General features: G+C 60.2%; 87 protein-coding genes and 2 pseudogenes (2 of these 89 cut by a window edge). 50 read left to right on the top strand and 39 right to left on the bottom strand.

Annotation, left to right across the window (positions count from 1 at the left end; genetic code table 11):
* The 7 genes from LAP85_13500 to LAP85_13470 all read left to right on the top strand — a co-directional run.
* Positions 1 to 62: the end of a SpoIIE family protein phosphatase gene (locus LAP85_13500; protein MBZ5497411.1), read on the top strand. The gene continues 919 nt to the left of window position 1, outside the view; the window shows 62 of its 981 coding nt (coding positions 920-981); its start codon lies off the left edge, out of view; the stop codon is at positions 60 to 62.
* A gap of 113 nt (positions 63 to 175) precedes the next feature.
* On the top strand, positions 176 to 2,470 hold the full coding sequence (locus LAP85_13495) for a putative Ig domain-containing protein (GenBank protein ID MBZ5497410.1): 2,295 nt from the start codon (positions 176 to 178) through the stop codon (positions 2,468 to 2,470).
* 403 nt (positions 2,471 to 2,873) lie between these two features.
* A complete protein-coding gene (locus LAP85_13490; protein ID MBZ5497409.1) occupies positions 2,874 to 3,023 on the top strand; it encodes a hypothetical protein in 150 nt (49 codons plus the stop codon).
* A gap of 3 nt (positions 3,024 to 3,026) precedes the next feature.
* Entirely contained in the window at positions 3,027 to 3,866 is an 840-nt protein-coding gene (locus LAP85_13485) for a hypothetical protein (GenBank protein ID MBZ5497408.1), read from the top strand.
* 48 nt (positions 3,867 to 3,914) lie between these two features.
* The gene (locus LAP85_13480) at positions 3,915 to 5,414 is read left to right on the top strand and encodes a response regulator (GenBank protein MBZ5497407.1); all 1,500 of its coding nucleotides are present in this window, start codon (positions 3,915 to 3,917) and stop codon (positions 5,412 to 5,414) included.
* A gap of 57 nt (positions 5,415 to 5,471) precedes the next feature.
* On the top strand, positions 5,472 to 6,221 hold the full coding sequence (locus tag LAP85_13475; GenBank protein ID MBZ5497406.1) for a methyltransferase domain-containing protein: 750 nt from the start codon (positions 5,472 to 5,474) through the stop codon (positions 6,219 to 6,221).
* 186 nt (positions 6,222 to 6,407) lie between these two features.
* Positions 6,408 to 7,613 (top strand): PKD domain-containing protein, encoded by a 1,206-nt coding sequence (locus tag LAP85_13470; GenBank protein ID MBZ5497405.1) that lies wholly within the window; start codon positions 6,408 to 6,410, stop codon positions 7,611 to 7,613.
* 226 nt (positions 7,614 to 7,839) lie between these two features.
* On the opposite strand, the gene LAP85_13465 is transcribed toward LAP85_13470, so the two are convergent.
* Together LAP85_13465 and LAP85_13460 are read right to left on the bottom strand one after the other, a co-directional pair.
* The gene (locus tag LAP85_13465; protein ID MBZ5497404.1) at positions 7,840 to 8,643 is read right to left on the bottom strand and encodes an energy transducer TonB; all 804 of its coding nucleotides are present in this window, start codon (positions 8,641 to 8,643) and stop codon (positions 7,840 to 7,842) included.
* Between the two features lie 301 nt (positions 8,644 to 8,944).
* Positions 8,945 to 11,062: a M3 family metallopeptidase gene (locus LAP85_13460; protein MBZ5497403.1), complete on the bottom strand. Its 2,118-nt coding sequence runs from the start codon at positions 11,060 to 11,062 to the stop codon at positions 8,945 to 8,947.
* 440 nt (positions 11,063 to 11,502) lie between these two features.
* On the opposite strand from LAP85_13460, the gene LAP85_13455 reads away from it, so the two are divergent.
* From LAP85_13455 to LAP85_13440, 4 genes are all read left to right on the top strand, one after another.
* Positions 11,503 to 13,902 carry a VWA domain-containing protein gene (locus LAP85_13455; GenBank protein MBZ5497402.1) on the top strand — a complete coding sequence of 800 codons (2,400 nt, stop codon included), beginning with the start codon at positions 11,503 to 11,505 and terminating at the stop codon, positions 13,900 to 13,902.
* Positions 13,903 to 13,938: 36 nt separating this feature from the next.
* Positions 13,939 to 14,517 (top strand): hypothetical protein, encoded by a 579-nt coding sequence (locus tag LAP85_13450; protein MBZ5497401.1) that lies wholly within the window; start codon positions 13,939 to 13,941, stop codon positions 14,515 to 14,517.
* Positions 14,514 to 14,744 carry a hypothetical protein gene (locus tag LAP85_13445; protein ID MBZ5497400.1) on the top strand — a complete coding sequence of 77 codons (231 nt, stop codon included), beginning with the start codon at positions 14,514 to 14,516 and terminating at the stop codon, positions 14,742 to 14,744. Before LAP85_13450 ends, LAP85_13445 begins: the two co-directional genes overlap by 4 nt.
* 83 nt (positions 14,745 to 14,827) lie before the next feature.
* The gene (locus LAP85_13440; GenBank protein ID MBZ5497399.1) at positions 14,828 to 17,746 is read left to right on the top strand and encodes a Zn-dependent exopeptidase M28; all 2,919 of its coding nucleotides are present in this window, start codon (positions 14,828 to 14,830) and stop codon (positions 17,744 to 17,746) included.
* Positions 17,747 to 17,880: 134 nt separating this feature from the next.
* Here the strand turns inward: LAP85_13440 and LAP85_13435 are convergent, their stop codons facing one another.
* Entirely contained in the window at positions 17,881 to 21,231 is a 3,351-nt protein-coding gene (locus LAP85_13435; GenBank protein ID MBZ5497398.1) for a hypothetical protein, read from the bottom strand.
* A gap of 362 nt (positions 21,232 to 21,593) precedes the next feature.
* Here LAP85_13435 and LAP85_13430 point away from each other — a divergent pair, with 362 nt between their 5' ends.
* From LAP85_13430 to LAP85_13420, 3 genes and pseudogenes are all read left to right on the top strand, one after another.
* Entirely contained in the window at positions 21,594 to 22,928 is a 1,335-nt protein-coding gene (locus tag LAP85_13430; protein MBZ5497397.1) for a lactate racemase domain-containing protein, read from the top strand.
* Between the two features lie 134 nt (positions 22,929 to 23,062).
* Positions 23,063 to 24,466: an NADP-dependent phosphogluconate dehydrogenase gene (gene gndA / locus LAP85_13425; protein ID MBZ5497396.1), complete on the top strand. Its 1,404-nt coding sequence runs from the start codon at positions 23,063 to 23,065 to the stop codon at positions 24,464 to 24,466.
* Positions 24,467 to 24,525: 59 nt separating this feature from the next.
* A pseudogene (locus LAP85_13420) lies at positions 24,526 to 25,529 on the top strand (sugar kinase).
* 66 nt (positions 25,530 to 25,595) lie between these two features.
* On the opposite strand, the gene LAP85_13415 reads toward LAP85_13420, so the two are convergent.
* Both LAP85_13415 and LAP85_13410 read right to left on the bottom strand, forming a co-directional pair.
* Positions 25,596 to 26,531, bottom strand: a complete 936-nt coding sequence (locus tag LAP85_13415) for an alpha/beta hydrolase (protein MBZ5497395.1) — start codon at positions 26,529 to 26,531, stop codon at positions 25,596 to 25,598.
* A gap of 85 nt (positions 26,532 to 26,616) precedes the next feature.
* Entirely contained in the window at positions 26,617 to 27,579 is a 963-nt protein-coding gene (locus tag LAP85_13410; GenBank protein ID MBZ5497394.1) for a sugar phosphate isomerase/epimerase, read from the bottom strand.
* Between the two features lie 213 nt (positions 27,580 to 27,792).
* Here LAP85_13410 and LAP85_13405 point away from each other — a divergent pair, with 213 nt between their 5' ends.
* The 5 genes from LAP85_13405 (at position 27,793) to eda (ending at position 32,862) form a co-directional block, all read left to right on the top strand.
* On the top strand, positions 27,793 to 29,097 hold the full coding sequence (locus LAP85_13405) for a tagaturonate epimerase family protein (GenBank protein ID MBZ5497393.1): 1,305 nt from the start codon (positions 27,793 to 27,795) through the stop codon (positions 29,095 to 29,097).
* 155 nt (positions 29,098 to 29,252) lie between these two features.
* Positions 29,253 to 30,041, top strand: coding sequence for an IclR family transcriptional regulator (locus LAP85_13400; GenBank protein MBZ5497392.1), 789 nt, complete (start codon positions 29,253 to 29,255; stop codon positions 30,039 to 30,041).
* Between the two features lie 133 nt (positions 30,042 to 30,174).
* Complete coding sequence (locus LAP85_13395; GenBank protein MBZ5497391.1) at positions 30,175 to 31,347, top strand: DUF4861 domain-containing protein; 1,173 nt, start codon at positions 30,175 to 30,177, stop codon at positions 31,345 to 31,347.
* Between the two features lie 65 nt (positions 31,348 to 31,412).
* Positions 31,413 to 32,177 (top strand): 2-dehydro-3-deoxy-D-gluconate 5-dehydrogenase KduD, encoded by a 765-nt coding sequence (gene kduD, locus LAP85_13390; GenBank protein ID MBZ5497390.1) that lies wholly within the window; start codon positions 31,413 to 31,415, stop codon positions 32,175 to 32,177.
* Between the two features lie 10 nt (positions 32,178 to 32,187).
* Complete coding sequence (gene eda / locus LAP85_13385; protein MBZ5497389.1) at positions 32,188 to 32,862, top strand: bifunctional 4-hydroxy-2-oxoglutarate aldolase/2-dehydro-3-deoxy-phosphogluconate aldolase; 675 nt, start codon at positions 32,188 to 32,190, stop codon at positions 32,860 to 32,862.
* On the opposite strand, the gene LAP85_13380 is transcribed toward eda, so the two are convergent.
* The 5 genes and pseudogenes from LAP85_13380 to LAP85_13360 form a co-directional block, all read right to left on the bottom strand.
* Positions 32,849 to 34,465: a glycoside hydrolase family 28 protein gene (locus LAP85_13380; protein ID MBZ5497388.1), complete on the bottom strand. Its 1,617-nt coding sequence runs from the start codon at positions 34,463 to 34,465 to the stop codon at positions 32,849 to 32,851. The two genes, eda and LAP85_13380, sit on opposite strands and share 14 nt — an antisense overlap.
* 75 nt (positions 34,466 to 34,540) lie before the next feature.
* Complete coding sequence (locus LAP85_13375; GenBank protein MBZ5497387.1) at positions 34,541 to 35,635, bottom strand: sugar kinase; 1,095 nt, start codon at positions 35,633 to 35,635, stop codon at positions 34,541 to 34,543.
* Between the two features lie 642 nt (positions 35,636 to 36,277).
* A pseudogene (locus LAP85_13370) lies at positions 36,278 to 37,342 on the bottom strand (MFS transporter).
* A 144-nt stretch (positions 37,343 to 37,486) separates the two neighbouring features.
* Positions 37,487 to 38,290, bottom strand: coding sequence for an IclR family transcriptional regulator (locus tag LAP85_13365; GenBank protein ID MBZ5497386.1), 804 nt, complete (start codon positions 38,288 to 38,290; stop codon positions 37,487 to 37,489).
* Between the two features lie 24 nt (positions 38,291 to 38,314).
* The gene (locus LAP85_13360) at positions 38,315 to 39,148 is read right to left on the bottom strand and encodes an SDR family oxidoreductase (GenBank protein MBZ5497385.1); all 834 of its coding nucleotides are present in this window, start codon (positions 39,146 to 39,148) and stop codon (positions 38,315 to 38,317) included.
* Positions 39,149 to 39,418: 270 nt separating this feature from the next.
* Between LAP85_13360 and uxaC the strand changes: the two genes are divergently transcribed.
* Positions 39,419 to 40,822 (top strand): glucuronate isomerase, encoded by a 1,404-nt coding sequence (uxaC, locus tag LAP85_13355; protein MBZ5497384.1) that lies wholly within the window; start codon positions 39,419 to 39,421, stop codon positions 40,820 to 40,822.
* Positions 40,823 to 40,975: 153 nt separating this feature from the next.
* On the opposite strand, the gene LAP85_13350 is transcribed toward uxaC, so the two are convergent.
* Together LAP85_13350 and LAP85_13345 are read right to left on the bottom strand one after the other, a co-directional pair.
* The gene (locus tag LAP85_13350) at positions 40,976 to 41,917 is read right to left on the bottom strand and encodes a slipin family protein (protein ID MBZ5497383.1); all 942 of its coding nucleotides are present in this window, start codon (positions 41,915 to 41,917) and stop codon (positions 40,976 to 40,978) included.
* Positions 41,918 to 41,931: 14 nt separating this feature from the next.
* Entirely contained in the window at positions 41,932 to 42,312 is a 381-nt protein-coding gene (locus LAP85_13345; protein MBZ5497382.1) for a GntR family transcriptional regulator, read from the bottom strand.
* A 319-nt stretch (positions 42,313 to 42,631) separates the two neighbouring features.
* Here LAP85_13345 and LAP85_13340 point away from each other — a divergent pair, with 319 nt between their 5' ends.
* The 4 genes from LAP85_13340 to LAP85_13325 all read left to right on the top strand — a co-directional run bounded on the left by LAP85_13340 (position 42,632) and on the right by LAP85_13325 (position 47,019).
* The gene (locus tag LAP85_13340; GenBank protein ID MBZ5497381.1) at positions 42,632 to 43,267 is read left to right on the top strand and encodes a TIGR04076 family protein; all 636 of its coding nucleotides are present in this window, start codon (positions 42,632 to 42,634) and stop codon (positions 43,265 to 43,267) included.
* Positions 43,268 to 43,274: 7 nt separating this feature from the next.
* The gene (locus LAP85_13335; protein ID MBZ5497380.1) at positions 43,275 to 43,793 is read left to right on the top strand and encodes a 4Fe-4S dicluster domain-containing protein; all 519 of its coding nucleotides are present in this window, start codon (positions 43,275 to 43,277) and stop codon (positions 43,791 to 43,793) included.
* Entirely contained in the window at positions 43,790 to 45,571 is a 1,782-nt protein-coding gene (locus LAP85_13330) for an aldehyde ferredoxin oxidoreductase family protein (GenBank protein ID MBZ5497379.1), read from the top strand. The genes LAP85_13335 and LAP85_13330 overlap by 4 nt, the downstream gene beginning before the upstream one ends.
* A gap of 107 nt (positions 45,572 to 45,678) precedes the next feature.
* Positions 45,679 to 47,019 (top strand): amino acid permease, encoded by a 1,341-nt coding sequence (locus tag LAP85_13325; GenBank protein ID MBZ5497378.1) that lies wholly within the window; start codon positions 45,679 to 45,681, stop codon positions 47,017 to 47,019.
* Positions 47,020 to 47,108: 89 nt separating this feature from the next.
* On the opposite strand, the gene upp is transcribed toward LAP85_13325, so the two are convergent.
* The 3 genes from upp to LAP85_13310 form a co-directional block, all read right to left on the bottom strand.
* Positions 47,109 to 47,735, bottom strand: coding sequence for a uracil phosphoribosyltransferase (gene upp / locus LAP85_13320; protein ID MBZ5497377.1), 627 nt, complete (start codon positions 47,733 to 47,735; stop codon positions 47,109 to 47,111).
* A 312-nt stretch (positions 47,736 to 48,047) separates the two neighbouring features.
* Entirely contained in the window at positions 48,048 to 48,638 is a 591-nt protein-coding gene (locus LAP85_13315; protein ID MBZ5497376.1) for a metallophosphoesterase, read from the bottom strand.
* Positions 48,639 to 48,760: 122 nt separating this feature from the next.
* The gene (locus tag LAP85_13310; GenBank protein ID MBZ5497375.1) at positions 48,761 to 49,609 is read right to left on the bottom strand and encodes a hypothetical protein; all 849 of its coding nucleotides are present in this window, start codon (positions 49,607 to 49,609) and stop codon (positions 48,761 to 48,763) included.
* A gap of 210 nt (positions 49,610 to 49,819) precedes the next feature.
* Between LAP85_13310 and LAP85_13305 the strand changes: the two genes are divergently transcribed.
* A complete protein-coding gene (locus LAP85_13305) occupies positions 49,820 to 51,298 on the top strand; it encodes a CoA-acylating methylmalonate-semialdehyde dehydrogenase (protein ID MBZ5497374.1) in 1,479 nt (492 codons plus the stop codon).
* 174 nt (positions 51,299 to 51,472) lie between these two features.
* The gene (gene surE, locus LAP85_13300) at positions 51,473 to 52,315 is read left to right on the top strand and encodes a 5'/3'-nucleotidase SurE (GenBank protein ID MBZ5497373.1); all 843 of its coding nucleotides are present in this window, start codon (positions 51,473 to 51,475) and stop codon (positions 52,313 to 52,315) included.
* Positions 52,316 to 52,382: 67 nt separating this feature from the next.
* Here the strand turns inward: surE and LAP85_13295 are convergent, their stop codons facing one another.
* On the bottom strand, positions 52,383 to 53,381 hold the full coding sequence (locus tag LAP85_13295) for a hypothetical protein (GenBank protein MBZ5497372.1): 999 nt from the start codon (positions 53,379 to 53,381) through the stop codon (positions 52,383 to 52,385).
* A 210-nt stretch (positions 53,382 to 53,591) separates the two neighbouring features.
* Between LAP85_13295 and LAP85_13290 the strand changes: the two genes are divergently transcribed.
* A complete protein-coding gene (locus LAP85_13290) occupies positions 53,592 to 54,521 on the top strand; it encodes an AEC family transporter (protein ID MBZ5497371.1) in 930 nt (309 codons plus the stop codon).
* A 129-nt stretch (positions 54,522 to 54,650) separates the two neighbouring features.
* On the opposite strand, the gene LAP85_13285 is transcribed toward LAP85_13290, so the two are convergent.
* Positions 54,651 to 55,829 (bottom strand): aminotransferase, encoded by a 1,179-nt coding sequence (locus LAP85_13285; protein MBZ5497370.1) that lies wholly within the window; start codon positions 55,827 to 55,829, stop codon positions 54,651 to 54,653.
* A 118-nt stretch (positions 55,830 to 55,947) separates the two neighbouring features.
* Positions 55,948 to 59,043 (bottom strand): prolyl oligopeptidase family serine peptidase, encoded by a 3,096-nt coding sequence (locus LAP85_13280; GenBank protein MBZ5497369.1) that lies wholly within the window; start codon positions 59,041 to 59,043, stop codon positions 55,948 to 55,950.
* Positions 59,044 to 59,265: 222 nt separating this feature from the next.
* On the opposite strand from LAP85_13280, the gene LAP85_13275 reads away from it, so the two are divergent.
* The gene (locus tag LAP85_13275) at positions 59,266 to 60,159 is read left to right on the top strand and encodes an ROK family protein (protein MBZ5497368.1); all 894 of its coding nucleotides are present in this window, start codon (positions 59,266 to 59,268) and stop codon (positions 60,157 to 60,159) included.
* Positions 60,160 to 60,274: 115 nt separating this feature from the next.
* Here the strand turns inward: LAP85_13275 and LAP85_13270 are convergent, their stop codons facing one another.
* Positions 60,275 to 63,253, bottom strand: a complete 2,979-nt coding sequence (locus LAP85_13270; protein ID MBZ5497367.1) for a tetratricopeptide repeat protein — start codon at positions 63,251 to 63,253, stop codon at positions 60,275 to 60,277.
* 53 nt (positions 63,254 to 63,306) lie between these two features.
* Positions 63,307 to 64,086: a hypothetical protein gene (locus LAP85_13265; protein ID MBZ5497366.1), complete on the bottom strand. Its 780-nt coding sequence runs from the start codon at positions 64,084 to 64,086 to the stop codon at positions 63,307 to 63,309.
* Between the two features lie 423 nt (positions 64,087 to 64,509).
* On the opposite strand from LAP85_13265, the gene LAP85_13260 reads away from it, so the two are divergent.
* Positions 64,510 to 64,914 carry a cupin domain-containing protein gene (locus tag LAP85_13260; protein ID MBZ5497365.1) on the top strand — a complete coding sequence of 135 codons (405 nt, stop codon included), beginning with the start codon at positions 64,510 to 64,512 and terminating at the stop codon, positions 64,912 to 64,914.
* A 180-nt stretch (positions 64,915 to 65,094) separates the two neighbouring features.
* Here the strand turns inward: LAP85_13260 and LAP85_13255 are convergent, their stop codons facing one another.
* The 4 genes from LAP85_13255 to LAP85_13240 all read right to left on the bottom strand — a co-directional run bounded on the left by LAP85_13255 (position 65,095) and on the right by LAP85_13240 (position 70,359).
* Entirely contained in the window at positions 65,095 to 66,477 is a 1,383-nt protein-coding gene (locus tag LAP85_13255; GenBank protein MBZ5497364.1) for an FAD-binding oxidoreductase, read from the bottom strand.
* A gap of 7 nt (positions 66,478 to 66,484) precedes the next feature.
* A complete protein-coding gene (locus LAP85_13250; protein ID MBZ5497363.1) occupies positions 66,485 to 66,964 on the bottom strand; it encodes a hypothetical protein in 480 nt (159 codons plus the stop codon).
* Positions 66,965 to 67,192: 228 nt separating this feature from the next.
* Positions 67,193 to 67,873, bottom strand: a complete 681-nt coding sequence (locus LAP85_13245; protein ID MBZ5497362.1) for a J domain-containing protein — start codon at positions 67,871 to 67,873, stop codon at positions 67,193 to 67,195.
* 116 nt (positions 67,874 to 67,989) lie between these two features.
* Positions 67,990 to 70,359 (bottom strand): penicillin acylase family protein, encoded by a 2,370-nt coding sequence (locus LAP85_13240; GenBank protein MBZ5497361.1) that lies wholly within the window; start codon positions 70,357 to 70,359, stop codon positions 67,990 to 67,992.
* A gap of 282 nt (positions 70,360 to 70,641) precedes the next feature.
* Between LAP85_13240 and ettA the strand changes: the two genes are divergently transcribed.
* Complete coding sequence (gene ettA, locus LAP85_13235) at positions 70,642 to 72,327, top strand: energy-dependent translational throttle protein EttA (protein ID MBZ5497360.1); 1,686 nt, start codon at positions 70,642 to 70,644, stop codon at positions 72,325 to 72,327.
* A 13-nt stretch (positions 72,328 to 72,340) separates the two neighbouring features.
* Complete coding sequence (locus tag LAP85_13230; protein ID MBZ5497359.1) at positions 72,341 to 73,009, top strand: hypothetical protein; 669 nt, start codon at positions 72,341 to 72,343, stop codon at positions 73,007 to 73,009.
* On the opposite strand, the gene LAP85_13225 is transcribed toward LAP85_13230, so the two are convergent.
* Entirely contained in the window at positions 72,930 to 73,394 is a 465-nt protein-coding gene (locus LAP85_13225) for a class I SAM-dependent methyltransferase (GenBank protein MBZ5497358.1), read from the bottom strand. The two genes, LAP85_13230 and LAP85_13225, sit on opposite strands and share 80 nt — an antisense overlap.
* 12 nt (positions 73,395 to 73,406) lie before the next feature.
* Here LAP85_13225 and LAP85_13220 point away from each other — a divergent pair, with 12 nt between their 5' ends.
* From LAP85_13220 to LAP85_13210, 3 genes are all read left to right on the top strand, one after another.
* A complete protein-coding gene (locus LAP85_13220; protein ID MBZ5497357.1) occupies positions 73,407 to 75,221 on the top strand; it encodes a type IIA DNA topoisomerase subunit B in 1,815 nt (604 codons plus the stop codon).
* Positions 75,218 to 77,281, top strand: coding sequence for a DNA topoisomerase IV subunit A (locus tag LAP85_13215; protein MBZ5497356.1), 2,064 nt, complete (start codon positions 75,218 to 75,220; stop codon positions 77,279 to 77,281). Before LAP85_13220 ends, LAP85_13215 begins: the two co-directional genes overlap by 4 nt.
* Before the next feature lie 191 nt (positions 77,282 to 77,472).
* Positions 77,473 to 78,828 carry an amidohydrolase family protein gene (locus LAP85_13210; GenBank protein MBZ5497355.1) on the top strand — a complete coding sequence of 452 codons (1,356 nt, stop codon included), beginning with the start codon at positions 77,473 to 77,475 and terminating at the stop codon, positions 78,826 to 78,828.
* A gap of 268 nt (positions 78,829 to 79,096) precedes the next feature.
* Here LAP85_13210 and LAP85_13205 read toward each other — a convergent pair whose 3' ends face one another.
* The 3 genes from LAP85_13205 to LAP85_13195 all read right to left on the bottom strand — a co-directional run bounded on the left by LAP85_13205 (position 79,097) and on the right by LAP85_13195 (position 84,271).
* The gene (locus tag LAP85_13205; protein ID MBZ5497354.1) at positions 79,097 to 79,498 is read right to left on the bottom strand and encodes a PadR family transcriptional regulator; all 402 of its coding nucleotides are present in this window, start codon (positions 79,496 to 79,498) and stop codon (positions 79,097 to 79,099) included.
* Between the two features lie 210 nt (positions 79,499 to 79,708).
* A complete protein-coding gene (locus LAP85_13200) occupies positions 79,709 to 80,533 on the bottom strand; it encodes a hypothetical protein (protein MBZ5497353.1) in 825 nt (274 codons plus the stop codon).
* 33 nt (positions 80,534 to 80,566) lie between these two features.
* Positions 80,567 to 84,271 carry a HEAT repeat domain-containing protein gene (locus LAP85_13195; protein MBZ5497352.1) on the bottom strand — a complete coding sequence of 1,235 codons (3,705 nt, stop codon included), beginning with the start codon at positions 84,269 to 84,271 and terminating at the stop codon, positions 80,567 to 80,569.
* A 237-nt stretch (positions 84,272 to 84,508) separates the two neighbouring features.
* On the opposite strand from LAP85_13195, the gene LAP85_13190 reads away from it, so the two are divergent.
* The 4 genes from LAP85_13190 (at position 84,509) to LAP85_13175 (ending at position 89,471) form a co-directional block, all read left to right on the top strand.
* Positions 84,509 to 85,759 carry a metallophosphoesterase gene (locus tag LAP85_13190; protein MBZ5497351.1) on the top strand — a complete coding sequence of 417 codons (1,251 nt, stop codon included), beginning with the start codon at positions 84,509 to 84,511 and terminating at the stop codon, positions 85,757 to 85,759.
* Positions 85,756 to 88,557: a HEAT repeat domain-containing protein gene (locus LAP85_13185; GenBank protein ID MBZ5497350.1), complete on the top strand. Its 2,802-nt coding sequence runs from the start codon at positions 85,756 to 85,758 to the stop codon at positions 88,555 to 88,557. The genes LAP85_13190 and LAP85_13185 overlap by 4 nt, the downstream gene beginning before the upstream one ends.
* Positions 88,558 to 88,569: 12 nt before the next feature.
* The gene (locus tag LAP85_13180; protein MBZ5497349.1) at positions 88,570 to 88,977 is read left to right on the top strand and encodes a cyclic nucleotide-binding domain-containing protein; all 408 of its coding nucleotides are present in this window, start codon (positions 88,570 to 88,572) and stop codon (positions 88,975 to 88,977) included.
* A 146-nt stretch (positions 88,978 to 89,123) separates the two neighbouring features.
* Positions 89,124 to 89,471, top strand: coding sequence for a hypothetical protein (locus tag LAP85_13175; GenBank protein MBZ5497348.1), 348 nt, complete (start codon positions 89,124 to 89,126; stop codon positions 89,469 to 89,471).
* 532 nt (positions 89,472 to 90,003) lie between these two features.
* On the opposite strand, the gene LAP85_13170 is transcribed toward LAP85_13175, so the two are convergent.
* Positions 90,004 to 90,351 (bottom strand): DUF5666 domain-containing protein, encoded by a 348-nt coding sequence (locus LAP85_13170; GenBank protein ID MBZ5497347.1) that lies wholly within the window; start codon positions 90,349 to 90,351, stop codon positions 90,004 to 90,006.
* 138 nt (positions 90,352 to 90,489) lie between these two features.
* Here LAP85_13170 and LAP85_13165 point away from each other — a divergent pair, with 138 nt between their 5' ends.
* Positions 90,490 to 91,035, top strand: coding sequence for a hypothetical protein (locus LAP85_13165; GenBank protein MBZ5497346.1), 546 nt, complete (start codon positions 90,490 to 90,492; stop codon positions 91,033 to 91,035).
* Between the two features lie 117 nt (positions 91,036 to 91,152).
* Positions 91,153 to 92,670, top strand: a complete 1,518-nt coding sequence (locus LAP85_13160; GenBank protein ID MBZ5497345.1) for a bifunctional metallophosphatase/5'-nucleotidase — start codon at positions 91,153 to 91,155, stop codon at positions 92,668 to 92,670.
* 147 nt (positions 92,671 to 92,817) lie between these two features.
* On the opposite strand, the gene LAP85_13155 is transcribed toward LAP85_13160, so the two are convergent.
* Together LAP85_13155 and LAP85_13150 are read right to left on the bottom strand one after the other, a co-directional pair.
* Positions 92,818 to 94,500: a TolC family protein gene (locus LAP85_13155; protein ID MBZ5497344.1), complete on the bottom strand. Its 1,683-nt coding sequence runs from the start codon at positions 94,498 to 94,500 to the stop codon at positions 92,818 to 92,820.
* A gap of 120 nt (positions 94,501 to 94,620) precedes the next feature.
* Positions 94,621 to 95,022: a hypothetical protein gene (locus LAP85_13150; protein ID MBZ5497343.1), complete on the bottom strand. Its 402-nt coding sequence runs from the start codon at positions 95,020 to 95,022 to the stop codon at positions 94,621 to 94,623.
* Positions 95,023 to 95,059: 37 nt separating this feature from the next.
* Between LAP85_13150 and LAP85_13145 the strand changes: the two genes are divergently transcribed.
* A complete protein-coding gene (locus LAP85_13145) occupies positions 95,060 to 95,185 on the top strand; it encodes a hypothetical protein (GenBank protein ID MBZ5497342.1) in 126 nt (41 codons plus the stop codon).
* A 102-nt stretch (positions 95,186 to 95,287) separates the two neighbouring features.
* On the opposite strand, the gene LAP85_13140 is transcribed toward LAP85_13145, so the two are convergent.
* The 5 genes from LAP85_13140 to LAP85_13120 all read right to left on the bottom strand — a co-directional run bounded on the left by LAP85_13140 (position 95,288) and on the right by LAP85_13120 (position 101,147).
* Positions 95,288 to 95,908: a tetratricopeptide repeat protein gene (locus LAP85_13140; GenBank protein ID MBZ5497341.1), complete on the bottom strand. Its 621-nt coding sequence runs from the start codon at positions 95,906 to 95,908 to the stop codon at positions 95,288 to 95,290.
* Positions 95,909 to 96,009: 101 nt separating this feature from the next.
* Positions 96,010 to 96,741 carry a response regulator transcription factor gene (locus tag LAP85_13135; GenBank protein ID MBZ5497340.1) on the bottom strand — a complete coding sequence of 244 codons (732 nt, stop codon included), beginning with the start codon at positions 96,739 to 96,741 and terminating at the stop codon, positions 96,010 to 96,012.
* 93 nt (positions 96,742 to 96,834) lie between these two features.
* On the bottom strand, positions 96,835 to 99,090 hold the full coding sequence (locus LAP85_13130; GenBank protein ID MBZ5497339.1) for a hypothetical protein: 2,256 nt from the start codon (positions 99,088 to 99,090) through the stop codon (positions 96,835 to 96,837).
* Between the two features lie 148 nt (positions 99,091 to 99,238).
* Complete coding sequence (locus LAP85_13125; GenBank protein MBZ5497338.1) at positions 99,239 to 99,973, bottom strand: hypothetical protein; 735 nt, start codon at positions 99,971 to 99,973, stop codon at positions 99,239 to 99,241.
* 49 nt (positions 99,974 to 100,022) lie between these two features.
* Positions 100,023 to 101,147 carry a glycosyl hydrolase gene (locus LAP85_13120; protein ID MBZ5497337.1) on the bottom strand — a complete coding sequence of 375 codons (1,125 nt, stop codon included), beginning with the start codon at positions 101,145 to 101,147 and terminating at the stop codon, positions 100,023 to 100,025.
* Positions 101,148 to 101,306: 159 nt separating this feature from the next.
* Here LAP85_13120 and LAP85_13115 point away from each other — a divergent pair, with 159 nt between their 5' ends.
* Together LAP85_13115 and LAP85_13110 are read left to right on the top strand one after the other, a co-directional pair.
* Positions 101,307 to 102,479: a winged helix DNA-binding domain-containing protein gene (locus LAP85_13115; protein MBZ5497336.1), complete on the top strand. Its 1,173-nt coding sequence runs from the start codon at positions 101,307 to 101,309 to the stop codon at positions 102,477 to 102,479.
* Between the two features lie 234 nt (positions 102,480 to 102,713).
* On the top strand, positions 102,714 to 104,189 hold the full coding sequence (locus LAP85_13110; protein ID MBZ5497335.1) for an IgA Peptidase M64: 1,476 nt from the start codon (positions 102,714 to 102,716) through the stop codon (positions 104,187 to 104,189).
* On the opposite strand, the gene LAP85_13105 is transcribed toward LAP85_13110, so the two are convergent.
* Entirely contained in the window at positions 104,174 to 105,235 is a 1,062-nt protein-coding gene (locus LAP85_13105) for a squalene/phytoene synthase family protein (GenBank protein MBZ5497334.1), read from the bottom strand. The genes LAP85_13110 and LAP85_13105 overlap by 16 nt on opposite strands.
* Positions 105,236 to 105,449: 214 nt before the next feature.
* Between LAP85_13105 and metK the strand changes: the two genes are divergently transcribed.
* The 6 genes from metK (at position 105,450) to LAP85_13075 (ending at position 111,777) form a co-directional block, all read left to right on the top strand.
* The gene (gene metK / locus LAP85_13100; GenBank protein ID MBZ5497333.1) at positions 105,450 to 106,613 is read left to right on the top strand and encodes a methionine adenosyltransferase; all 1,164 of its coding nucleotides are present in this window, start codon (positions 105,450 to 105,452) and stop codon (positions 106,611 to 106,613) included.
* A gap of 364 nt (positions 106,614 to 106,977) precedes the next feature.
* On the top strand, positions 106,978 to 108,585 hold the full coding sequence (locus tag LAP85_13095; GenBank protein ID MBZ5497332.1) for an indolepyruvate ferredoxin oxidoreductase: 1,608 nt from the start codon (positions 106,978 to 106,980) through the stop codon (positions 108,583 to 108,585).
* Positions 108,582 to 109,154: an indolepyruvate oxidoreductase subunit beta gene (locus LAP85_13090; protein MBZ5497331.1), complete on the top strand. Its 573-nt coding sequence runs from the start codon at positions 108,582 to 108,584 to the stop codon at positions 109,152 to 109,154. Before LAP85_13095 ends, LAP85_13090 begins: the two co-directional genes overlap by 4 nt.
* Positions 109,155 to 109,242: 88 nt before the next feature.
* On the top strand, positions 109,243 to 109,890 hold the full coding sequence (locus LAP85_13085; GenBank protein ID MBZ5497330.1) for a SagB/ThcOx family dehydrogenase: 648 nt from the start codon (positions 109,243 to 109,245) through the stop codon (positions 109,888 to 109,890).
* A gap of 127 nt (positions 109,891 to 110,017) precedes the next feature.
* Complete coding sequence (locus tag LAP85_13080) at positions 110,018 to 110,929, top strand: serine/threonine-protein phosphatase (protein ID MBZ5497329.1); 912 nt, start codon at positions 110,018 to 110,020, stop codon at positions 110,927 to 110,929.
* A gap of 125 nt (positions 110,930 to 111,054) precedes the next feature.
* Complete coding sequence (locus tag LAP85_13075) at positions 111,055 to 111,777, top strand: TIGR02206 family membrane protein (protein ID MBZ5497328.1); 723 nt, start codon at positions 111,055 to 111,057, stop codon at positions 111,775 to 111,777.
* A gap of 38 nt (positions 111,778 to 111,815) precedes the next feature.
* On the opposite strand, the gene xth is transcribed toward LAP85_13075, so the two are convergent.
* Both xth and LAP85_13065 read right to left on the bottom strand, forming a co-directional pair.
* The gene (xth, locus tag LAP85_13070; GenBank protein ID MBZ5497327.1) at positions 111,816 to 112,580 is read right to left on the bottom strand and encodes an exodeoxyribonuclease III; all 765 of its coding nucleotides are present in this window, start codon (positions 112,578 to 112,580) and stop codon (positions 111,816 to 111,818) included.
* Between the two features lie 129 nt (positions 112,581 to 112,709).
* The gene (locus tag LAP85_13065) at positions 112,710 to 113,171 is read right to left on the bottom strand and encodes a YbhB/YbcL family Raf kinase inhibitor-like protein (protein ID MBZ5497326.1); all 462 of its coding nucleotides are present in this window, start codon (positions 113,169 to 113,171) and stop codon (positions 112,710 to 112,712) included.
* 381 nt (positions 113,172 to 113,552) lie between these two features.
* Here LAP85_13065 and LAP85_13060 point away from each other — a divergent pair, with 381 nt between their 5' ends.
* Positions 113,553 to 115,343, top strand: partial view of an alpha-2-macroglobulin gene (locus LAP85_13060; GenBank protein ID MBZ5497325.1) — the beginning only. Its footprint extends 3,891 nt past the window's final position; 1,791 of the gene's 5,682 nt are visible here — the first part of the coding sequence; it begins with the start codon at positions 113,553 to 113,555; its stop codon lies off the right edge, out of view.

Below are 115,343 nucleotides of genomic sequence, written 5' to 3'. Positions count from 1 at the left end.
TTCGTTCCGGTGTGCCGGGCGGAGATGACCTGACCCTGATGGTGATTGAGCGGATCGGATAGCGAAGCGTCTTTTCCTTTCTACGGGGCGACGCCCTCAAAATCCAATTTTTGCTGTAAAATCCGCGTATCTTGTCCGTACCATGCGCACTCCCTTTGTCTCGAGGAGGTCTTGCGTGCATAAGAGTTCTGTCCTTTCCGTATTGAGCATCTCGATGGCGTTATTCTTCCCCGCCTGTCAGCGTGTCCCTCAGAAGCAGGAAGTCACCGTTCTCCGCGACGGCTGGCGGTTCATGACCGGCGACAATCCGCAATACGCCAGACCCGAATACGACGATTCCAGGTGGGTTTCGATCCGCGTCGATCAGAATTGGGATTCCCAAGGGTATGACAAGCTCGACGGTTTTGCCTGGTACAGGCTCCGCGTTGTCATACCCTCGAGCCTGACTAAGAGTTCCTATCTCAAAGACGGGCTGCGGATCTTTCTGGGCAAGATCAACAATTTCGACCAGTCGTTCCTCAACGGCCGCGTGTTGGGAATCAATGGGATGACGGTTCCTGCCGACACGCCGCTCGATGACTCCTATACCAAGGCGGACACGAACCTCTACGACAAGGAACGCATCTACGTCATACCGCCGAACGATCCGCGCATTCTTTGGGACAAGGAAAATGTAATCGCCGTTCGGGTTTTCGATGCCGGCGGCCTGGGCGGCATGTACACGGGGGATGGGTCGCTGCGCATGGTCGCCTTCCCTGACTACCTGGCCTCCGACAGGGTGGCACAGCCCTTTGTCTATGAGGGCCGGGAGATCCTAAAGAAGTTTTCCATCCGGAACACATCGGCTGCACACACGCTTGAAGGTCGGTTCGTGATGCGCGCAACGGACAAGTTGTCCGGCCGGGAACTGTCAAAGAGCGAAACGCTCGTGCGGCTCCGGCCGAATGCCAGCCGGGATTTCACGATAAAAATGGCCTCGACGGATCACCCCGCACAAATGGAGTGTACGTTCACCTATGAGCCTACGGGAGAAAAGTCGGCCTGGCAGGAGGAAGTGCCCTACATCTTGACGCCTGCTCCCTCCGAGGAGCCGAAAATCAACGGTGCGGGCATCGTCGGTGCGCGGCCGGGCCGTCCGTTTCTGCACGCCGTTGCGGCCACCGGCAAACGCCCGCTGACGTATGGCGCCAAGGGATTGCCCGCAGGCCTCACGCTCGACCCAGCCACCGGCATCATCAGCGGCCGCACCTCGGTCCGTGGCGAGTACAGAGTCGTGCTCGCTGCGGAGAACGCCCTTGGAAAGACGGAGCGCGTGCTTACCATGGTCATAGGCGACCGCATTGCGCTGACTCCGCCTATGGGCTGGAACAGCTGGAACGCCTGGGGCCTGACCGTCGACCAGAACAAGGTCCTGGCCAGCGCGCAGACGTTTAAAAACAAAGGTTTTCAGAACCATGGCTGGACTTACATAAATGTCGACGATGGGTGGGAGATCAAGGGCGATTCACCGGCTCCGAAACGCAAGGCAAACGGCGACATCATCGCGAACGAGAGGTTCCCGGACATGAAGGCGCTCGGTGACAGAATCCATGCGCTTGGCCTCAAATTCGGGATCTACAGCTCACCTGGCCCGCTGACGTGCGGCGGTTACGCCGCCACATATCAGCACGAAGGCAACGATGCGCGCAGCTGGGCGGCCTGGGGGATCGATTACCTGAAATACGACTGGTGCTCGTACGACAAGATTGCCAGGGACAACTCGCGGGCCGAGCTGATGAAGCCCTATCAACTGATGCGCCGCCACCTCGACCAGATCGACAGGGACATCATCTACAGCCTGTGCCAGTATGGCATGGGAAAAGTATGGGAGTGGGGTGCCGAGGCCGGTGGCAACCTGTGGCGCACCACCGAGGATATCACCGACACCTGGGAGAGTTTGAAGAGCATCGGTTTCAGCCAAACGGAGAATGCGACGTTCGCAGGGCCCGGACGCTGGAATGACCCGGACATGCTCGTTGTCGGCTGGGTCGGCTGGGGGCCCAGCCTCCATCCGACGCGTCTGACACCCGATGAGCAGTACACCCACATCAGCCTCTGGTGCCTGCTCTCCGCCCCGCTGCTCATCGGCTGCGACCTCGAACGATTGGACGACTTCACGCTGAATCTGCTGACCAACGACGAAGTGCTCGCACTCGACCAGGATCCCCTAGGCAGGCAGGCGGTCCCGAAAATCACCGAGGATGCGATCCAGGTCTGGGTAAAGGAACTGGCAGACGGAGGCCGGGCCGTCGGGATCTTCAACCTCAGCGAGGGGCCGAAGGATTACGCACTCGATCTCGGCAAGTTGGGGTACACGGCTCCAGTCAGGGCCAGAGATGTGTGGCGTCAACGGAACACCGGCGAGTTCAAAAGAACGATCCCAGCCCGTGTCCCCGCCCACGGCGTCGTGTTATGGAAGCTCACACAATGAAGTGCCGGGTCATCATCCGAACGCCGGAATATCCTGTCGTCCGGAATCCCTAAGGGGGCAGGTTTCGGCGGAATACCGTGTCATGATCGGTCGAGTCCCCTATGATCATCCTGCGTTGATCAAGGTCAGGTTCGACACTTGGAGGGGAATGGTGCCGGACCTCCTGTAATTTTTCAGAGCAGAGGTCGCAGGCCATTTGCAATTGCCCGCCTGACTTGACAATTATTCGGTCATTCTTATAAGCTGGCGACTGGAATCTGAACGTCGAAATATACCTTCATCCGGCAACGAAACCAGCTCCGCCATGGGATACAAGGGCGGCAGCAGATGCTCTGGTCTCCGGTGCGTCTCCCCCAGCGCGCCGCCGGAATTCATGCATCGCAAAAGAAGAGGAATGAAAGACATGGCCAGGAAAAGCATGGGCGGGCTTTCACTGCAGAAGGGTCCCACGGCGCGGATCAGGAACTTGCCGCTGCCCCTGCGTCGCCCGTTCGGCGACATGGCCGACAGGGTCAGGATCCTGTTGGGATTGGAATTGCAGCCAAGGAATTGATCCATGGGCAAGGCAAGAACAAAGACTAGGCAGCAGTTGCAGCAGGAGAACGAGGAATTGCAGGCCCGGCTGGCAGAGGCCGAAGAGACCATCCGCGCCATCCGTGAGCAGGAGGAACTGCCCCAGGCGAACGAGCAATTGGCCGCGATCAAGGAAGAACTTCAACGATCCAACAAGGACCTCGGGCAGTTCGTCTATGCTGCCAGCCACGACCTCCAGGAGCCGCTCCGGAATATCAGCGGATTCCTCGATCTGCTGCTGGAACGATTTGGAGCGCAGCTGGATGGCAAGGCCAGGGAATATATTGGCTACGCCGTGGACAGCGCCAACCGGATGTCCGACCTGATCAATGACCTCCTGGCCTATAGCCGCGTGGATCGGCGCAGGCGCGAATTTGGGCCCACCGACGCGAGTGGACCTCTTTCGGCTGCCCTGGCGAACCTTCGGACCAGCATCAGAGAGGCGGGCGCCACGATTACGCACGACAGTCTGCCGACCGTTTCCGGCGATGAGACCCAGTTAACGCAGCTCTTTCAGAATTTGATCGGGAATGCGATCAAGTTTCGCAAGGCGAACCAGCCCTGCGAGATCCACGTCGGCGCGGAGCGACGCAGGGGCCGGTGGGTCATTTCGGTGCGTGACAACGGCATCGGCATCGCTCCGGACCAGCACGAACGCGTCTTCCAGATCTTCCGGCGCCTGCACCCGCGCGGGGAATACCCCGGCACCGGCATCGGCCTGGCCATCTGCAAGCGGATCGTGGAGCGCCACGGCGGTCGGATCTGGGTTGAGTCGCAGCCGGGTGTCGGATCAACTTTCCACTTCACGCTGCCATCGCCATGAGCAACACACCCCGCTGCAAGTGACAGTGTCAAATACATGATCCGGGCAATGTTGGCCCTGGCAGTGGGCATCGGCACTCTCAGCGCAACGGCTAACGGCCTCGATGCCGGCCCACGAACCGAAGCCGGCAACGCACCTTGGTTCTTCCAGTGGCTGCGCGTAAGTGAAAAATATCCTGGAACAGGCAACGGGCTGGCGATGTGTAAGAAGATCGTGGTACAAAATGGTGGTCATATCTGGGTAGAATCGGAAGCTGGAGAAGGCTCTACCTTTTGCTTCTCCCTTTCAGGAAGCTCCAGGAAATTGTTAAGCGGATTGCCGCCTTCGCACAGGGAATCCCCGATAATGAAGAAGACCACTCAGAAGATATTGCTGATTGAGGACAATCCGGCTGATGCTGCACTATTCCAGGAACAGCTGGCCGGGGCTGCAGGCACCTTCGAGATCGCAACCTGCGGCGATCTGGCCGCGGGACGGCAGCTCGCCGCCGGCGGGCAGATTGCCGTCGTCTTTCTGGATCTGAGCCTGACCGAAAGCGACGGGCTGGAGACGGTCCGGCGCGCGCAAGTTGCGTTTCACGATTTGCCCATCGTCGTATTGACAGGCCTCGAGGACGCACAACTGGGCCTGGAGAGCCTGCGCGCCGGCGCGCAGGACTACCTCATCAAAGGAAAGACCTCGGCGGAGAACATCTCGCGCGCCGCTCGTTATGCGATCGAACGGCAGCGGGTTCTGCGCGAGCTGCAGTTGGCGCATGACCAGCTCGAAGAAAAGATTCAGCAACGGACGGCAGAACTCGCCGCGACGGTCCAATCGCTCCAGGAAGAAGTCCGGCAGCGGAAGCAGGCCGAGGATCAGCTAAGTGTCCGCGCCAGCCAACTGCGGGCCCTGGCCGGAGAGCTGACCCTGGCCGAGCAGCGCGAACGCCGGCGGATGGCTCAGATCCTGCATGATCATCTCCAACAACTGCTGGTGGCGGCGAATCTGCGTGTGTCGATGCTGGAAATGACGGCTGACGGACCGGTGAAGCAGGCTGCGAAGGAAATTGAGAATCTGCTCGGCGAATCGATCAGCGCCACCCGTTCGCTGACCGCAGAGCTGAGCCCTCCGGTACTGCATGATCTGGGGCTGCCGGCGGGCCTCGAATGGTTGGCTCGATGGATGGCCGACAAGCATGGACTGGCCGTCAACATGAGAGCGGAAACGGGCATCCCTCCCGTCGCAGACGATGTGAAAGTCCTGCTGTTCGAATCCGTCCGCGAATTGCTGTTCAACGCAGTCAAACACGCACGCGTCAATTCGGTGACGCTGACGTTGCGCCAGACCGAGGGCCGTACTCTGCAGATCACGGTCTGTGACGATGGAACGGGATTTGATCCGGCCGGCCTTAAACTGGCGGGCGAAACCGGCGGAGGGTTCGGGCTGTTCAGCATCTGTGAACGGCTCGACCTGATCGGGGGCAAGCTGGAGATCCAGAGCGCACCCGGCCATGGAAGCCGGTTCGTCCTGACAGCGCCTGTGGTGCGTGAAGCCGCAAGCCGATCCTGACGGACACGCTGGATCGTTTTGCCTGCCTGTTCCAGCTCGGAAAGCCGGGAGGCTGAGTTGAAGCCAGAGGAATACCGGTTGATGTACGAGGCCGAGCAAAGTCTCTGGTGGTACCGGGGCATGGAACAAATCAGCCGGCGAGTGATAGAAAAGTGTCTTGGCCCCACCCGGGAATTGAAAATCCTGGACGCAGGGTGCGGAACGGGCGGCTGCTTCCGGTACCTGAGCGCGTACGGCCGGGTTTTCGGGATCGACCTCTCCCGCTGGGCTCTTCACTATTGTCAAGGGCGCGGAATCCCTCTCCTTACAAGGGGCTCCATCGCCGAATTGCCCTTCCCATCCAATTTCTTTGACCTGGTTACTTCTTTCGATGTTCTTTGCACGCTGCCGGGGGAGGAGGAAGCCAGAGCCTGGTCGGAGTTGGGACGCGTACTGAAGCCGGGAGGGCTGGTGCTGCTGCGGCTGCCGGCCTGTCCCTGGCTGCGCGGGGCCCACGACCGGGCCGTAGACATTCAGCACCGCTATACCAGGGATGAGGTGCGCCGCCTTCTGGAAAAGAACGGTTGGCAGTGCAAATTCCTCAGTTACGCCAACATGTGGCTGATGCCCCTGGCGGTAGTGAAGCGCTGGAGCGAACTACTGTTCCCCCCGCGGGAGGCGTCAGACCTGGCCATCTCATTTCATTGGATGAATCGGCTTTTCGCTCGAATTCTCAGCAGTGAGGCTTCCTTGATCACGCAGATGTCTCTGCCATTCGGTCTGACGGTTGTCGCAATGGGCAAGAAAAACGAAGACATCACTGCTTGACATCGGAAACGGCATCGGGATCGGTTTGACTACTGAATTTATGAGAGTTACACTGGAGAGGTTTCCGGGTCGTGTATGCGGTGATGGGTTTTCGTTCTCACACAACTGTTCTGGCACCTCCAATGCGCTCCTTCATGTGCCAGATTCTGTGCAGCCTGTTAATATACTTTTGGGGGATGAGGGGTTATGAGATACAAGCATGCAAGTGCTGTTGCGGCAACTATCATGATATTGCTGCCTTCCATTGGCTGTCACAAACGGCCGCCCACGGTGACTTGCGCATTTTCGCCCCAGCAAATCATTCAGGATGAAAGAGCGACTGTGCGCGCCACCGTGACGCTCCCCAGCAAAAAGGCGACTGTAAACTACGCATGGACCTCGACCGGCGGCAAATTGACCGGAACGGGCGATACGGCTACGTTTGATGCCACGGGCGTGCAACCCGGGAAGTACACGGTCACCGTCACTGTGTCGGACAAGTACAAGCATAGTGTTCCATGCTCGGCTGACATCACAGTAAACAAGAAATACCTGCCGCCGACGGTCTCCTGTTCCGTATCGCCGGCATCAATCATGGTCGGGGAGACGGCTACCGTGCGTGCCACTGCCGCCAGTCCGGACGGATCGCCGCTGACGTATTCCTGGACAATCAACGGACAGGCCCAGGCTGCCGGCAGCTCGACCTTCACGTTTGGTTCGGAAGGGAGGCAGCCGGGCAATTACACAATAGGCGTGACCGTGAACACCGGCAAGTTCACGGCGTCCTGCTCAAGCAACGTCACGGTTCGCGAAATACCGATTCCACCGCCCACGATCCAGTGCCAGACGCCGACCGTGGACATCGAATCGGGCAACAAAGCCCAGCTTACAGTGCGGGCAGTCGCGGAAAGGGCCACGCCCACGGTTACCTGGAGTGCTACGGGGGGCACGGTCAGCGGTTCGGGGCAGAGCGCTTCTTTCGACGCGGCCGGTCTGAATGCCGGCACCTACACTGTGACGGCAACGGTGGACAATGGTCGCGGCGGCAGGGCGTCCTGTACCATGACTGTAAACGTAAGCCAGAAGATCAACGTTTCGGGCTTTGCGGAGAACCAGTTCCGCCCGAACAATGTTGCCAAGGCAATCCTCGATAGCGTTGCCGTGCAGATGAAGAATGATCCGCAACTGCGCGCCTCGGTGGCCGGCTATACGGATGGTTCCAGACGCGAGGCGAGGGTCAAAGGGCTGGGTCAGAAGCGGGCACAGGCGATAGCGGATTACCTGGTGAGCAAAGGGATCGATGCGTCCCGGATCACGGCTACGGATGGCGGTGCCAGCACTGTCGGCGATATCAAGACTGAGGCCGGGCGCAAAGAAAACCGCCGTGCCGAGATCCTGCTGGCAGTTCATTGAGCCGCCGGGCACATGCAAAGGAAACCGCGGATAATCTTAGCATGGTCCCGGAGCCGCAGCCGTATCAGCAACCACGAAATACACAAAACCCAAAAATTCTTTATCGTGGGTTTCGCGTATTTCGTGGTTCTATAGAGTGACTTGACCCATTCTGTCAGAAAGACGGGAAAAACTTCGCAACCCCCGGATCCCGGAGGTCTCCGGCAAAAGTTGCCCTCAGGAGATATCAGTGGGACGGTAGACGCTGCGGGTTTCGCGGGTCGAAATCTATCCTTACGGTCGTAATCACCGGGACAGCTTCACCATTCACGTAGGTCGGGGAATAACGCCACTGCTTTACTGCTTCCACGGCCGGCAGTTGAAGCAGCGGATGGCCTCCACCGTAAATCCTGACGTTCGCCACTTCTCCCAGTTCGTTCAGCAGCACCCGCAGCAGGAGAGGTCGGGCAACGCGCATCCGCGTGGCCGGTTCAGGGTAAACCGGCGCGACCTTCTTGATGAGCTTCAATTCCTGGATGTTGCCGCCGACGCGCAGAGGTTCGCGTGTCGGGCTCTCGACGCCAGGAACCGTGCTGGAATACGGGCCGGGAAATGCCGGCGGCAGATCCGTAACCAGTTCGGAATGCCGCGGGAGGCCTTGCGCAGCGGGTACGACCGTATAGATCTTCGTCGGTTCCGTCGTTTGAACCAGCACCGCCTTGTGGTCGCGCAGAACCCTGAGAAACAGCTGGAATGCATCCTCCCTTGACACAGGGCTCGAGCTTTCAATGGTCAGAGTCCCTCTGACTTCTGGATCAACCCGGACCGAACCCAGATCCAGCAAGCGGCCAAATTCAGGCAGAGCTTCCTGCAGGTTGGCATTATGGAAACCGAATAAAACTTGAACGCCCTGCCGAGGGGCGCCCTGATCCACCTGCGCCGCGGCCGGCGCGCAGGCCAAAAGGGTAGAGCAGGATGCGGCAAAGCCGCCGGACCGGGCCAGAAGCGCAACAATCGCTGCGAGGCTGACAATCAATCTGAGTCCGGTCATGGTGGATACCTCCGGTCAGGATTTCCCTGATTAGACACGATCCTCTCCCACAAGTTCCGCAAATAAAGGCAACCATGAATTGTAGGGCTAATAGGACGACAGGAGCTGCAGGGGAAACGCTGCCGGAACTGCTTTTGCCGCCGCACCCCGCGAGGAGAGTCATGAGCGTTATCGAGACAACCAGGCCTCCCCGCATGAGCCAAATCCCCATCTCTTTAGGACCTAACCCTCAAGTCTCGCAAAAGTTTCCTTAAACTTCTCCATCGATGGATGTGGTGCGGATCGCGAGTCCCCTGATTATCTACTTCTTGATATCCAGCAGGCCGCGGCGTTTCAGCAGCGGTTCGATCTTGGGCTCGGCGCCGCGGAACGCCTTGTACTGAGTCATGAGATCGAGGGCGCCGTACTTTTCGAGCACGCTTTTGCGGAATGCGGTCGCTGTCGCCTTATCGAACAGACCCTTCTCCCTGAAGGCTTCGAAGGCGTCGGCATCCAGCTGCGCGGCCCAGATGTAAACGTAATATCCGGCCGAATAGCCGCCGTTGAAGATGTGGTTGAAATACGTGCTCCGGTAGCGGGGCGTAATCTCAGGGATGAGGCCGATGCCGGTCATGGCCTGGGTTTCAAATTTGTCTACATCCACGTCGGGCTGAGGCGCGGCCAGCTCGTGCCATTTCATATCGAGAAGCGAAGCCGCAAGGTATTCCACAGTCTCGAAGCCCTGGTTGAAGAGGCTGCTGTTCTCGAGGTTCTTGACGAGTTCGGCCGGAATGACGGCGCCGGTCTGGTAATGCCTGGCATAGGTGGTGAGCAACTCCGGCTCCAGCATCCAGTTCTCCATGATCTGTGAGGGGAGCTCGACCGCATCTCGTGGTACTGTGCGGCCGCGGAACGTGCAGTCCGAGAGCAGAGTCGCCAGCGTATGCCCGAATTCGTGGGCGAAGGTCTTCGCCTCGTCCACGCTGAGCAGCGAGGGAGCGTTGGCCGTAGGGCGCGTGAAATTGCAGGTAATGGTGGAGAGGGGCGCCACACGCTTGCCCTTGTCGTAGTATTCCCGCCGGAACGCACTTGACCAGGCGCCGCCGCGTTTGCCCGGACGGGGGTGGAAATCCATGTACAAAACCCCCACGTAACTGCCGCCGGCTTCGCGCACCTCGAACACCTGGACTTCCGGATTGTAAACAGGAATGTCGCTCCGTTCGGTGAACTTGAGGCCGTAAAGTTTCTCGCACAGCGTGAAGATGCCCTGGCGCACATTCTCGAGTTTAAAATAGGGGCGCAGGGCGGCATCGTCCAGTGCGTACTTTTCCTGGCGCACCTTCTCGGCGTAATACCACCAGTCCCACGGGGCGAGCTTGAATTTGCCGCCTTCGCGGTCAATGATGGCCTGCATATCGGCCACCTCACTCTTGGAACGCGCTATCGCCGGGGTCCACAGTCTCATGAGGAAGTCATCCACGGCCTTGGGTGTCCTGGCCATGTTGGTTTCCACGACGAACGCGGCATGAGTGGGATATCCGAGCAGCTTCGCCTTCTCGCTGCGCAGGTTGACGATCTGGCGGACGATGTCCTTGTTGTCGCGCTCGTTGCCGCGGTCGCCGCGCATGATGTAACCGCGATACAACTTTTCACGCAGATCGCGCCTTGTCGAATACTGGAGGAAGGGGGTCATGCTCGGCACCTGCACCGTGAAGACCCACTTGCCGGGCATCTTCTGCTGGCGGGCCGTTTCCTCGGCCATCGCCCGGACCGAGGGAGGCAGACCAGCCAGGTCATTGCTGCTTTCGAGGACCAGCTTGATGTCGTTGGTCTCGGCCAGCAGGTTGTCGCCGAACTTGAGCGACAGCATCGCCAGCTGCTGGTTCAGTTCACGGAGCCGGGCTTTCTGTTTTTCGTTCAGCAGCGCGCCCCCGCGCACAAAGTCGCGGTAGGTGTTTTCAAGCAGAAACTGCTCCTCCGGGGTGAGCTTCAGCCTGGCTCGCTGATCGTAAACAGCCTTCACCCGTGCGAAGAGTTTTTCGTTCAACCGGATGTTGTCGCTGTGGGCCGCCGCAAGCGGCGCAACCTCTTTTGCGATGTTCTGGATCTCAGGCGTAGTGTCTGCGCCCTGCATCGCGCTGAAAACCGCGTTTACTTCAGACAGGAGCTGCCCACTGGCATCAAACGCTCCCAGGGTGTTGGCAAACGCAGGAGCGGCCGGATTGTTGACGATGGCATCGATTTCGGCCTGCTGCCGCCGGATGCCTTCCTTGATGGCCGGCAGGAAGTGCTCGTTCTTGATCAGGTTGAACGGCGGGGTGTTGAGGGGAGTGGTGTAAGGTGCGAAAAACGGATTGTTCTTGTCGGCAGCTATATTTTGATCAGCCGCACCGAACGTAACGCAGTTCATCATTGCCATCAACACAATAATGCACCTCAAATGATAGTACATCGCGGGCTCCCTCCTCTTAAGATATGGGGATCATTCTAAAGCCCCGGATCGACCCAGATCAACGCCTATAAACACGACCGCCAAGACGCCAAGAACCGCGCTGAAAAAAAGCAGCCACAGCCAAATCAACAACCACGAAATATACGAACACCTCTTTCATGCGCTTGGCGTATTTGGTGGTTCAGCAGCTTTGCTTGCAGAGATCGACAAATCAGGGTTCAAGACCCATCAATGTTCCGCAGTCTCCGCGATCTCAGCGTGGAGACTTTTCGGATGTGCCCACGCCGCAGGCGACAATTTCCTCGGTGGCCTTGTTCAAATCCATGGTAGTAATGGTTTGCCGGACGTCCTTTTATTTTGAGCCGGCAGTGGAATCTTTGTCACCAAAAGCTCCTTCCGGGTCATATCCAGGTAACAGGAGGATGGATATGGCAAATGCAAGCGCAGTGACCGGCACTTATATGACCCGCACCGCTGGACTGGTTTCCGTGGATGGCCGCACATATCCCTTGAAATCCGCACGGGCTGAAGCGCGCGCGGAGGGGGGCGTCGCGGCCACAACCTTCGCCCAGACTTACGACAATCCCTACCATGAGCCGCTGGAGGTGCTCTACACGCTGCCGCTGCCGGCGAACGGCGCCGTGATCGGCTATACGATCCGCCTCGGGAAGCGGATGATCCGGGGCGAAGTAAAGCGGCGCGCGGAGGCGCAGGAGGCATACCGCAAGGCCCTGCTCGATGGGCGGACCGCCGCCCTGCTTGAGCAGGAGCGCGCCGACACCTTCACGCAGAAGCTCGGCTGCCTCCCGCCGGGGGAAACAGCGGAGGTGGAGATCGAGGTGCTGCAGCCACTGGTGTTTCTGCCTGCCGTCGGGGAAATGCCGGCACGGTGGGAGTACCGGTTCCCAACGGTTCCCGACGTGCGCTACGAAGGTGCTCCGGGCCGGGTTCCCGATGCTGCTAATCTTGATGTCGACCGCGCTGCCGGCGAGGGCACGCCGGTACGGCTGGTGGCAAGCCTCTTCGTAGCGGATGGTTCTGCCGCTTTGCTCCATCCTCACGCACCCGGTCAGGTAATCGATCTCGAAGACCACCAGGGCGGCGTTCGTATTGCCTTGCGGGACGAAATGAAGCTCGACCGTGATCTGGTGATCCGCTGGTGCGCCACCCAACAGGAGGTTGGCGTGCGCTTCGTGGAAGGAAGAGGGCTTCCCTGCGACGACGGCCGCTACATTCTGCTCACTCTGACACCTCCTGCGGCCGTTCCCAAAGGCTTCTCCCGCGACCTGACCCTCCTCATCGATGCCAGCGGCTCGATGTCGGGACGTCCCCTCGACCGGGCGAAGATTGTGGCGGAAGAACTGCTGCGCAGCCTCGACCCCGGCGACCGGTTCGAAATCCTGGCATTCGCCGGCGGCGTCGAGCGTCTCGTTCCCCACCCGGTGGAGGCAAACGACAAAAACATCCGGCGCGCCCTGGATTTGCTCGGCAGGCTCGAGGCCGGGGGGGCGACGGAGATGGCCCAGGCCATTATTGCAGCGCTGGCGCCGCTGCGGCGCGACTCGCAGCGGCAGGTTATCCTCCTCTCCGATGGATATATCGGGTTTGAGGGCGAGGTGATCGGCGAAGTGCTGCGCCGGCTGGTTCCAGGCGCCCGGCTTCATGCCGTCGGCATCGGGGCCGCACCCAACCGGACCCTCACCCGCGGCGCCGCCCGTGCCGGCAGAGGTGTCGAGATTCTGGTTGGAGATGACGACGACGCCCGCGCCGCCTCGCGCCGCCTCCTGCAGGCCACGGTCCGGCCGGTACTGACCGACCTGGAAGTGAAAGGATCGGCCCTGGTCGCGTTGGCGCCCGCACGACCACAAGATGTCCTGGAGGGGCAGCCTCAGGTGCTTCTGGCCGAGATCTCTATTGCCGGCGGAAGTTTGGAGATCCAGGGGAGGCTAATGGACCATTCGGGGTCCTGGACCCGCCGAGTTGAAATTCCCGGGGTCAAAGAGGCAGAGCTGACTGCTGACATGATCCCCAGTGCGTTAAATCAGACCGTTCTCCCACTTGGCGCATTGTACGGGCGGGAGGCAATCGAGGATCTCGAACTGCAGCTGGCAGCTGTCAAAGGCCGGGAAGCCGCGGCGTTTGAAGCGAGGATCGAGGCTCTCGGGCTGCGCCACGGCATCGCCAGCCGGAAGACAAGCCTGATTGCGATTTCCGAGGACCCGACGGTCGATCCCAAGGACCCGCGCCGCCGCGAGCGGTTAGCCGTGGAAGTCCCAGCCGAGGTTTCGGCCGAAGGAGTCGGGTTGTTGCCGTCGATCAGGGCGGCCGCATATGCCCCGCCGGCAGTGCCAAGGATATACAGGGCAATGCCGAGTTTGGGGCTCTTCGAAAAAGCCTTTGGCTATGGTACGGAGGATCGTGAGGAGAAGGATGAAAGTCACGAACTCGCTCCCAGCCAGCAATGGGAGGATGTGGAGCGCTATCTACCCGAAGGAAAGGGTGAGCCCGCCCTGCTGGAAATATTCGAGGCACGCGTCTTGCGGGTAGACGGTCCGATCCTGATTTTCGAGTTCGAAGTGCCCACAGCGGGATTCCTGCTTCCGGATGACGGCGCCATGGTGCGTGTATCCTTCGGCGACGGTACGGTCCGTGACGCAACGCTGGTCGGCCAGGAAAGCAGCCCGCCGGGACCGCATCATTTGGGGCTCACGGTCCGCATGGCTCTGAAGCTTGAGGATCAGTACAGCTGGCTTCACGGCGAGGCGCAGCTCACTTGGACCGAGCCCGGAGCCGGAGAGGTCAATTTGCACATCATGCTCGGGCCGTAAGTCAAGCGCGCAGACTGCTCTTAAGGGGATTACTTGATGACGAATATGGAGCGTGCAGACGAGGCGTTTCGACGTGCCCGGTCGGGGGATCGGGAGGCCTTTGCGGAGTGGATGGGGATGGTAGAAATCCCCTTACGCCGCAGCCTGCAGCGCTATGCCCGCGCTGCCGACGTGGAAGTCGTGCTCCAGGAGACGTTCGTGCGCATGTGGCTTGTGGCCGATGACCGTCAGCGGCTGCTGGAAGGACCCAACGCCGCGGTCAAGTTCGCCTTTGCGGTGGCGCGCAATGTAGCTTTCGAGGAAATCCGGAGGTGCCGCCAGGACCGGTTTGTCGACCTGGATTCTCTGGATAGCCTGCCCGAAGGACGTGTCGAGCCTGATCCGCCCGATCCTGCCCTGGCCCGCGCTATCCAGGACTGTATGGGGCGCTTGCCCAGGCAGGCTCAGAAGGCGCTGTCGGCTCGTGTGCGCGAGGGAGTCCTTCCGGATCGCGAACTTGCGCGGACCCTGCGCATGAAGGTGAACACCTTTCTTCAAAACATCGTCCGGGCACGCAGGCTGCTTCGAGCTTGCCTGGAGAGGCGTGGAGTGCGCCTCGAGGAGGTCCTGTCATGACCGTCGATCCGGGAGGCCTATTGATCGAGCAGGCTGCCTCCGCTTTCCGGGAACGCAATGCCTGGGGCCGCATCCTGCCGTCGCCGGCCTGGTGGGACCTCTCGCCAGAAGACCGGGAGGCTGCGTGCGCGCGTCAGCTGGAGAGCCGCCTCATCGAGCGTGCGCTCAATCCCGCCGGTTTGAGCACAACCGTCCGGGCCGTCCTGGAACGGCTTAAACAGCAGTGATGAGTCATGAGTGGCCGCAAATGCCAGCAGCTGCCAGTTTGGTCCTCATCACTATGACTTGTCACTCATTTTGAGGTTCCTGTATGCCCATCCAGGGATGGAAACGACTACTTCTCAATGCAGACAAATTTGCAGGGAAAGGTAACTTTCCGATCGAAGCGTACTCGGAGTTCATGCCCCCGCCGCGCCTGGGGTTCAGTCCATACACGCGCCGGGACAGCGGTTTTTTCGCCGAGGAGGATCCTTGGGGCTGGCCGGTAACGGAGTATGAAGAAGCCTTCCAACTCGTGCCGGGATTGCACTCCGTGGCTCAGCAGATCCTGAAGGTGCTGGTGCATCTTGCCCGCGGCGAACCGGCGCACGGGATTTCCAGAATCAAGCTGCTCGACAATCCCTATTGGCCCGAAGAGCTTGCCCGCCATGCAGGGGCGCTGGCCCACGAACGATTCGTCATCATCCTGCCGCTGGCGCTGTCGCGGTCGCAGGACGACAAGGGCCGCGTACGCTGGACCCTTTTCGGCGGCAGTGAACAGGGGCCCTCCCGGGCTTTCTGGAGAGGATTCTACACCTCGCCGGGAAGCGAACTGCCGGAAGAACATGCGTTGGGTTTCATCTGCAAGTTGGTCGGTGAAGTTTACGGCGCGCCCCTCACTTCTTCGGGTGAGTTATATCGCGCCGGATTTCGCATTCTGATTGGGGATCACGCACCGGCAAGCGATGACCCGCATCCAAGCTGGACGTCGCCCTACCTGTGGACTGCCGGACAGTCGCTGGACGGTGTGCACTACATGCTGACCTTTACGCCCTTCAGCAAGCTGCCGCCCCCCGTGCGCGGTGCCTATCTCGAAGGCAGGCTTCACCTGTTGCCTTTCCCCGGCAGTTTGTTGTTTTGGGGAGCGCCCGCATATCTGCAGCTGCAACGGGAGCTTCCGCTCGCGCTCCAGATACCGTTGCTCCACTCCGTTTCGCGTCATGAGGGTCCGCAGGGATTGCGCATCCCGCAGTCGGGCTGGCTCCACGAACCGGGATCCGGGCAATCCGAATCCGGTGACCTTCATGCTCCTTTCCGGAACACTTATATCAGGACTCATCGCTGGGCGCGTGTGCACCGCCACGAAGACGAAACTGCCGTGCTGGCGCGCGAAGACAAACTGGCGCACGTCCTCTTCAGCGCCCGACCGGATGACGTAGAACTCTACGGCAAGCCGATGGCACGCAATGCCCAGATCTGGACGCACGACTACCATCTCCTTCTTGACGGCCCCCACGCCGCTTCCGCGGAGATTCGCCGGGCCTTTCAGGTCGTGAGTGCGGGCGGCATGTTCGGCTACCGGTTTCAGTTTCCGGCGATGCGTGTCGGCCTGCATGAGGTCTACTGGCATCGCCCGTTGGTTGCATACCAGTCGCCTGCAACCGGGGAGCCGGTATTGCTCCAGGATTGGCCCCCGGGATTTTTGACAGCTTACCGCACGGATCGGCTCACTAAGGAACGTCCGGTCGAACTCTGGCCGCGTCTTCTGGAGCGCGAGAATCACCTGGCTGCGTCGCAGCTTTTCGAGCAGTCGCCGGATGACCGGCATCCGCACCAGACTGCCCAGAACGTGCGCAAGCTTTTTGATGTCGCGGCGTCGGTCGGAATGCATCCTCTGCCCCGCACCTTTGCGCACCGGCTGCTGACGCTGGGCAAGTATGAGTCGCTCGATGACTGGCTGGAATCACTCTCCGTGCGTGCAACCGAGCCAGTGAGGGGCCGGCGGCTTGCCGCGGAAATCGGCCGACTGCTCGAAACGCAAGCGTCGCCATCGATTGTGAGCGCACCCAAGGCGCCGGTTGATTCACTAACCTATGGCTACACGGCGAACAGGTCTTTCGAGACCAGATATTGGAATACGATCCGGAAGCTGGCTGCAGGCGCGTTTGTCAATAAGTGCAACGCCGACTGCGTGCGCGATCCGGTCACGCTCAAGATGCTCCATCATCATCACCGCGATCTGGAAGCCCTCGGAGACTACTTGCTCGCGCACTATGCGCAGGTGGTGTCTGCCTGCGGTTTGGGAGGGAAAATCCTTGTGGGAGAGCTCCCGTTCCGATGGAAGACCGACTTCGATTTTGATTGGTCGGGCGGTTGGCTCAGCAACCAGCAGGAGCGCACACATGAGCGGAACCTGCTGGTGGTCATTCCGGGTCGGGATCGCCGCAGGGCTGTAATCATGGCCGACCACTACGACACGGCCTACATGGAGGACGTATACGACAAGGCGCGCGGTGGTTCAGGCGCCCGGATCGCGGCTGCCGGGGCCGATGACAATCACTCCGCGACCGCCGCCCTTATGCTGGCTGCGCCGGTGTTGTGCCGCTTGAGCTGTGCGGGCAACCTGGGCTGTGACGTCTGGCTGGTTCACCTTACCGGGGAGGAGTTTCCCTCCGACTGCATGGGTGCGCGGCAGCTATGCCGTCAACTGGTCGAAGGGACGTTGAAGATCCATCTCGCCGGAGGACGCAGCCGCGATCTGTCGCGGGTGCAGGTACAGGGCGTGTATGTTCTCGACATGGTCGCCCACAACAACGACCACGCCCGGGATATCTTCCAGATTGCCCCGGGCGCCGGGGCCGAGTCGCTCCGCCTTGCCTATCGGGCTCATCGCGCCAATGAAGCCTGGAACAGCCTCACCGGAATGTGGAACCGGCGCGCCTCAAGAAGGGGTCGCGGGCGCGGGTGCCGCAGCGCCGACGGCAACACGATCCCCAGGATCGCGGAGCATCCCGTTCTTCACGGAGAGGTGCGGTTGCCATATGACTCAAGGAGCACTCTCTACAACACCGACGGTCAGATTTTCTCCGACGTTGGTATCCCGGTGGTGCTTTTTATGGAAAACTACGACATCAACCGCGCCGGCTACCACGACAGCCACGACACCATGGCGAACATCGACCTTGACTACGGCTCCGCAGTGGTTGCCATTACCATAGAGTCCGTCGTCCGCGCCGCCACCGTCCCCTAAGCGCGCCGAAATCGCTTTGAAAGGCGGCCGCACGACGCCGCGTTTCATGCAAGCGGAAAAGCAGGATCATGCCGTCGTATGCCTGAGTGGCTGCCGTCCTCGCGGGCCGCTTCCACGAATACCATAGTGCGGATTTACCGGCTCCGCTCCTTGTCGACCCGCACAATTGCGCTACCCCATGGCGCGATTTTCAGGTTGCCGCTGACCTTTGCGCCGGCTTTCCCGGCACTGTCGCTCAGGCGTATGGTAACGGCAGGAGTTCGGTTCCACTCCAGTGTGGCTCCTTGGGCTGTGGCCGTCGGATTGTACAAATAGATAAGCCACGCCTGGCCGCCCGCGAGAGGCTCAAGCGACGAAACCAGGACCTGCGCGGGCCTGACGCGGAGCAACGACGGCGGGGGTGGCGCCGCCGTGTCGGCAGGCAGAACGACCAGGGGTTCTCTGGCTTCTCTGCCGATGCGGGCAGATTCCTCCGGCCGGAAGCCGGCATGGGGAAATAACGAAAATCGGAAGGTCACCGGCCCTTCCTGGTCGGCCTTGTAGTTCGTGTGCCAATAATTGTTCATCGCGTAGGAATAGATCACAGGTGATGATTGGGCCGATTGAGCCCACGGGTGCTCTGCCGTGATGGTGCCGATCTCGATCAGGGGAGCGTCGGCGGTGGTCCAGGTAACGCCATGGTCGCTGTTGGATATATCGACCCAGCTCTGAACCGAAAAGAAGTTTTTGCATGCGCCCGGCAACTGGTCCGATTCGGGCCGCACGATGCCGTCTGCGACATCGTAGCGCAACTGTCCGCCCGGGACCAGGAACGGAAACGCGATGTGGACGGCTTCTTTCGTGCGCACTGCCAGCTTGTCGATCCGGTTGATGATGTCCACGCGGGCGATGCCATCGATGACGCGATACTCTGCGGCATACTTCCTGGCCCCCGGCGCTTGCGCTTCAACAAGCAGGGAGGCGACGAGATTGCCGCTCTCCGTCACTCTCACTTTGACGGCGGCGAGTTGTCGCGCCTGGAGCGCGTCTTTGCCAGGCACGTACAGGTACTGATTGAGGCCCGGGCCCTTGGCACGATCCACCAGCTCCAGTTTCTTCTCCCCCCACGTGAGGCTCTCAATCGTGCCGTACCTGGAATCGATGGACAGCGAAAGCAGGGAGTTGGCCAGTGTTCCGGCAGTTGCCCTGCAGTTGCCCCGGTTGCCCGCCTTTCCCGGCCGGATGAAGATCCGCCTGGCAGAAAGAGGAGGAACATTTTCGAGCAATACAGCGAGCTCGCCGGTAGAGAGGCGCTGGGATCGGACGGCTGCTCCACTTCCGTCGACCACCGCGTCTCCGGCGGCGCTCTGTTGGCGCGATAGCAGCACAATGTCGGTGCGCGGCCAGGAATTGGTGTTGTAAACGTCGACCGCAATCTCGCGCAGCGGGCTCGGAGGCGGAGCGCACAGTCGAGCGAGCAGAGCCTGCGACATGCTCTCGGCATCGAGCGCAAACTGGCGCTTGATCCGCCACTGTTCCTGTACGGAAGGAAGATCAGGATCGGAGACGCTGTTATGGGCTCCCCAGGTGTGTTCGTCCCACAGCACCACGTTTCGCCAGGCTGCCTGATATTCCCGCTCCGGATAGGAGGCGGGCGCGGCGATGGCCCAGAGCGCCTCGCCCTGGATGAGGCGGTCGGCCGCGCGGCGACTCAACGCGGTTTCGGCAGCCGTAGACGCGGCTCCGTCCTCCCAGTACGGAGTGAAGTCTCCTTTAAAGACCGGGAGGCCTGAGCCGTAGCGCCTTTCGAATTCCGCGAACATCTGCGCGTGCGTGGCGATGATGAGCCGCGGCGAGGCGTAGCGCTCGTTCCATTTCCTGACAAAATCGGAAAGGTTGGCGTCGGGGGGGCCGTTGTCGCCGCCTATGGTGTAGGGGAGCTGGAGAATCTCATAGGGATAACCGTCCTCATCCAGCTTCCTCGTGAGCTTCAGCACCTTTTCGTCTCCGAGTCTCGCCAGGTCCCCTTCGTGAAAGCTCGCATAGCTCGCGCCCGCCACCCACATCAGCACCTTCTCTGCGCCTGACTGGGACGTCCAATAGAAGGGCTTGTCACCCCACTGCTTGAGGACAAAGCCGATGCGGTCGCCGGAGTTCGGGGCGCTGGCGAAAAATTTCACCCCGCTGTGCGCCAGCGCGGGCACGATGCCCCAGCTGAAACCTGGGATGTCGGAAACAAGGGCGGTGGTAACGGGGATGCCGTACTGCTCCGCAAAGCGGCGCGCATAGTCGGTGAAGTGACTCATCTCGGCCGCATTGGCAAGCCCGGTCAGCACGTTGGCATAGAGGGCATTCAGTCCGATATCGCCTTCACGCACGGCTTGAATGACCTCCTGGCATTTCTGCTCGGAAGCCTGTTTCAAGTAGCCTTCGAGCGGCCACATGACTTCGAGGTTCCACTTGTAGCGCGCTTCATACGGATAGCTCCGGGTTTGCTTGATGATCCGCAAGGCCTCGTCGAGGTTTGCCCACTGTTTCTTTTCGATGACCGGCTGAATATCCGTGTAACCGATGTCGTTGTGCGAGTAAGAAAGAAGGTAAATCTCGCGTCTGTTGACCGGCCGCAGCCACAGGGGCAACCGTTGGATGATTTGGCCGTTGATGCTGATCACTACCGGGATTTCGCGTATGGGCGTGATCGCCGGGATGGACAGGTAGAGGGTGTTGGCACCGATGTTGAGAGGCTGCCGGATCGCTTCCATGCCCTCGGCGCTGACTTCGATGGTCCGGCCTTCCTGCAGGTTGTCGAAGCTCAGCCGGAGAAGCCGCTTGGGCTCGGTTCCGTTCTGGGTGAGCGCCGGCTCGGCGCGCACACTCGGATTGAACTGGAAGCTGTACTGCAAAGTCATGTACCAGTCGAGGCTGTTCGCGTCCCTTCCGGTTACCTGCAGAGTCAACGGCGCACCCGGTTTGACTTCGCTCCTCGGAATCCGCAGGAACATATAGCCGAAGAGGTCCCCGGCTCTATCCACGATCGTTGCCTCGAACGACAGTTCGGCGCCGCGTTCCCCGGCGACTTTCCATTTCCCGGCATTGGCGTCCTTCAGGTTTTTGAAGGTGAACCATCGATCGCCATTGACATAGAAGTCGAATGTGTGTGCTTCCCTGCCCGGCCATCCTTCCCGTTCGAGCCCCGCGAGCCAGACCAGCTGGTAGTAGTCCCCCTCGGCCGCGGCAGGGACGGGATCCGTTTCCCAGCTGATCGTGGGCGCTTCTTTGTTGGCCCGGGCCAGCAGCGCGGAATCCGCATCCGGATGGGAGGAATGGTATGCCAGCACTTGTCCGCTTAATGCCTTGCGGTAGCCGTTGATGTAGGTCGCTGCGGTCCCGGCCTGGGTGACGTTGATCACGATGCGGTTCATTTCGCTCTTGCGGGCGCAGCCACTCGACGAGAGAGCCGTGCAGACAAGAATCAACGTCCAGACGTGACATGCGCGGTAATTCATCCAAACCCTCCTCAGGAGCAGGTGATGATTGACGGCTGAGAGGTATACCATATCTAACCCGGAGTTGGGCGCGGTTGCACGCGGAAAAATAGATGACCGGACGTGTGCCGGACGGGCTCGAAGGACTGTTACTCGATGCTGAACGCCGTCACCCTCTGCTCTGCCCTCCGAATGCAGCTCCTCAAAAACGGGAAGCAGCCTCGAAAGACACGGTGCGGAATATCCGCAACGCCTCAACGCAGAGAATGCAGAGGCCGCAAACACGAGGGTCGGCGTGCATCCCGGTCGGTCCGGGTGCATCTGCGGTTGCAACCTGTCCGCGATAAATGGTATGACCTTTAGGCATCGGAGCGGCTATACCTATGAATTGTGACCCTGCGGCAAACTCCTCCCCGACTGATCATCCTCCCTCCGGGGTCTTGGGCCTGGGATCGTGCGACCGCTACTTGAAGCAGGGAGAAGTCCGGAGCCTGGTTCGACAGGGCCTGTCTTCGCTGGCGCTCCACGACAGGCGCCTGCTGGTCATCATCCCGGATGGCACGCGGACAATGCCGTTGCCGTTGATGGTTGATATTCTCGAGGCGGAAGCCGGATCCCGTGTGGCCGCGCTCGACTACCTCGTCGCGCTCGGGACTCATCAACCCATGTCTGATGCCCAGCTCAGCCGTCTGATCGGGCGGCAAGTCGCTGACGGGCAGGCCGGTCGCAGCCGGATCTTCAACCACCGCTGGGAAGATCCCGACACATTCGCGACGCTCGGTACCATCCCGGCAGCGGAGATCCGGAATCTCAGCGGCGGCCTGCTCGAGCGTGATGTGATCGTTTCGCTCAACAAGCTGATCTTCAACTACGACCAGATCCTGATTTGCGGGCCGGTGTTTCCCCATGAAGTGGTTGGTTTTTCCGGCGGCAACAAGTACCTCTTCCCCGGCATCGCCGGCTCCGAGATCATTAACTTCACGCACTGGCTCGGTGCCATCATTACCAACTATCACGTGATCGGCACGAGCTTCACACCGGTTCGTGCCGTCATTGATCGTGCGGCCGCGCTGATCGATCGCCCTGTCGCCTGTCTCGCGCTCGTCGTCACCCATGGCGGGATGAGAGGACTCTACTTCGGCCCGTCGCAGCACGCGTGGCGCGCGGCCGCAGATCTTTCGGCCCGCACGCACATCGTTTACGTCGAACGGCCGTTCCGCCGGGTATTGTCGATTATGCCCGAGATGTACGACGATCTCTGGACGGCGGCGAAGGGCATGTACAAGCTCGAACCGGCCGTGGCCGACGGCGGAGAGGTCGTCATTTATGCGCCCCACATCACCGAGGTCAGCTACACGCACGGCAGCATAATCGACGAGGTAGGCTACCACTGCCGGGACTACTTTCTGGCTCATTGGCAGCGGTTTGAACGCTACCCCGGCGGTGTCCTTGCGCACTCGACCCACGTCAAGGGACTGGGGAGCTATAACCCGTCCACCTGCATTGAGACGCCGCGCATCCAGGTGACGCTGGCCACCGGAATCCCCGAAGAACGGTGCCGGCGTATCAATCTCGGCTATCTGAACCCTGCCGGCATCCGGATCGAAGAGTGGGCAGGCCGCGAGAGCGAGGGCGTGGTTGTCGTTCCCCGCGCCGGAGAAATGCTCTACCGCCTCAAAAAGAATGACGAAGGGCGAATGGCACATGAGGATGGTTGAGGCTGGTGTTTTGGATTGGTGGTGGATGGATTTCTTTGGTGTGCGCCTGTTGAAACGACCCGTCGGTGGACCGGATCATTTCCATTCGTCGACCGCCGAGCGGATGCGGTTACGGCACACTGAGGAGCGCAAGCATGCAATGTGACATCGGCGTGGTCGGTTTGGGCGTGATGGGAAGCAACCTGGCTCTCAACATGGAGCGTAACGGTTTCCGCATCGCGGGCTACGATCTCGACGCAGGCAAGGCAAAGGCTTTTGTGAGCGGGCCGGCGGCGGGTAGGGAGGTGACGCTGGCCGAATTGCCTGACAGGCTGATGACCCTGTTGAAGAAGCCGCGCCGCGTGCTGATGATGGTCCCTGCCGGACCTGCGGTCGACAGCGCCATCACTCATCTCAAGGAGCACCTCGAGGCCGGGGACATCCTGATTGACGGCGGGAACTCGCTTTTCCTCGACACCGAGCGCAGGAGCAAGCAGCTCGCGGCCGAAGGATTCCAGTACATCGGTGCGGGCATATCCGGCGGAGAGCAGGGGGCGCTCTGGGGACCGAGCATCATGCCGGGCGGACAGCGGGACGCCTGGGAAGCACTCGCCCCGATCCTGCGCGCCATTGCTGCCAAGGCCGACGATGGGGAGCCGTGCGTGGAGTATATGGGCCCGGGCGGCGCGGGCCATTATGTGAAGATGGTGCACAACGGGATCGAATACGGCGACATGCAGCTGATCGCCGAGACCTACGATGTCCTGTCACGGGGCCTCGGGCTGTCGGCTCAGCAGCTCCGCGACGTGTTCACCGGGTGGAATCTGGGGGAGCTGAAGTCCTACCTGATCGAAATCACCGCCGAGGTGTTGGCTAAAATCGACCCGGAAACCGGCCGACCGATGGTGGACGTCATCCTCGACGAGGCGCAGCAGAAGGGGACCGGCAAATGGGCCAGCCAGAATGCGCTCGACATCGGCGCCCCGATCCCCACTATCAATGCGGCCGTTGAAAGCCGCATCATTTCGGCGCTCAAACCGCAACGCATGGCCGCCAGCCGACTGCTCCATGGGCCGGCACCGAAGTACGCAGGCGATCCGCAGTGGTTGATCGACGCGGCGCGCGATGCGCTCTACGCGAGCAAGATCACTTCCTACGCGCAGGGTCTCGGCCTGCTGCGCCTGGCGTCGGAGGAATACGGCTACGGGCTTCAGCCGGCCGATATCGCGAAAATCTGGCGCGCGGGCTGCATTATCCGTGCCAGCCTGCTCGGCGACATCATGGCGGCCTTCCGGCGCAATCCGGCGCTTGTCAACCTGCTGCTGGACGAGACCTTCCGCGACGCCATCGAGCGGCGCCAGCAGGCCTGGCGCGCTTTCGTCCAGACCGCCGTCGGACTGGGCATTCCCGTGCTGGCTCTGAGCGCGTCGCTGTCATATTTCGACGCCTATCGCAGCGAACGCCTGCCGGCTAACCTGACGCAGGCGCAGCGCGATTATTTTGGTGCGCACACCTACCGCCGCGTGGACAAACCAGGCGTCTTTCATACCGAGTGGTAGCGGCACTCCGGGACGTGCTCGGTGCAGCGCCTGAAGACTCAAGCGAAAGGAGGCGGGAAATGAAATATGGGCTCGACATGCATCAGGCGGGAGCGCTGGACTTTGTCTCTCTGGGCGCCCTGGTGCATCGGCTGGATCCTGGGATCATCCCGTTTCGCAAGGCCCAGGAGTGCCGGATCCATGTCAGCGGAGGTGAGTACAACGTGGCCGCCAACCTGGCAGACTGCTTCCGTTTGAATACGGGAATCGTGACGGCGATCACAATGGCGTCAATGGTCCTAACATGGCCACTGTCTACAGCGACCGCGGCCACGGTGTACGTGCCCCCGTCGTCTTTTATAACCGGGCTCATGAAGCGGCAGCCCAACTCCGGCCAGGCGACTTCGACTGGAAATCCATCTGCGCCGGAGGCGTGCGCTGGTTTCACAGCGGCGGCATCTTCGCGGCGCTTTCGGAAACCACCGGTGAGGTCATCATCGAAGGCATGAAAGCCGCCAAGGCTGCCGGGGCCATAGTCTCCTTCGACCTGAACTTCAGGGAGAAGCTCTGGAACATCTGGGGCGGCCAGGGGCGCGCCGTCGAAGTTGTCGAGCGCATCGTCCGCAACGTCGACGTCCTGGTCGGCAACGAGGAAGACCTGCAGAAAAGCCTGGGCATTCCGGGGCCCGAGGTTGCCGCAAAGTCCAAACTCGACCCTGCCGCCTTCATCGGAATGATCGACGGCGTGGTCAGGAAGCATCCGCAGGTGAAAATCGTCGCCACAACCCTGCGTGAGGTCCATTCGACAAGCCGGCACAGCTGGGGCGCAGTAGCCTGGATCAACGGCGCAACCTACGCCTCTCCGACCTGCGAATTGGACGTGCTCGATCGCGTAGGCGGCGGAGACGGGTTCGCGTCCGGATTTTTTTATGGCCTGCTCACTGGCGAGACGCCCGAGGAGGCGGTCAGGCTGGGCTGGGCTCACGGCGCGCTCCTTACCACCTTCCCCGGGGACACGACCATGGCAACCGTGGAGCAGGTGCGCGCGTTCGCCCGCGGCGGCTCGGCGCGCATCCAGCGCTGAAGCCGCCGCGGCAGGACGCAGATACATGCTGAGGGGTATCCGCGTTCAGTGGCGGTGAGGTCAGGATCACTTTTTGGGAAGCACACCGATGGTTCGCAACCACTCCTCGGCACGTCTGGGCCACATGCTCACGCTGTGCTGGGATGGCCTCAAGCCGTAGCCATGGCCGCCTGTGGCATAGAGGTGCATCTCCGCCTGCACGCCGGCCTGCTTCAACGCAAGATAGTAGAACAGACTGGATTCGACACGTTCGCCGTCGTCCTCCGTTTGTATCAGCAGCGTCGGTGGCGTGTTTTTGCCGACCCGCAACTCGGGCGCGAGCCTGTCGCCCTCTTTCGGCACCGTGAGATAGGCGGGGTAAATCAGCAGCGCAAAATCCGGGCGGCAACTCTCCTGGTCGGCTTCATCCACCGGATCGTACGTGCGTTGGTTGAAATTGGTGCTGGCTGCTGCCGAGAGATGCCCGCCCGCGGAGAAACCCACGATGCCGACTCGCTGCCGGCTGATACCCCACTCCTTGGCGCGGTGGCGCACCATCCCAAGCGCGCGCTGGGCGTCCTGCAACGCAGCCGTGTATTGCTCCAGTCCCGTGCGCATCGGCACGCGATACTTGAGCAGCACTCCGGTCAGGCCGACGGAGTTGAGCCACTCGCAGATCTCGCTGCCTTCGAGATCGTACGCCAGGCGACTGTAGCCGCCTCCCGGGCACACCAGGACAGCCGCGCCGACATCCCGATTTTTCGGAGGCCGGAACACGGTGATGGTCGGTTTCGTGACGTTGGTGATGCGCAATACGCTTTTGCCTGCCACGTCGCCTCCGCCGGGCGGCGTCATCACCCGCTCTGAGCCGATGTCGCCTCTTTCTCCGGGAGCAACCTTCGGCCACAAGGCAAGGGTCTCCTGCGCGGGGGCGGAAGAGGCTGAAACGGCCAATTCGGAGATCACGGCGATGGCGAACCAGTAGAGAGCCGCGAGCGCGGCAGTGCAGACAGGGGCTTTCATGCTCACGGACATGGACGCCTCCCATGTAAGTGGAATGTCACGAGCTTCAAAACGAATGCCGGCACGCGGAGCGGCCGGGTCGGCGCTACAGTGCGCCGGCCTGGAGGAGCTGATTCTTCATGCCGGCCCAGCATTGCCTGGAAGACGCCTCGGGTGTCCCCGCGCCGCGCCAGTGGGTTTCCAGTGTGACCGCGTTCCGGTAGCCGTCACGCCTCAGCGCGCGGAACTGTCCCACGAAATCGATCAGGCCCTGCCCCATTGCGGCCCACTCGCACGTGCCATCGGGCTTGCGCACGACGTCTTTGCAGTGCACGTGGCCGATCCGGTCCTTGGGCAGGCGGGCGTAGCCGTCCGGGTAGGGAGTCTCGCCGCGAAACGCGGCGTTTCCAGGGTCCCAGGTGAGCTTCAGGTAAGGTGATCGGACCGCGTCGAGCGTACGTGCGGCCTCCCCGCCGGTTGCGGTGTTGCAGGCATACTCGTTTTCAAGCACGAGGGTGACCTTGCGCCTGCCGGCTTTTCGCGCTGCCTCGCGGAGTTTATCGTCCATGCCTGCGCGGTAGAGCGCCGGATCTTCGAGCCTCCAGAAATCGAAGCAGCGCACACGGTCGGTAGTGAAGGTGCGGGCCAGCTCGAGGGCACGCTCCAGCACTTCGTCCTGCTGCTCGAACGTAAAGTCGGCGCTGAACTGGTCGCGCCGCGGGCTGTATTTCGAGACCGGGGCTCCGGGCCAGTCCACCTTGAAGAGCGGGGAGGCAATGGCACTCACGCGCAGCCGGTAGCGTTCGAGAAGCCGCCGCGCCTCACCCACTTCTTTCGCGTCGAGGCGCAGAACGTTCTTGTTCCACAGCTCGCGCAGCTCGATCCAGCCGAGGCCGAACTCGCGCGCGGCCACCTCGAGAGCGCGGCCCAGGTCCTGGCTGATTTCGTCGCTGAGAATCGAAATCTTGAACGGACCGGATGCCGGCAGTCCTCGGGCCGGCATCGCCGATGCCGCGATGGCAGCGCCCAGGCCCGCTAGAAAATTCCTTCGTGAGGTTTCGGACCACATGGAACACTCCTGAAAGAACGACGATCGTGGCATGCTTTGGAATGGAGCCCGAGATGCCAACCACGAAGCCCGCCCGCATGATACGTCAAACTCTTCGCAGTCGTGGCGGTCTCTGTGCTTTGATTTTTGAACACGGAAGCTGCCTTTTGTCAAATACAAATTGGCTTCATGGATCAAAACATATAGCATAGCGCGATCCGGGGGTGCGACATCATGCCAATTCCGTCTGAGAAGTCCGATACACCACTGCAATCCGCTGTGCAGACTCTTCGCATAGGGAAGTATTCGATCGGCATCGGTGACCGCTTTGCGCATCAGGCCGGGGCGCAGCTGCGTGCCTGTATGTTGGCTGCACGAGACGGAATCGATGTGATCCCGGTCTGGAACAAATCGAACCGGGAGCACATGAATGTGGGATCCAGGCCGGGGGACGTCCGCAGGGCAGCCGAAGCCGCCGTGTACAAACTCGGCTGGACCAGGCCCTTTTACGTCGACGCCGATCATATCACGCTGGAAACCGTGGATGGTTTTCTCGAGTCCAGCGATTACTACACCCTTGATGTCGCGTCAGCCATAGGCCGGCTCGCGCCCGCTGATGAAATCGACAGGTTTCTGAAGCGACATCCCGAACTCCTGAAACCCGTCAGTCTCCCCGAATTCGATACCGCCCTGCATATCTCCCGTACCGCAACCGCGCAAACCGCAGGCAATTACCTGTTCGCGGTCAAAGAGGCCGGCCGGATCTATCGCCGCATCGAGGCCGCCAGGGGCAAAGGGCAGTTTGTCACCGAGGTCTCAATGGATGAGACCGACTCTCCCCAGTCGCCGTCGGAACTGCTCGTGATCCTGGCTGCGCTTGCCGACGAGCAAGTCCCGCTGCAGGCGATTGCGCCCAAGTTTACCGGTCGATTCAACAAAGGTGTCGATTATGTGGGAGATGCCGCCAGGTTCGAAGCCGAGTTTCGCAGCGACATTGCAGTCATTGGCCATGCAGTGCGCTGCTATCATCTGCCCGGCAATCTGAAGCTGAGCGTCCACTCGGGCAGTGACAAGTTCTCCCTGTACCCTGCGATCTGCCGCGCTCTGCGCGATTTCGACATCGGCGTCCACGTGAAGACTGCTGGTACGACATGGCTGGAGGAGGTGATCGGCCTGGCTGAGGCGGGCGGGGGAGGTCTCGAGATGGCGAAGGAGATCTATGCTCAGGCATACGCCCGCCGGGAGGAACTGTGCGCACCCTATGCGGCCGTCATCGATATCGATGCGACCAGGCTTCCTTTTCCACAACAGGTGAATTCGTGGTCATCTGCGCAGTTCACCGCGGCGCTCCGCCACGACCGGAAATGTCCGGACTTCAACCCACACCTCCGGCAGATGCTTCATGTCGCCTATAAGACCGCAGCCAGTCTGGGCGACCGTTACCTCAGGATGCTGGACGCCTGCGAAGACACGATCGCGCGCAACGTGACCGCCAACTTGTACGAACGCCACCTGAGGCTGCTCTTTCCCGGCCGGTGACCAGGCAAAGACCCACATGCAGAGGCAGTCCCGGATTTCACGGATCACAAAATACGCCGCCACGAGTGGATTGTGCGATTATCACCGGAGTTGACGTCCGTTCGACGCAGATTCTTGATCGCAAAGTGAAACGTTATGTTGTAGAATGCGAAACGATGAGAGAACCCAAAAGACGTCAAGGCATACTCGTTCTGCACAAGACCCTCGACATCCTGGAAACCATCCGCGAAAGCCGTTCCGGTCTCGCGCTCACCGACCTGGCCCGTGCCCTGGGCCTGCCGAAGCCGACCGCGTATCGCATCATGGCGACGCTTGAAGGCCGTGGATACATCGCGCGCAACCCGGCCGGGCACTACCTCGTCGCCCGGAAGCTGTTTGATCTGCAGCAGGACGAGTCGGAAGAACAGGCACTGCTGCGTGCGGCACAGCCCGTCATGGTACGGCTCGTTGATTCGAGCCGGGAGACCGTGAATCTGGGTGTTCTCGACGGGGCTGAGGTTGTGGTTATCAGCACCGTGGAGAGCCCCCAGTCGATCCGCATGTCCTCCAAGGTAGGGAACCGTCGCTATTTCCATTCCACCGCCCTGGGCAAGGTGCTGCTGAGCGGCCTGCCGGAAAAGGAGGTGCGTCGCCTCATCCGTATCCAGGGACTGCCGCGGCTGACGCCGCGGACGATCGTGAGCAAGCAGGCGTTGGCGAGCGAGCTGGAGTTGGTGCGCAGGCAAGGCTACGCTATGGACAACGAGGAAAACGAGGCGGACGGGCGCTGCCTGGGCGCGCCGATCGTCGGCGTGGGAGGCCGCATCGTGGCCGCGCTCAGCATTTCCGCACCGGTCTTCCGCATGGACATGACCCGGGCTCGCGCCCTTGCGGCCGAACTGGTCGAGGCATGCCGGGGCATCTCACGAGTCCTGACCACTCCCTCGTTGGCCTCGCATTCCTGAGACCCGGGAGAGCTCAAGCCTGCAGCCTTATCGTCGAGACGCTGAAAATCGATGTAAGCAATTGCATTTCTCACAGCCTGGGAGCCCTGGCGCTGGATCCGGGGTGCGGCTGACAGCGAAAGAGGGACAATTCATGAAGAGAATGGCTGGATTTCTCCTGGTCCTTTCCATTTTCGTTCTGCAGCCTGAGACCGATTTTTCCCAAAGCAATGCACTTATCGTCAGAGCCATAAACGAACTGGAACTTGCCCGCCCCAGCGAGACGATCGTTCTCTCCATGAGAGATATCTCCAAATTCGTAACCGTCACCGACTGGAAGAACATCCATGTCACCGATGCGGGATCGGGACGGGAGCTCACGAGCCAGGCCATTGACATGGATGGGGACGGCACCATGGACCGGTTTCTTTTCCAGTCCGATTTCAAGGCTGGGGAGGCAAGGTCTTTCATCCTGAAAGCCGGGGATCCGAGACTCCCGTCCAAAGAGCAATTCAAGGCCTATGGCCGTTTCGTGCGCGAGCGCTACGATGATTTCGCCTGGGAAAACGATCGCATCGCTCACCGCATGTACGGCAAGGCCCTGGAAACCTGGCAGGCGGAACCGTTGACCAGCAGTGCTGTGGACGTATGGACCAAGCGGGTGCGGCGGTTGATCATCAACGACTGGTACATGATGGACAACTACCACGCCGATAATGGCGAAGGAGCCGACTTCTACTCCGCCGGGACAAGCCGCGGCTGCGGAGGCAGTGGCATCTGGGAGAACGGGAAGCTCTTTGTGTCGCGCAATTTCATAGACAGCAGAGTGATCGCCAACGGCCCGATCCGTGTGGTGTTTGAGCTGACGTACGCTCCATGGGATGTGAACGGACGCAAGGTCTCCGAGATCAAACGCGTGACTCTGGACGCCGGACAGAATCTCGATCGCTTCGAAAGCTTCTACAAGTCGGTGCCGGACAGCCCGATCGCCTGCGCGATCGGGATCAAGAACTTCGGAGAGGCGGCCGTCCAATCCAACCGGAAGGAAGGATGGCTGCGCACTTGGGAGCCGCTGCAGAAAGGCAAGGCCGGCAACCTGGGATGCGGCATCGTCCTGGATCCGAGCGCGCTCGTCGATATCACGGAAGCAGGCGGCAACTGCCTGGTCATCGCAAAGGTTTCCGCGGGCCATCCGGCAGCCTATTACGCGGGCTTTGGCTGGGACAAGAGCGGAGATTTTGCAAATGTGAGCGAATGGGAAACGTATCTTCAGAGATTCGCAAGAGGACTGCAATCTCCCATAAAAGTCTCGATTTCCCCCAAGTGAAGCCGCAGGAATGAGTCTCTGCCATATTCCAAAGCGCCTCGGTCGCGAAGACGGGAGGTAAGTGCATGAGCGCGATATTGGATGAGTTCCGGTTGGATGGGAAGGCGGCTCTCGTGACGGGAGCAGCGCGCGGTCTCGGGCAGGCCATGGCGCTGGCGCTGGCCGGCGCAGGGGCCGATGTGGTTGCCGCTGATGTGGCAGACGGAGCCGAGACGCGGGCCGGCATTCAGAAACTGGGCCGGAAGTGCCTGGCGCTGGAGGCAGACCTGGCTGCGCCGGGCGCTGCACCTATGCTGGTCGAGAAGGCCTTATCGGCCTTCGGCAGGCTCGATATCCTCGTCAACAACGCAGGGATCATCCGCCGTGCTCCGTTCCTGGAGTTTACCGAAAAGGACTGGGACGATGTCATGAACGTCAACATCAGGGCCCTGTTCCTCCTCAGCCAGGCGGCGGCCCGCGTGATGGTCAAGCAGGGCTATGGCAAGATCATCAACATAGCGTCGATGCTGTCCTTCCAGGGCGGGATCCGCGTGCCATCGTACACTTCCTCCAAGAGCGCCGTGATGGGTCTCACGCGGCTGCTGGCCTGTGAATTGGGACCCCTTGGGATCAACGCCAACGCCATCGCGCCCGGCTATATGGCGACCGACAACACCAAGGCGCTGCGCGAGGACCCGGAACGGAATAAGGCGATCCTGGAGCGCATACCGATGGGGCGCTGGGGCAAGCCGGAAGATCTCCAGGGCATCGTCGTGTTCCTGGCTTCGAAAGCATCGGACTATATCAACGGATACACGGTGGCAGTGGACGGCGGTTGGCTGGCGCGTTGAGGCAGGCGAAATGGGCGAGGCGAGCGTGAGTGTTCTGGAACGGATAGCACGCAGGCACATTGTCCCCGTGGTCGTGCTGGATGACGAAAAGCTGTCGGAACCGCTGGCGGAAACCCTGCTCAGAGCCGGCCTGGATGTCATGGAGATCACCTTCCGCACCGCAGCGGCCGTGCAATGCATTCGCAGAATCGCGGAGCGGTTCCCAGAGATGCTGTTGGGGGCCGGCACACTGCTGGATGCGGATCAGGTTCGCAGGGCGGCGGAGAGCGGCGCCCGTTTTGCCGTGGCGCCGGGACTGAATCCCCGTGTTGTGGAAAGCGCCCGGCAGGCAGGCTTGGAAATGGTGCCCGGTGTGATGACCCCTTCGGAGGTGGAAAACGCCCTGAGCATGTCTTGCCGCACACTCAAGTTTTTTCCCGCCGAGCAGGCGGGCGGTGTGGCGATGCTCAAGGCTCTGGAGGGCCCTTACAGCCATACGGGCGTACGGTTTATCCCGACCGGCGGCATCAACATGAGCAATATGCAGTCGTACCTGGAGCGGCCGTCCGTAGTCGCGATCGGCGGGTCCTGGATGGTGGAAAAGAGACTGATCGCCGCCGGAGACTGGCGCCGGATCGAGGATTTGACCGTCGCGGCCGTGGCTTCGGCTGCGATTCAGACTCAACAGGGTTTTACAGGCGTCTGATGACGGCGGATTCCGGCGCGCCGGCCACAAAGGCCACTTCCTTCGATGCGTGAGTGAGCCGGTTGGCGATCAAGCTAATCTCCCTGACATTGCCACCCTTCAATTCGAGGAATGTGCCTGTGCCTTCGGTCGCTTTGCAGGATTGAATGAGTCCATCGTCAACGTTTTCCAGGCGAATGACCGGCTGGTCCTTTTTGGGATTGCGATCGGCGAATCGATAGACCTCCAGGCGGCGGACATTGGCAACGTCCAGGGCCGGTCCTTTCTCCGCATGGATCGTGACATTGTCGAAGGTCATGCCGGCGACGTTCGAACAGGAGATACCCGTGCCTGCGCCGTTGACCACGAAGTTGCTGATGCTCAGCCCCTGGATCGGCATTTCAGGCAACCCCTCGATGAGCACCGCGCGCTTGACATCGCTTGCGGTGATGTCGCTCAGGTGGATGTTGCGGAATGTGGGCGTACCTTCGTCGATGGGTTGCGGCGTGCGGGGGTCACTGGCGTTGTATAGCATGGTGACCGAAATGGCGTCGCCGACGCCGCGCATGACCACATTCTGCGCGCGGAAGTTTTCCACAATGTTGCCGCGGCTTCTGGCGGTCTTGAATCGCAGCCCGCGATCTGTGCCTTCGCAGATGCAGTTGCTGACGGTCACGTTGCGTACGCCGCCGGAGGTTTCGCTGCCGATCCCCACGCCCCCATGGCCGCGGGCGAATATGCAGTTGGTGATGGCAATGTTTTCGCTGGGGATGTTTTTCCCCGACTTCTGGAATTTATATCCGGACTTGAGCGTGATGCAGTCATCCCCCACGCTGATGTAGCAGTTTGAAATGCGCATGTTCCGGCACGAATCCGGGTCGATGCCGTCAGTGTTAGGCGCCTCCTCGGGGGCCATGATCGTCACCTGGTCGATGACGATGTTGTCGCACAACACCGGGTGAATGTTCCATGCCGGCGAATTCATCACGGTCAGGCCGCCGATCAACACGTTCTTGCAGCGATAGAGGTTGATCATGCGTGGGCGCGCCCAGTTAAGCGGGGAGCCGGGAGGATTTTCCGGCTCGCGCTCTGCGAGCCCGAGCTTTCTCCTCAGGTCGGTAACGACCCGGAACGCCTTCCACCACGCATCCCCCTGGCCATCGATGACCCCGCGGCCGGTAATGGAGATGTTTTCCAGGTCGAGGCCGGTGAACATCGAGGCGTAGACCGTGCGGTCGATACCTTCCCAACGTCCGGCAATCGAGGGTACTCTTCCGAAGTCCACGCTCCCGAGCAAGGTCACACCGGCCGGGATTTCCACGTGGACGTTGCTTTTCAGAAAGATCGGGCCGGTGAGATATCTGCCGGCGGGGAAAACCACTTTGGCGCCGCCTGCCTGCGCGCAGGCATCCACTGCTTTCTGGATGCTTGCGGTGCAGAGCGTCTTCCCGTCGCCGGCGGCGCCGAAGTCCGCGACGTTGAGCGAGAGGAGCGCGCGGGCGGAGGGCTTCTGCCGCATCGCCGCCGTTGCTTCCCCGGCCGAAGCCATAACCGGCAATGACATTGCCGCGCCGGCTGCGAATCGCTTGATAAACTCACGGCGTACGCTGTTTTCGCTCAGCATTCCAGTCCTCCATTTCATGAACGATTGAAGTGCATGGGGAAATTATTTTTCACTATTAACTCGGCTCTCAGTGCTTCAACGGGCAACACGGGCGCTGGCGCCCTTCATGACCCGTTCCACTTCCGCCACGGTTACCATGGTCGTGTCGCCCGGGGTCGTCATGGCAAGGGCGCCGTGGGCCGCCCCGCACTCAACTGCCCACTGCGGGTCCCGGCCCGTCAGGAAGCCGTAGATCAGGCCGGAGGCAAATGAGTCTCCCCCGCCGACGCGGTCGTAAATCTCCAGGTATTCACGGTTGGTTGCGCAATAGGTCTCGCCGTCGCAATAACAGATCGCCCCCCAGTCGTTGACCGTCGCCGTCCTGGAGTTCCTCAGCGTGGTGGCGACGACCCTGAGGTTGGGATATTGCAGGATGACCCTTTCGATCATACGCCGGAAGTTTTTCGGGTCGAGTTTCGACAGGTTTTGGTCAAGGCCCTCCACGGCGAAGCCCATGGCCGCAGTGAAGTCCTCTTCGTTGCCAAGCATGACATCCACGAACGATGCCAGTTCGCGGTTGACTTCCTGCGCGCGCTTCTGCCCGCCGATCGCCTTCCAAAGCGATTCGCGGTAGTTGAGATCGTACGAAACAACGACGCCGTGGTGCCGGGCCGCCTGCATCGCTTCGGCGGCGGCCAGGGGAGCCATTTCGGACAACGCCGCAAATATGCCGCCGGTGTGAAACCAGCGCGCGCCCTCCCGGGAGAAAATCCGATCCCAGTCGAAATCCCCGGGCTTGATTTGCGAAGCCGCCGTGTGGCCGCGGTCCGAGCAACCGAGAGGGGCGCGCAGTCCGAACCCGCGCTCGGTGAAGTTGAGCCCGTTGCGCACCATGCGCCCGACGCCATCGTAGGGCACCCACTGGACGTGTGTCTGATCGACGCCGCCCTGGTAGATCAGGTCCTGGATGAGGCGCCCGACCGGATTGTCGGCGAACGCGGTGACGACCGCGGTGTCGAGGCCGAAGCAGCGCTTCAGGCCGCGGGCCACGTTGTATTCGCCTCCACCCTCCCAGGCACGGAAGCGGCGAGTGGTATGAATCCGGTCATCGCCGGGATCCAGCCGGAGCATGACCTCGCCCAGGCTGACCAGATCCCACTTACACTCGGCTTTGGGTCGAATCTGCAACATTGGCTTGCCCTCGTTGTCAGCGGGGAAAGGAGGACCGTCCGCTTTTCATTGCTCGCCCGCCTGGCTCACTGCGTGCCGCAGGTTCGCGTCGAGCGGCGTCATCTTCGGCATGAGCAGATGGACCCCGCCGAGGAGTATCAGGTAAGCGGAACCTGCAATCATAAACGCGAAGAAGTAGCCCGCGGGCCCGCTCGATGTGAGCACCTGGCCGAGTTTGTAATCCGCCAGAATGCCGGCCACCGCGCCGACCATGCCTCCGATGCCCGTGACGGATGCAGTGGCCTTTTTCGGAAAAACGTCGGAAACCAGAGTGAATATGTTGGCCGACCAGGCCTGATGAGCTCCTGCCGCAAGTGCGATCAGCAATACGGCGATCCAGTAGAACTGGTCGGAGCGGGCGCAATTTATGAGCACCGGCTCCATCTGCCTTGCCTGCTCGGGTGTGAGCACGCCGCCGAGCGCATGGACATACTCCTTGGCGGAGGCATAGCTGTTGCCGGAGAGGGCGCGCAACGCATTCTTCGCTTCCAACGGCACAGGCTCTTCGACCTTCTCTACTCTCGGCCGGCCGCCCAAGGTGACAATGTTTTCCTTGGTAAGGGTGGCCCTCCCGAGCCGTTCGAAGAAAGCCTGATCCACCTTGAACCGGGTGCCGAGTTGAGTGACCAACATCACGGGCATGATGCAAAGAGAGCAGATAAGGAGAGTGACCTTGCGCGCGCGGTTTACGGGCCAGCCTTTCTTGATGAAATGGGATGACATCCACCCGCCTGCGATGCTCCCTCCGTCGGCGAGGACATAAATGGTCACCAGAGGCAGCGCCACGCTCTTGATATTCAGGCCGAACTGGTCGTAGAGGAATTTCCCGCCCCAGAAGAGGTAAAACCACCAGACGGCATCGGCGATTTTGGCCGTGCTAAAAGCCCAGGTTTCCCGCAGGGGGAGCACCTTCAACCACGACACCTTCTCGGTGGGTGCTTCGGCAATCGAATCGCTGTTGATGAAGGCCAATTCCCGTCTCGAGAGCCGGGGATGGGTTTCGGGACGCCCGGAAAGCTTCAGCCAGGCCACGATCCATATCGCGCTGAACACGCCTGTCGTGAGGAAGGCGAATTGCCAGTTTGTGCCGTCGGGCAACACCACGAGCGGGATTATGAGGGGCGCAAGAATGGCGCCGACGTTCGAGCCAGCGTTGAATATGCCGGTGGCGAAGGCGCGCTCCTTTTTCGGAAACCACTCGCCGACCGTTTTGATCGCGGCGGGGAAATTGCCGGACTCGCCTAATCCGAGGCCAAACCTGGCGAACGAGAAACCGAGCAGGCTGAATGCGGGGCGCACCGCCGCATGCAGCATGCCGAAGACGCTCCAGATGCCTATCGAGAGCGTGTAGCCGATTTTGGTGCCCAGCCGGTCTATGATCGCCCCCATGGCGAGCATGCCGATTGCGTACGCGGTTTTGAAGGCGATGTTGATGGTGGCGTAGTCCTTATCCGACCAGTTGAAAACCTTGTATTGAAGGGTCGGACCCAGTACACCCAGGATGCTGCGATCCATGTAATTGATCGTCGTCGCAAGAAACAACAGCGCGCAAATCGTCCATCGGTAGCGCCCGATTTGGCCCAGAGTGTCTGGTGCGGCAGCTTCACCCAATTCGACGGCCTCCATCTTCACCTTGCTCAAAGTGATATCCTCCGCTGCGAATGAGATCGAAAGGCTTCCAGATACTGCGCTCCATGGTGGCCCATGACCGGGCGGATATGGCGCACGGCATAAGGATCATCCGATGGACGCCGCCCGGGGCAGGACCGGCACAACTCGGGTTTTTGACGAGAAGCCTCCGCAAATTCGGATCTAACCCAAAGATCCCAATGACTTCGGCTTGGCCATGCCGGCGCCGGCAGAGAAGCCGAGACTCTGAGAGATGCCGCGACAGGCGGCTACGACCCCCGGAGCGAGGTTCTTCTTCTCTGCGAGGATCCGGTAGGCGGGCCCCGACACGCTCAATGCCGCCACCGGTCTGCCCGCAGCATCGAGGATCGCTGCCCCGATGCACGCGACGCCCCGCTCATTCTGCTCGTTGTCGACCGCGTAGCCGCGCCTCCGCACCCTGGCCAGTTCCTGCTTCAGCATCCGCCTCTGCGACCGGTGCAGCCCGGAGGCCGGCCTGGCATCCGGCGCTCCGGGGTTCTCCCGCGGCAGCCGGGCCAGCATTGCCTTGCCCATTGCAGTCAACGAGGCGGGCATCCGGCAGCCGACGGTAGCCGTCATCCGGAAGGGGCGGGAAGTTTCCAGGATGTCAATGTAGAGCACTTCCTCGTCGCTGAGTACGCCCAGGTTCACGGTCTCGTTGAAACGCTCGTGCAGCCTCCGCATGAAGGGCTGGGCCAGCTGCTTGAGATCGCGGCGCAGGTTGGATGCGCGCTCGAACAGCTTCGCGCCGAGCCGATAGCGCGACCCGTCGGCGCATCGGTCGATATAGCCGCGCTCCGCAAGCGTGTGGAGCAGGCGGAACGTGCGGCTCTTGCTCAATCCCACACGGCGGCAGATCTCGTTGAGGGCAAGCTCCTCCGAACCGCTGAATACCTCCAGGACGTCCAGCGCCTTGGCAACCGCCTCGACCTTATATTTTCCGATGGTGGTGCGTGGCAGCTTCATGGGTGTGCCGCGATCCGCATCAGTTCAGACACCGCTGTAGGCGGAAAAACCGCCGTCGATCGGCACGATCGTGCCGGTTACGAACGCCGATGCCGGTGAAAGCAGCCAGAGCACGGCACCGAGCAGGTCTTCCGGATCTCCAAACCGCGCCATGGGAGTATGCGCGAGGATCGACTTGCCGCGCGAGGTCAGTTCGCCGGTCTCGCGGTCCTTGAGCAGGAAGCGGTTCTGATCCGTCAGGAAGAAGCCGGGAGCAATGGCGTTGACGCGAATGCGCGGTGAATATTCATGAGCCATATGCACCGCGAGCCATTGGGTGAAGTTGCTCACGCCGGCCTTCGCCGCCGAGTAGGCCGGTATGCGGGTCAGCGGGCGGAAGGCGTTCATCGAGGACACATTCAGAATGACGCCGCTGCCGTGGTCCGCCATGATCTTGCCGAAGACTTGGCAGGGAAGGATCGTGCCGATGACGTTCAGGTCGAAGACCCAGCGCAGGGCTTCGGTGGGAAGGTCGAAGAACTTCAGCTCGGGGCTCGTAGTGGCCTGCGGCTGGTTGCCGCCGGCAGCGTTGATCAGGCAGTCCACCCTCCCGAACCGGGCAAGCACGTCCGCGGCCGCCTTGCGCACGCTCTCGATCTTCAAAACGTCCACGTGGAACAGCGCGGCATTCTCCGCGTGCCTGCCCATGCGCTCCAGAAGGGCCTGACCCGGTTCGAGGCGCAGGTCAAGGATGGCCAGCCGGGCGCCACAGGTGGCCAGTGCGCAGGCGATTTCGCTGCCGAGAACGCCCGTGCCCCCCGTGATTGCCACCGTCTGCCCCGTGAAGTCGTACCACCGCAACAGCTTTTCGAGACTCATCGGCGTCTGAATCATGTTCCCGTCCGTGTGCAAGTTTCGTGGTGCAGAAGGCGAATTTCCCGGCGCGCCGCCGCGGGCCGGCTCCTCGAGCGCACCTGAATGGTTCGCAGACATCCAAAAAAGAACACGGAGCGGGCCGTTTTGTCAAATACAATCTTGTTTTATTTGTTGAAACCAGCGCAAAGGCGGTTGCCTGCAGGCAGGCGATGCCGTAGCATAGTGCCGGCGCAGACCCGACCCCCTCCCTTTGAGCGGCAGAAAGGACCCGATATGGCCTTCATCCATGATGATTTTCTTCTGCAGACGGAAAGTGCCAGGCGTTTGTATCACAAGTACGCGGCCGACCAGCCGATCCTCGATTTCCATTGCCATCTCTCCCCCGGGGACATCGCGGGGAACCGGGCTTTCCGGGATCTGTTCGAAATCTGGCTGGAGGGGGATCACTACAAGTGGCGCGCCATGCGCGCCAACGGCATACCGGAGCGCTACTGCACCGGCGATGAACCGCACTTCGAAAAATTCATGGCCTGGGCGTGCACGGTCCCGCACACGCTGCGCAACCCGCTCTACCACTGGACGCACCTGGAGCTGAAACGCTACTTCGGCATCGAGCAGCTGCTGGACGAGCGCAGCGCGGCCGGCATCTGGGAACGCGCCAACGCGTTGCTGGCAACCCCCGAGATGCATGCCCAGGGGATTCTGAAGAAGTTCCGGGTCAGGGCACTGTGTACGACTGACGATCCCACGGATGATCTGGGCCATCACAGGAACATGGCCGCGTTGGGGTTGGAGGCAAAGGTCTATCCCGCGTTCCGTCCTGACAAGTCGCTGAATGTACACCAGCCCAACGAGTTCAACGCGTGGGTGGACCGGCTGGCGGCAGCCGGCAACACCCACATCGCCGGCCTCGGCGATTTTCTTGCCGCACTGCGCCGAAGGCACGATTATTTCCACCAGCTGGGCTGCCGTCTCTCCGATCACGGCCTGGCCGGATGTTATGCCGATTTCCCGTCCGAGCGCAGCGCAGCCGGTATCTTCGCCAAAGTGCGCGGCGGCAAGCCCGCCACGCTGCAGGAGCAGTCGCGCTTCGCGGCGTATATGATGCTCTATTTCGGCCGCCTGGACGCGGAAAGGGGCTGGACCAAGCAGCTGCACCTGGGTGCACGGCGCAACAGCAACACCCGCCGCATGAAGGAGCTCGGCCCCGACACCGGCTATGATTCCATCGGCGACCGGCCGCAGGCCAATGCACTCGGTGCTTACCTGGATCGGCTGGACCAGGAAAACGCTCTGCCGAAGACGATCATCTACAACCTCAACCCTTCCGACAATTATGCGTTCGCCACCATGATCGGCAACTTCCAGGACGGATCGATCGCCGGCAAGATCCAGTTCGGCAGTGGCTGGTGGTTTCTCGATCAGAAGGAAGGCATCGAATGGCAGCTCAATGCCCTGTCGAACTCGGGCCTGCTGGCGCGTTTCGTCGGGATGCTAACCGACTCGCGCTCCTTCATGTCCTACCCGCGCCATGAATATTTCCGCCGGGTCCTGTGCAACTTGCTGGGCACAGATATCCAGAAGGGAGAGCTGCCCGATGACGAGGCACTGATCGGTTCCATGGTACGGAACATCTGCTACCAGAATGCCCGCCAGTACCTGGGTCTTGAAGTCTAGCCCTTTTTGCGCTGCAGGCACTTCGGGCTTCTTCCGGCTTCGCACGCTGCCGATCATTGATGAGGGCTGCAGCATGCCGCCCCACGCCCAAGTGGCCGGCGGTCGGGAGGCCGTGGCCGCATGGGCACTTTGGCAGTCTGGGCGCGTAGATACTCAGGAAGTCGTTGCTGATGCTGCGGCCGAAGAGGGCGCGCCTTCCTTTTTCTCAGACAGCTGGGTTTGGCGCAGGGCAGCTGCACCCAGCAGGCCGCCCATCCCCATCGACTCCACGGCTGTGCTCGGAACCAGCATCAGGGCGCCCTTTTCTTTCAAGCCTTCGTAGAGCATGTTCATGGCTCGCAGGTGCAGCGCCGTCGGGTTCTCCTGGTACGAACGCGACGCTTCATTGAAGAGGTGGGCGATATCCCGCTCCGCCTCGCCCAGGATGACGCGGGCCTGCTTTTCCCGGGCGGCCTGGGCCTCGCGGGACATCGCGTCCTGCAGGGCCTCGGGGATGACAACGTCGCGCATCTCGACCGACTGGACCGTGATGCCCCATGGATTGGAACGTTCATCAATGAGCTTCTGGAGTTCTTCTTCGATGCGCTCCCTGCCCCGCAGCAGATCTGTCAGCGACGTCCGGCCTATGATATCGCGCAGCGCCGTCTGCGCAGCCCAGCTGACGGCCTGCATGTAGTTCTGCACCTCCAGCGCTGCCTTCTCAGGGTCATATACCATCCAGAACAGCACCGCATCCACATTCACCGGCACCGTGTCGGAAGTCAAGGTCTGCTCGGCGGCGAAGCTCGTGGTAATGGTTCGCTGATCGATCCAGGCGGAGATCGTGTCGATGAAGGGCACGATCCAAAACAATCCCGGGCCCTGCCGGAGATGGTATTTGCCCAGGCGCAGCACAATCGCCCGCTCCCACTGCTTGGCGATCTGCGGCGCCCGCGCCAGCAGGAAAGCCAACAGGACTGCCGCGACGGCGTAGACAGGGTTGTTAACGTAGATGGCGATCCCGAGCCCCGCCAGGATCACAACCAGAAAAATCAGGACTGCAATGACATTCAGCCGGGGCGCCGAGTCTCGCTGTGAGTAAAATTTCTGAGTCATCGCTGGCATAAGCTTCATTCTCCTTTCGAAAGCCTTCCCTTGATATGGATCAGCAATTCGTCAACACTGAACCCCTGCATGGCAACTTCCGCCATAAAACGGTCGGCAAGGCTCCTCAATAGCCGCTCACGCTCCTTGACCGGCATCGCGGCGGGTGGGGGAGCCTTGATGAAAGTCCCTACTCCCCGCCGGGTCTCGACAAGCCCGGCGCGCTCCAGATCCCGATAGACCTTGGCGACGGTATTGGCATTGATGCGCAGATCGACAGCCAACTGGCGCACCGTGGGCAGCTGCGTGTCCGGCTGCAATCGGCCTGTGGCGATCCCCAGCCGGATCGCGCGCTCCAATTGCGCGTATAACGGTGTTGGGTCCGACGGATTAATGTGAAATGTCATTCCTTTTGTCCTAGTGTAATATTCAAATAATACACTAGTAAAATAGTGCACTGGTTGTCAAGGAAAATCTTTCGTTGCCGATCGCACCTGCAGGAGGTTTCCAGTCTCACTCGCAGAGGTGACAGAAAGTTCCTTGCTTTTGTCGACATTTCCTTCTTATATTGTTTGATCAATATTCCTCATCCACCTTGTGCACTAAGAAGCCGGGCGGTAGCGGGCTTGTTGGCGCAGAGAATCCTGGGATGCTCGGAGCTGGCACGACAGTTTTGCATGGAGCCATCATGCGATTGATCATCGCGAAGATATTTGGGGGCATTCAGTGTACGAGCTCAAGATAACCGTCAGTAAAGTGATGGGGGAGTGCACGGCCGATCCGCCCATGAAGCGGGGCGATTACTTCACGGTGAGCGACGGTGACATTCAGATTCCGGAAGGGGGCTACATCTGCCTGTGGGCTCTGCAGAGCCTGATGCCCCTGATTACACCGAAGGAGAGGGAGATTGCTGACAAGGAGGACGAGGACTGGATGTGGCGGGTGCATCACGCGCAGTGTCCCGACCCGAAGGGGCGCGTGGTCTTCAGGATTGAGCGGACCCGCAGACTCGACAGAGACTCCGAAATGACTCCGGAAGTCGGAGCGGGTGCGAAAACAAAGGATGAGATCGATAGCGGTCCCTCCGAAGACGGACTGAAACAACTGCGGATTGAAGTGGAATCGGTCGAGGGCCACTGCACATCACGAATGAAACCGGGCCACCATTTCACGCTGCGCGGCGGGAGGCTCTACATCCCGCCCGGCCGTCATTTCTGTCTCTATGCTCTGCAGGCCGCCCTTCCGTTGCTGCCGGCCAAACAGCGCGCCCTGCAGAAGAACGACTGGTTGAGGGAGGACCGCCGGGTGCTATGTCCTGACCCGGCAGGCAACGTAATTCTGCGCATCGATCCGATGGAATGAAGCTGCGATGATTGAATGCGACATCAAGAGGTGCGTGGGTTGCAGGATGTGCGAGGTAACCTGCAGCTCGTTTCACTTCGGCGCGGTCTCTCCTGTTCTGGCGCGCATCCGCGTGGCCAAGCTGGAAGAGACCGGCATAGACATGGCGGTTGCCTGCCTGAGCTGCGCCGAGAAGCCCTGCCTGGCATGTCCTGCAGATGCGCTGTCGGTCGGGGCCCAGGGCGAGATCCTTCTGGATGCCGAACGGTGCGACACCTGCAAGACCTGCGCTGAGGCATGCCCGATCGGCGCGGTCGGCTTTTATGAAGACCGTCCGCTTTTCTGCGACTTGTGCGGCGGCGCTGTTGCCTGCGTGGATGCATGTCCCAGCCGAGCCCTTTCTTATCTGGAGGCTTACAGGGAGATCCCGCTGAAAGCATTCCTATTGTCGACGGGGAATCCCAATCAGAGGCGCGCCGGCTATGTGGGCGCGCAAGGGGAACCGCTCCGTGCAAGCTGGAAAAACGGCGCGAGGGTCGATTCATGAGCATTTGTCGTGGGAACTGCCTGCGTGTGGACCTGACGCATCATCAGTTTCGGCGCGGCGATACGCCCGAGAACGGGATTGGCGGCAGGACCTGGAACAGCATCACCCTGCTGCGGGAACTGAAGTCGGGCATTGACCCGCTGGGGCCGGAAAACATCCTGTGCATCTCTGTGGGGCCGCTCACTGGGAGTGAGCTGATTGCCACGTGCCGATTTATCGCCAGTGCCAAGAGCCCTCTGACAGGTTACCTGGGCGACTCCGGGGCACGGGGATTCTTCGCTCCTGAAATGCGCTGGGCAGGCCACGATCAGATCGTTTTCACGGGCGCTTCGGACCGCTGGGTCTATCTGTTCGTCGACAACGACCGGGTCGAGATCAGGGATGCCGCCCATCTCATGGGAATGGATATCACCGAGACCACGGTGCAATTGCGCCGGGAGCTGCGCGATCCCGACCTGCAGGTTGCCGCCATTGGGCCGGCCGGGGAGAATCTCGTCCGCTATGCGATCATCTCATGCAACCTGGCGCGCGCGGCGGGCCGGACAGGTATGGGCGCCGTGATGGGATCGAAAAAGCTCAAGGCCATCGTCGTGCACGGCGACAGGCCGGTCAAACCCGCCGACCCGGAACGGTTCAGGAAGGCCTGCGCGCGGCTGCAGTCGAACCTAGAAGGGCACCGCGAGTTCGAGCCGCGTCGCAAGTACGGGACGACCCGCATCATGGATTCGCTGGCCGGAATGGGGGTCCTCCCCGCCTACCATTATCGCAGCACCGTCTTCGCGGATCTCGAAAAGGTCAACGCCAAAGCCCTGCGCCGGGACCATGTGGTAAAGGCGAAGTCGTGCTACAACTGCAGTGTTTTCTGCTCCCGGTACAACTATACGCTGTACGGCGAAGGCGAAGGCCCTGAGTACGAAGCCCTGGCGGCCTTCACCGTCAAGTGCGGCAACTCGGATCTGGAGCTTGCAGTCGGCGTCTCGAATGCGGTGAACCGGCTCGGGATCGACTGTATCAGCGCGGGCGAGGTGATTGCCTGGCTGATGGAATGCCGGCAGGAAGGGGTGATCTGCGACGCCGACGTCGACGGCATCGACCTTTCCTGGGGCTCGCGCGAGGCGTTGCTGCGGCTTCCCGAGATGATCGCGCAGCGGCAGGGCATCGGTAATCTGCTTGCCGAGGGTACGAAGCGCGCAGCCGCGCAGTTCGGCGCTGCTGCCCGCAAACTGACGGCGGAGGTGAAGGGTCTGGAACTCTTTTCTGCCGATCCTCGCGGCATCAAGGGATACGCCCTGACGAACGCCGTCAACTCCCGGGGCGGTGATCATTATCGGGGCGAGCCCATGATCGAGCTGTCAGATGATGAAGATCTCGCGCTGCGGCGGGTAGGCTACCGGGAAGCGGCCCACCGACTCAAAGATGAAGGGAAAGGGGCTCTGGTCAAATACGCCGAGCACCTGGGACTCCTCTCGGACAGCATCACGATCTGCAAGAACATTTCCTGCTGCATGGATGTCGTCGACTTCGACCTGGCTGCCGACGCTTACTCCGGCCTGCTCGGCAGGGAGATCGCGCCCCGCGAGCTCCTGGAAGTCTGCTCGCATGTCAGCCAAGTCGAGCGGGAATTCAACCTGCGCGAAGGCCTGCGCCCCGAAGACGACACGCTTCCTCCCCGTTTCCTCCACCACCCAATCCCGGATGGCCCATCCAAAGGCACTACGATCGATATCCAGAAACTGGTCAAGGACTACTACAAGGAAAAGGGTTGGGATATCCGGTGAGAGGCTACCCGTCCCCCAGTCCATCCACATCCCCGGGCGGGCCTCGCTGACGATCGAGAACCGGGAAAGGGATAACATGTCACCGAACTGATGAAAGGCGGGAGGCCATGACGGCGCCGTTTGTCGAAGGCAAATTCGAGGAGAAGGAAGCGGGGCTGAAACGCGAGCTGTCGGTGCGGCTGCTCGGCATGATTGCCATCGGGCAGGCGATCGGCACCGGGCTCTTCCTCGGAAGCGGGATTTCGGTCCAAATGGCGGGGGCCGGCGTCATCCTCTCCTATGTCATCGGCGCCCTGATCACTTATTTCGTCATGCTGGCGCTCTCCGAGATGACGGTGGCACACCCGACGGCGGGCTCATTTGGAGTGTATGCCGAGCATTATCTCGGCCCGTGGGCAGGCCTGGTTACGCGCTATACTTACAGCGTGGCCCAGATCATCGCCATCGGGGGCCAGATCGTCGCCGTGGCCATCTACTGCCGCTACTGGCTGCCGGGCACTCCCTCCTGGGTCTGGATCGTTGGATTCTCGCTCGTTCTTCTCGCCGCGAATGTCCTGAACGTCGGCAGCTTTGGAGAAGCCGAATACTGGTTTTCGCTGATCAAGGTTCTGGCCATCTGCTTTCTGCTTGTGGCCGGCGTCGTGCTCTTTGGCGGCATCGGGGTGCAGCGCCGGGGATTTGAAGCCTATGCCGCCCAAGGCGGGTTCTTCCCGCATGGCATGGCAGGCGTTTGGGCTGCGGTGACCATGGCGGTGTTCAGCTTCTTCGGCCTGGAGGCGGCAGCAGTCGGCTCGGGCGAAGCCAAGGATCCCGAGAGGACCGTTCCCCGGGCCCTGCGGCGCATCATGGTGCGGCTTGCGCTGTTCTATGTCGGCAGCATGACGGTTCTGGTCGGCATCGTCCCCTGGAATCAGACCGGCATCAGCGAAAGTCCCTTTGTGCTCGTGTACCAGAAGATCGGAATACCCGGTGCTGCGGGCCTGATGAACCTCGTCGTACTGACGGCCGCGCTCACCAGCATCAATGCGAACCTCTACACTGCCTCCCGCATGCTTTTTTCGCTGGCCCGGTCGGGCCAGGCTCCGGCAGCGCTGGGCCGGCTTTCCCCGCGCGGCGTACCCAGAAACGCAGTACTGATCTCAGGCGCCGGGCTGGGCATCGCGGCGTTGATCTATCAGCTGTTCGCGGATACGGCCTATGTCTATATGCTCGGGATTGCGCTTTTCGGCGCCATTTTTTGCTGGACGATCATTCTTGCAACGCACGTGCGTTTCCGGAAGGCAGCCACGCCTTATCTCTCGATCGCGGGCATCTGCATACTCCTGGCCGTGTCGGTCACCATGGGTTTTCTCCCCGGCATGAATGTCGCCTGGCTCGCCGGGGTCCCGTGGCTGCTGCTGATTTCCGCACTCTACTACTTCCGGTCGCCTGCACGCAGGAGAGCATAGAAACGAAAGCGCCGAATAGGACAGGTGCCCTGGCGTCTTCCCGGCATCTCGGCGCATTGGATCATTCAGGCAGCCCCTTCGGCACGCGGCTACGTGCCGAACTGCCGGTCGCCGGCATCACCCAGGCCGGGAAGGATGTAGCCTCGTGAATTCAGGCATCTGTCCAGGGTGGCGACGATGACGGGCACGTCCGGATGCACGGAGTTCAGGTAATTGACCCCCTCGGGTGCGGCAATCACGGCCAGGAGGCGGATGTCCTTGATGGCCAGGCTTTTTAGGAAGCGCATCGCTGCGGCTGCGGAACCGCCTGTGGCGAGCATGACGTCGAGAACATAACAGACATCAACGAGCCGGATCGCCTCGGGATATTTTTCATAGTAAGCCTCGGGCTGCAACGTGACTTCGTTGCGCGCATAACCAAGAAAAAAAACCGAGGCGCTGGGCAGTATCCTCGAAGCCGCGCTCGCCATGCCGATCCCGGCTCGGAGAATGGGTACCAGCCCGATCTTGCCCTGCGGGACGATGCATGCGGCTTCCTCGCCTGTAGGCGTCAAGACCGGAATCTCTTTCGTCGGCAGGTCGGCTGCCGCTTCGTAGATCAGAAATGTAGTGATCAGTTCTATGAGTTCACAAAACCGGTTCCGCTGAGTATTGCGGTCGCGCAGTTCCCTGAGTTGCAGGCGGACCACCGGATTGTTCAAGACGGTCACATTCATTTTTTCTCCTTCTTCGCCAGGCGAATCCACGTTGCTCATGGTTGTCGAGATAACTACTGAACCGAACCTCCTTGCAGGGAAGCCCCGCGTGCTTTTTGATTTCGGGCAGAACCGATTTGAGGGCGATCCACTGAAGGCTACGAACCTGACGGTAAACGCTTCGTGGCTTCGGAAATGAAGCAGGAGAAGGAAGCGCCGCCCGTCAACCAGATCCATGTCGTTGTAAACTGGTTCGAAGAACTCAAACGGCTCGTCCCCGCCGGAAAGAAATGAGCGCGGCTGCGTCGATCGAAAACCGCCATGTCCCCTCGTTCATCCGGCAACCTTGGATGGCCCGGAACCCGGCGTCGTATTGAGGATGCGGATCGCACCGGTGCGATCGCGCTCGAATACGTGCAGGCTCACCTTCACCGATTGCGTGCCGAATTGCAGGGCAGCAAAACCGTGGGTCGCGCGCACGAACCGGCCGCGGTTGCCATTGACCGGACGATTCGTGTTATCGCCTCCGCCGCCGCTGATGACGAATGCGGTCGGCCGGCCCGGCATCTGCAGGTGCTGCAAGACGTGATCGTGTCCGCTGAGATATAAATCGACGTTGTATTTTTTCAGGATTGCTCCCCAGGCCGTCTGCATCGCCGTGCTGTCGCCGTGGCGGCCATCGCTGAAAAGCGGATGGTGCCGAAAAGAGAGCGTCCAGGCGGTCTTGCACGGCTTGGCGAGTTCTTCATCCATCCATCGGATATGAGCCTGCCACTGCTCCTTCGTGAGCGTGTCTCGATTGCTGTCGAGCATCAGGATTGTCACCAGCGGTGTTCCGGACGGCAAATCCGGCCGATACCAGCGGCCTGGCATCTTCCAGCGCGATTCGGGATGCTTGCGTCCGTATTCAAGCTCGGCCGCCATCCCCCCATAGCTGACCTCTTGACAGCCGACATGATCCCCCCGGGAAAACAGAAACGAGGCCGCTGAGGACTGTCCGGGAAAATCCGGTGCAATCCCCGCCAGGGCTGTTACGGCGCTTCCGTCTACTGCTTCTTGGCGATGGGATCATCGTACAGCACTTCCTTCTCGCCCTTTTTGGCAATGAGGCCCTCATAAATCGCCACGATCTTGTCCCGGCGCGCCATCACCCCGTCGATCTCATCCTTGGTAAGGAGCCCCTTGGTCCGCTGCGCAAACTCGTTGCGGTCCAACTTGCGCAATCTCTCCAATAGCTGCCGCTCACACTTGGACTCGGTTACGTTCTTGCTGTCCCTCAGTTCCTTGTAAATGCGGAAAGCACGGCTGAAATCAATCATCCACAGGTGCCAATCCGCAGAGATCAGGACGTTGGTGAGGTTGGGGTCCGTATCGTAAACCAGCTCGCCGAAAATCCTTTTCTTGTACATCTGCTTGTTCCAGGCATCCACATCGGGCGGCTCGATTTTCTTCTTGAGGCGCGTGGCTTCGTCCATTGTGACCGGCAGCCACCAGCTCATGGCGCCGCTGTCGCCCCTCCACTTGCGTTCCACCGTGACCGGCATCATGTCCCCCAGGCCAAGCAGTTTGGCCAGTTCGTAGGCAGCGATGTCATACTTGTAAGAGTCGTGGAAGTTCATTTCCTTGTGGCCGTCGCCAAACTCCATGACCATTTTGTATTCATTGATTCTTTGAAAGGCGGCGTCGTGTGTGATATTCCCATCCGATAAGGTGAGTTGGAATGGGGAGGTGACGCCCTTGGGGGTATTCTTGGCTTTCAACACCTTGGCATTGAGCAAGAACTCCCGCATCTGTTCTTCACTGAGTTTCGGTTCTTCCTGTGCAGGCAGGCAGATTGCGGATGCCATCCAGAATATCACCGGCAGTATCCACAGACGCAAACGGGAGAGGGGCATATATCCTCCTTATCAGCGTAGATAGTCTTCTTGAGGAAACACTCTACGCCTATCCGTTCGATTTGGCCAGTCCGCTGGCGGCACGATGTGCCTCGGATGCTGATTCGGCTGGAGCCGGCGCACGAGAAAGTGTTCCGAATCGTCGAGTTTGAGTTAGACTGAGGGCGCGTGCGGTGATGGTGGGCAACCCTATTGTCAGGAGTAAGCGGAATGGCAGAGGTCTGCGGGAACTATATCGACGGGAAGACAGTGCCTGCACAGGTGCATGCTACAACGCCCGTGTTCAATCCTTCCCGGGGTGAGGTCATTGCGCAAGTTCCGGCCTGCGCGGAGGCAGACGTCCAGCAGGCAGTTCATGCCGCGCGCGACGCACTCCGGGGATGGGCCGATACTCCACCCAACGATCGCGCCCGCATTCTGTTCCGCTACCGGCAGATCCTGGAAGAGAACTTTGAAACTCTCGCCCGCCTGGTGACCCGGGAACATGGCAAGACTTTTGAGGAAGCCTGCGGCGATGTGCGGCGCGGGATCGACATCGTGGAGGCGGCCTGCGGGATCCCCGTGCTCCTGATGGGACAGTTTCTCGATAACGTGGCGCAGGGCATCGACGGATCCGTTTCGCGGCAACCGGTCGGAATCTGTGCCGGAATCACACCGTTCAATTTCCCTGCGATGGTTCCAATGTGGATGTATCCGCTCGCCATCGCCTGCGGCAACACCTTCGTTCTCAAGCCCTCGCCGAAAGTGCCGCTGACGGCGATGCGCCTGGCTGAATTGGCCGGTGCAGCCGGCCTGCCCGCCGGCGTGCTCAATGTCGTCCACGGTGGAAAGGAGGTTGTCGGTGCCCTGCTTCGGCATCCCGAGGTAGCGGCCGTCAGCTTTGTCGGATCCACCAAAGTCGCGAAGTATATTCATGAGACCGGTACCTCCAGCGGCAAGCGCGTGCAGGCAGCGGGCGGCGCCAAGAATTACATGATCGTCCTACCCGATGCCGACCTTGATGCGACCACTGGAGCCGTCATGGGAGCCGCATTCGGCTGCGCCGGGCAGCGATGCATGGCGGGGAGCGTCGCGGTCGCCATAGGAGACGTGGGCGATGAACTCATCGAGCGCCTGGCGAAAGCAGCCGCCGCCCTCAAGGTCGGCCCCACCGATCAGGATGATTCTGTCGGCATGGGCCCCATGATCGATGCCTCCGCACGCGATCGCGTTCTCCATTACCTCGATCTTGGGGTGCGAGAGGGAGCTGCTCTGGCGGTTGACGGGCGCAAGTTGACGCCGCGGTCCGGTCACGGATTTTTTGTCGGTCCCAGCGTCTTCGATGGTGTGAAACCGGGTATGCAGATTGCGCGGGATGAGATTTTCGGGCCGGTGCTCTCCGTGATGCGCGCTTCATCACTGGACGAAGCGATTGCCCTGGCCAACCGCTCTTCCTACGGGAACGGCGGCGTGATATTTACCAGCGACGGTGCCGCAGCGAGGAAATTTACGCGCGAGATCCGGTGCGGGATGGTCGGGGTCAACGTCGGAGTGCCGGCGCCCATGGCCGTATTTCCTTTTTCCGGATGGAACCAGTCGTTCTTCGGCGATCTGCATGTTCAGGGGCAGGAAGCGATTCAGTTTTACACGCGCGCCAAAGTGGTGCTTTCCCGATGGAATCCCGTAGGGAAACGAGGCACCTGGTCTTGACCTCGTCAGCGTCCGATTCAAGCTCCAGGAGTTGGACGTGAAAGCGAAAGCGCAACGCGGACGCCAGCCTCGACAAATCCAAGACCACGAACGGCATGAATTTCACGAAGCGTCCCGTTGCCTGTTTCGTGGTTGTGGAAGCGAAAGGAGTTCGGCATGCTCCACAGGAGGCAAATGATCTTCCTCTTGATTTTATGTGTCTCCACCACTGTCATGACAGGCTCTTCGCAATCTGTCTCCAGCCGCTTTACTATCCTGCTCTCCAACGACGACGGCTACGACGCACCGGGATTGCGGGCACTCATTGAAGCGCTCCGGCCGGTCGGAGAGGTAATCGTTGCCGCACCGGCGGTCGAGCAGAGCGGCAAAGGGCACAGCCTAATCCTGCGGGACCCCATTTTCGTGACAGAGAAAAAGCAGCGGGACGGGACCACCTGGTTTGCCATCGATGCCACTCCTGCGTCGTGCGTCCGGCTTGCCGTGGAATCTCTTCTTACCCGGCGGCCGGCCCTGGTTGTCAGCGGAATCAACCGCGGCGACAATCTCGGCAGCACTGCCTATCATTCCGGCACGCTGGGAGCGGCGCGGGAGGCGGCCATTGTCGGTCTGCCGGCGATCGCGGTCTCGATCCGGGGCGACGACGCCAAGGACTATGCAGCGGCCGCTGATTTCGTCCGTCAACTGGTGGAGCAGCTTCGCAGGAGGCAGATGCTGAAACCGGGGCTTTTCCTGAACGTGAACGTCCCTGCGGGAGAGCGTAAGGGCGTGCGTTTGACCGGGATGAGCGTGAAACCGCGCCATGATAGTTTCGAACGCCGTGTGAGTCCTGGCGGGCGTTTATACTTCTGGCCCATTTGGAAACAGCTGGAAGACGATGCCGAAGGCACCGACGTTTGGGCGTTCGTGCGCGGGTTCATCACCGTGACCCCAATGGCACTCGATGTCACATCATCACAGGGGCTGGAGGCTTTGCGAGGGCTGGACCTTCGCTTACCCCGGCAGTCTGAAGGAAAGTAAGGCGCAGAAGCGCGCGGATGTCGATCAGCGTTTGCCCGCGCGCATCTGCATCCCGGCAGGGTGACTGCTAAGGCAGCGAAGTGCGCGGCAGCCGGATCTGAATCCCTTTGACCTTGCACCTCAACTCGAGCTGCATCTGCTGCCCCTCAGGCGGCGGAAGGATAGTGAAGGAATATTTGCCGTTGACATCCCGGATCATATGGATGAAGTTTGCCTGTAAGGCATTCGCATCCTGATTGCTTTGAGGGAGCGGCAGCACCTTCGATCCCGGTTTTATGGCGCCGAAGACAGATGCTACCCCGGCAGTTTTCTTGGCCAGCTCGTAGTAATCCAGGACCCATTGGCCATACCAGTCGACCGGAACGTAGACTGGATACACGAATACGCTCTCAAGAGCCGCCTTTGCGTAAAACGATTTGAGTTTGTAGTCCGGGTTCAGGTCGCCGTTGGAAATGATCATGACTGCGCGATGCACCTCACGGTTTTGCAGGGAAGGTTGAGACGCAACGTACGCATCCAACTCATCTACAGCCAATTCCAGCGCACGGGCCATGCCGGCGTTGCCCAGCGGCACGGAATCATTCTGTATGCCTACCTGCAGTTCAGCGCGCCGCTCTCCATACTGGAGGAATGAGGCGCGCAGAGCCTGCGGGTCGTGTGCCAGCGGCGCCAGCGTTTCGGATCGGTCGCTGATCAACTTGATACCCATGACCGACCCTGGGTGGAGCATTGCGAAGGCGGCTGCAATGGTGCCGGCCTGCCTCTGAATTGCCTTGGAATCGATCTTTGGACCGATGCTGAGAAGAATCCATGCTACCAGGGGGGTCGAGCGATCGCCGTACGGCAGGCCGGCACGAAAACCTTCCAGTGAAGCCGGCCTGCCGTTGACGCGCAATTCGAAATCCGCCGCCTTCAGTCCGGGGACAGGCCTCTCCTCCTTGTTGAGTGCAGAGAAATAGACGCGTTCGGCCGGCTGGTTCGAGCCCTGAGCGTCATGGCTCAGTATCGGTCTGGAGCTGAAGGCCGCACCCAGTAAGAGGATCAGTGCCCATCGGCACTTTTGCATCGCTTTTTTCTCCATATTCTCCAGATAACCCTACCAGAATTGATGCTCCAAGGGGCAACTCGGTTCATTCCTCTGCCCTTACATAAGGGCCGGCTTCTTCGCAGGCATTCTGAATCCCGGGTATTGTACAGGTTTTGTTGACAAATGGATTCCGGGGAAGGCATATTCCCTCGATTCTCTGGAAAGGATCCGGGAGGAAGCAGGGCAGGTATGGAGTTTGCCGTAATCAAGGAGGTATTTGTCAACAATCTGCTGCCGATCCTGCTCACCACAGGGGCGGGCTTCGCCCTGGGCCGGACCCTGCACCCAGATATCAAAACCGCCTCCCGGCTGGCTTTTTACATCTTTAGCCCGTGCCTGGTTTTTGTCTCGCTGGCGCGTGTCGGAATTGCCGGTGGCGAGTTCGGCAAGCTGGCTCTGTTTACTCTCACGGTCAGCGCGATCATGGGCGTGCTTTCATTCCTGTGCGGGAGATTGCTGGGCGTGGGACGGCATTTGCTGGCGAGTCTGATAGTCGCGTCGGTGTTCGTCAACAGCGGGAATTACGGGCTGGCCGCGAACAAGTTTGCCTTCGGTGAAGCGGCCCTGGCACGCGCCATGGTCTGCTTCGTGTTCGGCACCATCATCCTGTACACCGCCGGGGTTTTGATCGCTTCGATGGGGAAATTCCCACCTTTGGAGGCACTGCGCAAGCTGCTGACGGTGCCCGCGTTCTATGGCTTGATTGCTGCCGGGATCGTGCGCCAGACGGCCTGGCAAATCCCGTTGTTCGTAGATCGCTCGGTTACCCTGCTCAGCGATGCTGCGATTCCGCTCATGCTCGTCATATTAGGACTGCAGATTGCCGAAGCCCGCAGATGGCCCCGTAACCGCATCGGCTTGATCGGCGCGGCAGGTTTCCTGCAACTGGTTGCAACCCCCCTGGTTGCCCTGCTCCTGGCGCGGGTGATCGGCTTGTCGGGGCTCGCGCGCCAGGCAGCCGTTCTCCAGTCCGCCATGCCTGCCGCGGTGGTCGCAACAATACTGGCTGTGGAATATGACCTTGATGTGCCGCTGGTGACCGGCACCGTAGTTGTTACGACGCTTTTGAGCCCATTGACTCTAACGCCGCTGATCGCCTACCTGCTCTCCACGGGCTAGTGGCACCCTCTTTACTTTCGCCCAGGAATCCCAGAGTCTCCGAGCGGATCTTGTCCTGCCGACCTCAAAGACTCCAGGACTCTAAGATTCAAAGCATCAGACGAAGACACCCGACAACCGATACCGGTCTCAGGGTTCCGCAGACAATGCCAGCCTGTGGGCGATATCCGTCATCTGGGAGGATTCGATGTTGGCGAAAGCGGCGCGCAGGTAGCGTTCTTGTCCGGGCCCGAAGGCGCTTCCCGGCAGGCAGAGGAGGCTCTGGCGATCCGCGAGCCGCTTGGCTGCCTGAATGGAACTCAGTTTCTCGAAGGGGTGGCGCAGGTAAGCGAAATATGCCCCGATCGAACCGATGACCCACTGGCCCGCCCGGGCTGTCAGAGCCCTGCGGAAAGCATTTATGCGGCCGGCCATGAGCACCCTTTTCTGCTCGCGCCACTGCGTCAGTCTCTCCACCCCGAACTGTGCGGCAACCTGAGAAATATGGGGAGCACAAATGACAAGGCAATCCATGATTTTGAGCACCTGTCCGACAAACCGGGCCGACGCTACTGTCGCCCCGACTCTATAGCCTGCAAGGCTGAAGGCTTTGGAAAAGCTGTAGAGGTGGATCAGCGTGTCGTGCCACTCCGGCCGAAGAAACAGGTCGTGCGCCCGGGATTGGGTAAGGGGCAGGAAGTCGCGATAGGTCTCGTCGAGGATCAACGCGATGCGTCGGCTTGCAGCAAGGTCGAAGAAGCGCTCCAGGATTTCCGGCGGATACACGGCGCCAGTCGGATTGTTGGGCGTAACCAGGACCAGGGCGCGAGTGCCCCCATCCAATAATGCGGTGGCTTCATCCGGGTCGGGAACAAATCCGTTTTGCTCGCGTGCCTGCAGGTGGCGGGCTTGCAGGCCGAGCATGTCCAGAGTCATCTGGTGATTGAAATAAAAGGGGGTTGGCAGGATGACGTTGTCGCCCGCCCTCGCCAGGGCGATCATCGCGGCATAAAAGGCCTGATTGCAACCCGCGGTGATGCAAACCTGATCGGGCTCAACCGGCGCCCCATAGGTGGTGCTGATTTCGGCGGCGAATGCCCCGCGCAGGCCTGATGTGCCCTGGATTGGGGTGTAGAGTGACATGCCGAAGTCCATCACCTTTTCAGCCAGGTAGGCGGTCAGGCTTGGATCGGGCGGATACCCCGGGACTGCCTGGAGCAGGTCGATGGTGGGAGGGTCGCCGGGCTTGCGGCCCGCCGCCCAACCTTGCACTTCAGGAATGGGCGGCGCGTCGGTGGCCGCCAGCAGAGGATTAATGCAGAACTTCATGGCATGTGGAATGGATTGGATCTTTGCGTCCCGGCATCCCCAGGGTGAGTTGTTCTGTTCACCGCAGAGACGCGAAGACGCAAAGATCCTTGAAGGTGGCGGTTTCTGATTTTGAGAGTTACTTCTTCTCTCCGAATACTGCCGCTTTGAGGCGCTCTTTTTCCTTATCCCTGTCGTTGTAAGGAATTCCCTTTTCCATCCACTCCGGCATGGGCGCGCCCTTCAGTTTATTGTCGAAAAACTGTTGCATGCGGACTGTGTAGTCCTTCATGTCTACCCGCTTGCGCAGGCCATGGGGCTCGCCGTTGTAAACCCACATGTAGACTTCTTTGCCGAGGCGGCGCAGGGCCAGGTAGTACTCGATCCCCTGATACCAGGGGACGGCGTCGTCGCCGTCATTGTGCAGGATGAGCAGCGGGGTTTGCACCCGGTTGGCCTGAAAAACCGGGGAGTTTTCAATGTACTGCATCGTGTTCTCCCACAGGTTTCCACCGATGCGGCTCTGGGTGTGCTCGTATTGGAACTGCCGCGGCATTCCTGTCCCCCAGCGGATGCCGCTGTAAGCGCTGGTCATATTGGCGACGGGCGCCCCCGCCTCGGCAGCCTTGAACCGGTTGGTCTGCGTCACCATGTACGCGATCTGATAGCCTCCCCAACTGTGGCCCTGGATGCCGATGGCGTTCTCGTCCACGAATCCTTTGTCCACTACCGCCTGGATCGCGGGTAGAACGCATTTGAGCGCGCTCTGGCCCGGATAGCCAATGGTGTAGATGATATCCGGCTCAAGCACAAGGTAGCCGTTGCTGACATAGTAGGAGATGTTGATCGAGGTGCCGGGCGCCGGATTCACGAAGTTATTCACGCCGCTGGAAAGCAGCTCATAAATGTAAACCATCATCGGATACTTCTTCTTCGAATCGAAATTTTCCGGCTTGAAGAGGATGCCGCTGAGTTGAACGCCGTCGCTGTTCTTGTAGCGGATCAATTCCGACGTGCCCCAGCGCAGCTGCGCTTTCTGCGGGTTGGCGTTGGTGACCTTCCTCATGTCGTTGAAGTTCGGCCCGCACACGAGGATGTCGGGGAATTCGTTGAATGTCGACCCCGTCAGCATATAGACGTCGGCATTCCTCGCTTTTGTGGGAGCGGAGAAGTTCTTGGCGGCCATGATCAGTTTCTGAGGCAGCCCTCCGTCGATCTTGTCGCGGTAGAAGCCGGTGTCGTGCGTCCACTCGTTGTCTGCCCTTAGCAACAGCGGCTGCTGGGGATCGATCCCACGTTCATTGGGATCGGTTCGGATATTGACGTAGCGGAAGGCGATTTTCTCCTTGCGGCCGACCCCGTCGGTGAGGTTCTTGGCGCCGGATCCGTCAGGAGCGACCTGCCAGATGTCGTAGCGATCGTTCAACAACACGTACTTTTCGTCCTTGGTCCAGCCTCCGTTGCCGTAGCTGCCCGGGGTGCTGGGGGTGTCGTTGTTCTCGTTCCAGAAATTCACGCCCAGACCCTTGGTCAGGTTGACAGTCTTGCCGTCGGGAATGGAAATGCTGTTCCAATCCTTGCCGTCGAAGTAGAGACCGTACTTGGCGTTGGGAGAGAAGGAAATGGAGCCCAACTGTTTGGTCAGCAGCGGCTTGCGGCTGGCGTCGTCGGTGTTGACCAGGTAGGAATCGGAGAAGTTCCCCTGTTCATATCCCACCAGGATCCGGTATTTCCGGTCATCCGTGCCCAGCGCCCAGCGGCCGTCACCCTGCGGCGCAACCTGGGCCATAGTTTCGTCGGCCAGCTGGATCAGCTTTTTGTCTTTGATGTTGAAATCGGCGCTATAGGACCGGTTCGCATCCTGCGAAGCGCGCACCTTCTGCATGGGCTGGATGAAATCATCCTTCCAGTGCCACAGGTCGGCTGAGACCTTTTCTTCCGTGGCCGCGGCTGCGGCCGGAGCCGGAGCCGGGGTCGGGGTTGCGCCTCCGGTCTCCTCAGTGGTGTCTTGGGTCGCGCCGGGCTGAGAAATACTGAAGAAGAGCCTGCTGCCATCCCGGGAAAAAGACAGTCCGCCCCCGCTGATGACGTAACCCTCCCGGAAATTCGGCGTCGCGGTCGAAATCAGCTCCGTTGCGGCGGGACTCTGCATGTCGGCAGAATAGATCTTGACCTTCGGCTGTTTGGCCGTGGCGTCGTCCTTGTCGCTCGTGAAAACCAACTGGGTCTGCTTTTCGTCCCAGGTCAGACGGCTGTACTTGCCACGGCCGCTGAGCAGGGCCGTCGGCTCGCCGGAAGCCCCGACCGCAATGCGGTAGACGCCGTTACCCTCTGGCTTTCTGGAAGACACCGTGTACACCAGGATCTTGCCGTCCCTGGTGAGCGAAAACTCGAGCACATCGGCGAACACGCGGGGCTCGCTCTTTTCAGCCAGACTGCGCACCACCAGGTCGCTCCCATACTGGGTGCGCGCCGCTCCACCGCGACCGGCGCCCGCAGCTCCGGCAGCACCTTGACGGCCGCCCCCACCCTGGCGAGTACCCCCGCCTCCAGCGGCGGGAGGAGTTCCTGCACCTGCCGCAGCACCGGTCTCTCCGCCTCGTCCCTGGGCGGGCGTGGCTTCCGGCTTGGGTTCGAGAAGGTACGCGATACAGTTGGATCCGTCTTCAGGCACCATGAACCTACGCACCCGTTCTACGCGTTCCACCTTGCCCGTGGTCAGATCCATGATTCCCATGGCGTTCTGCGGCATGTCGGCGGCACGCGTGTTCGCTTTCCTCGCAGCTTCATTCTGGGCCATTGTGGGGAGAATCTGAAAAATGGCGTAGCGGCCGTCCGCGGTGAATGTGAGCCCGGCGCTGCCGCCGGCTCCACCACCCCGCGCGCCGGCTCCTCGTCCCTGATCCTCGAGATCGTCGGCTGCGGGTGCAGCGGTTGCCTCAGCTCGGTGACCGCGGTTGTAACGCCACTCCTGGCTGGAAGCCAGATTTCGGACTACGACCTCTCCATCCGCGTCCTGCGGATTGAGCGTGTAGCCCAGAAACTTGGCGTCGCGCGTCAGCTGCTGCAGCTGGATCGCCCGCCACGTATCGTAATCGTTGTGGTTCAGCGGACGCTTGGTCTGAGTCTGCTGCGCCAGCACTGCGATCGAGACCAATGAAAATGCAAAACAGAGAACCAGCAGCTTCCGTGCCAGCTGGGGTCGATTTGGGTGGGTCTTCACGAATCGAATCATGATACCTGCTCCTGTTGCGGGTGTTTTGGAAATGCACGACTTCGGCACAATATCGCCGGCATGATACGATAACCCCCGAGCTCCCGCCACTAAAACCCGATAAAGAAGTGATGTCCCCTTGTCGGATTTCACAGCTCCCATGCCCGGCGATCTGAGATACTATGGCCGGGATGCTCCGTTATTTCAGTTTTGCCTTGTGTACATTGATGACGGACAGGATTGATGAAGATAGGGATTGATTTGGGTGGAACGAAAATCGAAGCAATCGGCCTGGGCGATTCGGGCCAGACTCTTGTCCGCCGCCGGGTTCAGACCCCGCGGGACGATTACGAAGCCACTCTGCGCGCGATCTCGGACCTGGTGCTTGCTATAGAAAACGAAACGGGCTTGCGGGGCACGGTCGGAGTGGGCATGCCCGGGGCCATCTCGCCGGCTACCGGCCTGGTCAAGAATGCCAATTCCGTCTGGCTGATCGGCAGGCGGCTGGCCGACGATGTTTCGCGCCTGCTGAGCCGGCCGGTGAGGTTCGCCAACGATGCCAACTGCTTTGCTCTTTCGGAGGCCGTCGACGGCGCGGCTGCAGGGGCGGAGGTCGTCTTCGGCGTGATCGTGGGCACCGGTACCGGCGGCGGCATCGCAATAAAAGGCCGGGTTCTCACCGGGCCTAATGCCATCGCCGGGGAATGGGGACACAATCCAATGCCGTGGCCCGAGCCCGGCGAATGGCCTGGCCCCTCGTGCTATTGCGGCCGGACCGGTTGTATTGAAACGTTTCTTTCCGGCCCCGGCTTTGCGCGCGATCACCAGGAGAGCGGCGGCGAAACGGTCTCGCCCTCTGAGATTGTGGCGCGCGCCGAGTCGGGTGACCCGCTCGCGGAGGCCTCGCTGCGGCGCTATGAGGAGCGCATGGCCCGGGCGCTGGCGGCAGTGATCAACATCCTGGATCCCGATGTTATTGTCCTGGGCGGAGGCATGTCCAACCTGAGGCGTCTGTATGCCGTCGTTCCTCAAATCTGGGGACGGCACATATTCTCGGATCGCGTCGATACCCGGCTGGTTCCGCCGTTGCACGGGGATTCGAGCGGAGTCCGCGGCGCCGCGTGGCTCTGGAAATAAACATGGTGGGCTATCGGGGTCGCACCAGGTGAAACCTCCTGACTGCAACAAAACAAATTTCGAAATGAGCAAACAAGAGAGCCTTTGTTCACAAACCTCCGAAGGAGAGCATGCTTTACCTGATCTGCTGGTTAAGGAAGTCAATGAGTTTATTCGCATCTGCCATTTTGGGCTCAATGGCAAGTGCCTTTCTTGCCATGTCCCGTGCCTGAATCCAGTCTCGTTGATCTGAATATATGAGCGCCAGCCCGAAATACCCAATGGGATCATCCGGAAAATAAGACACCAGGCGGCGATACATTTGTGCTGATTTATCCAACTCCTTGCGGCTGAAATAAGTCGCGCCCAGGATGCGGTACGGCTTTTGGAGCTTGGGAGTCATCTCCAGAGCCTGGAGCATCATCCTTTCCGCCTCGGCGCTCCTGCCCTGGGAGTAAAGCGTTTCACCCAGCAGAGCATACGCTCCGCCGTTTTGATTATCCTCACTTATGGCCTTTTCTGCCAGCCGGTGGGCGCGTTCCAGGAAGGCTTTACGAAGGTATTGCGTGCCAATCAAAACGCAAAGTTCCGCATGCTGGTTTTTGGTGAGGTTCTTCGCCATGAGCGGCGGATAGTTCTCGACGGGCGGGAACTGCTCGCTGCTCCCGTTGTCAAGGCTGCGGTATATCTCCGCGATCGACTGCTGCGCTTCCGCACGCGCCAGGTACAGCCCTTTGGGAGCGGAAAACTCCAGGTAAGGGAAGTTGTCTGAGTTTTCCGTGACGCCGCTCCCGAACCGAAGCATGTCGCCACGGTTCATGATATAGTTGCATAAAAAGGCCAACTCATCTTCCACGCCCCCCAGCGGAGCCAGATCTTCGCGGACAGCCTTCTCTCTGTACCAGCGGCTGACACGTTCGTAGTCCAGGTGGCATTCCTTGTCACTGCCGATAAACAGGATGTCCCCGCACAAGACAGGGGTGCCTACTTCCACGGGCCGCGGAGGCACGAGCCACATGGAAGCATAGGGAAACGATTCTGCGAAGGTGCGTGACTGCACCTTCAGATCGCGAGGCGAAATGTTGTAGTAGTGGAACCATTGGCAAAAGATGCCGCCTTCATTCAGGCGACTCTTGGCGATCGCATAAAAGTCCCTGGTGAAGAGGTTGGAAACGCCGGTAATCCACGGGTTGGAGGGTTCGGACATGATTACGTCATACCGTGTGGGCGTAGTAAGCAAGTAGTTCCGGCCGTCTTTGATATAAATCCTGAAGCGCGGATCGGCGGCGATGTTGTGGTTCACATCCGTGAAAAACTGCCGGCAGTCAAACATCAGCGCTTCGATCTCAACGCAGTCAATCTGCTTCAGGCTTGAATATAAGCCGGCGCTTCCGGCAGTAGTGCCGCTCCCCCAGCCTATGACAAGAGTTTTTTCGGGATTGGGGTGCAGCATCAAGGGCAGGTGGGCAATGATCCTTTGTGTGATGACATCCTGGCCGGTGCCCGCATCGCTCTTGCCGTTGACCGAGATGATCCGTTCGTTGCCGGCCCGGCTGACGCAAACTACGCCTTCATCGCCTTCCTTGTAAAACAATATTTCGCGGGCGCTTCTCAAATATTCAGGAAAGCTCCAGGCGGATCCAATGACTTCACGCCAGTCAATTCCATACTTATAGATGCCGGCGGTCATCATGTGCAGGTCCCAAGGCTGATACCACTTGCACAGGGCCATGGATGCACAGACCAGGGCGATCATCGAGACAGTCCTGGCAATCGCCGACCAGGAGAGGGATTCACCCAGAAACCACAGGCCGAGCACGAGGGGCAGGGCAACAAGCATAACGAACGAGGTTTGCAGACCAAAATAGGGTACCAGGAAAAAAGCGGTGCCCAAAGATCCGGCGACCGTCCCCAGCGTGTTCCAGAGATACAGATGACTGGAGATCTTCTGGGGTGAGTAGCTTTTGAGCTTCATCAAATGTGTCAGCAGGGGGAACAGGAAACCCAGCGGCACCGTGACGAAAAACATGGTCACGAAGCACAATAGGAAACCCACTGTCTGATTCAAAACAAAGGAGACCGGCAGGGCTTTGATCAGCGCGAAAAAAAGCACGGGCAGCAGCCCGATGATAGCCAGATCGATCAATCCCAGGGCTCCGACTGTCAGGATGATGATAGACAGCCAACGGACCGGCCGCTTGATCCTGCTCCAGTAAGCCTCATAAATGAAGGTGCCCGAGACAATCCCCAGGAGGAGAGCGATCAGCATGATGTTAAAGGAATAAATCGAGGAGCCGATCACGAGTGCCAGCGAGCGCGTCCAGAGAACTTCCAGTCCAAAGGAACACAGCCCTGTTGAAAAGGCGGTCAGGAGGAAGATCGAAGGCAAGTGCTCCCGAGGGACGGGAATCGAAGCATCGGCTTGGCTTGGAGCGGCCTGCTGCATTGCTTTCGTCTGAGGTTTCTTCTTGATGTCAGCCTGCAAGTCCCTGCCCCAAGTCCAGGCGAGGAATCCGATCGTCAGGTTGCCAGCAGAGGCCAGGGCAAATGTCGCAACCTTGCCCATCAATGGCATGAGAAAAAAAGTGACCAGAAAAACGCCGAACACTCCACCAAGAGTGTTTGTGCGGTAGAGGAAACCCATGTTCGCGTAGAAGTTTTTTCCGCTGCGCGTTAAAAACTCCACTAAAAGAGGGAAAGTCATGCCAAGCAGTATGGTCGGCGGCAGCAAGGCGAGCGTTGCGCCGACAAGGCGGAACACAAGCTCCGAGGCCGCTGACAGGCCTTGTGTGCGGACAAACGCTCCATACCATACCGGCAAGAAATGGAGGAGGGGGATCGTCAGCAGTGCGAATGACCCGATGCCCATTTCCACCAGGGCGTAAACCTTTACGGTCTTCTTGAAGATAAGCCGGCTGGTCAAGAAGCTTCCTAAAGCCAGGCCGCACATAAAAACAGACAAAATAGCGGCGACGGCATGGGTGGTGTTGCCGAAAATCAGGCCAAAGGAACGCATCCACAACGATTCGTAAACAAGCGCACAGGAACCGGACCCGAATGCAAAAAACGGCAGGGCCTTTCTCAGCTTTTCCCGGTCCATCGCCTTCCTTCCCATGGTTTTTCGCACACTCTACCGATCCCCCCAGACACAACGGTGGGAGTGCGCAGTTACATTCCGGCCTCGGCTTTTCGGAGATCCAGGCGATGGATCACCATTTTCTTCGGATAGAGTCGAACCGGCTGATTGTGACGATCGAATCCCATTTCGGGCTGTTCACTGAGCCAGAAAATGCCATTGGCGTACGCCAACGAGTTGGCCGGATAGTTCAGCGGCTCGAAGCTCTTCACCATGCCCGTTTGCGGGTCTATGCGCAGAATCACGCTGAGGCGGGGACGCTCCTTGTCGAGTCCATACCAGTTGTCCAAGGGTTTGCCGTCAGCGCCCAGCTTGACTTTTTCGATGGTTGCGGCGCCGACCAGCCCGGCACCGTTGAAGTCCAGGCCGCCAACCCCCACGATTCTGTAGCCTTCCAACTGAACGGTCATCGCCGCGCCTGCCTCGCCAGTATCCAGGTTCACCTTCTGAATACCGAGGTGGCTGGCAACGAACATGGAGCCTCCGCCGACCGCTATGCCGCGGGCGCCGTACACCTTGTTGCTCTTGTTTGCCGCAGTCTCTAGCGCCGGTCCCCATTCCCCTCTCTTGAGGTCGAACTTCAGGATGCCCTGGCCGGCAGTCCACCCGTAGGGCAGGAGGTAGAGGAACTTCCCGTCGCTGGCGAGGTCGACATAGATGTCCTTTCCCTGCACCGCGAGCGTCCGCAGCATCTTGCCCGTCGCCGGATCCAATGCGAACAACTTGTCCTTATGCAGGCACCAGAGCACGCCGCCGACACAACACAAGCCGCCCAGGCGGTCGTCGACCGGAGCGGCGAAGACCGTGCTCACAGCGCGATTCGAAATGCCGGCAGGTCGAGGCTCGAGGGCATTCCATTCCCTGCCGGACCTGTAAAGTTCGATTGGGTCGCATACGCTCCTTTTCCGGTCCAGGCCATTTCGAACCGTTCGAAGTCAGCTGGTATATTAACGGTTCCTTGCCTCGGAGCTGAAACGATTTGTTGTATTTGTCAAAGCCAAGATCTCTCCGCACCATTCTGCCGTTCAGATCACTCCGTTCTGCCTGCGCCAGCCGATATCCTATGCCAGGCACCGGAGGCCGGTTGGAGCTGTGCAGCGGCCTAACGGGCAATCAATCTGAGAATGCGTCGTGGAAATAGCGTGTCAATCATGCAGGAGAACTTCTCGGCGCGTTTCCGGGACAAAAAACCGGCTATTATGGTAGCTTGGTAATCACGAGGAAAGGAGAGCGGCATGATCGTAATGAACGTGGATGGCGTAAAGGAACAAAAGATGGGGACCTATCCGTATAAGGGAAAGCCGCAGACTCTGAAAGAGGTTTACATCCGATGGCTTTCCCAGGTCGGGCCCGAAGGCGCCGCCGAGTATGGTCTCCGGTATTTCACCCTCGGTCCCGGCGGAGAGATTCCGATTCACAATCATCTCTATTACCAGACCATGTACATTCTGAATGGGTACGTTCGCTGCTTTAAACATGATTCCAAAACCGATCAGATCATCGAAGAGAAGGTCCTCGGGCCCAACGATTTCGTTTTCATACCCACGATGGAAGTTCACAGCATGAGAAACGAGAGCAACCAGGAACCCGTGAACTTTCTGTGCTGCATAGCTAATGTCTACGAGGATGACAGCGTTTAACGCGGATTATTCATGAATATTTCAGGTTGAACGCATTCCGCCGGGAGCACGGCGCGTTTTGCCATTCGACGCAGTCCCCTATGTGTACCCACGAGCATGAAAGCTGCTTCGTGCCTCAACAGCCTAAGGCGAAGACCGGGGAGGAGAGCGGAGAGCATTTTGGGCCCGCGGCGCGCGCAGCTATATCTGTCCGGTCCTGTCCCAGGTTTGCAGCAGCCGCTGGTAGTCCGGGTCCTGGTAACGTTCCAGGGCGAAAGCGGGCGCGTAGTGTGGCAAAGAAATCCCAATGAGGTGGCGGGCCAGGAGTTCTCCCGCCGCACAGGCGGCCATCAAGCCGAAGCCCGACAGGGCGCCGATCACATAGGCACCCGCGACCGGCAGCGGCCCGATGAGAGGCCGGTTCTCCCGCGTCTTGGTGTAGTAGCCTCCATCCAGAACCGGCTTGGGCAGGCGGCCGGCGTAGGCTTCCAGACCCGGGATCATCACGGCCAATCCCCTCATGGCGATCTCGGGATAGTAGGGGTCGAGGGCAATTGGGAACACGGGTTCCACCGGTTTGACATCATAAGTCCAAAGGATAAGCACTACATCGCTGTCGGGACCGCCTTCGGGACGCGCATGCACGCCGGACGGGAACTCGTCGAGCAGATACCTTGTCTCCTCCGACTCTGCCAGCAGATCACGCTCTTCCGCCGACCATGGCAGGAAGGTCGGATCGGTCCAGATGAGCAAGGGAGCCTCGCGTTCCACCACCCGCAGGTGATCTCTGAAGGCCACTTTGACATGGAGTTCGTGGAACACGGGTAGCTCAACGCCGATCATTTTCGCCACATGGGGCAGAAATGGCCCGGCTGCGTCGACAAAACTCCGGGTCGAAATCAAAGACGACCCCGCTCCGTTTCTCAGGCGTACCGCCTCTACCCGGCCGCGCGCGACCTGCACGCCCTCCACGCGGGCTTGCAGGAGCTTAGTTCCTCGCTCCCGCGCCTGCTCGAGCATATACATGCCCAGTTGCTGAGCGCTGAACCAGCCGCAGCGCCTGGGATGGACCACGGCGAGGGTACGTTCAGAGAGGTAAGGAAAATGTTTTCGGATCAGCGCCCTGTCCGTGATCAGGTCTGAGCCGGTGGGCTGATGCTCGAAGCCGCGGGCTGGAGCTGGATCGTAGGCAGGTTCGCCCGGCTTGCCGGTGTGATGGCGCACAGGCCCGGCGCCCAGCGTTGCCGCTTCTTCCGCGACGCGTTTGAAGGTTGCAATGCGGGCGGGATCCGCTGTGACAAAAAGGTAACCACGGCGGTTGAGGTTGAAGCGATTGCTGCTTTCGCGGGCCAGGTCCTCGATGATGTCAATGCTGCGGTTCATCAAGGCGACCATGGCGTTCCCGGGGCCGGGCCACCAGTTGCGATAGCACTCTGTAGACTTGTCGCTGGTCAGCGAGAACGGTGCCCGCTCGTCGACAAGGAGCACGTTCTTAATGCCGTGACGGACACTTAACTGATAGGCTGCGGCAATGCCGGCTATACCCGCACCGCAGATGAGGACGTCGGCAGTCGACTCAGTCATGTTGTTCTCATTGAACGATGACAGCCTTCGACACAGATGTTACCGCAGTCTTTGTGTCGGCGGGTACGCCTGTCACCTTGATTTTTTTCAGGCTGAGGGTCCCCTGGGCCTGCAGCATGCTTGGGATTTTTACGTCCCGAGTCAGGAGCGTTTTGCCACTGGCTGATTCATAGGTGAAGCGCACCTCAATTTCCTTATATGCAACGGTGGCGAGGTTGCGGAGAGTAAAAGAGTGAAGGGCAATCCGTGAGTCCTTATCGCACTGCCAGGATTCGTTGTCGACGCGAATGTACCTGTCCGGATACTGGCGGTAGTAATCCAAAATTGTGGGCCGAGCGGCGGGCTTTTGAAAACCGCGCTTCTGCTCGATCCCGTACAGAGGCAAAGGCAGAACTCTTGTGGCCGCCTTGTAGGCCAAGACCAGAAGTGCGCCCGATAAAAGCAAAGCCTCCAAAATCAAGAGCCAGCGGGGCGCCTTGATACGCACTATGCCTCCAGAAGCTCAGCGATCCTTCAACACATTGCCGGGACACGCACAACAAGCGAAATCATACATCTTTTTTCGCTGCCGGACCGTATTTTCTGGCGGCGGTTGGGACTCATGCAAAGCTGCGCACCCGCAAAAATGACCGCCAAAACTCCGAGATGACCTGAAAGGCGGCCATGGCTCTTCCAGGCGTTTGGGGGGTCTTGGTGGCGACGCTTCCGTACCTTTTCAGGCCGACGTCGAGATGAGCGATCCTTTAGGTTCCGCAAAGCTGACTGCGAGGAATGAAACGCCGACGGTATACAGGTCTGCTTCCCCCGCCTCTTCCCTGCGAAGATTTGTTACGGCGCCCGAAGCATCGAACAGCTTGCTGCGGATCTTCAGGACCGTCCCTGGGATGAGCCGTTCGGAGCAGAGAAACCGCATCCCTTGTGGGGAGAAGTCGATCATCTTTCCCCGTCGCGCTTTGCCGGGCCAGGAAGGGTAGTAGAAGACCTTGTCGTCCCTCCTGGTGCGGGAGAGAGCACGTTGATAGGCCCGCTTTTGATCCGCCGGCTTTTCCGACTGCAATGGGCTTTGGCAGGTCAGACAACGCTCGCCCGGCCCCGCCTTGCGTGCGCAGGCTCTCTTGCAGACAGGGCAGAAAACGCTGCTGAGCGGACGCTTGCCGGGTGCCTCGGCTTGCTTGGCATACTTGAGGAAGAGTTCGTCGTCATAGGCGGCGCGCCGAACCGGGTCGCTCAGCACCTGGTATGCCTCGTTCAGCACCGAAGCGTCAGAGGTGGATCCACCGAGGTCGGGATGCTGCTTCAATTCCAGCATCATAGTGCGGTAGCTGGCGCGGATGATCTCGACCGGCGCATCGGGTTGTATCTGAAGTATGCGGTAGTAGTTACGACGGTTCTTCATTTCAGGTCCAGGGATTGCAAGAGCTTATCATCCTTTATTATCGGCACTACCAGGGGGGTGGATCTGCAAAAGTCAAAATTCATAATGGCATTTGACTTTTGCAGATCCGTCCCCGGTCACTTTGCCGGGTTCAGGGTCAGACGGTGCTCTGCCGGCCCCGGCAGCAGTGGTGTGGCGCGGCCATGCACCCAGTCATCGTGGCCCGCACCGTAATAAGGTGACAGCGGGTGATCACTCTGGCCGCCAGCAATGTGCAGGTAACTGCGCTCCTCGTGACCCGGCATGATGCCGAAGCGCTCAGAGGCGCCGAAATCCGGAGCCTGCACGCGCGGCATGTGGCTGTCTCCGGGCAATCGATCCGGCGGCATGTCCAGCGCGCGGGAGAAGATGCCCGGCAGTGACGGCGACAGGGGATGCCGGATCGCTGCGGTGTTACGTTCGCCCCAGGTCCTCGACGCCAGGCCACCAGGCTGGCTGCCGAGTGTGTCTACCACGCTCCCTGCTGCGGCCCTAAGCAGGGCATCCCAATCTGCGTACTTCGGATCGAGCAAGTGCAGCGGACGGGCTTGCAGCAACGCCCAGACCGGGGCCTCGCCATCGTAGAACGGTGGGAGCACGAAATCGTCGAAGCGCGCCTTCACGCGCGCGACAAAGGGCGCCAGCACTGCCTCGTGCACCCTCAGGCGGAAGGTCCGCACGAGGCGATAATCAACGGCATCCGCTGCGGCACGACCACCCCATGAGCCGGTCAGGCGCCTGAGTTCCGAGAGTTTGGGATCGTCGTCCTGCAGCAGCTCGTCCTGCAGCAACTGTTGCCAGCGCGCGAGGAACAGGGAGCGGTCGTCCAATTGCACGGCAAGTAGATCCGTCACAGCGAAATGATCGCGCGTGCGCAGGTCATCGCTGATCTGTTTTGCGCGCGCGCCACTGTCGTAGCCGCCGTCGCCGACCAAATCCAGCCAGGCGTCCGAGGTGGTGCGGTTGTTCGCCGTCCACAGGCGTCCGGAGGCGGGATTTTCGATGCGCGGGACCTGTGCCGGCCCGGCGAAGCCGGTCCATCCTGTACCCGGCTGCGACCAGTCTGCGGGGAGGGCCGGATTATATCCACTGCGCAACGGCAGCGCGTTGCCGGTCAGCGTCCAGCCAATGTTGCCTTCGGCATCGCCGACGGTGAAGTTCTGCGGCGGCATGGCAATAGCGGGCGCGAGATCCAGCGCCTCGTGTACGCTGCGGACTCGTTCCAGTTTCATCAGGCTCAGGCTATGGGTGCGCGTCAGGTGCGCGATCCAGGAAAGTGCCAGTGGCGTGCCGTCGGCGTCTTTGCCCATAATCGGGCCCCAGCATGTCTCTTCGATACTCAGCGTCCGGGGCTCGCCGCCTTTAACGTGAATTGTCTCGACGTGCGTTTCAATCTGCCCCCAACCTCCAGGCACACGGTAGCGCGACGGATCTCGGGGATCGCGTTCGACACACGCCCAGTCCAGCCAGTCGCCATGGCTGTTCGTGAAGCCCCAGGCGATGTGGCCGTTGGAGCCCGCTATCAGCGCCGGCAGTCCCGGCAAGGTGACGCCGTTGAGGTCGATCGTCTGCCCGGGTGCCCGGGGATCCGGATAGCGCAGGCGAGCGCGGAACCAGATATCCGGCACGCGCAGACCCAGATGCATGTCGTTGGCGACGAGAGCGCCCTCGCCGGTAAGCGCGCCCGAGACCGCAAAGCAGTTGCTCCCCGGCCGGGTGCCGTCCGGAAGCGCGAACGCGGCGGCAGCGATGGGACTGCCGCGCAAATCCAGTGCCTCCGGGCCCGGAATTGCAGGCGCAGGTGTGGCGTTGCCTTGTAGCGGCGCTTCCCAGGATCCGTCGCGCGTGAGGAGAAAATCGACGACGGCAGCGGGCAATGCCGCGCGCATCTGCGCGAAACATAATTCGCGCTTGTTGGTGCCGTCCTCATTGAGGTTCAGAAACATGGTGTCATTCGCCAGCAGGCTGTCCTCGTCGCGCCACGGCATCGGCTCCGCTCGCAGCACGAGGTATTCCCAGGGACGCACTCGGAGCGCCGCCAGCCCGGTGTTGACACCGTTGCGGTACGCATCCAGCAGTTCGCGCTCCTCTGCCGGCAGGGCTGCGACCGCAGCTTGCGCACGGGTGCGGAACCGGTGGCGACGGTGGTTGAGATCTTCTTTCACACCTGCCGGACCGACCAGTTCGGAGAGTTCACCCGCGGCGATGCGGCGCAGCAGGTCCATCTGGAAGAAGCGCTCCTGCGCGTGTGCGAAACCGAGCGCACTGGCAAGGTCGCGGCGGTTCTCCGCCTCAATAGTGGCAATCCCGAGGTGATCGCGACTGATGGAGACAGGGGCTGACAACCCGGCTTGAACCTGCGTGCCGTCCAGGCGCGCACGGCTACCGGCAAGCAGCAGCCAACCGGCGGCGAAGGCCAGAAGAAGAATGCTCAGCAGCGTGAATACGATCCGGCGCAGCCAGCGCATAGCAAGGCTCCTTGAAGGAGATAGAATCCCGTACCCAACTATTCGGCGCACCATTGCCTCCAGGCATCCTGTAGACCTGGTGCTCTGGCTCAGGCGTGCGCCTCCTATCATGGGCGGCTCATTGTATCAGGAAAAGGGAGACCTGTGATCAGCATCGCCCGCCGGCGTTATGAAGACTCTCGGGCTCACAGGCGATCGCCCTCACGGTTGTTTGTCTTGCAGGGGAATTTGAAATCACTTATAAACTCGTGGTCGCACGGCTGTTTCATCAAGGGGTGCCGAGTGTCGTACCAGTACATTTACGTCATGAAGGACCTGCGCAAGGTCTTCCCGCCCAATCGGGAGGTACTCAAGGGGATCTGGCTCTCATTCTTCCCGGGCGCAAAGATCGGGCTTATCGGCGCCAATGGCACGGGCAAGAGCACGTTGCTCAGGATCATGGCCGGCGTGATTACGGAATTCCAGGGGGAAGCCTGGCCTGCGGAAGGGGTGAGAGTCGGCTACCTGCCGCAGGAACCTCAACTCGACCCGTCGAAGGACGTCCTCGGGAATGTGGAAGAAGGGGTGCGCGCCACGAGAGAACTGCTCAGGTCATTCGACGACATCAACGCCCGCTTCGCCGAAGATATGTCACCGGAAGAAATGGATAAACTTCTGGCGGAGCAGGCGAGGGTGCAGGATGCCATCGATGCCTGCAACGCGTGGGAGCTCGACCGGACGCTGGAGATTGCGATGGATGCGCTGCGCCTCCCTCCCGGGAATGCCGAAGTAACCAGGCTTTCCGGCGGCGAACGCCGGCGCGTGGCGTTGTGCCGCCTGCTCCTGGAGCGGCCCGATCTGCTCCTTCTCGACGAGCCTACCAATCACCTGGACGCCGAGTCGGTTGCCTGGCTGGAACGCTTCCTGAAAGATTATCCCGGCACCGTAGTTGCCATCACCCATGACAGGTATTTCCTGGACAACGTCGCCGGCTGGATTCTCGAGTTGGACCGCGGCGAAGGCATCCCTTGGGAGGGGAACTACTCCTCCTGGCTCGAACAGAAGCAGGCCCGGCTCGCACTGGAGGAAAAACAGGAGTCGGCGCGCCAGCGTACGCTCCAGCGCGAACTGGAATGGGTGCACATGTCCCCCCGCGCTCGCCAGGCGAAAGGGAAAGCGCGCCTGACCGCGTACGAACAGTTGCTGGCCGAGGAAATGGAAGCAGAGAAGCGTACACAGGCCACCGACCTGCACATACCTCCCGGGCCGAGGCTGGGAGATCTCGTGGTTGAGGCGGCCAATCTGCGCAAGGGCTACGGCGACAAACTGCTGATCGAGGATCTGTCGTTCAAGCTGCCTCCGGGCGGCATCGTGGGCGTAATCGGCGCCAACGGCGCCGGCAAAACCACGCTCTTCCGCATGGTCGTCGGCGAGGAGAGACCGGACGGAGGCACTCTTCGGATCGGTGAGACAGTCAAGGTTGCGTATGTCGATCAAAGCCGCGACACATTGATCGGCGAACGCCAGGCCTGGGAGGAAATCAGTGACGGTCACGATATGGTTGCGCTCGGCAAACGCGAGATCCCGGCGCGATCATATGCGGCGGCGTTCAACTTCAAGGGTTCCGACCAGCAAAAGCGCGTGAAAGACCTGTCCGGGGGAGAACGCAACCGCGTCCACCTGGCCAAGGTGCTCAAGAGCGGCGGCAACCTGCTTCTGCTCGACGAGCCGACCAACGACCTGGATGTCGACACACTCCGCTCACTGGAAGACGCCCTGCTCAGCTTCGCCGGCTGCGCAGTTGTCATCAGCCACGACCGGTGGTTTCTGGACCGGATCGCGACCCACATCCTCGCCTTCGAAGGGGATTCGAAAGTCGTCTGGTTCGAGGGGAACTATCAGGACTACGAGGCCGACCGCAAGCGGCGCCTGGGCGCTCTTGCCGACCAGCCACATCGCATCAGATACAAGCCACTCGTCCGAGGCTGAGAAGGAGACCTTTGTGAAACGAAAGATGGGCTATCCGGGACTTACGGTGATTCTTGCGGGCCTGACGGTGTGGGCGTATGCCGGGGTAACGGTCAACATTGATTACAACAGCGTCGGCACGGCCAGCGGAGACTTCAAGTTCAAGCGTGTGCCGACGCCCGCCAAAGACGACGCGGCCGCCAGGGCGAAGCTCACCCTGGTCGATGGGGAAATCGATCCCAACGGCGCTGACCTGAGCGCCCTCACCGACGGCCTGCTGCCCACCGAAGAAGATCAGCCTGCAGCCAACTTCTTTTTTAACGCCGGAACCATGGGGGGGCGTTTCAGCATGGATCTGGGCAGCATAATTGAGATTGCCCAGGTCAACACCTATTCGTGGCATCCCAACACCCGCGGACCGCAAGTGTACAAGCTCTATGCCAGCGATGGGACCGATCCCAATTTCAAGGCTGCTCCCAACGGCGGCATCGACCCTGCCACCTGCGGCTGGAAACTCATCGCGACCGTCGATACCCGGCCCAGACAGGGCGATGGCGGCGGCCAGTACGGGGTGAGCATCACCGACTCCGGCGGCACCTTGGGCAAATATCGCTACCTCCTCTTCAACTGCGTCGCCAATGAGGCCGACGACGACTATGGCAACACTTTCTACAGCGAGGTGGATGTGATAGCGCGGAAGTGAAGGTCTGCAGCAGTCGTTCGTACTCCCTCGAGAATGAAGTGGTTTCTGTTTTCCGGGTGTTCCAGACCAGCGCAACCCATCCTCGCGGTTTCAGAATTCTGGCAAACTCCGCCCGGGCTTCTTCCTGATGGAACCAGTGAAAGGCCTGCCCGGCGACTACCAGGTCAATCGCGCCTGCAGGCGGTCCGGTCGCCTCGGCAGCTCCCCTGACGCTCGTGAAATGGGCGTGGTCCTCGAGCAGCCTCTCTGCCGCCGCCCGCATTTCGTCATTGGGCTCGACACCGTAGACGGTGTTCCCGTTTGTCAGGAATTTCTTCGAGAGTATAATTGATCTGCAAGGTCGGAATGTCCCCTTTTTCTGAACCGCTGAAGCTGATAGAATCACGCCTCTCCGAGCATGACTACGAAACCGCACAACTACGACGAAGATAAGATCAAGTCCCTGTCGTCGCTGGAGCATATCCGAAAGCGAACGGGGATGTACATCGGCCGCATCGGAGACGGGGCGGACTACGACGACGGCATCTACGTTCTCCTCAAGGAAGTCGTTGACAATTCCGTCGACGAATTCATCATGGGCTACGGCGACCTCATCGCCGTGACCCTTGACGGTCCGCGGGTCGTGGTGCGCGATTACGGTCGCGGCATTCCGCTGGGCAAGGTGGTCGAGTGCGTCTCCCGCATCAACACGGGAGCGAAATACAGCGACGAGGTTTTTCAGTTCAGCGTGGGCCTGAACGGCATCGGCACGAAGGCCGTCAATGCGCTGTCGCGCCGCTTTGCGGTCCGCAGCTTCCGGAGCGGCGAATATGCCGGGGCGGTCTTTGAACGTGGCAAGTTGCTGGAGGAGTGGACAGGCGAGGCGCACGAGGAAGCTGACGGCACGCTGATCAGCTTCGAGCCGGATCCGGAGATTTTTGGCGCGGTAGCTTTTGCAGCCGACCACGTCATCCGCCGCTTGCGGCTTTACTCCTTTCTGAACGCCGGTCTGCGCATCGAGTACAACGGTAGGGTTTTTCTCTCCCGCAACGGCCTGTTGGACCTCTTGCGCGACGAAGTCGGCGACGAGGCGCTCTACCCTCCTTTGCACTGTCGCTCCAAGACCATGGAGCTGGTCCTCACCCACACCCAGCGCTTCGATGAGACCTTCCTCTCGTTCGTCAATGGCCAGTACACGAGCGACGGCGGCGTGCATCTGAGCGCCTTCCGCGAAGGGTTGGTCAAGGGATTCAACGAGTTCTCCAAGGGCAGGTTTGAGGGAGACGACATACGCGAAGGCATGGCGGGGGCCATCGCTGTCCGGCTGAAGGAGCCGGTCTTTGAATCACAGACCAAGAACAAGCTCGGCAACACCGACTTGCGCGGTGAACTGGTCGCCCAGGTGCGCGAGATTGTCGCGGATCTGCTCCACCGCAACCGCAAGGCCGCGGAAAAGGCTCTCTTCAAGATCGAAGAGACGGTCAAGCTGCGCAAGGAGCTCCAATCCATCAAAAAAATGGCCCGCGAGCGTGCCCGCGCGACTTCCATCCGCGTGCCGCAGCTCAAGGACTGCAAGATTCACTACGACAAGCGCACCGGGCGCGGCGCTGCGTCCATGATTTTCATCACCGAGGGCCAATCCGCTGCCGGTTCGATCGTCAGCTGTCGCGATGTCAACAGCCAGGCCATTTTTGCCCTGCGCGGCAAGCCGCTGAACGTCTGCGACCTGCGGCGCGACGTCATGTATAAAAACGAGGAACTCTACAACCTGATGCGGAGCCTCGACATCGAGGATTCAATCGAGCGCCTGCGCTATCACAAGGTCATCCTCGCCACAGATGCTGATGTGGATGGCCTGCACATTCGCAACCTGCTGCTGACGTTTTTCCTGCGTTTTTTCGAGCCCATTGTCCACGAAGGCCATGTCCACATTCTTGAGACCCCCCTCTTCCGGGTGCGCAACCGCAAAGACACGATCTACTGTTACTCCGAGGACGAGCGCGACGCGGCCGTAAAGGAGTTGCGCGGGACGGAGGTAACGCGCTTCAAGGGGCTCGGCGAAATCTCCCCGGGCGAGTTCAAGCGCTTCATCGGCCCCGAGATGCGCCTTACCCCAGTGTGCGCGGCCAACCGCCACGGTGTGCCGGCGATCCTGAGCTTCTACATGGGCAGAAACACTCCCGAGCGGCGTCAGTACATCATGAACCACCTCGTCGTCGAGGCCGAGCCATGACCAACGGCCAAAAGAGACTGCCCCTGTTCCGAACCGAGGAATCCGTGGAAACTGCACCTGCGCCCGAATCCTGGGCACTGTCCGCGGGCGTGGGCGGGAAACTCCAGGCCACGGGAGACGGGCCGCTCAAGCGGCTGGTCGACGACAATTTCCTCCAGTATGCATCCTATGTCATCCGCGACCGGGCGATCCCCAGCCTGGACGACGGTCTGAAGCCCGTGCAGCGGCGCATTCTCTTTTCGCTGCATGAAAACGATGACGGCAAATTCATCAAGGTCGCCAACATCGTCGGCTACTGCATGCAGTTTCACCCGCACGGCGACGCCTCGATCGGAGAGGCGCTGGTGGCCTTGGCCAATCGCCAGTACCTCATCGAGCGCCAGGGCAATTTCGGCAACATCTACACCGGGGATCCGCCCGCCGCGGCGCGTTACATCGAGTGCCGTCTCACCGACCTGGCGCGCACCGAGCTTTTCAACGATGATCTGACCGAGTTTGTCCCCTCCTATGACGGGCGCAAGCAGGAGCCCGTCATGCTGCCGGCGAAAATCCCCCTGCTGCTTATGCTCGGGGCGGAAGGGATCGCCGTCGGCATCTCCACGCGCACCCTGCCGCACAACTTCGCGGAGCTGCTCGAAGCCCAGATCGCGATCCTCGGGAAAAAGCCGTTCTGCGTGGTTCCCGATTTTCCCCAGGGCGGGCTGATGGATGCGGAAGCTTACGACGACGGGCGCGGACATGTGCTCGTGCGCGCGCTCATCGAGAAGAAGGATGAGCACACGCTCGTCCTTCGCGAGCTCCCCTTCGGCGCCACTACCGACTCGCTGATGGCCTCGATTGAAGACGCGGCGCGCAAGGGCAAGATCAAAGTCAAGAGCTTGAACGACTTCACCGCCGGGCAGGTGGAGATCGAGATTCAGCTGCCGCCCGAGCAGGATCTCGACCGCGCCATGGAAGCCCTTTATGCCTTCACCCAATGTCAGACCCAGATTGCGAGCCGCATCGTCGTCATCCGCGACAACAGGCCCGTCGAAATGGATGTTCCTGAGATCCTGCGTTACAGCACAGCGAGGCTTGTCGAAATCCTGCGACGTGAACTGATGCGCAGGCGGCGCCGGCTGGCGGAAGAGATCCACCATCAGACACTCATCCGCCTCTTCGTTCAGAACCGGATCTACAAGCAGATCGAGACCTGCGACTCTGCGACAACTGTACTGCAGGCTGTTCTCAGCGGCCTTCAGCCGTACCGCGACCGGCTGCAGCGCGATGTGACCCACGAGGATGCGGAGCTGCTGCTGGGGATACCCATCCGGCGGATATCGCTCTTCGACCTCGAAAAGAACCGCATGGAAATCGAGCGCCTGGCCGGCGAGTTCGCTGAGGTTGAGCAGGATCTGGGTGCCCTGGTGCCTTACGTGATCCGCTACCTGCGCAACCTGCTGAGAAAGCACGGTGCCGACAATCCACGGCGCACGCGGCTGGTTCAGTTCGGCGCGATCTCCGAACGCGAACTCACGGCCGACGAACTCACTATCGGGTATGATCGCGAGAAAGGCTATGTCGGTCACAAGGTCACCGGCTGCCCGCTACTATCCTGCTCGCCGCTGGACCGGCTGCTGCTGGTGTGGAAGGACGGGCGCTGCAAGGTCGTGGCACCGCCGGACAAGCTGTTTGTGGATACTTCAATGATCTACTGCGCCATTCTGGACCGCGAGCGAGCGATGACCATGGTTTATGAGTGGGATCTGTTCACGCACATCAAGAAGTTTGCGGCCGGCGGCCTGATTACCAACCGAGAGTGCCGCCTGATTCCGAAGGGTGCCGGCATCCGCTTCTTTGCCGACGACAGCCCGCCGGTGCTCTATGTGAGGTACGCCGCCGACGGGCGCACGAAGATCCGGCAGCAGGAATTCACGGTGGAGCGCGTGCCCGTGCGCGATCGAGACGCCCGGGGGATGGTCATGACCTCCAAGCGCATCGAATTCGTCGGCGCCGTCAAGCCTGCCGACTGGGACGATTCGCTAACCGGGCCGCGGGGCAGACTGAGCCATTTCGCGTAGCAGGCTGCACGCATGCTCCTTCGTTAGACAACGAAACACCCCAATCACTGACTGTGGGGCTGAAAATCCTGGCTCACGTTCTGCTGAGAATTGGATAAGATAGTGACCACAGCGGATGTCGGGGGCGCGCCGTGCCGTGCCCCCGCGCTCTAAAGGAGTCCACTCAATGCCCGTCACGATAGGAGGCAGTCATGAAGACTCATCTCGTGGTGTTCTGCTCGCTTTTGGCAGTGCTGGCCGCTGCGGCCGCGGTTGCGCAGCAGCCGTCGCCGGTGACGGCGATCAAAGCCGGCCGGCTGGTTGACCCGGAAACCGGGACTGCGGCGGCTAACCAGGTGATCCTGATTGAAGGAGAGAGAATCACTGCGGTCGGGCCGAACCTGGCCATTCCCGCTGGCGCTACGGTCATAGATCTTTCCAAGCTCACGGTTCTGCCCGGTCTCGTCGATGCGCACACCCACATGGCGATGACCTACAAGGAGCAGCCGGAAAACAACTACTACTACCTCACCTACATAACGGACTCGACGCCGCTGCGCGCCATCCAGGCCGCATCCAATGGGATGCAACTCCTCAACTCGGGCTTCACCGTCGTTCGCGATGTGGGGAACAACGCGCTCTACGCGGACGCGGCACTGCGTCAGGCAATTGAGCAGGGCTGGCTGCCCGGCCCCACGGTGATTCCGTCGGGGCCCATGATCGGCAGCACGGGCGGCCAGTTCTGGCCGACGCCGGAGATGTACAAGTACCACAACATCATGTTCCCGGAATACATCGACGCCAACAGCCAGGACGAAATTGTCCGCGCCGTCCGGGAGAACATGCTGTTCGGAGCCAGGACGATCAAGCTCTGCATCGACTGCAAGCCGTGGGGCTATTCGGTCGATGACATCAAGCTCGCTATCAGCGAGGCCGCCAAAGGCGGCTGCAAGGTCGAAGGGCATGTGCAGACACCAGAGGGCGCCCAACGCGCCATCGAGGCGGGGGTCTATATCATCGCGCATAACAACGCGCTCACTCCCGAACACCACCGCCTGATGGCGGAAAAGGGAATCTTCCTGGCAGGCACCGACACTCCGTTCACACCTTACCGCGGTAGCGAACCTGCATTCAAGCGGACGGTCGCGAATCTGCGCGATGCCTGGGAAAAGAAAGTGCCGCTCACCTTCTCGACCGACTTTGACTACTGGAACGAACGGATGAAAGATCCCAAAACCGGCGAGTGGCTGACACGCGGGGAGCTGACCATCAATTTCCTCGAGACCTGGAAGGCGGCCGGCATCCCCCAGGCGGACATCCTGCGAGCCATGACGATCAACGGCTACAAGGCCGCCGACATCGTCAAGGAGCGAGGCCTGATCAAGCCCGGCTTTTTTGCCGACATGATTGCGGTCCCCGGCAACCCTCTGAGCGACATCGACGCGTTGCGCAATGTGCAATTCGTGATGAAAAACGGAATGGTGTTCAAGAAGGACGGCGTGATGACGCCGGAGAAGTTCTTCCACCCCGGCCCTGTCAGGACTCCAAACGGCAGGTGGAGCCGATAAGGTGCCGGGAATCGGACTGGTTGGAGTCCGAACGTCCTGAGGCATCCGCCGGGCGAAAAAAGGAGCCGGGAGTCAGAAGCCGGGGGCCAGAATGACCTCCCATGGCGCGATTTTATCGGCGTCGCCGGACGAGCAGCGGCCGGCGCGGCAGGTATGTCAATCGCGTCAGCATCGGGACTACTGAGGAAGGGGCCACTCTTCTCCCCACTCCCGACTCCTCTTTTCTTCTTACTGGTTTTTTGCTTTGACATGAGTCCCGGCCCGAAGTTCATCCGTGCCGCGGACTGCGACGAGATCTCCGGGCGCCAGATTCCCGAACACCTCCACCAGATTTCCCATGGTGACACCGCGCCTCACCTGCACCCACTCGACGGTACTGTTGGTGATCCGGTTGACGAACGTCCCCTCTGTTGTGGTTGCGATCGCGGTCGGCGGAACAAACAACGTCGGATAACGGCGTTGTCGAGGCCATACAACTGCGCTTCACCGACGAACGCAGATACCCTTTTTGTTCCATGTTGTGGAGGAGCGGATAGAGCGTCCCGGGGTTCAGGCTATAGCCGTGACGCGCAAGCTCCTTGATGATGCCGAGGCCGAAGATGGGTTCATGAACCGTGTGGTAAAGGATGTGGAGCCGGATCAATCCCAAGAAAAGATCGTTTCCATTCATAACCGAATATCGATTCTCGATAACGGAGATCGATAACACTAAGATTATATAGGAAGTTTAAGCTGATGCAAATCCGGCTGGTACAGGGCACGAGCCTGAAATATTCATGAAGCAGAACAGCACGCCGACCAAAACCGAACGATCAGCGTCTGTCAGCTTCTTTCCGCGTCCAAAACTGCATTTTGGTCGCATATTCATGAAGAATCCGCGCTAATCGTAAATAACTGCCTTTTCCCCTTTCTTGGCGATCAGGTTCTCGAAACAGGCCACGATCTTGTCCCGGCGGGCCATCATCCCTCTGATCTCCATGTCGGAAAGCCACTTCTTGTCTTTGATTTCCTTGAGTGCCGCAACATCCAATTGGCGCAGCTTTTCAAGCAGCGGTCGCCAGCACCTGATCAGGTTCTTGGGAGTCGCCAGATCAGGATTGACACGAAAGGCGCGGCTGAAATCTATCATCCACATGTGCCAGTCTTCAGAATACAGAATATTGCCGAGGTTGCGGTCGATGTCGCAGACAAGCTCGGAAAACACCAGCATCTTACAGTACTGTTTGTTAAAGGCATCTACGTCCGGCGGCTGAATATTTTTTTTCATCCGCTGCTCTTCGTCGATCTTGAACGGAAGCCACCAGCTCAATGAACCCGTCACGCCGTCAATTCTGCGCTCGACCGTGACCGGCATCATGTCGCCCAGACCCAGGATCCTGGACAGCTCATACGCCGCAATGTTGAACTTGTAAGAATCCTTGAAGTTTCTCTCGACTTGGCCGGTTGACAGAACCACAGCGGGTCTCTCTTCATCAATGGTCTGGAAAGCCGCGTCCTGAGTGATCCTGCCGTCACTCAAGGTGAGTCTGGAAATGCCGGTCAGCCCTTTGCCTACTCGCTGTCTCTCTATCACCTTGGCTTTCAGCAGGAAATCCCTCATCTGTTCTACTGTGGGTTTCTCCCCTTCCCACGCACGCGCGGAGACGGCGCAGGAAAGGCACGCCATCAGGGGAAACGCGATCAACCTGTATCGCAAGCACAGCATAGATGCTCCATTTTTTTTCTTGGGTGGGTGGGCTCAGGCGGATGCCGCTGCGGTCCTGACGGCCCATGCTCGTGAAACCGCGCTGAAGAGCTGGCGCAGGAATTCCGGGCGCTGAGCCATCAGGTCGAACAGCTCCTCCCGGTCGATGCGCAGGGCCATGCCGTCGCGCAAGACGCGGGCGCCGTATCCAAGGCTGACTCCGGCCAGAGTCTGTTCGACCCCGACGGCATCATCCGGCCCGGCCGTGAGCGCCTGCGCGCCGGAGGACGACTCCAGGGATATCTCCCCTGAGAGGAGCGCGTAAAGGGCAGGCGCGTCGGCTTCTCCGAACAAAACGGCACCCGTCACGAGAGGCACGTCTACAGCGATCGCAGCCAGACTGGGCATTTCTCCTGCGCTCACGTCGGAAAATACAGGGATGTTCTTGAGGATCAGTATCTTTTCGATCGGCTTCAGATCCGCGTGCGGTACGATTCCTCTATCCGCCGCCCACTCACCCTTGAAGATCAATCGGGGGGGCTCATTGCCGTCTTCGCAGCATAACATCCGGAACAGGCCCTGGACCAACTCGGTGTCATCCGCCAGGAGAGTCCGGAACTCATCGCCGCGCAGGGCCAGGCAAACGGCCGTCTCGGTGGTACGCGCAGTTTCGTGCGTGGGCCTGTTCTCGAGCACCTCGTGAAAGCCCAAAGCCGACGGCGCCTCGACTTCCCGTGTTTCGCCGGTCATGGTCCTGCAGGATACTCGGCCATCGAGCAGGAGATGCAGGCCTTCGGGAATGGCGCCCTCCTGATAGAGCACCTGGCCCGCCTCATGACGCAGCTGGTTTCCCGCGCCGGCGATGCGGAACAGTCCGTCAACAGAGAGCGAAGCGAAGAGCGGCAAGCCACGCATGCGCTCGGCTACCTCCACGGTCGGCATGGGTTCGATCCAGAGGGCACGGCGCCTGGATTCCTGCAGACGGAAAGCCGCCGACACCCAGCTTGCGGCTTCGAACACGTACCAATCGCGCGCATCGCGGGTAGCGAGCACGTGTTCCAGTTCTGTGTTGATGTTTCCCAGCTTGATCTGCCAGGCGAAGAGTACGGCCGATGCCGACAACACCGGATCGGCATCGTTGATCAACCGCACCACTGTCTGCTCGATGTTTCCTGTGGGTGCGCGCAGTTCTCCGGCGACGGTTGACCCCTCGAGGACCGGCATCAGTTTCTTTCTAAGCGGTCCTCTCAGGAGGTTGTCCAGGTACTCCAGTGCTGCGGAACGCGACCGGGCACTGCCGTGATGAACGGCCCATCGGGCCGCCGCTATATCTTTCCAGGGATAGAGCAGGCCGAGAAGGCGATAGATCCTGTCGATAGTGCGCCCCATTTTCTCCGTGAGCGCGTGGGCGAGGAGGCCGTCCTTCGGCAGTTTTTCATACTCGAAGAGATAGCGGTAGGGGATCTGGTAGTCCAGGTAGCGAGAGCCTTCGTTGAGTGCCTGGGACTCGATGCGCTCCCGGCCGAACGTGAGCTGCGGGTTCTCACGGTGCATTCTCTCTATCGCCGTGAGAACCTTGAAGCGCAGAAAGCCGTCCGGCTCTGCAAGCGCGGCGGTGAGAATGTCCATACCTCTCTGGCAAGGAATGCGCGCGATCGTGCCGGGAATATGGCGCCGGACCCATATGTCCTCGTCCGGGTCCTGCAGGAAATGGCCGAGGATCGTCAGGACCTGCTCGCCGTAGCCCACCAGCAATTCCCGGGAACTGCTCTTCAGCCTCTGGTTGCGGAGCAGGGAGATCAAGGTCGGCACGAAAATGAAATCCGCAGTGCCCAGCTGCCGCACGGTGTGCATCGCCTCCTCGGCGACTTCGAGGTTAGTTTCGGACAAAAGCGGGATCAGCAGGCGCCGGAAGTGCGGCTTGGACACATGGCGCAAGGCGATGGCGAACTCACGCCGTGACTGGGCTGCAGACTCGCGGGTGTCCGACACCAGGTCCTTAAGCACGTTCTCGGCGGCGGCGACATCCTCCTCTTGAGCGCTATCGGAGAGGACCATGGCGGCCGTCATCGCGATGCGCGGATTCTTGTCACTAAGGAAGGGCCTCACCAGCACGGTTGCCTGCTGGTCGTGTATGTTTGCCAGCGCGCCTACCGCTGCCGCCCGGACCTCGGGACTCTCGTCCGCCATCATGCCTTGGATGGCGGGGAGCCAGCGGGCCGATGCGCTGGAAGGGGTTGTGGCGAGGAGGCTGAGAGCCCGGACCCTGACGGCAGGCGACTCATGATAGAGCAGCAGCGGCGTGATCAGGTTGCGCTTGTCAAGCGATTCGAGCATGTCGAAGGCGTACAGCACCCTGCGTTCGTCAGGACTCGCCAATTCCTGGACGAGGGTCTCAATCGTCGAGAGGTCCGCCACCCCAAGCCGCACCTCCGCCGGTTTTATCTCCCGGGTTTGGATGCTCTGACGAAACGCCGCCTGATATCCCCGCTTGGCGCGCACTGCCATGATGATCCAGATGCCGGTCACCGCGACGCTTACATAGCTGAGCTTTTGCCAGCCGAGCCCCATCCCCCAGGGGGCGGGCAGGATCAATATCAGCAGCAAAACCGCGGTCAGCCCCTTTGCGAATCGATCGACGCTGACGTCGACGAACGGTTTTGCCTCGTACTTGATTTCGTTGGACAACGGCATGTACAGAATCTCGCGCGTGGTCTTGTCGACGGTGTAACGCAGAGACTGGTCGAGGACACGTGCCATCATGGGTGCCCACAGCGCAGCGTTGAGCAGCATGATCGTCGCCGATGTACCCAGGCTGAAAGGCAGCAGCATGAGGGCGAATCCGACACCGAGGTAGCGGTGGATGCGACTGGTCAGCACGATCTGCGCAAGAAAACCTATGACTGAGGTCCAGATCCTTACCTCGGCAAGGAGGGTCGTCATGGCGTCTTTACCGAGCAGTTTCTTGAACACCTCGGTTGCCATGTTTAACTGCTGGTCGATGACGGCGGCACCGATGGCCCCAAAACTGATTACGATCGCAATGAGCCGCAGGTGCTTCGAATTTCTCAACAGCTCGATCGCTCTCCGGGCGCCCACGCCTTCTTTTTTTTCCACTGCCACGGCGTGGGACTCCTCGCCTACATGTTCCCTTCGGGCGATCAGGCTAACGACGGCCATGCTCGCCAGCATGAAGGCGGCGCTGATAAGGAGCAGATTGACGGTTCCCACCTTACTCGCGAACCAGAACGATATCAGCGCCCCCAGTGCGCCGCCGAGGGAGGACCCGCCGCCGATGAATCCGAAGAGCCGCTTCGCTTGACGCGGATTGTAAACCACGTTTGCCAGCGTCCAGAACTGGCTGATGAGGAGAATGCCGAGGATGAGTCCAAAAACATAAAAGCCTGCAGCAACCCATTTCTGGGTGGGCAGCGTTTTGAACAGGAACCAGAAGGCGACAAACAGGATCGCTATGCCCCCTTGCGTGATCGGGATTGACCAGCGGCGCGGGAGCCGGCTCATCAGCCAGGTGTAACCGGTCATTATCACGCCGATAGACATGCCGGCCGCCAGTTGGGCAAACGGAATCCTTACCGCTCCCAGACTATCGATAAATAACGCGCGCTGAACTGGCTGAATGATGTTGTAGGTGGTCATTGCCAGGAACGAGTACGAGAACATGAGGAACGCAGTGAGTACTTCCTTTTCCTGGATCTGGGCAACGGGTTGAAGCAGGCGTCGTAGGAATGGTCGACCCATATCGTTTCCGCGAAATTCTCGGAAAAATGAGATGTGATGCCGTATGCTCGCCCCAGCTTAGCGCGGGCGGGGCACGAATATCAATCCCGTTATTGGATAACTCCAAGGCGAATCCACGACCGGATGGGTGGCGTGACCGATGGGTCGCCGCCCAGGCAATATGCCCGGCAAATCAAGGAATTCTTGCAACATGAGGTAGGACGGATTAGAGTGACCTCACACACAAGGGGGCTGTCCATGAGAGTGAAAACGTGCCCGGCGCTTCGAATCCTCGTGGCTTGTTTCGCTGTTGTCCTGCTGCTGCCGCCGGTTGTGGGAGCCGCTGCACCCACGCGCGTGGTTGCCGTCGGCGATGTTCACGGCGCGTACTCGCAACTGGTGGCAATCTTGCAGCATACCGGGCTGATTGACGGGGACCGCCAATGGGCAGGCGGTTCAACCACGCTGGTTCAAACCGGCGATGTCATTGATCGAGGCACCCAATCGCGCGCGTGCCTCGACCTGCTGATGGAGCTCCAACGCCAGGCTGAGAGGGCAGGCGGGAAAGTGGTTCCTCTGTTGGGCAATCACGAAGCGATGAACGTCATGGGTGACCTGCGCTACGTCACGGCCGAGATATTCCGGACCTTTGCCACGGACCAATCGGAAAAGGTGCGCGAACAGGCCCTTCAGGACTATGTGAAATTTCTCTCCGCCCACAAGGACCACTCCCACGCGGCCGTGCCCCCGGGCGATGAAGCCGCGCGCCGTAAGTGGACGGACGCGCATCCGCCGGGCTTCTTTGAGTATTACGATGCCTTCGGCTCTGAAGGCAAGTACGGTCGCTGGATCCGCAGCCATCACGCGGTTGTCCAGATTGGTGAGGGCGTGTTTGTGCACGGAGGCTTGAATCCTTCGCTCAAGTTCCGCAACGTCGCCGAACTGGATGATCAGGTCCGCTCCGAGTTGACAGGATTCGACTCCTTGTGGCGATTGCTCGCCGACAAGAAAGTGATCTGGCGCTACATGACGCTGACCGAAGCCGTCCAGTACGTGGGGGAGGAGTTGAAGTGGGTGCAGGCGCGCGGCCCGGCCGATGACCCCGAGGCGGTGCAGGCGATGCAGAAGCTGCTCGGTTACAGCAGCTGGATGGCTGCCTCTTCGGATGGGCCGCTATGGTACCGCGGTCTGGCCCAGGAGCCGGAGGAGAAGCTGATGGGCGGGGTGACGGCGATGCTGGCGCGGCTGAAGGCGCTGTACATCGTGGAAGGCCACACGGTTCTGTCAAAGTCCGACATCACGCCCCGCTTCGACAATCATGTCTTCCTGATCGATACCGGAATGCTCAAAGAAGCGTACGACGGCCGGGCTACGGCGCTGGAGATCCTGGAAGGCAAGTTTACCGCCTACTACGCCGATGGTGCGCCGAAATCGCTTGCGGCGCCCCGGAGCGGGAAAACGGATCCGGCCGGCAAGCCTGAGTTCGAGTACGAGGCAGTGCGGCGATGATCAACCATGTCGGCAGAATGCTCACACTGCGCCGCGAGGAGGCCGGCCCCGCATCGCTGCTCTTCTTTTACCTTTTTCTGGTAATGGGCGCCTACATGATGGGGCAGGCTGTCGGCGACGCCCTGTTCCTGCATGTATATCCCACCCAACTGCCTTACGCCATGATTGGATCGGCGCTGATGTCGGCGTTGTTCGTCGCCGTCTACGCCCGGCTCTCCACGAGGATGCGCCTGGAGAACCTGATCGTTGCCGCACTTGTGTTCCTCGCAATCTCCTTCGCGTTCTTCTGGTGGCTGATGCGATTCCAGTATCAATGGGTCTATTGGCTGGTTCTCATCTGGGTGTATACGGTGGGCGCGATCGGCCCAATGATGGGCTGGACACTCGCCAACTATACCGTGACCACCAGGGAGGCGCGGCGGATCTACGGGCTGGTCGGGGCCGGCGCTCTCCTGGGTGGCGCCATAGTCAGCTTTACCACGGCGGATGCGGTGCGTCATGAACGAATGCAGCCCAAAACGGCATTCCTGGTGATGGCTCTGCTCCTGGTGCTCTGCACGGTGCTGGTGAAACTCCTGTTCCGAAACGCCGGCCAGCGGCTGGCGGCTGTGAACCAATCTCCGGTTGCCGGGGACGGTGCCCCGAAAACGTTCGGCCAGAATGTGACGTTGATTCACAGCTCGCGCTACCTGCTGATGCTCACGGCTTTGATTGCGGTTGGCTGTCTTGCGACCAGCATCCTGGGATACCAGTTCAAGCTCATCGGCAATGCACATTACGGCGAGGACACCGTCGGATTCGTAAACTACATGGCCCGCTTCAACGGTTACATGGGACTGGCATCGTTCGTCTTTCAGCTTACCCTGACCCCTGTGCTGCTCAGCACCTTTGGCATACGCGTCACTCTCTTCGTGGTTCCGGTGGCGTTGATGGGAACCAGCATGGGATTGCTGGCGGCGCCGACGCTGCTCATGGCCAGCATCCTGAGAGGCACTCATTACATGCTGCGCTTCTCGCTGGACAAGTCGTCGACGGAGCTCCTCTATGTGCCGGTATCTCCGGCGGTGAGGAGCCAGGTGAAATCGTTTATCGACACTTTCGTGTGGCGGTCGGCGGACGGAGTAGCGGGGCTGATCCTTGTGCTCTTTGCCCGCGTGCTGAAGTTTGATCCCGGCCAGGTCAGCCTGGTGAACATGGTTGCGCTGGTGGCTTGGATTTACATAGCCAACGAAGTGCGCCGCGAGTATCTGAACGTTCTGCGCCAGGCTATTGCGCGCCGGACGCTGGATCCGGAACGGACTGCGGCCCAAGTGCTTGACTCAACCACAATCGAAGTACTGGCACAGGCTCTGGAGCGCGGGGGTGAACAGCAGCTCATGTACGGCATGAGCCTGTTTGAAATGAGTCGCCAGACGGGATGGCATCCGGCGCTGCGACGGTTGCTGGATCATCGCTCGCCCGCCGTCCGCCAACAGGCGCTGCGCCTGCTCGGGGATGCCGGTGACCGCGAGATTCTGCCTCGAGTGGAAGAATTGCTCGGAGACGAGAGTCTTGAAGTGCGCGCGGAGGCGCTGCGCTACCTGGTAGTGCACGCGGGGCGTGACCCGCTCATGCTCCAGAGCGGGGGGAGCGATCTGCCTGCCTATGTGATCCAGGGCGCTGTGGTGACTTATCTGGCCAGGAGTGCAGAGGAGGACTACTCATCGGCCGCCATGCTGATCCTGGAGAGCATGCTCTCCCAAGTCGGCCCGGAAGCCGTGCCGGCACGCTGCGAAGCCGCACGGGTGCTGGGAGTGATACCTTCGCCCTCCGAGCTGCACAACCACCTGCTCGAACTGATGCACGACGAGAATCCTGAGGTGGCCGAGCAGGCTCTCTTGAGCGCGGGTAAAAACCGGATCCGGGAGCTTCTTCCGGTGGTCATAGAGAAACTGGGGCAGCCGCAGCTGGTGGCTGCGGCGCGCACTGCCCTGGTCCAGTACGACAGGAGAGCTGTCGGGATGCTCCAGTCCTGTCTGAGTGATCCGACCTTGCCGCTGCCGATCCGCAAGCAGATTCCTCAGACCCTGGCGCGCATTCCCAACGCAGAATCCGCCTCGGCACTTGCCCACAGCCTGGTGCAGAGCGATCCGGGATTGCGCTATGACGTGTTGAAGGCCCTGAACCAGCTGCGCGATCGCGATCCCGAGCTGATCCCCGGCGACGTGGATTATGCCGACATGGTCAATGCCGAGTTGATCGGCTACTATCGCTCGTTCCAGATCCTCGCAGCCCTGGAGACTTCGGGCGGGAAGGCCGGGAGTGCTGAACCTCATCAGGGCGGCGAACGGCTGCTGAGGCGGGCATTCCGCGAACACATGGATCACGAGCTGGAGCGCATTTTCCGGATGCTGGCGCTGCTGTATTCGCCGCGCGACGTCCACAACGCTTTCGCAGGCCTGACCTCGGGACGGCCGCAATTGAGGGCCAACGCTCTGGAAATGTTGGAGCACCTGCTGCAGCCCGACCTGTACCGGCGCCTGGCCAGCGTGCTGGACCCGGAGATTGACTCGCAACAGCGGCTGGCTTTTGCCCGCCGCTTCTGCGGCACCGAAGTGACTTCCCGAAATGAGGCCCTGAGGATTCTGTTGCACTCGGAGGACTGCTGGCTGCGCGCCTGTGCGCTTTACGCAGTGGGGAGATTGCGCCTGTCCGAACTCTCCCCGGATTTGGACAAGGTCCCCTGTGACCGCGATCCATTGCTGTCTGAGACACGCACTTGGGCTCTCGCTCGATTGGCGCTGGATGCCCAGGCCTGAGGAACAACCACGATGCTGACCATCTTGGAGAAGGCTGACCTCCTGCAGAGTGCCGAGATCTTTTGCGAAGTCCGGACGCAAAGCCTAGCCCGTGTGGCTGCGGTTGCCCAAGAGGTTCACTTCGAGGCACATCAACGGCTCTACGGCGAGCATGAAGTGGCTGACGCCTTGTATGTATTCCTCGATGGCGAAGTGAGCCTGACCCGAGGCGGCGCCCCGGAACGCAAATTGGCCAGGTTCCAGGTGGCGGGAGCTCTCGCTCTCCTGGCCAATCAGCCCCAGAGGGAGGCGGCCGTGGCCACTCAGGCGGGCAGGGCGTTGCGCATCGGCCAGCAGAGCCTCTTTGACGCCATGGCCGAGGACTTCAATATTACCCGCGGAATCCTGCGAGCCCTGGCCGGCATGGCGGCGGCTCGCTGAGGAAACAGGGAGTTGCGGCAACCCGGGTGGTGCCCGGCCAAATCATCAGCGCAGGGTATGCCAATTGTGAGAATTCTTTTACTTTTTCCACTCTTTGGTTTAGCATTGGGGCGAAAATCATGTCACAAACCTGTCATGGAGGTTCTATGATGCGTAGGTTTTCATGGGTGGTTGCGCTGATGTTGATTACTTCGCTTGTCATTGCTCCCGGCCTGTTCAGCCAGATCAAACAGGACCCCAAAACCAAGCTCGATCAGATCGAAGGAACGGTTCAGTCGATCGATAAGAAAGCGATGACCTTTGTACTTCGGGAGAGGGGCACCTCGAACCTCGACTACACGATCATCTACACCGACAAGACCACGTTCACCTATCGGAACGACCCCAAGGCGAGCATTGCCGATCTGAAGGACGGCGTTCGAGTGGTCGCCATGGGCAAGGCTGAGGGCGCGACCAAGCTGAACGCTGCCAGAATAGATATCCGGCAGAAGTAGTGCTCCGACGAAACGCCCGGAGAGATCATTCCCGATTGCTCCAGAGGGCGGCCGCCGGTCGATGATGGGGAGGCGGGGCGGGAGATAAGTCTTGATCCGTCCCGCACTCATACGTTTTTCCTGAGATTCTTAGCTGCTTTCTGGTGGAAACTCTCCAGGCCTTGGGAGTTCAAGGTCAAGAAGGATGAAACTTACGCTCCCGGCCTGATTGACCGGCATTTGGTGATTGCCGGCACAGTGATTGCTGTGTCCCTGCACGAACAGACTGGATCCCGCATTTTGAGCACCTATTCAGCCATTGGCAGCCAGAAAAAGAAGATTCCGCGGAGCCCTTTGTGCATCTCGCCTGCGAGGCCAAGACCCTCTCCGGCCGTGCCATGACAAACCGGGTTCCTCCCGCAGGCCAAGCGTGACGATGCTTGCCTGGAAACCAAAAAGACCGGGCAGGACGATGGCGGGCGCAACTTTACTCGCCCTGCCAGACGGACCAGCCTGGCAACAATTCCTTGAGTTCTGATGCGCAGCTGCGGTGTTACTTCCCTTCTCGGACGTCTATCCGGGTGGCCGTCATCTTATTGCTGCCCTTTTCGAACTTGCCGAGGACGATCACGCGCCGCCCGTCCTTCAATTCATCGATAGTCGCCGCGGTGTTCCTGTAGGAGAAGATGGTGTCCTTGTTGTAGACGATCTGCCAGGCCGCGGTCTTGCCCGTCTGAATGATCGTGATGGTGGATTTTTCCTTGTTGATCGCCTGAATCGTTCCGTCGAGTTTGTCCAAACCGGTCTGGGGTTCCTTTGTCACCTGGGGGTACAGGCTGGGAACGAACACCAGAGAGAAAACCAAAGCCAGCACAATAATGCTGTGGATGCCGCGCCTCATAGGCCCTCCTTGGAAATGATGGAATCGGCAATTCTCCTTTTATCCTAGTCCATAAAGCCGCAGAAAGTAAATGCATTCTGACAATCCAACAATCCCGGGCAGTCCCTCGTGGCCCGGGTGCACCCGCACGCATGAAAACTGCCTCGAGCTTCAACTGCGACGATTCTTCTGAAGGATGAGAAAGGCGAGGCGAACGCCAGTATCTTTTTCATTGCCTACAGCAGGTACGACCTGAAGGACTTGAGCCAGCGGCCGATCGCGTTTCTCTATAACGGGGGGCCCGGGTCCTCCTCGATCTGGCTGCACATGGGTGCCTTTGGCCCCAGGCGGGTGATCACTGCGGATGCTGAAGCGCCGCCGCCGGCGCCCTACCAGCTCGCCGACAATGAGAACTGCCTGCTGGATGCCGCCGATCTCGTATTCATCGATCCCGTCGGCACCGGCTTCAGCCATGCGGAAGGCAAAGCCAAGGATAAGGATTTCTGGGGTATCGATCAGGATGCCAGGTCCCTGGCGCAATTCATCAGCGCATACGTCAGCAGGAACAATCGCTGGAATTCTCCGAAATTCCTCATTGGGGAAAGTTACGGCACATTCCGATCTGCCGCCCTGGTCAACTATCTGCAGTCGCATGACGGGATGTACTTCAATGGCGTCGTCATGGTATCCACCGTGGATATTTGATATTTGCAAATGCAACCCTCCTGTTTTGCTTTTTGAGCTCGGCTTGCAAACCGTCGGTGCTAAGATTGCGGTTTCACAAGGATGGGAGCGGGAATTGTGCCGATTTAGGGAGATTCTATGATGAAAAGTATCGACCGGTTTATGCTGTGTCTCGTTTGCCTGTTTCTCCTGCCTGTGCTTGCCGCGGCGCAGCAGGTGTCGCTGACCATCCTTCACACCAATGACACACACAGCCATCTGTTGCCGTTCAGCTACCCGCCCGATGCCTTTCCGAAATCGGAAGGCGCCGCGCCAGAGGTGCTCAAGGACATTGGCGGGATTGCGCGCCGGGCCACACTAGTCAATCAACTGCGGGAAGAGCTTGGGCGCCGCGGCACAGCCGTCTGGCTGGTGGATGCGGGAGATTTTAGCGAAGGAACCCTGTTTTCGACCGAGTATCGCGGGGAAGCGGACATTGAGGCGATGAATGCTGCGGGCTATACATTCGGTACCATCGGCAACCACGAGTTGGACAATCCGCTCGCAACCCTCAAGAAGATTCTCAGCCTGGCCAAATTCCCGATACTCTGTGCCAATCTCACCGAAAACGCGACGGGAAAGCCGTTAGTCCGCACCTCCGAGGTCCGGGAGCTCGGCCAGTTGAAGATCGGGATTTTCGGCCTGACAACCCCCTCTGCCGGCGGGTATCCGGCAGCCAAGGAGGGATTGACCATAGGGAATGAGATTGAAACCGCCAGGCGCATGGCCGGCACGCTCCGGCGCGGGGCCGGGATCGTGATCTTGATCTCGCACGCCGGCGAAAGGGTCGACGAACAGATTGCATCGTCCGTCCCCGGCATCGATATCATCGTCGGCGGGCACTCGCACACGCGCCTCCCTGTGGGCCAGTTCGTGTGGCGGTCCGATGTCCTGGAGGAAAAGGCGGTCAACGGCACTATTATCGTGCAGGCCTACCAGTGGGGAGGGGAACTGGGGCGGCTTGACCTCCTGTTCGGAAAAGACGAGCGCGGAGTCTGGCACGTCCAGCGCTATCGTGAGCGCCTGATCCCGGTGACTTCCAAGTACCCCGAAAACCCGACGGTCGCGGCCGTGGTCGCCCGCTACTGGAAGCCGATCGCCGCTCATTACGGTGAGATCATCGGGCAGGCAGCCGCAGACATCGTCGACCGCCCAAACGATTTGGCCTCCTACAATCTGGTTGCCGATGCGGTTCGAGAGACCTACGGCACCGAGATCGGGCTCGAAAACATGGGGGGCGTGCGTGCACCGCTCGCCAAAGGTAACATCACGCTGGCCGATCTGACCGAAGTGGACCCTTTCACCAACACGGTCGTCACCTTCAAAATCACGGGGCGTGAGTTAAAACGGATCCTCCTGAAAAACCGCCCGGCCGTCTCCGGATTGCGTTACCGGATGGAAGGCGGCCAGCTCACGGAAGCCACTGTCGGCGGGAAACCGGTAGAGGACGACCGTGTCTACACTGCAGTAAGCAACTCCTTTCTGGCGGGCACCGCCCTGAAGGGGATTGAGGTCGTGGATACCGGAAAGGTGCGCCTGAGCGTGCTCATCGACTACATCCGCAAGAAAGGCACCGTGCGGCCCTCCTACGACGGCCGCCGCGTCATCCTCGAATAAAGAGAAAAGTGGACATTTCGATTTCGCAGTTCGCATGCGGTCCTATTCGAAGGCAATGACCGGAAAAGCGGAATGTCCCCTTTTGTCGATCTGCTTGATCCCGCTGCACCCCAAAGCGCCCCGTCGCGGCGCGCGCGCAGCCACGGATTACCTGAACTGCGGCATTGCCGTGGCGTGCGAAGTGGCCTTGGCGATCTGGAAGTCGTTTGATTCGAGCAGGGTGTACATGGCCTGCTGCAGATTGATGATCGACTTGTTGTAAGCGATCAGCGCCTGCAGTTCGACTCCCTTGGCATTTGCCAGGTCCTGCTGACGCTGAAGAACGAGGAAGTTCTGGCTCATGCCGGCCATGAAGCGCTTGGTCTCTCCATCAAGCTGCTCCGAGGACAGCTGCAGGGCTACCTGGGCGGTCTTGACACGCTGCTTGTTGGTTTCCAGGTCTTCGATGGAATTGCGGACCTGCACCATTATCTTTTGCTCGGTATTGGTGCGATTCATCTCGACTTGCTGGCGTTGAATCTGCAGTTGTGCGAGCTGGGCATCCAGGCTTCGGTTGCGCAGGGGTATCTGAATATTGAAACCCGTGAACCAGTTGGTAAAACCGCCGGTGAAAAGCGTCGAGTTGGCAACGCCGATGCCGCCGATCAAGCTCGGTACAATCAAGGGCTGACCCGTCTGTGGGTCGACGGATTGCGGGCCGGCCACACCCGCCGTTCCGATGGAAGCCACCAGGTCAAACTGCCATTTCTTCTGGTTCTGGCCCAGCCGGTGGTTGACGGTGTTTTCCTCGAGCTGCAGACCGAATTGCTCCAGTTCGGGACGATTCTGCAACGCCGCCGCAATAGCCTGGTCAAGTACAACCGGATAATCCCGGAAATCGGGAGTGTCGGTAGGCACGACAACTTTTTGCCAGATCTCTGCATTCCGGTCGGGGGCGATTGCGGCACGCAGGTTGTTCTCGGCCACGACAATTGAGTTCCGGGAGGTGATCATGTCGACCTCGCGGTTGGCCATCTCTGCACGGGCCTCGGTGATGGAAATGTTGGGCTGAACGCCGATCTCAACCTCTTTAATGTTGTTCTGGAGACTGATCTGGGCAAGTTTCACCGAATCTCTCTTGATGGTAAAGTCCCGGATGGCCCCGATCAGGTCCCAGTACATGCCCTGGATGTTTGCAATGGTGCTCGACACCGTCTGCTTGAACTGGCTGTCATTGATCTTGGTATCCAGGTTCGCCAGCCGGATAGCCCCTCGAATCTGGTCAATGCGACGGTTCCGGTTCAGAGGTTGTGTGATCTGAACGTTGAGGCTGGTGGTGTATTGCGGGCTGAACAGGGCAAACTGCTGGTTGGTGTCGCTGCGGTTGGAATTGTAAGTTCCGACAATGCCTCCTCCGGTCGGGATGTTCTGCGTGAACTGGAAGTTCCAGTTGGCGAGATTCGTAGTATTGAAGTCACCCCGTGTGGACCGGTTTGTGAGGTTGGTGTTGGGTCTTTTGTTTGACTGGTATCCCAGGCCGACGCTCAGGGCCGGATCATAAGGACCGTGTGACTGCACGATTCTCTGATGAAACAGCTCTTCGTTGGTGTCTGAGATTGCGATGTCCAGGTTGTTCTGGAGCGCGAGCCTGGTCAGATCCTTCAGCGAAAGGCGAAGCGCCGTGCCGTCTTTCTCTGCCTGCTCGATAGGAGACAGGGGAAGATTGGCCTTAGCCAAATCGATTTGTGGAACTGACTGTTGTCCTTGAGCCGGTGACAGGCTCAATAAAACGAGAATAACAATTGCGCCTGGCGGGATGATTCGCAGGCGGGGAAGTGAAAAGATCGTCATGGTTTGGCTCCTTTGAGATGCTGCGGGTCTTTTGCTGTCTGGCAGCAGCCCACACCTATAACAATAGCTGAAATAAAAATTTTGGTAAGTCCCTATCCGAAGGGCACGTGTCTGAGAGGACTATCTACGCACCAATTGCACAAACTCGCTCAGATCGCTCGCGCTGACGTCGGAGACAGCCCAAAAGGTCATGCCGGATTGGGTCCACATGATCATATTGTAACCATTCCGGGAGAGAGCCTTCCGGGTTGCGCTGCCTGAGCCGGCCGCCGGCCATATGAACAGGTTGATCAGGTGTTTGCGGCACTGATATACCACCGCCGCCACGGGGCGATTGCCGGCATAGTCCAGCCGGCCGCCGATCAGAGGAAATCCCTGGGCTGCCAGGTCTGCAACCGGCGGAGAGAAGTCCAACCTCCCGTTGAACCACAGCTTCACCGTGTGCTGATCCGAAGAGAGAACATCCGTAAGATGGCCGGGCATCAACGAGCGCACGTGCGCAGAGACAATTTCCTGCGCCAAGAGCTTATCTTCCGATGGCCGCATCACGAACGGGAACATGGCGAGGAGAACGAGTGCGGCCGCCCCCAGCGGAACCCAGAGAAACTTCCAATTTGACGAAGCCGGCACGTACGATTACTTCTGCTCCGTGCATCCGCACATGACAGGCAAGGTCGTGCAGTAGCGGAGGGCATCGTTAACCGGTCTGGAGCAGGCCCCAATCGGACGATTGGAGACCACGAAATACGCGAGATCCTTCTCGCGTATTTCGTGGTCCGAAGCCTTTTTACTTGATGATGTCCTTTGGAATCGGGAGGGCACCGGCATCAAATGCCGCCATTGTACGCTGTAATTCCAGAAGTTCTTTCATCAACGCAGTCATCTCCGGGCCCCCGGGCGAGACCGCGCCTATTTCGACCCGTTGCTGCATTGTCATGATCTGTCTTTCCACCAGCACGATCTCTTTCTGGAGCAGCTCTCGATATCTTTGGCGTGCCTCGAGGACCTTACGTGCCTCGGCGACTTGCTGCGGGCTTGAGGCGGAAGAGGCAGCGGTGGGTTGGTTCTGGCTGATGCCGGATGCCTTGGGCAGATAATTGCGACTCGCATCGGCCAGCTTGGTTTGATCCGAAAACTCTTGAACTACCCGTCTGTAGGCGGCCATAGCCTGTTCGGTCTTGCCTTGCTTGCGGTAGCAGTCGGCCAGATGGAACAGGGCGGTGGCAGCAGTCTTCCGCTCCTCGTCGAACTGCGCCAGTATGCTCTGGTAGGCCTGAATGGCCTTGTCGAGGTTCTGGTTGGCCTCTTCTTCGACAATGGCCTTCCGGAGCTGATCGGCCATCTTGTCCTGCGCAGCGGCGAGGCTTGCCGACAGCATCAGAATCGCAAGGGCCAAATGGGTTCTCATATCGTACCTCCTGGACGGTGAATGATGTCTTCAAAGCCCTGAACAACCGATTCCATGCTGCCCTTTTCTGTTCCGGGAATTGTCATGGTTTTGCAAATTCGTTACCTGTCCAGCCGGTAGCCTACCCCGTGGACAGTCTTGATCCACCTCGGATGTTCCGGATCCGGTTCGAGCTTGGCGCGCAGGCTCGCAATGTGGTTGTCCACCGTGCGCGTGGTTGGGAAGGCCGCGTAGCCCCAGACCACATCCAGAAAGCGATCGCGCGTAACCGGCTCGCCGCCGGCTTCGGCCAGAAGCCGCAACATGGCAAATTCCCTGGCCGTCAGGTAGACGGCAGAGCGCCCGCGCCGGGCACTCTGCTTCACAAGGTCGATGTGGACATCGCCCAGCGTCAGGGCCCTGGCAACCCGGGCGCGCCTTTGAACGCGCCGGAGCAATGCGCGCACGCGCGCCAGGAGCTCATCGGTGCTGAAGGGCTTGACCAGATAATCGTCCGCGCCGGAGTCTAGCCCCGTAACGCGATCCCCCACTTGCCCTTTGGCCGTGAGCATCAGCACCGGGGTTGCTATTGCCATGGATCGCAATCCGGCACAGAGGGCGAAGCCGTCGAGCCTGGGAAGCATGATGTCAAGCAGGATCAGGTCGGGCTTCTCGTTCACTGCGCTTTCCAGGCCGCTCTCGCCATCGGCTGCAGTCAGGACCCGGAACCCTTCGGCTTCGAGGATGTCTCTGAGCACCGTGCGCATGGGCGCTTCGTCCTCGATGACCAGGATGCGCGGCCCAGGGATGTTTGCTCGAGGATCGGTCTGGTCTTCACAGCGATCGGATTTCATGGTTTATTTCCCCATTGGAAGCCGGCAGCTTGCCGCCGCCTTCAGAAGGTCAAGGCTCCAAAGGCGCCGGCAGGCTGCCACACCCCGGGGTGGTCATCTGCGTTCGTCCGCGTTCGACTGCGGTCCCATCCTGAGAGGCATTTCCAGCATGAACCGGCTGCCGTGCCCAATGGCACTCTCGACGAGCACCCGGCCGCCGTGCGCCTCCGCCACATGTTTCACGATATTCAGACCTATTCCGATGCCTTTGGTTTCACGACGCAACTCGGAACCTCGACGGTAGAACGGCTCGAAGATGCGCACCTGCTCCTCGACCGGCACCCCTTGGCCCTGATCCTCGACCGTGAGATGAATCATCGGTTCCGCTGCGGCCCTCGCTATTTCGTATTCCACCTTCACCACCGCGTCTGCCGGCGAATGCTTAATGGCGTTGTCGATGAGATTCACCAACGCCTGCTGCACCGCTTGGCCGTCCCAGCACGGCTGCAACTCCTCGCCTCCAGGCGACGGCTCCGCCAGCACCAGCATGACATGCCGCTCGCCGGCGTTGGGCTCCATGAGCTTGACTGTCTGCCGCATCAGGGCTGCCAGATCAATAGGTTCGAACTCGTATCGCTTGCGGCCCTGATGGATGTGGGAGAAGTCGAGCACATTCTCGACCAGCGATGAAAGGCGGCGGCACTCCTGAACGATCAGCCGGAAATAGTCTCTTCGTTTTTCGCTGTCCTCTGTCCTGCCCTGGTCCAGACTCTCCGCCATCAGGCGCACCGACGCCAGCGGCGCACGCAACTCGTGCGAAACGCTGGAGACGAAGTTCGACGTCATCTCCGCCAGCCGCAACTGGCGCTGGAACGCCCGCCAGGCACTCACGAGCCCCATGCCTGCGGCAGCCGTCGCTGACAGAATGAGTCCGGCCGCCAGCCACAGACGTTGCCGATAGTGCGCGTAAAGCAAGTCCGGCCGCGCCAGCTCCAGGCTGATCGCGAATTTGATATTCAGCGCCCGGTCATCAGGCCAGGCGAAGTACTCCAAATCTCTTTCAACTGCGCTCAGAGAGGGAACCAGGTATTTGGGAAGGTCCGGGAAAACTACGATGACCTTTGATTCGGAAGCCAGCTCGACATCCGGGAGGGTCGCGTGAGGGGTGGCGGGCCAGCGTCGCCCTCCAACCTGCACGGTTGCAGTTAGATAAGACGGCAATTGACCACGGGTTTCGGCGAGCGCATTTAGAAACGCCTGTTCCAACAGGCGTCCTCGAATCAACGTGACCGAGTATGAACTCCCTGCGGGCCGCCATATCATGTTCTCGTCCTTGGAACGATATGGTTCGCACTGGGCGAGAATGGGTTGACCATCTGCATCGAGCCAGATCTCAGTCAATTTATGGGGGTCCAGTGGATGCTGCGCAAGCGACCGCAACAACGTCCGAGTTCTTTCCTGCACGAGCCAGAGGCTCCTGAGAGGTTGGAGCAAAAGCGCCTTCTGCGCATCGGAAGACACCGCTTCGGCTGCGGCGACCAATTCCGGGGTCAGGAACGAAGGGTGCCTGAGAACTCGGTGAAAAAGCTCCTGCCGCAGGGAATCGAGAATAGGCCTGCCTGTCGAGCCAAGCAGAGCTTGGACCAAAGCGAGATCCGCAATCGGTGTTCCCGACTCAGTGCAAGATTCAGGATACTTGTGCGCCAGGTCGGTCAGCCGTTGCACTTGGGTCGGGGCCGCCCCCCGTCGGGCTTCCAGGAGCAGGAGCCTGAACTCTGTGCTTGCACATGCGTCCTCCGGCACCTGCCCTGCCCTCATGGCAGCCAGCGCCTTTCTTCCAGCCGCCGGATCGCGTTGCTGAAATAATGCCTGCTCCGCAGTCCGCCATATGCTCGACTGTTCAGGGGACAGTTCGTTGGGCCAGGCCGGTGGGGTCGGGAGGCGGGGGTAATCCACTGGCGTTTGGACCCGGCCGTTGAGGAGCCGGCCCCGCAATTGCGGCAACGCATCCAGCTTGAGATCGGTGGGCGCGCGTTGCGCCAAGGCGCGGATTTCCTGAGCATCCGCGGTTTGCGCAATTCCACTCCCCTCAGGCCAGGCAAGTGCTATCGGTGCATATTCCTCAAGACACCAGGCAACGAGAAACTCTTCGAGATCTTTCTGCACACGTTGCTTCAACTGATCGGCCAGCGCCGGAGTGAGCACCTGGGCGCGATCACGGGCATCCTGCTCAATGGATGCCTTATCTTGACGCAGGGAGTAGAGTGCGACAGCAGACAGAATTATGAGCGGTGTAGCAATCAACATAGCCTGCTTATAGAAACTGGCCTGTCGATTATGGCTCTTCATGGTGTGTCTGATTTTCACCATACCACACAACTACCTGACCACCACCGCTCAATTGTCACGGTCTTGTAAAGAAGCGAATCCACGGACGAAAGCTGATGGATGCAGCAGGCAAGACGTCTGTGCTGCGGGAGCCCAGCTCTTTTGGCGTCCTGGCGGCGATCTGCAAAAGCTACAGCGCCTGGTCGAGGTGGATCTGCATGCACAGGTTCATGGCCGGTGTGACTTCGTCAAAAATGGCCAGCATGGCCTCGACCAGGTCGAGCCCCGTCGTCGTGCGGACTTCCAATTCGGGCATTGAGTAATAGAGCTGAAAGCCCGCCCAGTGATCTCCCGGTGCAGCTTGTAGGAGACGGCGGATTTCCAGCACAGCGGGGAGATTAGCTTTGCCATAATCGATAAAGGTCTCCCAACTGCCGGCGTGAATATTGAAACCTTCCCTCCGGACCAGACGCCGGATCTCGCTTTCCATCAGGCTGCCACGCTTGAGAGACTTCAACAGCCGGTGCCAATCCCAATCGGAGCGCAGCTCGCAACCACGGTATTCGGGCGGTGCCTTGAGGTATCCGCGCTCGATCTGCAGTCCGCACTGAAAGAGCCGCTCCTCGGTATCGACCGACAGAAAGAGCTTGGAGCACCCGAAGCTTACGGACGCTGAGAGCGGCTTGGCCGTACGGTTCGCCTTCGGCAGATAACCGATCCATTGCCAATAAACGCCTCGCCCCCACCGCTCGGTGATGAATGGCTGCCGGTAGCGATACTCCAGCTCCAACTTGAGGAGTCGCGTGATACGTTCGTTGTCTTCGAGATGGCCGACACGGATTCCCCGGTCGAAGTCGAGAAACTCCGGTCTGAATGCGATCGCGGTTGGTGGTACTCGCTGGTAAAGCGCTGATTTGGCTGTCATATCGTTGGAAACCACGACAGGATTTTCGGTTTTTGGATCTCGATACAGGTTAATAGGGCAGGCCGCTTTCTAATCCAATATCCGCATCCAAAATCCAAAATAGATTTGACGGTTGAAAAGATCGTAACTTCTGTTTTGACGGCAGAGGCATGAACTTCGCGATCCTGCCGCCCGCGCCGGCGGCCCATCCGACGGCCTTGGACTTGGCAAAAGCAAGCACGTGGAATCCTTCCGAGTCATACTTCGCCCAGTGCCCGCCGCCGTCCTCCGAATAGTCTGTTCCGGAAGGGCCGACAGCGACGAGCGCTGTGCCCCTGGTGCCGGGCAGGTAAGCGACGCAGGACCTGAATCCTCCAAGCCTGGAATCGGTGATCAAGGTCCATGTGCGGCCGCCATCCGTCGTTCTGGCAATGTTGTTTTTGGCTTCCTCGACCTTGCGATAATCCCCGCCGACGATGATGCCGTTGCGGGCATCCTTGAAGGCAACGGAAAAAATCCCGCTGGATGCCTGACCGGCGATGATGGGAGTATCGGCTACACTCCATGTCAGCCCTTTGTCGGCGGACCGAAAGACCCGTGCGGCCGCCGCGCCGCCGGTTGCGAACCAGGCGTTGCCTTTTCCGCTTATTGTAATGGTAGTTCCGCTGGCCGCGAACACGCCTTCGCCGGACAGGGCCGGAGGAATACTTTCTTCCGGAATCGCGGTCCAATGAGCACCGCCATCCGTCGTGCGCATGATCAGGAACCGGCCGTCGACCGGGTCACTGACGGCGACGCCGTTACGCACATCCCAAAACGCGAAGGCATCGAGGAAGGCCTTGGGATGCGGGTTGATAAGCTGGGCGGTCCAAATCTTCCCGCCGTCGGTGGTCTTATAGATTCTTGATTTTGTCCCTGTGCCGATGCTCAGCAGAAAAGTGGTGTCGGCATCGAACGCTGCCACATCCCGGAAATCAAGGGATTCCTTGTCCGGGACGGTGGCGACTTCCCAAGTCTCTCCGCCATCCGTTGTCCGGGCATAGGTGTTTCGACTTCCGCTCGCCCATGCCACCTTCTCATTTACGACGTCGAGTCCGCGGAACTCCGATTGCAGGCCGGTCTTTTGCAGTTTCCACTGACTGAAGGCGATGCCGCTCATCGCGAGAACCAGAAAAAACAGGATCAGTCTGCGCATAGAATCTCCTGACTTTTGCCAGCCCTCAGGATAGGCATCCCTCTGCGGAATTGGAACATTTTTTTGGGCTCTGCACGGTTCCTCCGCAACCACGAAATCCGCGGAACACATGGAAAACTCTTCGTGCATTTCGCGGGTTTCGTGGTTTATTCTCCATCTATGGACGATACGAAGCTGCGTGCATGGTGGTCATACCGTCAGGGTCTGGATGGAAGGCTTACAGGCCGGCCGGCATCCGAGGTGCTGGAACAGACAGGATGGGCGCGCTCGGTCGGCGGCGTCGGCCCGTATTTGACCCTCTTCGCACGCGGAGGGGTCGGGCGGCCGGCAGTCGACAATGCCGTCGCGCAGCTGGAAATCCACGAACTCCCGAGCGCCCGCGGTTGCACCTATGTCGTGCCTGCCGCCGACTTTGCCCTTGCCCTGAGAGTCGGGCAGGGTTTCAGTGATGAAGGGCCAACAGCACGCAAGCTCGGGGTCACGGATGCCGAAATCGAGAAGCTGTGCGCGGTGGTCCTGAAGGCATTGGCGTCTGGACCTCTCGATCCCGAGGAACTGCGCGCTGCCGCCCTTGGTGCGGTCCGGAATCTGGGAGAGGCAGGCAGGAAAAAAGGTCTGACTACCACTCTTCCGGTGGCGCTCGGCAAACTGCAATCGGCCGGCGAGATCCGGCGTGTCCCCACCAACGGCCGGCTCGACCAACAACGCTATCGCTATGCCTTGTGGCGCCCCAATCCTCTTGCGCGGTTCAGGCTGTCGGCTGAAAGAACTTACACTGAACTCGCGCGCCGGTTCTTCGCCTGGATCGGGCCTGCAACGCTGGCGGAATTTCAGTGGTTCTCCGGCCTGGGCGCGAAAGCAGCCGGGGCTGCCGCAGAGCTGCTGAGGCTCGAACCGTTGGGAGACGGGGATGAGCGGCTGATGCTGCCGGGGTCGCGCGCAGAATTTCGCGCTTTCAAGGTTCCCAAACAGCCGCATTATGTTCTGGTGAGCAGCCTCGACGGCATTTGCCATCTGCGCCGGGATGTGGCGGGGTTGCTTGCGCCCCAGGATGTAAAACGGAGCGTCTTCTGTGAGAAAGGGCTGATGGATCTTTCCAGCCACGCCATCCTCGACCGCGGCCGCCTGGTCGGGTTATGGGAATATGACATGGCCACGGGATCGATCGTCTGGATATCGTTCATTCCCAGGAATGAGGCGCTCGAAGAAGCGGTGGCGCGAACCGAGGGCTACATCCGATCCGATCTCGGCGATGCCCGTTCTTTCAGTCTCGACAGCCCGAAGAGCCGCGCGCCCCGCGTCGAAGCATTGCGCAAGGCCGGCAGGCAATGACTATCGGGCCGTCCCACCAGTTCCGAAAATATACAAATCGGGATCGGGATCGAAATCGCTATCGCCATCGGAACTCTGAGCCGGCAAAAGCCGATAGCGATTTCGATCCCGATACCAACGTTCACCAACCGGATAACATGAGCTTTTCGTGCGTCACAGGGCGCGCCCAGGCGCATGCGGGACTGTTCCAAGGTTGTTACATTCGCACCCGAAGATCTCCTCGTGGAGGACCCAATGAAGTCTTTTCTGGCTTCCGCTCTCGTCGTCTTGAGTTCGCTGGCCCTTTTCGGCCAGCCCGGGCCCGCTTTTGACGACTACTTTATCGACAGGGCCATGCGCCTCGATCTCTATCTGACTGGTGACGCAAAAGATGAGATCATCACGCTGGACAAGATCCATCAGGAGGGGATCTGGCCCGAGAATCCCAACCACCTGCTCGAGCCTTTCAACAACGGGCGGTATGCGGTCAAGGTTTATGACCTGGCTTCGAATCGACTGATCTATTGGCGGGGCTTTGACTGCATGTTCGGCGAGTACCGGACCACAACGCCCGCCCTCAACGGCGTCAGACGCACGTTGGAGCGCTCGCTGCGGGTGCCGTTCCCCAAGCGTCCTGTCCGTCTGTCAGTCGAGACCCGCGACAAGCAGAACGTGCTCCATTCCCTCTTCGAGCAGAAGATCGACCCGTCTGATGTCGACATCATCAAAGAAACGGTCGATTCCGGGGACTACGTTTACGAGGGGGTAAAAAGCGGCGATCCGCATAAATGTGTGGATCTGGCGTTTCTGGCCGAAGGCTACACCGCGGCCGAAAAGGAAAAGTTCAAATCAGACGTCGATCGCTTTGCCGGGTACCTCTTCACCATCGAGCCCTACAAGACCCTCAAGAACAGGTTCAACATTTACGGCGTCATGAGGGCATCGCCCGAGAGTGCCATGGATGAGCCCCGGCAAGGCGTTTTCAGGAAGACCATTCTCAATGCCTCTTTCAATGCATTCGGCACGGACCGGTACATGCTGACGGGGGAGAACCGCCGGGCGCGCGAGATTGCCGCACAGGTGCCCTATGATGCCGTGGTTATCCTGGTCAACAGCAGGCGTTACGGCGGCGGCGGCATCTATGACGATTACTGCATCACGACGGTCGACAACGCGGCCAGCTTCAAGGTGTTCATTCACGAGTTCGGCCACTCGTTCGCGGGGCTCGCGGATGAATACTATTCCTCCGATGTCGCCTACAATGAATTCTACCCCAAAGGCGTTGAGCCGCTGGAGCCGAACATTACCGCCCTGCTGGATCCGACACACGTGAAATGGCAAGACCTTCTGTCACCCGGCATCCGGATCCCCACGGAGTACGGGAAAGATCAGAAGGAAAGCCTGTTCCTGGACCGGCGCCGGAACGCTGCGGAGCAGACCAGGGAGATCGAGCAGGCCAAACAGAAGCGAGCTTCCGACGCTGAAATAAGAGCCATCCAGGAGAAGTATGCAGCCAAGGCGAAGGAGATTGCCGCTCAGATTGCGGCAATCGACAAGCAGTACGCCGGCCTGGTGGACAAGGTCGGTGTCTTCGAAGGCGCCGGCTATGCGGCCAAAGGTCTGTATCGTCCCATGATGAACTGCATCATGATTTCCAACCCGAAGGATGAATTCTGCCTGGTCTGTCAGAAGGCAATCGCCCGTATGATCGATTACTACAGCGGCCAGTAGCGCGGGTCGGCGCCGGCGTGAGCGAATAGGCGGTCCCAGGCTCGAGGATTGGGGTAGCAGAGCACCGAGCTCACCATCAGTCGGCGAACTTCCGCACGGCTGACCTTGATCCGGCACCGGTCGTCAAGCACGTTGCCGGCGCGCAGACGCGCCAACGTCTTCACTCCGATCAGAGCCGGCCATGCGCAGGCCAGACGCACACGCATCTGGCCGCGGGGCAGAGCGTTCGTATAGGCCCAACCCGCCCCGAGGAGGCCGCGGGCCTGTTCGAGGTAACCTGCATAGAGCGGCCGGAAACGGCCCATTTCACGGGCATCCAGCAACGCTGCCGGCTCCAGGCCGCAGATCCCGAGGCGCGTGCGGGGAATATAGCAGCGTCCCTGACGCAGGTCCTTTGGCAGATCGCGCAAAATGTTCACAAGCTGCAGGCCTTTTCCAAACCGGATGCCGTTCGTCAGCAAAAACGTGTCGTCCAACTCTGCCTTGGCGAAGAGATGAGCACGGCACATCCTTGTCCAGAATTCTCCCACGCAGCCGGCCACGCTATAGGTGTATTCCTCGAGATCATTGTCGGTTTCGAGTGCCGCAAGCCGGTCAGAACTGGCGCCACCGAAGCGAACAAGGTCCGTCTCCTGTCCGCGGATTATGGTGTCCAGCAGCTCGCGAATGCGCTGACGATCCTCGCGCCTCAGGGCACCCAACGCCTCGAGAGTTTCCCGGGCATTTTCGAGCAACGCCTTCTCTGCGGCTGATCCCGGGCCTGTGGGCACCTCCTGGGCTGCGGCGAGATCGCCGAAATCAGGCGCCTGCGCGGGGCGATCCTCAGCAAGCGCCTGGATTGCTGCCTGCATCTCGCGCAGAGCAGCCCGACGGTGACCGACGGACACCAGCCGCGTGTCGGCGATGGTGTCGGTCAAACGCGCGAGCAGGTATGCCAGGCCGATCTGCGGGCGAATTGCGGCGGGCAGCACACGGAGAGTCAGGTAGAAAGAACGCGAGACCTCTCTAAGCAGATCGCTCCACTGTTCCACGACATGTCCGGGCATGCCCGCATTGAAGCATACAATCCCCGCCGAGCAAAGATCCGAATCGTGCTTAAGAAGATTACCAAAGGTTCCAGTTTTCTTCCGGCGCAAGATCGGCTAGCATTCATGGGCTGACAGGGTCGCAGTCCTGAGAAATTCGGCGCATCAACTGGCACCGAGCAAAAACACCGGTCCCAAGGAGATATCTGCAGTAGCTAAAACAGAGGAGATAGAAATGGCAAGAGACAATTACTTCTTCACATCGGAATCCGTCACCGAAGGGCACCCCGACAAGGTCTGCGATCAGATCTCAGACGCCGTGTTGGATGATATTTTGAGAGTGGACAAACGGGGGCGGGTGGCCTGCGAGACCTTCATCACAGTTGGGTTGGTGGTGGTCGGAGGGGAAATCACGACCGATTCCTATGTCGATGTTCCCGGACTGGTACGAAATCTGATCCGCGATATCGGCTACACCGATCCCAAGTACGGCTTCAACCACTCCACTTGCGCCATCCTGAACGCCATCGGCACGCAATCTCCCGACATCGCGCAGGGCGTCGATGTAGGGGGCGCCGGCGACCAGGGACTCATGATGGGGTATGCGATCAACGAGACGAAAGAGCTGATGCCCCTCCCCATCATGCTCGCGCACAAGATTACCCAGCGTCTGGCCGAAGTGAGGAGAAAGAGGATCCTTCCTTACTTGGGACCCGACGGCAAGAGCCAGGTCACGGTAGAATATGAAAACGGCAAGCCGAAACGCGTCGACACGGTCGTAGTGTCCAGCCAGCACACCGAAGATATCCTGGACAGGACAGGCGAACGCATTACCAATCGGGCCAGGGAAGAGGTCATCCAGAATGTCGTGCTGAAGTCGATCCCCAAAAGATACATCGATGCCCGGACCAAGTATCTGGTCAATCCCACCGGCAAGTTCGTCATCGGCGGTCCCCAGTCGGATACCGGTATGACGGGGCGCAAGATCATCGTCGATACGTATGGCGGTTCGGCTCCCCATGGGGGCGGCGCGTTTTCCGGCAAGGATCCGACCAAGGTCGATCGCTCAGCCTGCTACATGGCGCGTCACATCGCCAAGAACATCGTGGCTGCCGGGTTGGCCACGGCCTGCAACGTCCAACTCGCATATGCCATCGGTGTGGCCAAGCCGGTGAGCGTGCTTATCAGCACCAAGGGCAATGGGGATGTCCCCGACTGGCGGTTGACGCAGATCGTGCAGAAACAGTTCGATCTCACCCCCAAGGGGATCATCGAATACCTCAACCTGCTGCGCCCGATCTACTGCAAGACCGCTGCCTACGGCCACTTCGGACGAGAGCTGCCAGAGTTCACCTGGGAGAAGACGCACCGGGTCAAAGATCTTCTGAAAAATGCCTAGGATCCATAAACCTCCAGGACTCAAAGACTCTAAGACTCAAAGAATCTGTTTTTTTGAGTCGCGGAGTCTTTGGGTCTTTGAGTTCACTGGATAATCACGCGACGAATGCCATCCTGAGTTTTTTTGTTCCCTCCTGATTTGACGAATCAGGAAGAGTCCGTTAACCTGATTTATTCATGAAGCAGAACCGCACGCCGACCAGCACGGGACGGTCGCCGTCGGCCAGCGTTTTCCGCGTCCAAAACTGCATTTTGGTCGCACATTCATGAATCGTCCGGGTTAAGCTTGCTCCGGCAAATCGGAATGCTCTATAAGTGTGCGGTCGTGGGAAGCTTGTGTGCTCTCGCGCGCAGATGAGGTGACCATGTCTGAAATTGTGTTGTTGGGCGATGAGGCGGTAGCGCTCGGCGCGGTCCATGCAGGGCTCACGGCTGCCTATGCGTATCCCGGAACTCCATCGACCGAGATTCTCGAGTTCCTGATCCGCCATGAGGCCAGGCACGGACGGCCTCACGCGGCCTGGTGCGCGAACGAGAAAACAGCTTACGAAAATGCCCTGGGAGTATCCCTCGCAGGCCGGCGCGCCCTGGTCTCGATGAAACACGTGGGATTAAACGTCGCGGCGGATCCGTTCATCAATTCGGCGCTGGTTGCCATCTACGGCGGGCTCGTCGTGGCTGTGGCGGATGATCCCGGAATGCACAGCTCCCAGAATGAGCAGGACAGCCGCTTCTATGCGGACTTCGCGCGCGTCATTTGTTTCGAACCCGCAAATCAGCAGGAAGCCTACGATATGATGCGGGATGCCTTCGACCGGTCTGAGCGATTCGAGATCCCGGTGATGATCCGGCTGGTAACCCGCCTGGCGCACAGCCGGACGGTTGTGCGGACCGGAGAACCGACGCCGGAGAAGCCGCCGGCCAAGTCCCGCGACACCGCGTCCTCTTGGGTTCTGATGCCGCATATTGCGCGGCGGCGCTGGCATGGGCTCCTGTTGCGCTACAAGGACATGCTCGCCTGCACGGAAGCATCGCCTTACAACACGCTCAGGCTCAACCAAGAGCAGCGCGATCTCGGTGTCATCACGACCGGCATCGCACGCAACTACTTCGTAGAAAATCTCGAAGATCTCGGTTTTGAGCCGTCACACCTGCACGTGGGCGTATATCCGATTCCCGTTGAGAAAGTCCGCAGGCTGGCCGCGCATGTGAAGAGGCTCGTGATTTTCGAGGAAGGATACCCCTACCTGGAGCGTCAGCTGCGCGGGATCATCCCGCCGGCCGTCGAGATCCAGGGCAAGGAATCGGGACATGTCCCGGCAGAAGGTGAGCTCAATCCCGACATCGTACGCCGGGCACTGGGGCTGAGGGAGAGGAAGGGTCCGGAGATCCCCGGGCTGGCGCTCGCAAACCGTCCTCCACAGTTCTGCGCCGGATGCCCGCATGCCGACACCCTGAAGGCACTCAAGCTGGCCCTGGCAGGTTACCGGGAACCGATAGTCACTTCGGATATCGGCTGCTATACGCTGGGCGCGCTGCCGCCGCATTCGGCCGTGGAAACGTGCGTGTGCATGGGAGCCTCGATTGGAATGGCCAAAGGAGCCGCAGAGGCCGGCCTCCATCCTGTGGTCGCCGTCATCGGCGACAGCACGTTCCTGCATTCGGGTGTCACGCCGCTCATGGATGCGGTCACGGCCAAAGCGAACATCACTCTCATCATTGCCGACAACGGGACCGTGGCCATGACGGGCACCCAGCCGACGATTCTGCCCCAGCCCCAGCTCGAGCAGGTGATCCTTGGCGTCGGGGTGGATCCCGCGCACTTCCACGTGCTCAGCGCCCACCCGAAGCAGGCCGACAGGAATGTGGAGATTCTCAAACAGGAGATCGAGCATCGCGGTCTATCGGTCATCATTGCCCGGCGCGAGTGCCTGGAGGCAGTCAAGGAATCGAAGAAGGGAGGCGCCGCATGAAGTATGATATCGTGCTGGCAGGCGTTGGAGGGCAAGGGGTCCTGTCGCTGGCTATGGCGATTGCGTCCGGCGCCATGGAAGAAAAACTCTGCGTAAAGCAGGCGGAGGTTCACGGAATGGCCCAGAGGGGCGGCGCCGTGATGGCGACACTGCGCCTGGCCGACCGCGAGATTGCCAGCGATCTGATCCCGCGTGGAACGGCCTCGATGATTCTCAGCATGGAGCCGATGGAGAGTCTTCGTTACCTCGGATACCTTTCCGCGCAAGGCAGCCTCGTCACCTCCGCGAATCCGGTGCGCAACATTCCTGACTATCCAGATCTGAACCATTTGCTCGACCATATCCGGAAAATTCCGCGCGCGATCATCATTGACGCCGAAAAGCTGGCACGCGAGGCAGGATCTGCCCGGGCGACGAACATGGTGATGGTCGGCGCGGCGATGCACCTCCTTCCGATCAAGGCCGAGGCGATAGAATCGGCTGTGCGCGCTATCTTCGCGCGGAAGGGCGAGGAGGTGGTGGACATCAACCTGCGTGCCCTCCGGGCCGGCCGGGAGGCTGCAAAGTAGGCATTTTGCGGAAATCAACTTGCGAGGACCGCAAAGACCACGAAGAATTCTCTTCGTGTTCTTTGAGGCTTACATTGTGGAGGTGGCCATGAAGACAGAAAGGTCTCGAGTCGCATTGTCGCTCTTCGTTTTTCTGGCGGTCGGCGTCGCGGCTGCATACGCGCAGGGGCAAATACAGCTGCCGCCGCCCCGGACCGACGGAGGCAAGCCGCTCATGCAGGTGCTGAACGAGCGCAAATCAGCGCGCGAATTCAGTTCGGAGAAACTGCCCCTGCCGACGCTTTCGAACCTGCTCTGGGCGGCTTTCGGAATCAACCGTGCCACCGGCCAGCGAACTGCTCCCTCTGCGAACAACAGGCAGGAAATTGACGTCTATGTCGCGACTGCAGACGGCCTCTATCTTTACGATGGGAAGGCGAACCAGCTCAAACAGATTCTGGCGGAGGACATCCGGGCGCTCTGCGGCACGCAGGCATTCGTCAAGGATGCGCCTGTCAACCTCATATATGTGGCCGATCTTGCCAAGGCCGGCCGGACCCGGTCCGAGGACATCGAATTCTACTCCGGCGCCAACACGGCTTTCATCGCACAGAATGTCTATTTGTTTTGTGCCTCGGAGGGGCTGGCGACCGTGGTGCGTGCCAACATTGACAGGTCCGCCCTGGCGAAAGCGATGAAGCTCCGCACGGACCAGAAGATCGCTTTGTCCCAAACGGTAGGCTATCCGAAGAAGTAGTGGATCTTGGAGTGCGGCAACTTGTTGCCGCGTTTGGGTGAAGCGCTGCAGGTTGCGAAGATAAACAAGGCGCAGGCGAGCCTGCGCACTCCAACGACTTTGGCTCCTTATGCCTGATGAAAAGAAGATGCCAGAAGCACTTCTCCGCCAGCTGAACCACCTGACGGAAGAGCTGGAGAATTTCGAGCAAATTGCGTTGAAATTGAAGCCGGAGCCGGGCGAGATCCCCAAGCTTCCAGGCATCGACGTTTTCGGCACGACGATCCCGCTTGCCGGCGCTATTGGCGGTGATCATATCATCTACATCGATTTCCAGCAGAGGCATGACCTGGATGCGCGTATCGAGCAGGCGCGGGAAAGAGGACAGCCCCAGATCGCAGCAAAGCTCGAGGAGATGAAACAAACCGCGGGTGTCCTGCTTGCCGATGTTTCGGGCCACAGGATAACGGATGCGGTTCTGGCAGCCATGCTGCATCAGGCGTTTCTCCTCGGGGCCGTCTACGAGCTCGAAATGTCCGGCACGATTACGACCAGGCTTTTCGAGAACATCAACAATCGGTTTTACCGTTCCTCCAGCGTTCGCAAGTTCCTGACCATGATCTACGGCGAGATCCACGTGAGCGGCACGTTCCGATTCATATCCGCGGGGCACCATCCGCCGCTTGTGTTTTCGAATGAATTCGACCGGTTTGTGGATATCCATCCGGACCTACTGATCAGCTATCCCCCAATCGGCACCATGCCCTCGAAGACCGATCCCGATCTGTCCCGGCGTCCTTCGGCTCTTGGTTACAAGGACAAGTACACCGTCAACGAACTCAAACTGATGTCTCCGGGGGACATTCTGGTGCTCTACACGGACGGATTGAAGGAGCACGAGAACGATCACGAGAACTACTTCCCCGACAGATTCGAGTCCAAGATCAGAGAGTTCAAGCGGGAGTCTGCCCGCCGCATCCTCGAAGAGGTCAGCCGTGACCTGCTCGCCTTCGCGCTCCCGGCCGATGATGTCAGCTGCGTGCTTATCAAGAAAAACTGATCAGCCACCACGCAGAATATCAACGCTGAAGGCGCAGAGAACAGATATGTATATTCTCTGTGTTCTCTGCGCTAAGATTCCTTGATTGCGGCTATGCTGTTCGTCTGGCCGGAACGGTGGCTCCTATGATGGAGTTCAGGACCTTTGGCCCACAGCACCTGACCGTGCTTCTCATACTCCTCGCTCTGGGCATCCTGGTAGCCTGGGGAGGATCGCGGCTGCGCGGCAAGACAAGAATCCGGTTCGGCTGGGCCCTGGGCTTCCTGCTTTTGGGCTATGCGTTGGCCCTTTACCTCCAGGAAGCCATGATGGGAGGGCTGCATGGAAGCTACTCGCTGCCCATGCAGCTGTGCGACTGGGTTCTGATTGCCTGTCTGGTGACCCTGATCCGTCCGAACGTCCTCGCTTCCGAGATCGCCTATTTCTGGGGTCTCGGCGGCACGCTCCAGGCCGTGCTCACGCCTGATGTCACGACCGGATTCCCATCGTGGAGGTTCATACAGTTTTTCTGGGGGCACGGCATCACGCTGCTGTGCATCGTTTACATTATTGTCGCGCAGCACTTCCGGCCGCGTCCCCGAAGCGTCCTCAGGATGATGATTGCCGTCAACATCTACGGTCTGTCTGCTCTGGGTCTCGATCTTGCGTTCGGATGGAACTACGGATTCCTTCTGCACAAGCCGGCGGAGCCCTCTCTCTTAGACTATTTGGGGCCATGGCCCTGGTATCTGATTTCCGCCGAGATCCTCGGCCTGGCAAGTTTTTTGCTGCTGGCGCTGCCGTGGAAGATCCTGGATGGCATTCGTGCCGGGAAACAGACTGCGCAGACCGGCATCAACGTCCTTTGATGTGGTAGAGGGCTCCGCGATTCACACTCGCAGCCTTGTTATTGAAATGACGCGACCACCGGCGCGTGGTCGGATGGTTTTTCGCCTTTGCGTTCGGCACGATCGATCTCAACGGCTATGCACCGCTGCGCCAAAGGCGCGCTCACCAGAATGTGATCGATGCGCAGGCCCCAACCGCGGTGAAATGCGCCGGCCCGGTAATCCCACCAGGTGTATAGACCGCCTTCCTGGTGGTGGATGCGCAGGGCGTCCTGGAATCCCCAGTCGACGATGGTGCGCAAGGCCGCCTTCTCCGGGTCACTGAACAGGATTTGCCCGCGCCACTGCTCGGGATCCCAGACGTCGCGATCTTCGGGTGCGACATTGAAATCGCCGCAAATCAAAACCTCGCTCCGCGGGTCATGGCGGTCCAGCAGCTCGCGCAGCCGGCGATACCAGTCGAGCTTGTACGCGTACTTGTCCGACCCCACGGTCTGGCCGTTCGGGGCGTAGATGCCCATGATGCGCGTGCCGCCGATGGTCGCCGCCAGCACGCGGCTGTCGGCCCCGGCGGGATCACCAGGGAGATCATGGATGACGTCGGTTGCGGGCAGGAGCGTCAGGATGGCCACGCCGTTGTAGGTCTTCTGCCCGTGCACCAGGCACCGGTAGCCCAGTTCTTCCAGGGGCCCGGCGGGGAACTCCTCGTCCACCACCTTGATTTCCTGGAGGCAGACCACCGACGGCTTTCTTCTTTCCAGCCAGGTCAGCAGCCGCGGCAGGCGGATCCGGATTGAGTTGACGTTCCAGGTGGCTACGGTCAGCATGGTTCCCCCTCGGGCCTGGCTGTGCCCGGTGTGCCGATTCACGAACCGGAGTTCCTCCGGATTCCCTGCATCAGTGCCCCCTGCTCATGCTGCGATGGACTCGCAGGCTCCGGCATTGGTGGGCCCTCAGCGCCGGTAGCGCCCCATGAGCTGTGCCTCCGCGAGGATGTGCCCCTTCATGGCGCTCTCCACGCCGGCCTTGCCCGCACCCGCCGGCAGATTTAGTTTCGCATCCAGGGCGTAGAGCTTGAAATAATAGCGATGCGGGGCGCCCCGGGGCGGACAGGGCCCGCCATAACCGGGCTTGGCAAAATCGTTCCGGCCCTGCCGCGTGCCATCCTTGAGTTCCGATTCCTTCGGCACTCCTTCGGGCAGTTCGCGTGCCTGCGCCGGCAGATTGTAGATCACCCAATGAACCCAAGTGCGGCCCGGGGCGTCCGGGTCATCCATGATCAGGCTGAAGCTCTGCGTGCCGGCCGGCGGGTCACTCCAGTTCAGCGCCGGCGAGACATCGGCGCCGTCGCAGGTGTGTTTTCTTGGTATGTCGCCCTCGTGCGTGAACGCGGGGCTTTTCAAACTGAGGGTCATGGCTTTGCCTCCCGTGACTGAACGTCCGGCGGCGCCGCTGCACAACAGCAGCGCTGCGAGCAGCGGGCCGCACACTCTAGTGCTGGTTTTCATGGCGCGCATTCCCATAGTTCAGCAAATGAATGATTTTTTCCTCTGGATCGACAAAGAACGGACCAGACAGCCTGCCTGGAGTCCTCTTTCCAGGCTTCGATCAATTATAAGACACCAGCACCCCAAACGCGAACGGCACCCCTTGCGTGCACGGGGCTTCACAAAACGCATACAGGCTATGGATGAATTGTCGATATTGGCTTATGATGCTTGCCATACGCCGTGGGGGTGGCGTTCCCTCCGTCCTCGAGAAAGCTTCGGAATCTTCTTTATCGAAAGAGACTACATATGAAAGCTCGATTGCTCTCGGCGATCATGACCACACTGTTGCTGCAGGCCGCGGCTGGCGGCCCAGTGCAGCAGCAGGCGCGGATCCAAGGTTTTTCCCCGCAGGGAACGGTCAAGCGCATCCGCCAGGTCCGGGTGCTCTTTTCGGAGCCCATGGTTCCCCTCGGCGACCCGCGGGTGGTCGCACTCCCCTTCGACATTTCCTGCCCGGTGCCGGGGACGCCCCGCTGGGCCGACGAGCGCAACTGGATCTACGATTTTGACCGCGACCTCCAGGCCGGGATGCGCTGCGAGTTCCGACTCAAGGAAGGGGTGCGCACCCTGGCGGGCCGGGACATTACCGGGCAGCGCAGCTTCAGTTTTTCCACGGGCGGGCCCGCGATTCTCAGGAGCAACCCCGACGAAGGCTCCGAAGCCATTGAGGAAGACCAGACATTCATCCTGGAACTCGACGGCACGCCCACGGAGGCGTCCGTTCTGGAGCATGTTTCCCTCGCCATCACGGGGATTGCAAACCGGGTTGGTGTGCGCATCGTCGTCGGCAGCGAGAGGGACGAGATCGTCAAATCCGAATATCGCTATGACAAGGCGCCCGAGCATCTTCTCTTGTTGCAGGCACGGCAGAAGCTGCCTGCCAGCACCCGTGTCAGCCTGGTTTGGGGGAGGGGCGTCGCATCCACCAGCGGCATTGCCACCGAGCAGGACCAGATCCTGCTGTTCGTTACGCGTTCGCCCTTTACGGCGCGGTTTTCCTGTTCGAGAGAGAATCCCGAGGCTCAATGCGTCCCGATTACCCCCATGGGCGTGAATTTCTCCGGCTCGGTAGCGTGGAGCGTGGCGAGCAAGGTGGTCTTGAAGGGACCGGGCGGCAAACAGTGGTCGCCGCAGAAGGAATCCTCGCAGGACCCGAATGCGTTTGTGAATTGGGTCCAGTTCAAGGGCCCTTTCCCTGAACTGTCGACCTTTACCGTCGAGTTGCCGCCTGCCATCAAGGACGACTCGGGGCGGGAGCTCACCAACGCGGACAAATACCCGCTCACGGTCAAGACCGATGCCTACCCCCCGCTGGCGAAGTTCGCGGCCCCCTTCGGCATTCTGGAGCTCAAGGCCAACCCGCCGCTCCTTCCCGTCACCCTGCGGAACGTCGAGCCCGTAATCGCAGGCCGCATGATGGGTGTGGTCGAAGGGCAGGAGAACGTCGACCCGCCGAGAGAACTGGAGATCGGTGTGAACGAGCGCGTTGAAGCCAAGCTCCAGGGGAAGATCTACAGCGTGCCGGCCAACACCGCGAACGAGATGCTGTTCTGGATCAAGAAGGTAAGCAACCGGTCCCACGAGGATCGGGACAAATCGGTGTTTGGCCCCGCCACGGGCGCGCGCGCGAAATCGTTCAGCGTGCCCAAGCTTCAGGGCGCCAAGGCTTTCGAGGTCCTGGGAATCCCTCTCAAGGCGCCGGGATTTTATGTGGTCGAGATCGAGAGCGAACTCCTGGGCGCCGCGCTGTTGGGCCAGCCCAAACCGATATACGTCCCGACCACCGTGCTGGTCACAAACCTTTCCGTGCACTTTAAGTGGGGCGGCGAGTCTTCGATTGTCTGGGTGACGACTCTGGACGGCGCCAAGCCGGTAGCCCAGGCGGCGGTCCAGATCCGGGATTGCGAAGGGAAGGTGCGTTGGGAGGGCAACACCGGTCGCGATGGCATCGCGCGCCCCGGCGGGCTTCCCTCTGCAGGTGAACTCCCCCGCTGCTCATACGATCGTTTCGACAATGGGCTAGTCATTTCAGCCCGG

The organism is Terriglobia bacterium (assembly GCA_020072565.1).
GTDB lineage: Bacteria > Acidobacteriota > UBA6911 > UBA6911 > UBA6911 > JAFNAG01.
Note: the sequence above shows the minus strand (reverse complement) of the source record. Positions and strands in the feature narration are given on the sequence as shown.

What these genes read in the sequence shown, in the direction of transcription:
- LAP85_13205 (MBZ5497354.1), bottom strand. Translation starts at nt 79,498, where the DNA reads ATGAATGGAAACGATCTTTTCTTGGGATTGATCCGGCTCCACATCCTT.
- LAP85_13360 (MBZ5497385.1), bottom strand. Translation starts at nt 39,148, where the DNA reads ATGAGTCTCGAAAAGCTGTTGCGGTGGTACGACTTCACGGGGCAGACG.
- LAP85_13275 (MBZ5497368.1), top strand. Translation starts at nt 59,266, where the DNA reads ATGAAGATAGGGATTGATTTGGGTGGAACGAAAATCGAAGCAATCGGC.
- LAP85_13455 (MBZ5497402.1), top strand. Translation starts at nt 11,503, where the DNA reads ATGGCAAATGCAAGCGCAGTGACCGGCACTTATATGACCCGCACCGCT.
- LAP85_13325 (MBZ5497378.1), top strand. Translation starts at nt 45,679, where the DNA reads ATGACGGCGCCGTTTGTCGAAGGCAAATTCGAGGAGAAGGAAGCGGGG.
- LAP85_13140 (MBZ5497341.1), bottom strand. Translation starts at nt 95,908, where the DNA reads ATGAGAACCCATTTGGCCCTTGCGATTCTGATGCTGTCGGCAAGCCTC.
- LAP85_13255 (MBZ5497364.1), bottom strand. Translation starts at nt 66,477, where the DNA reads ATGACTGAGTCGACTGCCGACGTCCTCATCTGCGGTGCGGGTATAGCC.
- LAP85_13330 (MBZ5497379.1), top strand. Translation starts at nt 43,790, where the DNA reads ATGAGCATTTGTCGTGGGAACTGCCTGCGTGTGGACCTGACGCATCAT.
- LAP85_13190 (MBZ5497351.1), top strand. Translation starts at nt 84,509, where the DNA reads ATGAGAGTGAAAACGTGCCCGGCGCTTCGAATCCTCGTGGCTTGTTTC.
- LAP85_13280 (MBZ5497369.1), bottom strand. Translation starts at nt 59,043, where the DNA reads ATGATTCGATTCGTGAAGACCCACCCAAATCGACCCCAGCTGGCACGG.
- LAP85_13270 (MBZ5497367.1), bottom strand. Translation starts at nt 63,253, where the DNA reads ATGGGAAGGAAGGCGATGGACCGGGAAAAGCTGAGAAAGGCCCTGCCG.
- LAP85_13430 (MBZ5497397.1), top strand. Translation starts at nt 21,594, where the DNA reads ATGAATTGTGACCCTGCGGCAAACTCCTCCCCGACTGATCATCCTCCC.
- LAP85_13480 (MBZ5497407.1), top strand. Translation starts at nt 3,915, where the DNA reads ATGTTGGCCCTGGCAGTGGGCATCGGCACTCTCAGCGCAACGGCTAAC.
- LAP85_13155 (MBZ5497344.1), bottom strand. Translation starts at nt 94,500, where the DNA reads ATGACGATCTTTTCACTTCCCCGCCTGCGAATCATCCCGCCAGGCGCA.
- LAP85_13160 (MBZ5497345.1), top strand. Translation starts at nt 91,153, where the DNA reads ATGATGAAAAGTATCGACCGGTTTATGCTGTGTCTCGTTTGCCTGTTT.
- LAP85_13245 (MBZ5497362.1), bottom strand. Translation starts at nt 67,873, where the DNA reads ATGAAGAACCGTCGTAACTACTACCGCATACTTCAGATACAACCCGAT.
- LAP85_13185 (MBZ5497350.1), top strand. Translation starts at nt 85,756, where the DNA reads ATGATCAACCATGTCGGCAGAATGCTCACACTGCGCCGCGAGGAGGCC.
- LAP85_13110 (MBZ5497335.1), top strand. Translation starts at nt 102,714, where the DNA reads ATGAAGTCTTTTCTGGCTTCCGCTCTCGTCGTCTTGAGTTCGCTGGCC.
- LAP85_13105 (MBZ5497334.1), bottom strand. Translation starts at nt 105,235, where the DNA reads ATGCCCGGACATGTCGTGGAACAGTGGAGCGATCTGCTTAGAGAGGTC.
- LAP85_13315 (MBZ5497376.1), bottom strand. Translation starts at nt 48,638, where the DNA reads ATGGCGGCCGAGCTTGAATACGGACGCAAGCATCCCGAATCGCGCTGG.
- LAP85_13085 (MBZ5497330.1), top strand. Translation starts at nt 109,243, where the DNA reads ATGAAGACAGAAAGGTCTCGAGTCGCATTGTCGCTCTTCGTTTTTCTG.
- LAP85_13335 (MBZ5497380.1), top strand. Translation starts at nt 43,275, where the DNA reads ATGATTGAATGCGACATCAAGAGGTGCGTGGGTTGCAGGATGTGCGAG.
- LAP85_13440 (MBZ5497399.1), top strand. Translation starts at nt 14,828, where the DNA reads ATGCCCATCCAGGGATGGAAACGACTACTTCTCAATGCAGACAAATTT.
- LAP85_13195 (MBZ5497352.1), bottom strand. Translation starts at nt 84,271, where the DNA reads ATGGGTCGACCATTCCTACGACGCCTGCTTCAACCCGTTGCCCAGATC.
- LAP85_13145 (MBZ5497342.1), top strand. Translation starts at nt 95,060, where the DNA reads ATGGCGAGGAGAACGAGTGCGGCCGCCCCCAGCGGAACCCAGAGAAAC.
- LAP85_13470 (MBZ5497405.1), top strand. Translation starts at nt 6,408, where the DNA reads ATGAGATACAAGCATGCAAGTGCTGTTGCGGCAACTATCATGATATTG.
- LAP85_13115 (MBZ5497336.1), top strand. Translation starts at nt 101,307, where the DNA reads ATGGACGATACGAAGCTGCGTGCATGGTGGTCATACCGTCAGGGTCTG.
- LAP85_13310 (MBZ5497375.1), bottom strand. Translation starts at nt 49,609, where the DNA reads ATGCCCCTCTCCCGTTTGCGTCTGTGGATACTGCCGGTGATATTCTGG.
- LAP85_13285 (MBZ5497370.1), bottom strand. Translation starts at nt 55,829, where the DNA reads ATGAAGTTCTGCATTAATCCTCTGCTGGCGGCCACCGACGCGCCGCCC.
- LAP85_13120 (MBZ5497337.1), bottom strand. Translation starts at nt 101,147, where the DNA reads ATGCGCAGACTGATCCTGTTTTTTCTGGTTCTCGCGATGAGCGGCATC.
- LAP85_13485 (MBZ5497408.1), top strand. Translation starts at nt 3,027, where the DNA reads ATGGGCAAGGCAAGAACAAAGACTAGGCAGCAGTTGCAGCAGGAGAAC.
- LAP85_13180 (MBZ5497349.1), top strand. Translation starts at nt 88,570, where the DNA reads ATGCTGACCATCTTGGAGAAGGCTGACCTCCTGCAGAGTGCCGAGATC.
- LAP85_13295 (MBZ5497372.1), bottom strand. Translation starts at nt 53,381, where the DNA reads ATGCAAAAGTGCCGATGGGCACTGATCCTCTTACTGGGTGCGGCCTTC.
- LAP85_13135 (MBZ5497340.1), bottom strand. Translation starts at nt 96,741, where the DNA reads ATGAAATCCGATCGCTGTGAAGACCAGACCGATCCTCGAGCAAACATC.
- LAP85_13490 (MBZ5497409.1), top strand. Translation starts at nt 2,874, where the DNA reads ATGGCCAGGAAAAGCATGGGCGGGCTTTCACTGCAGAAGGGTCCCACG.
- LAP85_13405 (MBZ5497393.1), top strand. Translation starts at nt 27,793, where the DNA reads ATGCCAATTCCGTCTGAGAAGTCCGATACACCACTGCAATCCGCTGTG.
- LAP85_13305 (MBZ5497374.1), top strand. Translation starts at nt 49,820, where the DNA reads ATGGCAGAGGTCTGCGGGAACTATATCGACGGGAAGACAGTGCCTGCA.
- LAP85_13375 (MBZ5497387.1), bottom strand. Translation starts at nt 35,635, where the DNA reads ATGTTGCAGATTCGACCCAAAGCCGAGTGTAAGTGGGATCTGGTCAGC.
- LAP85_13400 (MBZ5497392.1), top strand. Translation starts at nt 29,253, where the DNA reads ATGAGAGAACCCAAAAGACGTCAAGGCATACTCGTTCTGCACAAGACC.
- LAP85_13435 (MBZ5497398.1), bottom strand. Translation starts at nt 21,231, where the DNA reads ATGAATTACCGCGCATGTCACGTCTGGACGTTGATTCTTGTCTGCACG.
- LAP85_13365 (MBZ5497386.1), bottom strand. Translation starts at nt 38,290, where the DNA reads ATGAAGCTGCCACGCACCACCATCGGAAAATATAAGGTCGAGGCGGTT.
- LAP85_13395 (MBZ5497391.1), top strand. Translation starts at nt 30,175, where the DNA reads ATGAAGAGAATGGCTGGATTTCTCCTGGTCCTTTCCATTTTCGTTCTG.
- gndA (MBZ5497396.1), top strand. Translation starts at nt 23,063, where the DNA reads ATGCAATGTGACATCGGCGTGGTCGGTTTGGGCGTGATGGGAAGCAAC.
- LAP85_13445 (MBZ5497400.1), top strand. Translation starts at nt 14,514, where the DNA reads ATGACCGTCGATCCGGGAGGCCTATTGATCGAGCAGGCTGCCTCCGCT.
- LAP85_13465 (MBZ5497404.1), bottom strand. Translation starts at nt 8,643, where the DNA reads ATGACCGGACTCAGATTGATTGTCAGCCTCGCAGCGATTGTTGCGCTT.
- LAP85_13200 (MBZ5497353.1), bottom strand. Translation starts at nt 80,533, where the DNA reads ATGCTGTGCTTGCGATACAGGTTGATCGCGTTTCCCCTGATGGCGTGC.
- LAP85_13130 (MBZ5497339.1), bottom strand. Translation starts at nt 99,090, where the DNA reads ATGGTGAAAATCAGACACACCATGAAGAGCCATAATCGACAGGCCAGT.
- LAP85_13240 (MBZ5497361.1), bottom strand. Translation starts at nt 70,359, where the DNA reads ATGCGCTGGCTGCGCCGGATCGTATTCACGCTGCTGAGCATTCTTCTT.
- LAP85_13345 (MBZ5497382.1), bottom strand. Translation starts at nt 42,312, where the DNA reads ATGACATTTCACATTAATCCGTCGGACCCAACACCGTTATACGCGCAA.
- LAP85_13220 (MBZ5497357.1), top strand. Translation starts at nt 73,407, where the DNA reads ATGACTACGAAACCGCACAACTACGACGAAGATAAGATCAAGTCCCTG.
- LAP85_13090 (MBZ5497331.1), top strand. Translation starts at nt 108,582, where the DNA reads ATGAAGTATGATATCGTGCTGGCAGGCGTTGGAGGGCAAGGGGTCCTG.
- surE (MBZ5497373.1), top strand. Translation starts at nt 51,473, where the DNA reads ATGATCTTCCTCTTGATTTTATGTGTCTCCACCACTGTCATGACAGGC.
- LAP85_13075 (MBZ5497328.1), top strand. Translation starts at nt 111,055, where the DNA reads ATGATGGAGTTCAGGACCTTTGGCCCACAGCACCTGACCGTGCTTCTC.
- LAP85_13125 (MBZ5497338.1), bottom strand. Translation starts at nt 99,973, where the DNA reads ATGACAGCCAAATCAGCGCTTTACCAGCGAGTACCACCAACCGCGATC.
- LAP85_13095 (MBZ5497332.1), top strand. Translation starts at nt 106,978, where the DNA reads ATGTCTGAAATTGTGTTGTTGGGCGATGAGGCGGTAGCGCTCGGCGCG.
- LAP85_13210 (MBZ5497355.1), top strand. Translation starts at nt 77,473, where the DNA reads ATGAAGACTCATCTCGTGGTGTTCTGCTCGCTTTTGGCAGTGCTGGCC.
- upp (MBZ5497377.1), bottom strand. Translation starts at nt 47,735, where the DNA reads ATGAATGTGACCGTCTTGAACAATCCGGTGGTCCGCCTGCAACTCAGG.
- LAP85_13080 (MBZ5497329.1), top strand. Translation starts at nt 110,018, where the DNA reads ATGCCAGAAGCACTTCTCCGCCAGCTGAACCACCTGACGGAAGAGCTG.
- LAP85_13290 (MBZ5497371.1), top strand. Translation starts at nt 53,592, where the DNA reads ATGGAGTTTGCCGTAATCAAGGAGGTATTTGTCAACAATCTGCTGCCG.
- LAP85_13410 (MBZ5497394.1), bottom strand. Translation starts at nt 27,579, where the DNA reads ATGTGGTCCGAAACCTCACGAAGGAATTTTCTAGCGGGCCTGGGCGCT.
- kduD (MBZ5497390.1), top strand. Translation starts at nt 31,413, where the DNA reads ATGAGCGCGATATTGGATGAGTTCCGGTTGGATGGGAAGGCGGCTCTC.
- uxaC (MBZ5497384.1), top strand. Translation starts at nt 39,419, where the DNA reads ATGGCCTTCATCCATGATGATTTTCTTCTGCAGACGGAAAGTGCCAGG.
- LAP85_13260 (MBZ5497365.1), top strand. Translation starts at nt 64,510, where the DNA reads ATGATCGTAATGAACGTGGATGGCGTAAAGGAACAAAAGATGGGGACC.
- LAP85_13415 (MBZ5497395.1), bottom strand. Translation starts at nt 26,531, where the DNA reads ATGAAAGCCCCTGTCTGCACTGCCGCGCTCGCGGCTCTCTACTGGTTC.
- LAP85_13215 (MBZ5497356.1), top strand. Translation starts at nt 75,218, where the DNA reads ATGACCAACGGCCAAAAGAGACTGCCCCTGTTCCGAACCGAGGAATCC.
- LAP85_13170 (MBZ5497347.1), bottom strand. Translation starts at nt 90,351, where the DNA reads ATGAGGCGCGGCATCCACAGCATTATTGTGCTGGCTTTGGTTTTCTCT.
- eda (MBZ5497389.1), top strand. Translation starts at nt 32,188, where the DNA reads ATGGGCGAGGCGAGCGTGAGTGTTCTGGAACGGATAGCACGCAGGCAC.
- LAP85_13380 (MBZ5497388.1), bottom strand. Translation starts at nt 34,465, where the DNA reads ATGCTGAGCGAAAACAGCGTACGCCGTGAGTTTATCAAGCGATTCGCA.
- LAP85_13450 (MBZ5497401.1), top strand. Translation starts at nt 13,939, where the DNA reads ATGACGAATATGGAGCGTGCAGACGAGGCGTTTCGACGTGCCCGGTCG.
- LAP85_13175 (MBZ5497348.1), top strand. Translation starts at nt 89,124, where the DNA reads ATGATGCGTAGGTTTTCATGGGTGGTTGCGCTGATGTTGATTACTTCG.
- LAP85_13350 (MBZ5497383.1), bottom strand. Translation starts at nt 41,917, where the DNA reads ATGACTCAGAAATTTTACTCACAGCGAGACTCGGCGCCCCGGCTGAAT.
- LAP85_13065 (MBZ5497326.1), bottom strand. Translation starts at nt 113,171, where the DNA reads ATGACCCTCAGTTTGAAAAGCCCCGCGTTCACGCACGAGGGCGACATA.
- metK (MBZ5497333.1), top strand. Translation starts at nt 105,450, where the DNA reads ATGGCAAGAGACAATTACTTCTTCACATCGGAATCCGTCACCGAAGGG.